The sequence below is a fragment of the Thalassospira alkalitolerans genome, from assembly GCF_002115745.1.
In the GTDB taxonomy this organism is placed as follows: domain Bacteria; phylum Pseudomonadota; class Alphaproteobacteria; order Rhodospirillales; family Thalassospiraceae; genus Thalassospira; species Thalassospira alkalitolerans.
In genome coordinates this window covers 57,672-173,014 of record NZ_JFKB01000008.1, presented here as the reverse complement: position 1 = coordinate 173,014, position 115,343 = coordinate 57,672, and the positions used below count along the sequence as shown (strand labels likewise).

The following is a 115,343-nucleotide window of genomic DNA, read 5'->3' as shown; positions in this document are numbered from 1 at the left end:
GACCAATCAACCGGAACCGGTGCCGCACCAAGGCCTTCAACCGCGGTTAAATAAACCGGGGACGGAATGGCGCGGATTTTAACACCGGCAAGATCGGCCGGGGTTTTGATCGCACGGTCAGCGGTTAACTGGCGGGTGCCGAAATAAAACGCATACAAAACGCGCATATTGGTATTTTCGATCAGGCCAGCATTCAGTTTTTCCATCACCGGCGAATGAATATCGACAACATTCATCAGGTGATCATAGTCGCGATACAGATACGGCGTATCAAGGACACCGAAATCTTCGTAAAGCGAGCTTAGCGCCCCGGCCGTGTTATGCGACAACGCAATCGCGCCGGTCGAAACGCTTTCGGCCAGTTCTTGGATTTTGCCAAGCTGGGAAGACGGATAAACGCTGATCTTGACCTTGCCGCCGGTGTTTTTGGCGACTTCCTCGGCCAGCCAGTCGGCTTGCAAACCGGTGATGCTGGTCGGTGAATTCATGTGGCCGTAATTAAGTTCGATATCCTGTGCCTGCGCGCCAAAGGCAAACAGACTACAAGATGCCGCTGCTGCAATCGACAGCGCGAAATGTCGGAATTTTCCGTGTGTGAGCATTGTTTCCTCCCGTGATGGTCCGTGGACCGCAATATGAAGGGTTATTGTTGTTTTTCCCTTGAATAAATTGATGGTAGGTGAAAGTTTATCCCTCATTAAACATCATTAATTGATGTTTTTTGATGGTTTTGAGGGAAAGATGCCAAAGACGACCGGCCCGGTAATCAAGGATATTGCTGAACTTTCCGGGGTTTCACCCGCAACTGTTGACCGTGTTTTAAACAAGCGATCCGGCGTGCGTGAAATGACGGCCAAACGTGTTTTGCAGGCCGCTGCCGAACTGGGGTATTTGCCAGAATCCGACATGCAGGCAAATTTCCGCCCGCGCCCGATGAAGGTTGTTTTCCTGTTGCCAGCAGGGACCAATCCGTATCTTGGGCTTTTGGGGGAAACCATCAAAGCCGCGGCGGAACAACCATCGGGCTACAACATTCGGGCGCGATGTTTTTTCATCGACAGTTTCAATCCAAAACTGTTGTCAGATGCCATGCGCCAGCACGGTAAAACCGCCGATGGCATTGCCTTTATGGCGATTGATCACCCGCTGGTGCGCGAAACCATTGCGGATTTGCAGGCCCAGGGAAAGCACGTCATTACGCTGGTGTCAGATATTGCCGGAATACGTCATTCGGCCTATGTCGGGCTGGATAATCGGGCGGTTGGACGCACGGCGGGGTATTTGCTGGGCCGGTTAACCCGTCAAACAACCGGCCGGGTTGCGCTGATCACGGCAAGTCGCACTTATCGCGCCCATGAAGAGCGCGAAATGGGCTTTCTTAGTTTGATGGATGAAAGTTTTGCGGGGATTTCGGTGATCGCCGCGCGTGAAGGCCACGATAATCGCAGTGAAAACTATCACCACACGGTGTCGCTTTTGGCGGAATATCCCGATCTGATCGGCATCTATAATGTCGGGGGATCATCGGATGGCATTGCGCGGGCATTGCGCGAAAGTGACCGGGGGCGTGATATCGTCTTTATTGGTCACGGCCTGACATCGGATACGCGCAAATTTCTGCTTGAAGACATCATGGATATCGTCATTACCCAAAGCCCCGATATCATCGTGCAAAACGCCCTTAAAATATTCGACAATATCCGCAACGGTGCCGCCCCGATGCAAGGCGTTGCCGATTTGACCATGCAGATTGTGGTTAAAGAAAACCTGCCGTAATGCCCCATCCCCGACGATGGCGGGGCATAAGAAAAGTTTAAAAAACCCCGGATATGACGCCGGGGTTTTCCATATCAGTCGGTATCGGAATGAACGGGCACGTCTTTTGAGTCTTTCAGCAAATCAATGCTGTGGACACAGTCGGACTTGTTTTTATAGCCCTCGCTGCTCATCGCGATTTTTTCGCCGTTTTTGGCGATAAAGGTCCAGCGCCATTCACCCTTTTTATCCTTGTAAAGCGAATAGCGCGGCGATGGTGCATTTGCCATGGGTGTTTCTCCTGAATGTCTGTGGATTTTCCGCCATATTTGGCGCGCCCCTTGATGACAAGGGGCATCTCCTAAGACTTTTGCCAGTCTTGTTCTGTGACAAAACAGGCGCAGGCAAGCTTTCGATCAGAAACGCCGCGCGTTACCCCAAAAGCGCAATCGCGTCATCATGCCCGGCAAGCAGGATGACATCCTTTTTGGATGGCTTGGGGCATGGGGTTGGATTGCGTAGCGGCAAAAGCGATGCGGCGATGGTTTTCGCATCCGGTGACAGGTAATAGGCATCCTCTGGCCCCATGACCCGTGAACAGAAAATCGCCGCGGTTTTCGGGGATTTGGCGGCAAGGAAAAGCTTGTCAAAGGCGTCGATAAAGGCATTGGACGATCCCAGAGCTTCCTGTTCCGTCATCTTGATGCTGACCCAGCTCATGGGAGTCTCTCGTCTGTTATGTGAAAATGGGAGTGCCATTATTCACCCGCCGCCCGACAAGTCGAGCGTTTTTGCGGCTGTTAACGCGATAGGAAATTAATCCTTTACAATGAGAACAAAAGAAGATTATAGCTTGTGCATCAACACCGGAATTGCATCCGGAAGTAGCCCATAACCGGGCAGGCGGGTTTGGTACGGTAGCCAAACCGGGCTTTGCACGTATCGCACTTTTCACATATCGGGCACGCCAATTGGCTGCGCATCCTTTGCGTGGCAGGGGATTGGTGCGGGTTTTTGCAAGGAATTGCTGAAATCCGGGGCCAGAAAGAGGGCGAATATCGCGGGGTGTGTTCGGGGCATGGCGGCATGTCTGAACGCAAGGGCGGTGTTGATGGTGGCGAACGAGCAGAACAGCAGACAGGCAGATCAGCAGGAGGGCGGAATGACCGAACAGAGACTTTTTCCCAAACCGTTGTCGCATCGCACGATTACACCCTTTGCCAGTGCCCGGCAGGCCTGGTTTTGGTTTGTGCGATGTCAGACAGCACGGATCGAAGGGGCACGTGTAATTGCCGATGCGGGCGAGGTGATCCGCCCCTGTGACCCCGATGATATTTATAACGCGGTGATGCGGCTTAGACGCGACGGCACCTTGCACGACCGGCATTTGCAGGTGATCGAATATTTCGGCATTGTCGAACGCACGCCTGATCCGCGGGACCCGCGCGAAGGGCCCAAGGCAGCACTTTGGGATCAGGCGATGGACGCCTTGCAAGATGTTTTGATTGCGCGTGATATTGTTTTACCGCGTGATGATGAGGCTTTTCACAATCCCGAACGGATGATCGAAATGACGGGGGATTTATCGCCATGCAGTGTTTGATGCGCGATGCGGTCAAGCCTTGTCAGGAGCCGATTTTGACCCCGGATCAGGACCCGCCGGAAACACGTGATGCTGCCATGCGTGATGTGCTGGTGGTGTTTGCCGATGCGCCGGAAAAGAAGCTTTTGCGCGGCCTTAAACCGGGCTTTCGGCATTGCTTTGTTGTCATGTCTGGGGCGCGGGCCGGGGATTGGATTTGCCTTGATCCGCAAAGCCATCGGGTAGCATGCGATATTTGGCATTATTCGGTTTTGTTTGATCCCGAAGCCTATTATCGCGGTCGCGGTTTTGATTGCGTTTGGGTCAGTTATCCGGCCGAAGTGCCCAAACGGGTGCGGTTCGGGGCGTTTACCTGTGTCGAATTTGTCAAACGGTTGCTGGGCATTTCGGGGTTCTGGATCATCACCCCGCATCAGCTTTTTCAGGCGCTGAGAAACCCCGAAGAAATCGGTTATCGGCGTCGCTATCAGGGCGATGTGTTTTTTTCTGAAAAATGTTCTTGATTTGTTCTTTTTAATGTGACATAAGAGGCAAATCAACACGACAACTGCGCCCGCACGGCTTTATCGCCTTGCGGGCGTTTTTGGTTTCAAACCGAATTTTGGGGGCACAATGGGCAGTTTGTTTTCCACCCCGACACCAAATGTCACGACCCCGGTTCAGACCGCATCCGACACGACGGTTGCCGATGACGGTGAAACCGCGGCCGAGGCATCGCGCCGTGCGCGGACCGAGGCGCTGGAACGGCGGCGTTATGGCCGGGCCGGTTTGATCGGCACCAGTTTTCGCGGGCTTTTGACCGACCGCATTACACAGGCCGCAGGCGGCAAAAACCTTTTGGGGGAATAGCAATGGCGCGACGGGAAACGGCAAAATCGGCCGGGCGTGATGTTGGTGATGGTGGTGGGGCGGGCGATGTTCGCGATGCTGGGAATGGCACATCCGGGCCGCGCCAAAATGGTATCGCGATTGAGAGTTTGCAGGCGCGCTATCGCGCCGCCCTGGCACGCCAAGGCAATTGGCAAAAGCATTGGCAGGAATGTTATGAATTTGCCCTGCCGCAACGCAATGGGGCCAGCGAACAATCGGTTGCCTCGAACGGGGCGAAACGGTTTGACCGGGTGTTTGATTCAACAGCCCCCGATGCGGTTGAACAGCTTGCCGCCAGCCTGATGGCTGAAATCACCCCGCCGACGGGCGGCTGGTTTGATTTTGAGCCGGGTGGCAATGTTGCCGACCAAGATCGTGAAATCCTGACCGCACGTTTGGCGCGTGCGGCACGCATTCTTCAGGGGCATTTTGATCGATCCAATTTCGCCGTTGAAATGCATCAGGCGTTTTTGGATCTGGTTACGGCGGGCACGGCCTGTTTGCGCCTTGAAAGTGATGATCTGCAAAACCCGTCGGCCTTTCGCTTTGGCGCGGTGCCACTGCGTGAACTGGCGTTCGAAGAACGATCAGATGGACGAATGGACGCGGTATTTCGCAAATTGTCACTGACCCGCGATGATATTGCGCAAACCTGGCCGAATGCGACGCTGCCAGATGATGATCGCGGTGCCGATCAAACCCCGAAACGCTTTGCCGTGGTCGAGGCGGTCTTGCCCGATCCGGGCGTTGCGGGGGGGTATCAGCTTTGTGTGTTTTATGATGATGCCCAGATCGCGACGGGCAAGGGGTCAAGTGACGGTGTGATCCATCGTGACCGGTTTGACGTGTCGCCCTATATCGCCTTTCGCTGGATGAAGGCCCCGGGCGAGGTTTATGGCCGGTCGCCGGTGATGAAGGCATTGCCCGATATCAAGACCGCCAACAAGGTGGTCGAACTGGTGCTTAAAAATGCCTCCATCGCGGTGACCGGCATCTGGCAGGCCGATGATGATGGGGTGTTAAACCCCGCGACCATTCGCCTTGTGCCGGGAAGCATCATCCCCAAGGCGGTGGGATCGGCGGGGTTAAAGCCGCTTGAGGCACCGGGGCGGTTTGATGTTTCCGATCTTGTGCTGTCTGATTTGCGTGACCGCATTCGGCGCTGTTTGCTGGCCGATCGTTTGGGGCAAAGTGACCAGCCCGGCATGACGGCGACCGAGGTGCTGGAACGGGCATCGGAAAACGCCCGGTTGCTGGGCGCGACCTATGGCCGATTACAGGCTGAATTGCTTTATCCCCTGATCCGGCGTGCGATTCATATTCTGGTCAAACGGGGTGAATTGCCAGAGATGCCGCTGGATGGCGATGTTGTGCAACTGCGCCACAGTGCGCCATTGGCGCAATTGCCCAAACGGGTTCAGGCCGGGCAGGCGATGGATTGGTTATCGCGCATTGCGACGCTGGGGCCAGATGCCTTGGGCGAAATTGATATGCCCCATATGGTGCGCTGGCTGGCCGATCAATTTGGTGTGCCGGACCATTTGTTGCGTCCGATGTTGCCGGCCACGATTGCGGGGATTACCGGGGTTGAAGGGGAATTGCCATGACCGGTTGGGATTGGTTTGAGGATTTGGCGGTGACGGATGAAACCGCCGATGATCACTGGCGCCATTGCTTTGCCAGCCGCGCCGGGCAGAAGGTTCTGGCCGATCTGGATCGCAGCATTACCCGCACCGCCCTTGGCCCGCAAAGCACGGATCGGGCGATCTGGATGCGCGAAGGGCAACGGGCTTTGGTACTGCAAATCGCCCGTCTTGCACAGGACCGCGACGGGGATTTTGTAAAGACAACCATAGGGGAGCAATAGATGAGCATGGGACATCAAAACACCGCAGAAAGCCTTTTGACCCCGGCTTTGTCCCCGACCGCAGAGGCATTGGATGCCGGGCAAGGGGATGCTGGAAATCCGCCAATGCCATTGGCCGGTGAACCAGATTTGGGGACCAATCCGTCAGTGCCGGGGGCGTCTGAACCGTCATCGAGACCCGATGCCGGTCTTGGTCCTGATCCGGCGGTGGACAGTATGACGGATGGCGAAAATGCCGCCCTGTTAACCGTGCCGGAAACACCCGATGGTTATGAAATTTCGGTTGATGCCGTTTTGGGGGCGGTTGATCCGGCCTTGAATGAACGGTTGCATCAGGCGGGCTTTACCGGGGTACAGGCACAATTGGTCTATGACCTTGCGGCGGAAGTGATTGGGCCGATGGTTGGCGAAATCGATACCGCCGGGCAACGCGCAGCAGATCGCGCAACACTTGTTGCCGAGTTTGGCGGGGCGCAAAACTGGGCGCGGCTGGCGCCAAAGATCGAAAAATGGGGGCAGGAAAACTTTCCGGGGGCGGCGTTTGACGTGTTGTGTCAATCCGCCGACGGGGTGCGGACCTTGCATCGTTTGATGACCGGCGGGGCGGAACCGGGATTAAACGGTGGCAATGGGGCCGGTGGCGGTGATTTGCGGTCGGAAATTCGGACAAAAATGAACGACCCGCGCTATTGGCGCGATCGCGATCCGGGGCTGGTGGCCGAGGTGCAGACAGCCTTTGACCGTTTGCAGGATGGTTGAGTTTCGGCAGGCGGTTTTTGGGGCTAATGCGCATCAACCTGATAACGGCCATTGGCTTTATGGACCTCGGGCGGGATACGGGTACGTTCAAAGGCGGTGTAAACATCATAAAGTCCCGGTGCCGGAACGCTTTCAAACGCATCTTCGGCCAGGGCCAGGGCATCATCCATATTCTGGTGTTGTTCAAATATATGTACCGGCACCTGACTTTGCCCGGCGCGAAGGGCGGTATCGATCAGGATAAAGACCGGTTCGATATCGCTGTTTTCAAGCGCAATGCTGCCGCTACCTTCGCAATTGCCATATATGGCGGGCGGGGTGGCTTGGCCCTGTTCGCGGGTGTCTTCGGGGGCTCCTGATGTCAGGGGTGTCAGGGTGATTTCAAGGTGATGGGGGCTGTTGGGGACAAGGCCCTCACGGGTGATGTTGTAAACGCCAAGTCCGGCAAAACCCGTTTGCGTCTTGTCACCATTTGGCGGGCAGAAACCAACCCGTTTGAACAGGCGGTAACGTTTGTCACCGCGCAGCCAGATTTCAAGGTCACGTTCGGCATTGAACACGCGGATGAAAACCGGGGTGCCTATTGTCAGATCTGCGTTTGAAAGCTGGCTTTCAAGTTCGGGCAAAACACGGTTGCGGATGTTTTCCGCCCCGAACCCGGCAAGGGCCGAAACCCGATTGGCAAAAGCATCGAAATAGCCCGGTATCGGGGTATAGGGCAGCAGGGTATATCCCGCTGCCCCGGCCCCGATCAGGGTGATGAAGGCAAACAGTTTTGCGCGCAACGCAAAGCTCCAACTTTAAGTCTGATCAGAAGGGCAAAGGCCCAAGATGTGCAACAGATCCGGGCAAACCGGACAATTGTTCAATCCCCGGCAGGTGGGGTTTGGAACAACGCCACAAGACACGTCAAGCATGACCAGAAGATGACCGGTTCGGGGTGCAAATATGGCGCGATTGTCAAATTTGCCGACCTTTGGCGCTGTTTGAATGCGGTGCCGGTCGCACAAGTATTTCAAGGCAAAGGGAAACAAAACCGATGAGCGTGACAATCGATAAAAGTTTCGTCGACCATTTTCAGGCCGATGTGCATCAGGCCTATCAGCGCATGGGATCAAAACTGCGCAATACGGTGCGGGTTAAAAACAGTGTGAAGGGGGCGAGCACCGTTTTCCAAAAAGTTGGCAAGGGCACGGCAACCACCAAGGCACGGCATGGCAAAATCCCGGTGATGAATGCCGATCACGAGGCCGTCCGCTGTGATCTTCGCGATTACTATGCGGGTGATTGGGTGGATGCGCTCGACGAGCTTAAGGTCAATCATGATGAAAAAATGGTGCTGGCCAATGCCGGGGCCTATGCGCTGGGCCGGAAAACCGACGAGCTGATCATCAATGCCCTGACCGGGACCAGCGATGTCTTGCCCGATAATACCGATGGCCTGACCCTTGACAAGGTGATGAAGGCGTTCGAGGGGCTGGGCAATCGTGATGTGCCCGACGACGGGCAGCGTTATGCGGTTGTTGGCTGGAAACAGTGGTCTGAACTGCTTCAGATTAACGAGTTTTCCTCCAGCGACTATATCGGCGATGAAGACCTTCCGTGGAAGGGCACGCAGGCCAAACGCTGGCTCGGGACGCTTTGGATGCCGCATTCCGGCTTGCCGGTGGCGGCGGGTATTCGCTCGTGCTTTTGGTATCACCGCACCGCGATTGGCCATGCCATCGGGTCCGAAGTGCAATCCGATATTACCTGGCACGGCGATCATGCGGCACATTTCGTCAATAACTCGATGAGTCAGGGGGCGGCCCTGATTGATGAAGCCGGTGTGACCTGCATTCGGGCCAAGGAATAGGCGCGATATTTCGTCCCCGACGTAACATTTCCGAACAATGGAGACCCTAATGGCAGAAGGCTTTAAAGCCAGAAACCTCAGTGTTCTGGCCTATGCCAATGGCTTTACGCTTTGGCATTACATCACCCCTGACCTTGCGACTGATGTTGATACATCGGGCTATTTCGAAGATGCGCGCGACATGCTGCGCATCGGCGATTTCATCATCGCCAATACCAACCGCGATGGCACCATATCGGGCGGCATGTTCGTGGTGGCAAGTTCTGGTGCTGCGGGCGTTGACGTCCGCGATATGACGGCGGTGGGCACCAGCAACACCGACTGATTTGGCACAATCCGAAAATTTCACCTTTCCCTCGACCCGTTTCTGTTTTGGCAGGAGCGGTTTTTTTATGCGCAACCAAGGAGAACGCCCATGCAGGGTTCCAAACCAGTCGAATGTGAAGTCCTTAATGTCATTCAGGCCGCAGGTATCTGGCCGGATTGCGATGACAAAACGCAGTTGTTGCAGGCGATTAATACACTGGTTTCGGGCGGTGGTAACGGCGGTAATGTCGGGTCAGCTCCGATTGGCACCGTTCTGACTTATGCCGGTGCAACTGCCCCCGAAGGCTTTATGCTTTGTGATGGCACTGAACTTCTCGCCAGCGAGCATGTCGATCTGTTTACTCTGATTGGAACGGTTTACGGCGAAGGTGCAGCTACGGGTAGCTTCAAGCTCCCGGATTTGCGCGGCCGAACAGCAATTGGGGTCGGTCAGGGCGTTAATTTGACGGATCGCGTTCTTGGTGCAACAGATGGTGCCGAAACTCATCAACTTACGATTGATGAGATGCCATCGCATAGTCACGGAGATACCTTCAATACTACGGGGCCTCATAATGTTGGCTCGAACGGTAATGGGCAGTTTGGATCAACCGGACTGACAGGCGGGAACCAACCTCATAACAATATGCAGCCCTTTGTGGTGCTGAACTACATCATCAAGGTCTGATTCTACTTCTTAAGCCAACCTTCGACCCGGTAGCCCTGTGCTGCCGGGTTTTTTTGTTCAAACACGGAGAATATCCATGCAGTGTAATACCCCGGTTGCAAGTGAAGTTCTTAACGTTGTTCTTGCCGCAAATATCACGCCTGATCGTCAGGATGACACCCAGCTTTTGCAGGCGATTCAGGCTTTGGCTGGAAATCAGGCACTGACGACTATTGCGGCAGGAGCCGGGTATTTCTCTATGATGGGGAAAATATCCGCAGCAGGTGCTGTCACACTCGATATTCCGGAAGGATCGGTAAATATTGGTGGGAATGGCAAGGGTTATATGATTGCAGCCCAATCGAGCTGGGATGTGTCAGATGCCACAAACCATGACGGATCGTTGGGCACGTTGGTACTTGGCGATGATGTCTATATCTATGCGGTCGATGATGGCGATATCCAGGCGAAGCTGGTTGCCAGTAAAAATGCTGATATTCCAGATGGCTATACGGCGGTTAACAGCCGCAAGATTGGCGGTTTCCACTATGGTCGGGTACGGCCGGTGGTTAACCGTTACGATACTGACTATATCCCGTCAGTACAGATCGTGCCGAACAGCGTTTGGGATTTGCAACATCGTCCGTCCTGTGATCCGACCGGTATGGTGGAAATCACGCCGGGCGGTTTCTGGGCGGATATTTATCTGAACAGCGAAGGTGGCGGTATCTGGCCGGAAAATGTTCCGGTAAGCCGTTACGGACAAAGCCTGATTCGAAACAATGTCTATGCTCGTTCTGATTTTCATTTGCTGCTGCGGAATGCCGGTAAACGACTTCCGGTGGTTGAAGAGTTTCTGACTTACGCGGAAGGTTCTCCGGCAGGCCAGAGCGCTAATAACGACTGTGCTTGGGCTGCAAATACGAATACTGGTCCAGCGCCATCTGGCACTGTGGCAAAGGCTATCTCAATGTTCAATGTGGTGGACGTTGTCGGTAACCTTTGGGATTACATTGGTGAACACTCGGATTGGGGGGACACCCTCAGGAAGGACTTTACAGTAGTAAATGTTGGTAAAGACGCCAGTATTCCTCGGGGGGTTGTCGACCATGCTGAATGGCGAAGCTTTGCTGGTGGTGGCGTTTGGAACTACGGAGATGAAGCCGGTTCTCGTTGCTTGCACTCAGGCTCAAAACCTTGGTTTACCAACGGTATTGTAGGTATGCGTGGCGTCTGTGACGCCCTGTGATCTGTGCGATTAAGGCTTTCTATCTGGCTGTAGTTTCCATCTAAGGTCTGATTGAACGCACAACTGGGGCCCGGTTTTCCGGGCCCCTTTTCTTTGGGGGGGAATGGTATGGCCCTAAGCGATATCGCGCTGTGTGCGCGTGCCTTGGTGATGATCGGGGCAGCGCCGATTGTTTCTTTTGATGAGGATACCGCCGAGGCCGAGGTGGCGGGGATGTTGTATCCGGCCATTCGCGACGGGATGCTGGCGGGGTATCCCTGGCGGTTTGCGGCGAAGGGGGTTTGGCTGGCGCGGTTGGCCGATGAAGGCGTCGGGCAGACGGATACGGGGGAAACGTTATTTGCCTTGCCGGGGGATTTTATCCGGCTGTTGTCATTGGAAAGCGAAACCGGCGGGGTGCCGGAATTTGAGGTACGTCAGGATGCGGTGATGTGCCGGGCGGACCGGGCGTATTTGCGCTATGTCGGGCGCATGGCAGAGGCATCGTTTCCGGCGTTTTTTGATCTGGCCTTGATGACGCGGCTGGCCGCCGAGTTTTGTTTGCCGCTGACCGAAAGTGCGTCGCGGGCGGAATATTTGTTTAAGCGGGCCGAGGATCAGTTTCGCGCCGCGCGACTGGCCGATGCGCAGCAATCGACACCGCGGGCGATTGATGATTTCACCCTGATCGGGGTGCGCAGTTAAGTTTTTCAAAAACAGCAAAACAGATGCGAGGGGCAGCATGGTGTCAGCCCGGTGTTGCTTTGGGCTGCTTTGCGCTGCTTTGCGTAAAGGGTGGAAAGTTGGGTGTTCTGGCGGCATCGGGTGTAGCGGGGCGCTGGGGTTTGCGCGGATTGGGCTAGCGGGGTGATGTGCGGGGCAGGTCGCTGATATTCGTGGCATGAGGCGGACTTGGCGGGATCGGCGGGATCGGGACAGGGCAGGGCAGGGGAGCCGAATAAAAATGGCGCGCAGGGTTTTGGAAAAGACGACCTTTTCGACCGGTGAATTGGCCCCGGAATTATGGGGGCGGTCGGATTTAAATGCCTATGGCAATGGGGCGGCCCGATTGCGCAATGTGTTTATCGAGCCTTCGGGCGGGGTGCGCAGGCGGCCCGGTATTCGGTTGGTCGATGATCTGGATGGGCCGGTGCGGTTGATCCCGTTTGAGTTCAATACCCAGCAGACCTATTTGATGGCATTTGGGGATTATCGCGGCACGATTTACCGCGACGGGGTGGCGATCATATCGTTTGAAACGCCGTTCGGGGTTGATCATCACGCGCTGTTAAGCTGGACGCAAAGTGCCGATACGCTGTTGGTGGTGCATCCCGATGTGGCGCCGATGCGTTTGACCCGGACGGGAGCCGTTGAAGGGGAAAGCGGCGAGGGTAATTGGCAGTTGACCGATTGGGCCTGGCGGGAAAATACGGTCAAACGGCTTCAGCCCTATTATAAATTTGTCGAACCGGCGGTGGCGATTACGCCATCGGGTACCAGCGGCACGGTGACGATTACCGCCAGTTCCGATTTGTTTGTTGCCGGGCATGTTGGCACGTTTTGGCGTGTTCAAGGGATCGAGGGGGAAATTACTGTTGTTACCAGTGCGACGGTGGCGAGCATTGCCCTGAAAGAAACCCTGCCCGATGCCAGTGAAACACAGGATTTCGAGGAACAGGTGTTTTCATCCGTGCGCGGGTGGCCGCGCAGCGTGACGTTTCATCAGGACCGCATGGTAATTGGCGGATCACGCGATTTGCCCAACCGGTTGTGGATGTCGAAATCGGGTGATTTGTTTAATTTTGATCTCGGCGAGGGGCTGGATGACGAGGCCATCGAATTTGCCCTTTTGGCCGATCAGGTCAACGCGATTACCGGCATTTTCGCCGGGCGTCATTTGCAGGTCTTCACCAGCGGTTCGGAATGGATGGTGACGGGGGACCCGTTAACACCGGCCAATATTCAGGTGACGCGCCAAACCCGGATCGGTAGCCGGGCGGATCGAAACGTGCCCTTGGTCAATGTCGATGGGGCGACGATCTTTGCCGCGCGCAGCGGGCGCGAGCTTCGCGAGTTTCTGTTTACCGATGTCGAGCAGGCCTATGGCGCGGCGGATTTGGCATTGCTGTCGCGCCATCTGGTGCAAAGCCCGGTTGATCAGGCATTCGATGCCGATCGCAGGCTTTTGCATGTGGTGATGGGCGATGGCAGTTTGGGCACATTGACCCTTTATCGCAGCGAGGCGATTACCGCCTGGTCGGCGCAAAGCATTGCCGGTGGCGCGTTTCGCGGCGTGACGGTTGTAGGCGGGCAGGTTTACCTGAGCATCGAACGCGGCGGGCGGTTTTACCTGGGCCGATTTGACGAGACCTGTGGGCTTGATCTTGCGATTACGCAACAGATTGGTTCGGGCGAAGACCCCCGTCGGCATTGGGGCGGGATGGGCGATCTTGAGGGGGTCAATCTTGCGATTTGGGCGGGGGGTGTTTTGTATCGTGAGGTGCCGGTTATTGGTGGCACGGTCAGTTTGCCCGAGGGCGCGGGGGCGGTGGATGGGATTGAGGCCGGATTGCCGTTTACCCATGAAATTACTGCCCTGCCACCGGCGGGATCGGATGGCACGCGCCCGCATGGTGGCAATGCCTTGCGCCTGATTGCGGTGACGTTTCGCGTACAACAAAGCGGTCAGTTGCGCGTTGATACCGGGCGCGGATTGCGCGATGTGCCGTTGGGAAATGGCCGACGGGGTGGCGATAATGATGCGGATTATAGCGGGGATGTCAGTTTGCGCGCGCTGGGCTGGCGGCGCGGCAGCGGGGCGGCCAATAGCGGATTATGGCATATTGCCGGGGATCTTCCCTGGCCTTTTTTATTGCTGGGCGTTGCCAGCGAATTGGGGGTGAATGACTGATGGGGGCCTTTGCATCCTATGCGCCAATGGCGCTTTCGGCGCTGCAAACCGGGCAGCAGATTTCATCAAATCGCGCGGACCAAAAAAGCCGCGCGGCACAAACCGAGGCCACAAGACAGGCCGATATAAACCAGATTAACGCGACTGAGGCCGAGCGCGAGGGCGAACGTGCCGAGGAATTGCGCATCCGGCAAGCCCAGCTTCGTGCCCGCCAGGGGGCATCGGGCCTGCAAAGCGGTGGAACCGGGTCGGCCAGTGCGGTTTTGGCCGGGCTTGAAAAACAGGCGCTTTCGGAGGCGGCGACCGATGAAGCCGCAGCGGCGCGGCAACGAGCCAGCGTTAATCAACAGGCGAGCTGGCGCGAGCAATCGCTTTTGCGATCATCGCAGGACAATACCGTGGCGCGGTTAAATGCGTGGTTTGCACGGCGTGATGGGTGGGGATAGGGGCGGGCGTTCCAAGGGAGCCAATGGCGGGATGTGTTTTCACAGGGGGAGTTTGATGAGCGCGATTTTTAAGGTGCTTGGCACGGCCGGGGTGCGTTTTGCGGGGGATGGCGAGCGGGTGGAATTTCCGTTTTCCTTTGTGGTTTTTGCAATCGATGATGTGGTGGTGCGGCTGGGGGAGGATGAGGTTGCGAGCGGGTTTCACATTGCCCTGAATGATGCCGATGATGCGCCGGGCGGGATGGTGCGGTTTGAAACGCCGCCACAAACCGGGGTGGCGGTTATAATCGCGCGGCGTTTGCGGTTGCGGCGGCTGAGTGCCTATGGCGGTACGGCAAGCCCGCGTGGTGATGGCATTGATCGGGATTTGGATTATCTGACCGCGGCCCTTGGTGATGTCGATCGGGCGATGTCGGGCAATGTGCGGCTTGACCCGGCAAATGCCGAGACGGCCAGTGCGGCTTTGCCAAAGATCGCGGCCGGGCGGGCGTTGATTTGGAATGATGCGGGCAACGGTTTTGCCAATGGCCCGGAGGCAGGCGAGATTGCCCGTGCCGGGCAACATGGTGTTTTGGCACTTGATGCCGCCAATCGATCCGAGGCGGCCGGAACGCGGGCCGAAACCGCGCTTGTCAGTTTTCATCAACAGATGGCCGGTGCGGTGCTTGACGTTGATTTGCGGGCGCAAAATGTCACCGCCTGGCAGGATGAACGCAAGATGCCAGTGATTGATGCGGCCACGGATCGGATCATGGATATTCGCGAGACGGGATCGTTGGTGCGGTTGTCAAATGGCGGGCGATTGAGCCTTCCGGGGGTGACAGGCGCACGCAATGGGGTGCGCTATCGCGTCGTCAATGGCGATGGCACGATGGTGGATATTGCGGCGGCCAGCGGCGATGACATTCTGTCGCTTGACGGGGCCGGGGCGCGGGCGATTTATCCGCTGCCGCTGCGCGGTGATTGTGTCGATCTGATTTGTGACGGGGGGCGGTGGTTTGCCGCGCCGATCCGTGAAAGCGGGCCGGTGGTGAAACTTTTGCGCACGGGCGTACAGGATATTCCCGCCGGGGGATTTTTCCTGGTGGAATGGGATCAGGTCGCCGAAGACAGCCATGGGCTTTATGACGCGGCGCTTCATGGGGTTAATAACCTGTCGCCGGGGTTTTACCATGTTGATGCCGGGCTGCATTTTGCCATCAATGCCGATCCGGTGGCGGCCAATATCTATGTTGAACGCTTGGGGGCGGGTGGTTGGAGCACGCATTTGCAGGCATCGGATATCGTTGGTGCCGGATCGGGGGCGTTTCAAAGCGTGCGGGTCAATGGCATCGCCCGGATCGGGGTTGGGACCGATAATGCCCTTCGGGTGCGGGTTAAACATTCGGACAGTGTCACCCGCCAGATCGGGGCGAGCAGTGTGATGAGCTGGTTTCATCTGCATCGGATTGGCGGCTGATCAGGGCAACTTGCATGCAGCCGATGGATGCCTGCCTGGCGCGGGGATGACGGAAGTGGCCGCATCATTTCCGATGTGAAAACCGGCCAATCATTTCATCATTTTATGAACGGAGAACGGCAGATGGGCATGCGATATGTGCCGCTGGAAAGCTGTCTGCGCGTGGCGCGCGGCAGTGCCAAGATCGTGCGACAGCAAAATGGGGTTCTGGGCGAAATCGGCAATGATGAAGCGGGCCATGATCATGATGATCTGGGCCGGGCAAGGGGGCTTTTGATTGAGGGGGCGGCAAGCAATCTGTTGCGCTATTCAACCGCGTTTTCCAATGTGCTTTGGGAAAAGGACGCAGGGGTAAGCGTTTCGGCATCCGGGCTTGCCGCCCCGGATGGCAGTGCGGGCGCGACGCAGCTTGATTTGCCCGGCGGGGCGGCGGGGCTTTATCAGCGGGTCGATAATCTGGTTGCCGGGGAAACGCATTGCTTTGCCGTCTGGGCGCGGGCGGTTTCGGGCACGGTTGATGTCACATTGGGCGGGATAAACGGGGCATCGGCCCATGCGGTGAGTTTGGATGAAAGCTGGCAACGGGTTGGCTTTGGCGAGGTGGCATCGGGCACCACGCGCTATCCGAAAATCAACACCAGTGTTTCGGGAATGGCGGCATCGATCCTGATCTGGAATGCGCAGCTTGAAACCGGGCCGGTATCGACCAGTGATATGATCAGTAATGGGGTTCCTGCCACGCGGGCGATTGACGATGTGCGGCTTGATCCGGGGGATTGGTTTCAGGCCGGACCGGGGACATTGGTTTTTGATCTGGAATTACCGCCCGCGTGGGACGGGATTTGGCGGATTGTGCAGCTTTATTCGACAAGCCTGAATGATGATCATCTTGATCTTGGCTATGACAGTGCCGCCGATCAATTGCGGGTGTCGCTTCGCAAAGGCGGCGTGCCGATTGTGACCCAGTCGCTGTATGGCACGTTAACCCCGGCAACCCGCCGGAAGATCGCGATAGCCTGGGATGATGACGCGGTGGCGGTGGCGCAAAACGGGGTGGTTTTAAAATCGCCGGGCGGGTTCGCGATGCCGCGCAATTTTACCCATATCGGGATTGGCAGTTATGCCGGGGAAAGCGGGGCGTTAAACGGGCATTTGCGCGGGGTGTCGTATTGGCCTGCACGGCTTTCGGATGATCGGTTGATCGCATTGACCGAGACGTAAACACAAATCGGGGGCCGGAAATGGAAGAACTGGTAACACTGCGCCGTGATCTTTTGCGTGATTTGCCGATGGATATTCGCCGTGCGCGTCGGGCCTATCGCCGGGTGGCGCGGGAAGTATCCCGGAACATGGATGCCAAAAGTTATGCGATGCATCAAGCCGCCTGCAAGGCGGGGTTGAGCCATCTTGAAGGCCTGATCAAACTGCTGCGCTGGGCGTGCGAGGGGCCGGGTGCGGATGGTGTTGATGGCGCGGCGGGGGGGGATGCTAAAAAGCGTGAGGATGCGGAGATTGAAAAGTTGATTGCGGAGGCGCGGGGGGCGTTGGCAGAGGTTTGACAGATGCTGACTTGGTTGAAAGTAACGCTATGCGTAGGGGGCGATGTCGTTCGTGTCGTTTGTCATGAGGTGCATCAGTTTCGGGTGAGCAAAAAGCTTTTCTTTTCCGGCGCTGATTTCGTTTAGAACGCCCGCATCGACCAGTTGCTTAAGATAAGTAGAGGCTGTTTGACGTTTTGCGATGTCGCGTTCCACCAGATTGGCAATACGGCAATAGGGCTGTTCAAAAATGACTTGTATCAGTTCATGACTGTAAATTTTCGGAAGCTTTGCCCGGACATGATCTGTCGTGTGGTCCATGAGCTGTCGGATGGCGGCAATTTTTTCGCATGTCCAGATGGAGGTTTGTTCAACCCCTTTAAGCATGAAGAGTAACCAGTCTTCCCATTGTCCGGTTCGGGTCACCTGATTAAGGAAGTGGTAGTAATCCTGTTTATTTTGAACGATATAGCGGCTGAGATATAGGATCGGCAGTGTCAGGAGTTGCTGTTCGATCAGATAAAGAACGTTCAGGATGCGACCTGTTCGCCCGTTTCCGTCCTGAAATGGGTGAACGGCTTCAAACTGGTAGTGGCTGATGGCCATTTTGATCAGCGGGTCAATATCGTCTTCGCTGTGTAGAAACCGTTCCCAGTTGGCGAGAAGATCGCGAATGACATTTTCGCCGACGGGCGGGGTGTAGACGGTCTCACCGGTTGTATGGTTGCCTATGATTGTGCCGGGAATTTTGCGGATTTCCATCTGGGTATTTTTCAGATGGCTGCAAATTTCGACGGCTGTGGTTGTGCATAACGGTTTGTCGTCCAGTTCTTTGAACCCCTGATAAAGTGCTGTGCGATAGCGAAGGGCTTCTTTTGTCGCAAGATCGGCACCAGAATCTTCTTGGGCAAACTGGAACAATTTGTCTGTGGTCGTGACGATATTTTCGATTTCCGAGCTGTCCTTGGCTTCAAGCAAAGGCAGCAGGTTGATCAGCAGGTTTTGATTGGGAAGCAATCTGCCAGCCTGTTTTAACTCGGCTAAAGCAGCGCGAGCCGGGGTGCAGGCTTTTAAAACGGATCGTGTTTCGACCCGTTCGGTTGTCGGAGGCAGTAGGGGAAGAGTGTTGTAAGGTTTGTCTGCCTGCCAGTTCATGTTTGGTTGTTCCCAAAAGATCGACACGATTTGTCTGAAAGTCAGCTTATGTCGATGGGATCGACATAAGCAAGTTATTGTGTCGAAATTATATGAAAAAATCGACACGTTAAGGCTCGGGTGTTGTTTCATGTCGATTGCATCGACACGTCCTGCCGACGTGTCGAACTTATATGGTTTTATCGACATGATGACCTGTATTTGCCATTTGGCGTAAAAGTGATATATTTATGCCAAATGGAGGTGCGAATATGGAATTCGCAATTGTTGAGCCGACCGGGGCCGTGCCGGGTGCCGCAACGATTACCGGGGATGAGGCAGCGGCATTGGCGCGTGCCACGGTCAATCTGTTTGGGGTTTGGGATTTAAGCGATCAGGAAGCGCGGGTTTTGCTGGGCGATATGCCCGCCCGGACATGGGCGCGGTGGAAGAAAAAGGATATCGGGCGGATTGATCGTGATTTGCGCACGCGTATGGCGATGCTGATCGGGATTCATAAAGGGCTGCGGTATCTGTTTCGCGAACCGGCGCGCGGTTATGCCTGGATCCGCAAGCCCAATGCGGCGTTTGGCGGGCAAAGTGCCCTGGACATCATGATGCGCGGCGAAATCATGGATATTGCCGATATTCGCAGTTATCTGGATGCGGAGCGTGGGGGGTGGTGAACCCGGCAGATCAGGGCGGGCGCGATATCCCGACCAAGCGGGTGACATGGCCTCATTGTGTGCGGATTATCCGGTCGATCTATCCACCGATTGATCTGTTTGAAGACATTGCCGATCCCGCCGACTGGGAAGCCTTGGCATCGGCCGAGGCCAAGATGAACCCGCGCATTCGTGACAGCATTGGCAATCTGGCCAAGGTGCCGGTGGATCGCCGGGTATCGGGGCCGGGGGCCAGTTATGTGATGGCACCGTTTGTTCATTGTTCGCCGTATCGGCCGGGCCGGTTTTCCGATGGCAGTTATGGGCTTTATTACGCGGGCAATAGCCGATCTGTGGCAATAGCCGAAACCGTGCATCATCACGCACGGACCATGCGGGCGACGAACGAGGATGCGGGCTGGACATCGCAGTTTCGCGAGTTGGTCGGGAAAATCGACCATGTGTTTGAGGATGTCAGCGGGATGGCCGACCTGCTTGATCCCGATGATTATGGGGCCTCGCAAAAATTTGGTGCGGCACGGCGGGCGGCGAGATCGGACGGGCTTTATTGGCCGAGCGTGCGGTTTGACGGCGGGCAATGTATGGCCGCGTTTTGGCCCGATGTGGTGCCGATCCCGGTGCAGGGAGATCATTTTTCCTATCACTGGAACGGGGAGGCGGTTGATTATGTCCGCAATCTTGCCAGTGGCGAGACTTGGCGGGTTGTTTGATGATGGCTGGTTTTGAAGCCGTGGCACGAAGGGCCGAATCCCCGCCGGGCGCGGGAATGACGGAAGTTTGATGACATTTTTCCTATTCGTTACGTCCGTACAGGCGGAACCCCATCGGGCGGCGGGATGGGGGCTGCACCGCGCAGGGTGAGCGATGCAGCCGGGCCGGTTTCAGGCTTTTTTCCGGGTGACGCGGGCGTGGGTATCGGCATGTTTGGCGAGGGCCGCGCAGGCATCTGCCCATGAGGGATCGCCGGGATAGAGGGCCGAGCGCAGATAGGCCAGCGTCATGCGTTGGGTGATGGCAAGGCGGTCGGGGTCTTCGTCGTCGGTTTCTTTGGCGTCATAACCGGCAATGCCGCCAAGCCCGTGTTTGCCGCCCTTGAGCGTGAGCAAGGCATCGGCACCGGGGCTGTGATGATAGGGGTCGGTGTGCCAATCTGCGCCGCGCGGGGTTAGATGCGGATTGTCATCGGCGTCGCCTGCCACCACCAGGGTTTGGGTCGTCAGATGAGCAAAATCGGGGTTCAGCACGGTATAGTTTTCACGGGCAAAGTTGCTGAGGCTGTCGCCGCCCTTGCCCGGTGCGGCAAGCAAAACACCCGCCGTAATGCGCGGTTCGATCATGGTGACATTTTGCGCGGTCGGGTCTTTGGTATCGGTCAGACGTGCGCCCAGTAACATGCCCGCCGTTTGCCCGCCCAGCGAATGACCGATCACCGCAATCCGGTTGCGGTCCAGCCGCCCGGCGAGGGCGGGGAATTGATCTTCGATCACGGCAAGCTGATCCAGAATGCGTTTCATATCTTGCACACGCGATTGCCAGAAAAACGGTGCGCCGGGGGCATCGGCGGGCAATCCGGCGACCTTGGCATTGGCATGGGTGGGCTGGATCACGACAAAGCCATGGGCGGCATAAAAATCCACCAGCGGGCCATAGCCATCCTTTGACGGGATATAAAGGGACGGACCATGACCGTGTGACAGCAAAATAATCGGCAGGTTATCGCCGATCACGGGGGCGGTAATGCGCAGTTCAAGCGGTTGGCCGCGATCCGGGACCGGTAAAATGACCGGGTTGATGGTCAGGGTCGGGCTGGGCGGGGGAACGGGAATATGGCGGGCGTGATTGATCAGATTGTTCATGGGGGATGCCTTGATTTTGCGTGGTGAAACCGGTGGGGTTGGCCTATATTGCGAAAGTGGAACATTGATCCGATATTAATCGGAACGTTGTTCCATTTACCCAAGTTATATACGGAACATTGATCCGTTTGACAAGGGCGTGGTTGATTTGTGAGACTTCGGCTGCTTTGGGGGAGCCGGTTAAGGAGGCGTTTTGCCTGAAGAATTGAATAAATTTCCCGGCGAAAGCACATCGCCAAAACCCCGGATGCGGGCCGATGCCAAGCGGAATGAGGATGCGGTGCTTGAGGCGGCGAAAGAGGTTTTTGCCACCCTTGGCGTGGATGCGCCGGTACGCGAAATCGCGGCCAAGGCTGGCGTTGGGGTTGGCACATTGTATCGCCGGTTTCCGACGCGATCCGACCTAGTGGCGGCGGTTTTCCGGCGCGAGGTTGATGCCTGTGCGGCAACAGCGGCAACTTTGTCGGCGGCGCATACGCCGGGTGATGCGCTTGTGCGCTGGTTGAACCGCTATACCGATTTTATCGCGGCCAAAAAGGGGCTGGCGGCGGCCCTGCATTCCGGTGATCCGGCGTTTGATGCGCTGCCTGATTATTTCCGGTCCAATTTTGAACCGGTTCTGGCCGGGCTTTTGGATGCGGCGGCCAAGGCGGGCGAAGTGCGCGGCGATATTGCGCCCTATGATTTGTTACGTGCGATTGCCAATCTTTCGGTTGCGGGGGTGGGGGATGCGGCCGGGGCGGCGCATACGCGCAGCATGGTTGACCTTTTGGTTGATGGGTTGCGGTTTGGGGCGGTGAAGGCACCGGGCCGGTAAGGTTCAGATTGGATATGAACCGGCATTTTGAACGGTGATGAAGCGGGCTTTGGCCCGTTTTTTTATGTCCAAACAGATATTTGAAATTGATCAGAACCGGCAGCGCTCAGGGACGCCGGAGGATGGCGTATGCGGGGTCGATGGCCGGTTTTGAGGTTGGGACGGGGTAACGCGGGGATGTTGGATGGCGCAGTATATTTATCGCAATCGCCCCAAACCGGCGGGGTTTGCCGAGTTTGTCTGGATTTGGGACCGGATGTTGGGGCTGGATCTTCCGGGGCATCATCGCGATATGGCGGGCTGGCTTGAGGATTGCTGGCAATCGGGCAAACGTGAATTGTTGCTGATGGCGTTTCGCAATTCGGGCAAATCGACATTGGTCGGGCTGTTTTGCGCCTGGTTGCTGTATCGCGATGCGGATTTGCGCATTCTGGTGCTGGCCGCCGATCTTGATCTGGCGAAAAAGATGGTGCGGAATGTAAAGCGCGTGATTGAACGCCATCCGTTGTTAGGCGCGCTTTTGCCCGAAAAACTGGTCGATTGGGGCACGGAACGTTTTACCGTGGCGCGGCAGGGGGTTTTGCGCGATCCATCGATGCAGGCGGCGGGCATTGGCGGCAATATCACCGGATCGCGGGCCGATGTGGTGATTTGTGATGATGTCGAGGTGCCCAAAAACAGCGATAGCGGCCATAAACGTGCCGAGCTGCGCGAAAAACTGGGCGAGATTGCCTATGTCCTGTCGCCCGGCGGGACGCAGATTTATGTTGGCACGCCGCATAGCTATTATTCGATCTATGCCGATGAGGTTCGCCCGGAAACCGGCGAGGCCGCGCCATTTTTGGCGACATTTTCGCGGTTCTGCCTGCCGATCCTGGATGATCAGGGCCGGTCAAACTGGCCGGAACGGTTTTCAGATGCCGAAATTGCCGGTATCCGGGCGCGCACGCCAGAGCGGAAATTTGCCAGCCAGATGATGCTGGAAATGGTCGCCCCCCGTGCCGGGATCCTCGACCCGGCCCGGATGATTCCCTATGACGATGCAGCGGTGATTGAGCGCGCCAATGGGGCGTTGCGCCTGATGATCGGGGATCGGCGGATGGTGGCATCGGCGTGCCATTTCGATCCGAGTTTTGGCGCGGCAAATGGCGACGGGGCGGCGATTGCCTGCGTTTATATTTGCGACCAGGGGGAATATTGGCTGCATGATATTGTCTGGTTGCGGTTTGACCCGGCCCGGTTAAGCGAAGCCGATGAAGCCAGCCAGCTTTGTGCGCAGGCGGCCGCGTTTATGAAGCATCATCATTTGCCGTCGGTGCGGGTTGAAACCAACGGGATCGGACGGTTTTTGCCCAGCATCCTGCGCGCAGCGCTTAAAAAAACCGGCTGGGCAGCCAGCGTGATTGAACATCACGAAACGCGCAATAAATCGGATCGGATCGAAGATGCGATTGGCGGGGTTCTGGCCGCCGGGCTTTTACATGCAAGGCGCGATATTTGGGAAACGCGGTTTGTGCGTGAAATGCGTGAATGGCATCCGGTTGGCGGTTTATCGGGCGGGGGATCGGGTGGCGGGGGCGGCGGCAAAGCCGACAACCATGATGACGGGCTGGATGCCGTGGCCGGGTGCCTTGCTAACGAGCCGGTGCGGCTTCCGCGGGTTGAAAAGGCGGCTTTGTTTGAAGATTGGCGGGGGCAAAATGGGGGATTTTCCGCCGATAGCCGCTTTTCGCCCTAGGGTCAGGACCTGGGCTCTGACCCTGGGGTGCTGTGATCACAACGGTTGGTTTGGCGCGTCAGAAAGAGGATGAAAAACGCATATGCGGCAAATTTTCTGGGTCCGATGAAATTATATGCTTGAATAATAATATTTCGATCTCTATATACCTATGTATAGTTGCTGAGATGGTTGGGCACAAGACGATTACCGCTAGGCGGTGTTGGTCAATTTGGCAGGACAGGTCATACGACAAGACATCCGATAACGGGTGCGCCTGTCCTCCTTTTTCCTCAAAGGAGGACCTGACCATGTGGAAAATTCCGAGCCTGATCGTATTGGTTTTCTCGGTAATTATGTTTGCCAGTGCGGCCAAGGCCGCACCGCCGGTTTGCGGAGATCGTGCCAAGGTGATTGATCGCCTGAGCGCGAAATATTCCGAAGAACCGGTTGCCATTGGCATCACCGCCAATGGCGGTGTGATTGAGGTGCTTAAGGCACCAGATGGCGCGACCTGGACCATATTATTTACCTATCCTTCCGGCCCCTGTTGCCTTGTGGCATCGGGCGAGGCCTGGCAGGATTTGGAAGCAAAGTTGAAGGGCCCGCAGGCCTGATTTGATGCGCATCGTTTCGCGACGGTGGTGATCATTGCAGGTGCCTGAGTGTCCGACTGTGACCCCTTTTTAATAAAGCGGGGGCCCTTCAAACTGACACCGGCCAAGCCGGTTATGTTTGAGACGACGGCTGATCTGGCAACAGATGAGTAACCTCCTGACCTGACCCGCAGCCTTTTAGGCTTGCGGGTCTTTTTTTGGGCGATTGCCTGTGGGGGAACAGCCCGAGCCCAAACCCGTTTGGTCCGCATTTTTGATGCGGGCCTTTTTCATGACCGAACGGCAGGAGGATGTGATGAGCCAACCGGTCGATTTGATCTGGTGGATTACCGCGGTTGAAATTCCGGCGGTGGCCAGCCTTTTTTGGCTGATCTGGCGGATGCGGGGCGAACTTTTAACCCGGATCGACGCCCAACGCAGCAGCCATAATCACGATATGGCCGACCTTCGGGACGGGTTGGCGGATTTCAAACTTGATGTCGCACGCAATTATGTCTCGATCCCGTATCTCAAAGACATTGAAAAACGCCTGACAGCGCATTTGATCCGGATCGAGGCCAAGCTTGATCACAGTGCGACAGCCCCGTAATTCACAAAAGGAGCCGATAGATGACGGATGTTTTGAGTGCGGAAACCATAGTCACCGACCCGCATGACTTGCCGGTGATAGATATCCTTGCGCGCACGCTTTATGGCGAGGCACGCGGCGAAGCGCTTGCCGGGATCGAGGCGGTGGCCTGTGTGATCCTGAATCGGGTGGCGTTTGCCAAGGCACGCGGGCGGTATTGGTGGGGCAATACAATGGCCGAAGTTTGCCTGAAACCGGGGCAGTTTTCGTGCTGGAATGCCAAGGACCCGAACCGGGGAAAACTTTTGAAACTCAGCCCGCGCGATCCGGCTTATCGATTGTGCAAGCGCGTGGCACGCCGGGCGATGGCGGGCGATATCGCCGATCAGACCGAGGGGGCGACCCATTATCATACCCCGGCGGTTGATCCGTATTGGGCACGCGGCCATGTGCCGGTTGCCGAGATTGGCGGGCATTTGTTTTACAAGAATATCGGTTGAGTCAAACAGGGGAGGCATCACATGATAGCCGCATTATTGGCCCAGATCGGTCTGCCGCTTTTGATGAAGGCGGTGGGTTCGGGGCTTGATCATATCGACAATCCGATTGCTAAAACAGCAGCTGAGGGCCTTAAACAAATGGGGGAGGCCGTGACCAAGGGCGACGTCACCCCGGCCCAAATCGCCGAAGCCAATCGTCATACCGAACGCATGGCGGAACTGGAATTAACCCGCGATGCCAAAGTGCTGGCAACGGTCAATCGCACCATCCGCGCCGAGGTGCAAAGCGAGGACGCGTTTGTCCGGCGCTGGCGACCAAGCTTTGGCTATGCGGTGGCGCTGACCTGGATCATGACCATGGGATCAATCGCGGCGGCGATCATCCTGACGCCATTACAGGCCCCGGCGATTATTGCGGCCCTTGTCAATACCAGCCCGATTTGGGGCATTGCGCTGGGCGTGCTTGGCGTGAGTGTGGTGAAGCGAAGTGCGGATAAGAAGCTGGGATAATCGGGCATGGGGGGCATGTGGTGGCATGGACCCCCGCCTTCGCGGGGGTGACGGGTGGGGATGGTGATTGATAGCCTGCATGTGCGCACTATTTTGATCTTGTCACAAGAGTTTCGTTTGTTGCGTATGTTTCGAATATTGCGTTTATGGCTGGATGGTCTTATACATATAGGCGTGCTCTCATTCTTTTTGAAAAGGAGAGGGAGTGCCGGGAAAAGGGAAACGGAGTTCGCAAGATGTCAGCATTGAGAAAAGACGATTTTGGCGAGCGATTGCCGACACAGGTTGAAAGCGCGACAGCCGATCAACTGCGTCAGATTATTGCGTCTCAGGCCAAGGAAGGCGAAGATACTCAACTGACTGTGACACTGCCCGAAGGCAAGCCGCAGACAATTGCGCTGACACCGGCGTTAACGGCAAGCCTGATGGATTTGTTGCGTTTGGTATCTGGCCGACAAGGGTTTCAGATGATCCCGCTGACCGCAGAACTGACCACCCAGCAGGCGGCAGATTTGTTAAATGTGTCGCGGCCCTATCTGATCAAACTTTTGGAAGCGGGCAAGATTAAATTCATCACGGTTGGTCGCCATCGTCGGATCAAGGCCGAGGATTTGTTTGCCTATAAGCAGGCCCGCGATACGACACGTGATCAGGCGTTGTCCGATCTTGCAAAATCGGATGCCGATCTTGTTCTGAAAGGATACTAGGCGCGCATGACATATCGGTCAGATCATTTCACAGCTTTGCTTGATGCCTGTGTTCTGGCCGGTGTGCTTAAACGCAACTTGCTGCTTAGCCTTGCCGAGGCGGAGCTGTTTCGCCCGCGATGGAGTGCGCTGATCCTTGACGAGATGGAGCGCGCAATCGCCAAAATATCAAAGGGCGAAGCCGATACGGCCAAACAGCGAGACCAGATGGTGACGGCCTTTGAAGAAGCCTGTGTCAGCGGTTTTGAGGTTTATATTCCGTCTGTTGATCTGCCCGATCCCAATGATCGTCATGTTGTGGCGGCGGCCATCTGTACCCATGCCCAGGTTGTCGTGACGGATAACTTAAAGGATTTCCCCGAGGCAGAGCTTGGAAAATTCGGGATGGAGGCCAAATCAACCGATGACTTCATTGCCGATACCATAACCCTTCATGAGCATACGGCTTTTGCTGCTTTAAAGAGGATGCGGGCGCGGTTTCAAAATCCTGCCCTATCGACAGAGGCGATTATTAATGTCGCCGAAAGTCAGGGGTTGCTGAATACGGCCCTGCTTATGAAGCAGTATGAGGGGTATTGGTGAGGTTTCGTGCGAGGGGATAAATCTATTCCCTTTTATTATTACTTGAATTGAAGCGCAGTAGCTTCTTCAGGGTGTGATAAAAAATAAACTACTTTGAAGTTTTTGTAATCAACTGTAAGTGAGGAATGATCGGATAATCTGATCTTTCCACTATTGGATGTGCGGTTGGCCACAATTAGCAAGCGGATGTCGTCTCCTGCATTATCTTGATATTGCTGAAATTTCTCATTCTTTTTGTTTATTGCTGATTGTATTTGATATTCTGGATGTTGAAGAACAAAACCTGCGCGATCATTGACTACGTACCATCGTGATTTATACTCATTTGTGATTTGAATTTTCCCTCCATGCTTGAGCTCAATTGTATTGCTAAATCCGATTTCTTTTTGCGTAATTTTTTCAGCGATTAATGCCCTGAGTATGTCGCATATCTCCGTGCGTGTGATGTTTCCCGTTTGCTGATTTGCTGAGGATCTAAGTAGCCTTAGGTGAAGCTTTACGCTTTCTTTTGCCTCAAATGTGGTGCGTATTTTGTTCAACTGCTCTTGGCGATAATGCTCATTGCCTTTAAGTTTTGCTCCACCGGATTTAGTAATATTTCCTGTGAAAATTTCTGTCACTTCCAGTCCAAACGTAGAGTTATTTTCGGTAATTATAAAATCTGGAGCCTCTTGCTGTTTTGCTATGTTCCAAGAAAAGCCAAGTAATTCGGCTGTCTTATGCACATATCGGCACTCTTCGAGTTTTTGCTGTTTTTTCATCATGATGTTTTCCATGTCAGCATGAGGATAAAAATGGGACTGATCTATTTTTCAGTCAGCCAATCGTTTCAGGTAACCAATAATCCTGTCGTCCATGGCGGACGTGAAGGATTGAGACCTGATCACCTTTGATACAGTAAAACACGCGCCATGGCGTTCCCGGCCCATAGAGCAACTGTCGAATTTCAATGTCGAAAGTGGCACTTTCCGGGGCGATTGCATGGGCGAAGGGGAGTGTTTGCAGGCCCATTACGGCATCTTGCATGCCATCGCGCCATTTGGTGGCATAGACCGGGTTTTCGCTATAGAGCCAGTCATAGGCAGCGGTGATATCCGCCGCCGCCTTGGGCGATATGACGACCCGGTATTGTTTCATTTATGCCGGGTGGTCAGGTCGTTAAAGAAGCTTTCTGCATTCTGCCCTTGGCCATCGGCAATCTGGTTTAGTCCGGTGCGGATGCCATCGGTTGTGGCGTTATATTCCAGACGGTTTTGCATATCCTGCCAAGCCTTGGCATCCATCACCACCAGCGATGCCTTGCCATTAACCGTCAGGATCGCGGGTTCCTGCGTTTCGCGCAGGCGTTTGGTGAAGGCCGCCGTGTCGCGCTTAAACTCGGTCAGCGGGCGAATATCCTTGGTGATATCCATATTCACACCTTTAAAGCATTTGATTAAGTGCGAATTTATCACGGATTTGGACGTGGTGGAAGATGCCCATCGCAAAGCGGGCAACGCCAGAGCGAAATCCTAGCGCAGGAAGATATAAATCAGGATGCAGGCAAGGGTGAGGCCCGCGAGGCCATAGGCCGCGATTTGGGGCAGGTATCTTTTGTTTGGGATTTTGAGATACGCGCTTAGGTCATCTTCAAGGATGTTCGGGCCCCGCAGAATGACGCGGGGTTTTTCGACTTCATCATTGGAGGCCCAACGATGGCGGTTTTCCGGAAGGTCAACTGTGGGGCGGGTCGCAGGGGTTTCGGTCTTGCGCATTTTAGCATTCATGTTTGCATTTTCACATCTTTATCATTTTGAGCGGTGCGGGCATTTTTCCCCGGATTCTTTTCGATGCAGGAAAAGTATCGCCAAGGATGATTCCGCTATATTGATAGTTCAGGCTACTCTTTAATTCAAGTTATACTATACGTATGTATGTTTTTCGAGAGCAAAAATTGTCGGGGCAAGCCGGGGTGGGCTGTTTTCGGGGAGGGCTTGTTGGGGTGGCCTTGCTGAAATGCGTAGAAATGCCTATTTTCCCCGTATGACAACGACATCACATACTCACACCACGATTTATCGCGTATTGGGATCGGACGAATGGGCGGAAGCCCTGTCGACCGGCCAGTATGCGGGCGCGCCGCATGATATTGCGGATGGCTTTATCCATTTTTCGACGATTGATACGCTGGCGGCGACCTTGGCCCTGCATTATGCCAAGCGTGGCGGACTGCGCCTGTTGCATGTGCCGGTCGAAAGTGTTGCCGACAAGCTGAAATGGGAACCGGCCCGTGGGGGCACGCTGTTCCCGCATCTTTATGATGTGCTGTCGGTTGAACATGTCGCGCGGGTTGATGATTTGGCGCTTGATGATGACGAGGTTCATATCCTGCCGGAAGATATGCGCTAGCGGGGGATGAGCCGCGGCCATGCATGGCATGGTGGCTGGATTGGGTTGGATCAGGTCGGGTCGGTTAACCTTTGGCCTTGATCAGCCGATCCGGCGATAGACGCGCCCGCCGCCTTTTTTCTGGCCGGTGTCCTCTATTCCCGGGAAATATCCGGCGCGCACCGCGTTAAGGAATTCCCGACCCAACCGGACTTTATCGCCGATATAAAGCCGGTCCCAATCGGGGCCAAAGATTTCGCGGAAATGAAATTCGCCCGGATCATGGGATGCCATCCGGTTTTGCAGGCGGGTGATTTCATGTGTGTCCATTGTGGCCTCCGACCTTTTCGATCTTTGCCCATTTGAACATTTTGCCCCCTTGAGTGCCATGATGGGGATCAAAAAAAGGACGGCACCGCAATGGTGCCGTCCTTTGGATTGATTGGCTTGTGGGCCGGGTTTTGAAGGTTAGACCAATTCGCCAAGGCTTGCCGGGTCAAAGCCTTTAAGCTCTGCCATACGGTTATCGCGGATTTTGGCGACCCAATCGGGATCAGTCAGAAGCACACGACCAATGGCGATCAGATCAAATTCGCCTTTTTCCATGCGGTTGATCAGTTGATCAAGTTCGGCCTGTTTGGAACCCTGACCGCCAAAGGCGGTAAAGAAATCGCTTGAAAGACCGACAGAGCCAACTGAAATGGTCGCTGCCCCGGTGAGTTTTTTGGCCCAACCGGCAAAGTTAAGACCATTTTCGCCATCAAGTTCGGGGAATTCCGGTTCCCAGAAACGACGTTGCGAGCAATGGAGGATATCAGCACCGGCTTCGACCAGCGGGGCCAGCCATGATGTCATTTCATCGGGGGTTGGGGCCAGACGGGCGGTCAAATCCTGTTGTTTCCATTGGCTAAGCCGCAAGATAATCGGGAAATCCGGGCCAACGGCAGCACGGGTGGCCGCCACGACTTCACGGGCAAAGGTCGATCGTTCGGCAATGGTTTTGCCGCCATAACGATCATCGCGCAAATTGGTGCCCGACCAGAAAAATTCATCAATCAGATAGCCATGCGCGCCGTGGATTTCGACGGTATCAAAGCCAAGGTCCTTGGCCGATTTGGCGGCAGAGGCAAAGGCGGCAATGGTATCGGCGATGTCTTCGTCGCTCATGGCGACGCCGCGCGGGGTATCTGGTGCCAAAAGACCCGACGGGCTTTCGACCGGGGCATCAGGCACCCAGGCATTTTGCATGCTTTTGGTCGAACCGGTATGCCAGATTTGCGGGGCCATTTTACCGCCCGCCGCGTGGACTTTGTTAATCACCTCGGCCCAGCCTTTAAGGGCGGCATCGCCGTGAAAGACGGGAATGTCCTTTTCATTGCGTGATGCCGGGCGATCTACCACCGTGCCCTCGGACAGGATCAACCCAACCCCGCCTTCGGCGCGTTTGCGGTAATAGGCCGCGTTGGCCGGGCCGGGAATGCCATCGGGTGCCATGACGCGGGTCATCGGGGCCATAACAATGCGATTGGGCAGATCAAGGGTTTTCAGCTTGAAGGGCTGAAACAGGATATCGGTCGAGGTCATATCGGGGTGTCTCCGAAAAAGGAAATATATGCCCCTGCAATTAAGCCAAAATCGCCGAGTGTCAATTTGTTGCGACGCAAAAAATGAAATTAGCGGGGATTTTGTGTTCTTGCCCCGATGGGAGGCAGGCCCGGTTTTGAAAGGTAATCCTGATCCTAGCCGGAATAGGATCTGCTGCGGCCGCCATCGATGACCAGATTGGTCCCGTTGATGAAGCTGCCCTCGGTGCTGGTGAGAAAGGCGACGGCGTTTGTAACATCGTTTAAATCGGCCATGCGTCGCATCGGATTGCTGTTTTTGACATAGCTGAAATAGTCTGGATTGGTTTGTTCCATCTGGCCCCAGCATCCGGATTTATCGTAAACCATTCCCGGCGAGATGGCGTTGACTCTGATCCCTGTGTTGCTCAGTTCGATGGCAAGGTCTTTGGCATGTGCGATCAAGGCGGCTTTGACGGCGGAATAAGGCAAAGCCTGGCCACCGGATTCAATGCCCGCGGTGGAGGCGACAAAAATAATGGTTGGTCGCGTGCTGTTGCGAAGAAACGCGATTGCGGCATCGGCACCGGCAATGACACCCAGAAGACCGACATCAACCGACCTGCGCCAGCCGGGGTCGTTGTTGGCCTCTGACAAGGCGGCGGCATTGCCGATAAAAACGTCCAATCCGCCCAAATCTTCGGCCGCAGATTTGACCCAGTCCCGGCATTTTTCTGTATCGCTTATATCCAATGTATCGCCGCGTATCTTGTTGCCGTGGCGTTTGAGTTCGGATAATGCGACAGACACAGTCAGGCTGTCTTGCCCGCAGATTGCCAGTTGGCAATTTTCGCGGGCAAACATATGCCCGATTGCCAGACCAATCCCGCGTGTGCCCCCGGCAATGGCGACTTTTAATCCTTCGAGATGCAATTTCATCATGATGGCGGCTTTGTCGAGACGACGGTTGCCCCGCCGGTCAATTGCCCGGCAGTCGGGTTTTTGCCTGTGATGTCTTTTGTTTGATCATCGGCAAAATCCCAGGTTCCAATCAGGGATGTCGGGGCCACATTGGGCTGTGTGGCGATTTGAATTTCTGTGTCGGACAGGGCATCGGACCAGATTTTGATCAGATTGATGTCGGCGGTCATGATGTTGTTTGGTGCGGAGCGCCCGGAAAGAACAAGCGGGTTGTTGCCTGCAATCAGGTCCGCATTCTGGGTCGTAATATTAATCGGTGGGCGCGGGTTCGCGTAGGAAGATTGTTTTTCCTGATCAAGCCAGGCTGTTGTTATTGCCTGGGTGTTTGCAACGTTCCTGCGAATGACAAGGGTGTGCGGTTGCCCGACCATCTTGATGCTTTGTGTGGTTGTAAAATCAAGAATATTGCCTTGGCCATCCGATTGGCTGCAATGGATCAATCCGGAATTATCGAGCCATATCCAGAAGCCCTGTAGTTTTTTGCCCCAGGTGGTTTTTATTGTTGAGACTTGCGAGAAGATTAGACCCTGGGTGTTGGGCGACTTGGCGGTCAGCTTAAGCAGAATGGTAAAGCCGTTTTTGGCAAATGCATATGCCGGTATGAACGGGATTGTCAGGGCTGCGTCGTTTTGGGGCAGGCTGAGTGCGAAATCGCGGTCCGGGATTTCGATAATGGCGGCACCGCCGCCAAGGGTTGCCGGGGACGGGTTGCGACCTGTTGCGTCGTTGCCCTTGCCGTCTGCGAAGTTCCACATCCCGATCAGACTATTTCGCGCGGTCGCGTTCTGTTGTGCATCGGGTATTTGGTCCGATGAAAGGGCTGTGTTCCACAGTTTAATCAACCGGATCGTGCCGGTTAACACATCGGTTGGTTGGGCCAATGGGGGACGTATGGCCGTGTCACTTCCCATGACCAAAGCGGCCGAGGTTGTTGTGATGTCCACGGGCGACCGTTTATTATCGAAGCTGTCAATTTGTTGTCCATCCAGCCATGCGGAAATGGCCGCCCGGTTTTTTATTTTCTGCCGGCGGATGACCAGCGTATGTGGCTGTGTGCTTAGATCGACAGCGGCGGATGTGACGAAATCGCGTGTATTTCCTTTGCCATCGCTAAGCGTGCAGCAAAGCGAACCCGATTGATTGATCCACACCCAGAACCCGGCCAGTTTCGGGCCAAAAGACGAGGGGACTTGTGAGGCATGAGAGAACAGCAGTCCCTGTGTGTTTGGCAAGAGTGCTGTGACGTTGATCAAGAGGGTAAAAGCATCGATCCCAAGATCATAATCGGCGATATAGGGGATCGACATGCTGGCCGTTTCAGACAGCAGGCTTAGTTCATATTCTTTATTGGGTGTTGGCGCCCACAGGTAATCAATAGAGGTTGGAACCGAGGCATTGCCGGTTGCGCGGACTTCTATCTGATAGGTTGTTCCGGAAACCAAAGTCGTTGCTGTTACGGATGCGGTTGTGCCGGTAATGGAAATGGCAGGTTGCGGGGCAAGTGGTGTGCCTGTTTGGCTTTTTATGATCACGACATAACCGGTGGCACCGTTTACCGCGTGCCAAGACAGATTGATCTTGTCTTGTGAGCTTGCAGGCGTTGCGGTGAGTTGGGCCGGTGCCGCCAGAATTGTGATGCTGGCTGTTTGGCTCCAATCGGATGGAATGCCGCCCAAGACCTGTGTTTTTGCCGTCGCATTGCCCGCGGTCGTTCCAATCGGGAATATCGCCGGGGGATTTGATTGTTGGGTCGTGGCGGTTGTGCCGTTTGGCGGTGTAAAGGCAATGGCGTAATTTTCTGCGCCGGAAACGTTGTTCCAGCTTAAGGTCAGATTTGCCGTATCAAAGGTAAACGTCGGGGTGTTTGTGGCGATTTGTTTCGTGATTGTTTTGGTTGCGGACCAATCGCCAGGAATGGATTGGTTATAGGCACGCACCGCCGCATGATATTCGCCGCTGGGCGCATCATCGGGGAAAGTGATCTGTGTTGTCTGTGCCGGTGCGCTGAGTTCATTGGTGCCAATAGCGGGTTGCCCCTGTTGAGTCAGGACGCAAATATACTTGCTGGCATTGGTGGCCTGGGACCAGTCAATTGTGACTTTGCCATCTGTGTAAGTCACGGTGGAAATGACGGGTGTGCCGGGTTTTTGCGGGCCGGGACCCGGACCGGGGCCAGGCGGCGGCGGTGGCGGTGGCGGCGGTGGCGGGGGCGGGGGCGGCGGCGGCGGGGGCGTGGTGCTCCAACCGTTGCATAGCAAAGTGCCCGCGAATTGCTGCAGGACGCTTTTGGCGACAACCGTGGCAAAGAAAGTCGCGGATTTTTCGGGATCGCTAAATATCGCGTTGATCAGGTTTGCCGCCGCGCCATTGACGCTGCTGATCAGTTGATTGATCACGTCTTCAAAGGTCAGATTTTCGGGTTTTCTGATTGGCACCGCAAAGCTTGGCAGGGATGCGCCGAGAAAGTCACTCTTGCCGGGGATGCTGAGGGTATAGGAGATCGTCAGATCAAGGTTGAGGCCACCATCCCCCGCAGACATGGCAACCTTTAGGCTATATTTCGTTGTGATGACATCTTTGAAGACAAAGTTTAGCAGTGAACCGCACGCGGAGCTGCTTGTATTCTTAAGCTGGCTGAGAAAGTCGAGCGCCTGAGCCGGGAAATTGTTCATGTTCCAGTTTTGAACACGGAAACCGTTGGGTTTGCTCCAGGTGAACGCAAGTTCGGGGTTTTGAATGCCCGCAATCGACCCGCTATATTTAAGGGTGCCGACCATCTGATATTTGCTGGTGCCGGGGATCGACGCAATTCCAATCTGAGCCGAGCCAAAGCTGGTTTTGAAAAAGGTGATTCCGGCTTCGAGTATGAATGACGATGACCCGCTACTGCGAGCAATTTGAACGCCCGGACCAAGTTGGCTTGACCCCGGTTTGGTCAGTTTCAGGATATCGGCAATATCGATTGGTGCTGGCAGCGACCCTGTGACCGATAACGAGGTGTTTCCGGCCGTTTTATCAATATTCAAACTGACATTGGCGACATGATCAAAAATGCTGATCTGGCATTGATCCAGATTGATCCCCTTGATGAAGGGGGGATTACCGGTTTGTCCGTCATTTGGCGCGTAATACAGCCGCATGGCGGTGGCACCCGCCGCCGGGCCAAATGAAACGGGCAGAAGGCTGCCCCAGTCAAGGCCGGGAACCATTGTGGATAAAATAGATGAAATCGAAATCGTGTCACTTATGGCAAGGCCGACGACTTCAAAAGTGCCTTGGTTAAAGAGGACATAACCTTGAATATTTTTAAGGGACCCGAAGTCAGCGGTTGTATCGAAGCTGACCGTATTGACTTGATTCGAGCCAGATTTTGTCGATGAAAAGGACAGGTCAAACGTATTTATGGTTACGCCCTGAAGAAAGCCAAATGGGTTGGACCATTTTTGATTTGAACCTGCCGAAAATGCGATTTTTTGTTGAGGTTCGAGAGTGATTGCGGCCTGATTGAGGACAAGGTCGGGGAAGCCGGAGGGCAGTTTTAAGAAACTGTTTCCTGCCACGCCATTGACCAGGCCGGTCAGGCTAATGGTTGAACCATCTGCCAGCGAGCCAGAGAAACTGATTTTATCATTAGGTGCTGGTAGGGCTGCTGCAAGATCGAAGGTGGCACCTGCAAGGATCAGTTCGCCGGACAAATGGGTTTTCATGGACATAAAGGTCCCCCTTTACAGGAGCCACGAAGGCCCCTGTATGTGGTTGGGAAATAACGGGTTTCCGGGATGGGATCAGGGTTGTGTGCCGTAGTCGAATTGCAGCAGGACGTTGGACAGGCTGACCGGCAAGCCAGAGATCGGGGTCCAGCTTGGGTCCCATGTGCCGCTGTTATCGCTACCGAACAGCATGCCGAGATCGAATTTGCCGGTTGTATCGACGGTGATGTTGTCAACGGCAACCGACAGGGCGGTCAGGCTGGAGGGCAGGTCTGAGGCGGTGATGGTGCTGCCCAGGGCCGTAGAGGCCCAACCGATAAGATCACTGACGCTGATATGTGCCGATGGGGGGGTTCCCGTGGGCAACTGATAAGAAAACTTTAGATCACCGGGGGTTGTTGGCGGCAAATCGGTGCTGACTGGAATGGTGATTGGTGAGGCAGCTGATCCGATGACAATGTTGCCGGATATAGTGGTTTTGAGTGTGTTTGACGAAGGCATAAACGTATCCTTGGTTTGAGGTTACTGTTCTGGCTCGTTGTAGGTGACGAGGCCAAGCGCAGCTTCACTGTTCCAGTCATCTGGAACCATGCCATGTTTTTGAACGGCATATTCGGGGGTACAGTGCAGCCAGCCGATGATCAGGCTGCGTGGCAGACGATTGTTGCCAAGCATTCGATGGAAAGAATGCGGACTGCATTCGAACATCAGGAGACGGTTGGGAAGAGGGGCAATCGCCGAGAAAGGTGCGACCTCATCGCCGAAAGGACTTTCATAGCCGAAGGCTGTTTCGCCGCCGTCCCCCTGGGTCCAGTCATCGCCATCAATGTAGTAAAGGAAGGTGAGTGCCCTGACGCGCTTAAGGATCCGTGCGTCGGAGCTACCGGCAACCGGCATTCCAGATTGATAATTACAGCCGAAATACCAAGGACGTATGCCGGAATGGTTTGTTGGGTCTTGCGTGTGATAACAGTGGATGAAGTCCGTATGCCAGATACCGCTTCGGCAACCCGCAGGATGATGGTTGATTTGGGCATTCACTTCGGCAGTGAAAGGGATGTTCAGGGTTTCGCGGCAAAATGCCATAAACTCTGCACTGTAAAAGTGATCCATTGGGGCCGTAACGTCGCGCGGAAAGACCCAGTTATAGCAATCATAGCCCGGCATTTTTGCCAGCCGGTTTTGGTCCGGCAATTGCGTAATGCCATGCGCCAGAAGTTTATTGAAATCCTGGCGGATCGCATCATGCGTGTTGCTGTTTAGGTAATTGTCGATGACAACATGCCGAAACGGAAATGACGCGGGCTTTTGAATGCTGTTTATGGTCATTTGTGTTACGAGAGCATCCACCAGACAAAGCTGAGCGCACAATCGTTGTAATCGTGATCAACGCCGTCTTCGGAAACGATATATTGCGCGTTGAACCCCATCAGCGAATATTGCCCCTGAGAGACACTTGAAGGGTTCCAGCTACGCCCGCCATTACTTGAATTTTGGATTTCGACGGTCACACTGACAGAGCCGGAGCCATCGGCCGGTGTGGTAAAGTTTTGATTGATAAAGCTTTTGTTGCCTTCCCCCTGGCCGGTGAAAACCATGGGTGATTGGCCGGGAATAGTGACCGTTGCTTTCTGCTGATATGAGGCGTTTGTCGCGCCTTGCATGTAAACAGTATGCCCGGCCGGAAGTGTTACCGTTGCTGTAGACGTCACTTGCTTCTCCTGTTGGAAATGGGGTCGATCAGTGTCGGCCCGAAAGATTGGTCGGACGTTGCGAAGTCATTCCGGCTACTAGGACGTTTGGCGCAACGGAATGTGAAAAAAAGCAGCACTGTCGCCGATGGTATTCGCCGTGTCGGCGGTTATTGATCCATGCCGAGGCGGGACATGGTTTGGCCGTTTGCGCGGTGAAGCAAAGTTTTGTGCGGTGTGACGATGACGATGAGGTGATGGATGCGACGTTGGTTCTGGAAACCGACGTTTTGGGCATCAACCTTGGCAAAAACAGATATTTCGCCGATTTTTAAGCACGACCAGAGTGATTGATTTTCAGATCAGGGGATGCCCGCGGTTGACGGCCTTGGAGGGCTATCTGCGTTTGATATCGTGAATAACTATTGCGCTGTTTTCAGGAAATCTTTAGACGTTGATAAGAATGATCCGCATTCTAAGTTGCGGCATGTGTGATGATTATTGTCTTAAGCGGTGGGGACAATGCGCATGCCGGGGAAAGAGGAATGAACAGTATTGGGCCAGAAGCCAAGCAATCTGGACATCTTTGTGACGCATCGACGCGCGCTCCTGAATTATGCAAGTAGCATCATCGGGAGCCGGTCACATGCAGAAGATGTTGTTCAAGAGGCGTGGCTTCGTTTCCATGAGGCGTCAAAGGGACGGTTTCTGGAAGATTCAAAAAGTTATCTTTTTCGTATTGTTCGTAATTTGGCCTTTGATGGCAGACGTCGCATGAAACGTGAAAGCCAGATTATTACCGACGATGACTTTGACACGGCGGCGAATGCCTGTACCGATCGCGTGGTTTCGCCGGAAACCGTGGCGCTTTACAAGGACGAATACGCCTTGGTCATGAACGCATTGGCGCAATTGCCCGACCGTACCCGGATTGCCTTTGAGATGCATCGTTTCGGCGGGGCCAAGCTTCGTGAAATTGCGGCGGCATTGGATATTTCCCTGCCGCTGGCACACAGATTGGTGACCGATGCGGTGCAGCATTGCAAGGAGCAACTGGGGTGGCCGTGACCTTGCTGAAATCTGGAAACTTGTATAAAAAATCGTGTGATATGCGTTTAGTCATTAGAAGGCTTTTAGGATTGCAACAGTCGATCACCAACGTTTCAGTTCGTTCTGGTCGGGGCTGAAGGAAGCGTATGACTGCGAACACGCAAGATATCGAGAAAGCGGCATCACGCGACGCAACGAGTTGGCTTGTTCTGTTGCAGGACGATCCCGACGATGCAGAACTGCGCGGCGATTTTGAAAAATGGCTTAACCGCAGCCCGGTAAACCAAACCGCATGGCAAGCCATGCAGCATGCGTCAAACGCAATGGATATGGCAACGCCGGTCCATGCCGATAAATGGACGCCGTTGCTTGAAAACGTGCGGCGTGCCGACCGTGCGAAGAGCATCAGAGATCGCGCATTTCAGTTTAGGCGAAAACAGGCCGACCGCCTTGCACGCAAGCCATTTTGGTCCGCCGGTTTCGGGCGTCGCACAACATTCGGGTTTGCCGGGCTTGGCGTTGCGGCCTGTCTTGTGGCGGCAATTGTCGGGCCAAATATTTTGCGGGATCTGCAATCGGATTACATGACGGGCACGGCGCAAACGCGGACCATCACGCTTGAAGACGGCAGTAGCGTGACGTTGGCACCTGAAAGCGCGATTACGGTTACCTATAATGCCGATGTGCGAAATGTCCGGCTTTTGGATGGCGAAGCCTTTTTCGAGGTTTCCCCCAATCCGGAACGCCCATTTCGGGTCGCGGCCAAAGGCGTTAACACGACCGTGCTTGGCACTGCTTTTGACGTGCTGCGAAACGATGACGGCGTTGATGTTTCTGTCGAGCACGGGAAAGTGCGTGTTGATTATATCAATGATGGTCTTCCCCTTGTCGCAGAGACACTCGGCGCGGGGCAATCGCTTCGCATTGATTGGTCGGGGTCCTATGAACGTGGGAAACGCCCGGCAAATCACGTTGCGGCCTGGCGGCAAAACCAGATTGTTGCCCGTTATGAACCGTTTGGCGCCGTTGTTGACCAGCTTCGACGCCATTATGCGGGGAAGATTATCGTGCTTGGTGACGAACTGGCCGCCAAACCCGTTACCGGCGTTTACAATCTGGCTGATCCGCTGGAGGCCCTATACGGTATTGCCCGGGCACAGAACGCAGTCCTTTGGCAGGTGTCGCCCTGGCTGGTCATTGTTTCCAATAGTTAACCTTTTGAGAAACAACAATTTTTCAAAAAATATAACTTTTTAGAGAAAATCTCTTTTACGTGACGTTCCCTCTATAGGACGACATTGCGATGCAATCGCATTTGCGATGTGGCCGGATGTCAACATACAACAGAAGGTGGAACTTGACGTGATCAAGGGGGAAAGAATTCGTTTTGGGGTGGTCAATCGACATGTCGCATTCGCAGGGGTTTTGGCGGTAACAACGGCGCTTTGTTCGGTCTATCCGGTCGGACAGGTCCGGGCACAGGAAGCATCGTTACCGGCCGATTTTTCCGAAAAATTCCAAGCGGTACAGAATTTCAATATTCCGGCACAGGCCCTGACAGATGCGCTGGTCGCGTTTGGTCAGCAATCGGGTATTCAGGTTACTGTTGACGGGGATGTTGCCCAGGGTATTTCAGCACCCGCCGTTCAGGGGGAAATGGTGACAGAAGAGGCGCTGCGCCGTCTTTTGTCGGGGAGTGGTCTTTTTTATGCGGTTTCGCGGTCAACCGTTGCGATTGAACGGATTGTCGATGGCAAGGATGGAGCGACATTGCTTGACCCGGTTATGGTCGAGGGGCGGATCCAAACCGCGACAGGCCCGGTTGACGGGTATGTTGCAACGCGCAGTGCGACGGGAACCAAAACCGACACGCCATTGATCGAAACGCCGCAATCGATTTCGGTTGTTACGCGTGATCAGGTCGAAATCCAACAAGCGCAAAGCATTACCCAGTCCCTGCGTTATACATCCGGTGTTGCCGCAGAAATCCGTGGTTCGGCATCGCGCTATGATATTCCCTATATCCGTGGTTTTGGGTCACCAAGCGATCCGATCCAATATCAGGACGGATTAAGCATGTTGCGCGGGCCGGGATATGCCATTGCCCAAAGCGACACATATGGTGTGGAACGGATTGAAGTACTGAAAGGGCCATCTTCAACCACTTATGGGTCGGCGATGCCGGGGGGGCTGGTTAATTCCGTGACCAAACGCCCGACCGAGGAAGCACGCGGCGAGGTCGAGTTCCTTGTCGGCAGTCATGACCGGTATCAGGCCGCGGTTGATGTATCTGGCCCGGTGACGGATGACGGTTCGGTTCTTTATCGTTTTGTTGGCTTGGGGCGCGATAGTGAAACCCAGGTCGTTAACACCGAGGAACAGCGTATTTATGTCGCACCATCGGTAACATGGAAGCTGACCGACGATACGTCGCTGACGATCCTGACCCATTATCAGCGCGACCCGGAAGGCGGTTATTACGGTATTCTGCCGACGGTTGGGTCATTGTTGACCAGTCCGGCCGGGCAGATTGCACGTGATTTCAATGATGGTGATCCGGCTTTTTCCGACTTTGACCGGGAACAATTCTCGGTTGGGTACGAGTTGGAACATCAGATCAGCGATACTTGGACGATGCGTCACAATCTTCGCTATCTTAGCGTGGATGTGATGACCAAGGATATTGCAACGTCAAGTCTTGCCGCGGACAATCACACGATCAACCGATATGCCTTGACGACCGACGAACAGACATCGGGGGTGACATCGGATTTGCAGGCACAGGCCGATTTTGATACCGGGTCAGTCGCCCATACCGCGCTTATGGGGTTCGATTATAAATATTCGGATTCCTCGCAGGTTCGTCTTTACGGTGCCTCTGCGCCGTCGATTGATTATCTGAACCCGGTTTATGGGGTTGCCACATCGGTATCGCTGTCGCCCTTTATTGATCAGGACCAGACCATCAGCCAGTCCGGGCTGTATGTTCAGGATCAGCTTGATATCGACAATTGGAACTTCCTGCTTGGCGGGCGCGTTGATCATGTTCGCACGGTCACCGATAATAACCGGACAAATACCCGCCAGACCCAGAATGATACTGCCTTTAGCTGGAAAGCAGGCACCGTTTATAACTTTGACAATGGTGTTGCACCTTATGCCAGTTATGCAACGTCCTATCTTCCGGTAAGTGGTACGGATTATCTGAGCAATGCCTTGGACCCGACCACGGCCAAACAGTACGAGCTTGGCGTCAAATATGAACCGCAATCGTTTGATGCGCTGTTTACAATGGCCTATTTCGATATCGTCCAGAAAGATGTCGTTGCGACCAAATCGCCCACTCAGAAATATCAAACGGGCGAAGTTCATTCCAAAGGTGTCGAATTTGAAGCAAAGGTTGCGTTGACCGCGCAGACCAATGTTATCGGGAATGTGACCTTTACCGACGCAGAGGTCACGGAAAGTGTCGGCTATGACGTTGGTGATGCACCGATTGCCATTCCCGATGTTACGGCGTCACTTTGGCTTGATCACAGCTTTGATCGTGGTTTGATGGATGGCCTTACCGTTGGCGGCGGGGTGCGTTATGTCGGTGAATCCGTTGGCGGATACAGCCCCAATGCCTTTACTGCCGGTGCCACGCGCCTGGATGTGCCGGATTATACGCTGTTTGATGCCATGATGCGCTATGACCTTGGGGCGCTTGATAGCCGTCTGGAAAAGGTCACAGCCCAGATGAATGTCACCAACCTTGCCGATGAAACCTATGTCACGTGCCTTAGCAACAACTTTTGTAACTATGGCAATGGCCGAACCATCTATGTTTCTTTGAAATATGCTTGGTAAGACGTCGATGCAACGCGAAGGCTTGCTTGCCGCGATGCGCTATAATCCTGCATTGCGCCAGAACAGCATGATTTTGTTCGGGCTCAATGCGCTTTATGTCGGATTTGGGGTGGTGATGGGTGTGGTCAATGGCGGTATGCCAACGGTCATGCGGGCCCAAGGGATAGATATTGCCACGGCTGGCTGGATTTATCTGTTGTATTTGCCCTTTGGGCTGACGTTTTTGTGGGCGCCTGTGATTGACCGTATCCGCCTGCCATTCCTGTCACGCAGGCTTGGCTGGATCGTGACAATGCAGGGGATCGCCGTTCTTGGCATTGCCGTTGTTGCCTTCAACGAAGGGGCCAGTCCATTGGCGCTGTTCGTTTTTGGCTTTGGTATCGTGGTTGCGATTGCAACCATGGATATTGCCCTTGATGCGTTGGCGGTACAGGTCATTTCCCCCGATTGGCGATCGGTGGCTTCGGCGACAAAACTTGCCGCATTGTCGGTTGGAACCATGCTGGGGGGCGGCGTCTTTGTCGCCCTTTCCGGCGTTTTGGGATGGCAGACAACCTTCCTGATCCTGGCAGGGTTGCTGGGTTTGTTGCTGTGTCCTGTGCTTGCCCTTAGGGGATTGGATGATCCGCGCTTTAATCCCCGTGTCGCATCAGAAAACAGCGGCGGCGCCAGCCTTATGCGGTTGCTGCGGACACCTGTGTTGCGGATGCGGCTGTTTTTGTTGACCGTGGCCTGTTGCATCATGTTCCCCCTTGTCGGGCTTAATCGATTGATGCTGGTTGATATCGGTGTGCCGATTGGGGAAATCGGATGGATTGTTGGCACGCTTGGCCCTTTGTCCATGTTGGTGACATCGGCGGTTTCCATCCCCTTGATGCGCTATATGGGGCTTGTCCGCAGTATGTTGGTCTTTGCGGCACTTGCCTTTGTCGCCCTTTTGGCCATGGCCTATGGGTTTTCGTTTGAAAACCATTTGGTTGCCATTGTCGGGGCGGTGGCGATTGGTGCGGGGGTGAGCGGGATTTACGTCATCCTTGCGACAAAAATCATCGGTTGGTCCGCCGGAACACAGCCCGCCACCGACTATGCCGCTTATTACGGTATCAGCCGTTTTGGCAGCACCTTGATGACGGTGGCGGCGGCACAGGTCGTACCGCTTGTTAATTGGGGGCTGTTTTATGCGGCGGGGGCGGCGGCGCTGTTTGCCATGGTGTTCCTTCTGCTTACTCTCATTGGAAGAAACGATTAATGTTAGCTGATAACAATTTGCCGGCAGGCTTTTTCGGGCCTGTACCAAGCCCGGTTTTCTTTGATCTGGGCAGTTGGCCGATTGCGTTTGTCCGGTTTCCCGAACTTGACGATGATAACCGTCTGGAAGGTGTTTTGGGCGGGTTGGAACGGCTTTTGGATCAAAAGGTGCCTTTTGTCGCCGTCTGGATTCCGGCCAGCCATGATCATGATGATGAGCCGCATGAGGATGAAAAAGCATCCAATGTCTGGATAAAACAGCATCGCACGGCGCTAAACACCTATTGCAAAGGCTATATTTATATCACCCGCGATGAAGGGCTGCGGAATTTGCTGACAGATCGCATCGCGACAATATCGGGAAGGCTGTTTAATTTTCCGATGAAGGTGGTGCAAGACCGGCAAGAGGCGCTGCTGGCCGGAAAATTGATGCTGGAGTTATGACCCCGGAAAGCTGTTTTCACCAATAGCGATGATACCCAAAGGTGACGGGGAGCAGCAGAGCGGGAGATTGAAACTTGCTCTGCTGCATCACCACGCGTAAGAACAGGGCAGGTGTTTACAAGTACGGAGCCTGTCGGATGGGGTGGTATAAATCGCTGGTTTTGCCGGTTGTACGCTGGATCGATGCCGAGACGGCACATGGTTTGGCACTTTGCGCGTTGAAACAAAATCTGGTGCCGCGTGACGATGACGCGATGGATGCGACGCCGGTTCTTGAAACCGAAGTTTTTGGGCGCAAATTTGCCAATCCGGTCGGGCTTGCCGCCGGATTTGACAAAAACGCCGAGGTGCCCAATCAGGCACTGTCACACGGGTTTGGTTTTGTTGAAATCGGATCGGTGACGCCAGAACCCCAACCGGGCAATCCCAAACCCCGGCTTTTCCGTTTGTATTCTGACCGGGCGGTGATTAACCGCATGGGCTTTAATAATGACGGGGCGCAAGTTGTTGCCGATCGCCTGCGCAAGCGGGCACGCCGGGGCATTTTGGGCGCCAACCTTGGCAAAAACAAATATTCGGCCGATGCGGCCGAGGATTATGTCAAGGGCGTTAAGGCGCTTGGCCCCTATGCCGATTATCTGGTGGTTAATGTATCTTCGCCCAATACGCCGGGCTTGCGTGCGTTGCAGGGGCGGGCCCCGCTTGAAAAATTGCTGAACGCGGTTTTGAAAGCACGCAATGACTTTGCCAAAGGTGTTCCGGTGTTGCTTAAGGTCGCGCCGGATTTGACCGAGGAAGACAAAGCCGACATTGCGGCGGTGGTGCTTAAGGTCAAGATCGACGGCATGATCGTGTCGAACACCACAATAGACCGACCGGTCGGTTTGAATAGCTATGATCAGGATGAAAAGGGCGGTCTTTCCGGTCCGCCTTTGATGGAACCTTCGACCCAGGTTCTGGCGGATTTTTACCGTTTGACCGAGGGCAAGGTGCCCCTGATCGGGGTTGGCGGGATTACATCGGGCAAGGATGCCTATGAGAAAATCCTGAACGGTGCGTCGCTGGTGCAGCTTTATTCTGCCTTGGTTTATCACGGGCTTGAGCTTGTGACCGAGATCAAGGAAGACTTGGCCCGTCGGTTGCGCAAGGATGGCTTTACCCATGTTTCCGATGCGGTGGGTGCCGCATTCCCCGAAATTTCCGGGCGTCGCGCCCCGGCGGATGAAGCCCGCGAAGCCAAGGCAGCAGTAAAGGCAGCAGCCAAACCGGCCAAAGCCGAAGCCGAAGCGGCAAAACCGCCCCCTAAAAAGCCAACCGCCAAGACGCCATCAAAAACGACGGCAGCATCCAAACGGGCGGCGCCAAAAAGCAAAGCCGGGTCCGAGGGCGGGGCGACGGAATAAGGTTTTGGGCTTGCCGCGCCTTTTTTTGAGTTGCGGCGCGATGGCCCCGGCGGTCTCCTGCCTTAGCAGGAGTGACGAATGGGGGGATGGCTTTGTGCCTTCCCGTCATTCCCGCGCAGGCGGGAAACCATTTGGCCGAAGCCGCGATGACGACGATTTTATAACGAAGTGGAAAGCATAAATGTCTGTCAGCACCAACTATCAGATGATCAGCGGCCTGTCGGAAGTGATCAAAAATTATGATGCCGTGATCCTTGATCTTTGGGGCGTGGTGCATGACGGGGTGACGGCCTATCCCAATTCAATCGCCGCGATGCAGGCGCTTAAAAAGGCGGGGGTGCCGGTTGCGCTTTTATCCAATGCGCCGCGCCGGTCCAGCGTTGTGGTCGGACGGATGGGGGATATGGGCATTGCGCGGGATCTTTATGGTCCGGCGGTGGCCACCGGCGAGATCGCCTATACACAGCTTTTGGCCCGCAGTGACCCGTGGTACGCCAAACTTGGCCGCAAGGTGATGCGTGTTGGGCCGGTGCGCGATATGTCGATGTTTGAAGGCCAGGATGTTGAGGTCGTCAAGACGGTCGAAGACGCCGATTGGCTTTTGGTGACCGGGCCAAATGACGATTATGACGCGGTATCAGTTTACGAAGATTTGCTGCATGCCGCCAAGGCACGCAATTTGCCGATGCTTTGCCCAAATCCGGATCGGGAAGTGATCCGTGGCGGGGATCGCATTATTTGCGCCGGGGCGATTGCCGGACGGTACGAAGAATTGGGCGGTGATGTTCGCTGGGAAGGCAAGCCACTGGCAAGTGCCTATGATTTCTGTTTGCAGATGTTTGATAAAGGACCGGATGCAAAGCTTTTGGTGGTGGGCGATAGCCTTTCGACCGATGTGGCCGGATCAAACAATGCCGGGCTTGATATCGCCTTTGTCACCGGCGGTATCCATGCCGAGGAACTGGACGCACCGCGCGGGACGTTGCCCGATCGTCGGAAGCTGGATGATCTGCTGCGCGTGACAGGGCGGCAGATTACCTATGCGGTTGGGGATTTTTGTTGGTGACATATGGCCTGTGAGGGGCTGATGGCGTGGATTGATGCAGATAATCAATCCGGGGTGCATTGGGTCAATCCGTTTCCAATCATGTCTTGAACGCCGAGGATCACACGCTCTGCGGGGAGTGTTGGATAAGTAGACTGCACGCGCCCGACAAGCTCTGACGCGGAAATCGGGTGATGTGCCAGATCAATGATTTGATCAACCACCTGTCGGGGAATGAACACAGTCTGACTGCGTTCTTGGTGTATCGCCATCAACATGCTTTCCGGGGGAAGAGAGACAGGGGTTTGGCGTCGTTGCCAGAACGGAGCTTTCGCAAAACGGTTTTCCATGCTGTAAATTTGCCAGCGTGTACGGAGGTATTGGCGAAAATCACGAGCGATTGCTGTTTCGTATGCTTGGAAAAGATGGCCTTCGCCGTGAAGACGGTCGGATGCGACACGCGCAGCCTGTATGCCTGTTGCAAGAGCATGTGGAATTCCACCAGATGACAATGGATCGAATGAGGCCGCAGCGTCGCCAGTCGCAATGATCCCGGTGCCGGATGCGGGAACGAGGCAGGCGGAAAACGCCGGATCAACACGTATTTCAGCCACTGCATTTGGCAGGTTGATAAGCCTGGAAATATGGTGGGTCTGTTTGAGTCGGGCAAACCACTTATCGGGTTCGGAAAGTTTCCGCTGGTGAATGATGTCTGAGTCGCTCATGAAAGAGATAGCAACGCGTCCATGTGGTACCGGAGCGGCGTACCACCATCCATCGGCGCATGTTTCGACCGTCGTGACTGCTGCGGTTGGTTGATGTGATACGGCCGGGAGCAGAGTACTTGCACCGACCAGATCATCATGACGATGATGTAAAGAATCATTCCACCGCGATGTTCGCCCCCCAGCATCAATCACCACGCGTGCATTCAAGTGACGATCGGTTCCATTTGGTTGCCGAAGGGTGAGTAGATAGCCGTCGTCTGTTTTGTTGATGGAGTGGCAGCGTGTGTTTCGAAGGAGTTCACCGCCACGCGCTTCAACGAGTTCGGCCATCATCCGTTCAAATCTATTTCGATCAATTGCCCATCCGTGGCCATGAACGTTAAAAATGAAATCGAAAGAGGCCAGTTCGCTGCTTCCCCAAGCTGCTTGATTTCCCCATGTCTCGACCGGGCCCAAGTTGGAAAAACTTTCCCATATGGTTAAATAATCAAGCAGGTTCCGCACACCCGGAGACAGAGACTCACCAGCTTTCAGCCGGTTGTAGTCGCCAGATTCTGCGACCAGAACGGAAATATCTGTGCGTTTGAGGAGGGTAAGGGCGGCCGAAGTGCCTGCCGGGCCGCCCCCTATGATAGCGACATCGACGCACGGAACGGTATCATCGATGGTGTTGCTCATGTTTTATTTGCCTTTAGCCGCAAGCTCGAGGTTATAGGCATTGTTCATTTTGAACTGTGCAAGTTGTCCAAAGTTTCGCTCTGTTTCGACAATATAGGGTGTTTCCTCGCTACCTTGATTGACAACGAAGCCAAGCATGAACCAGTTGCTGATCATGTCTGCTGGCGAGAGGATGCCTCGTTGGAATTCGACATTTTGTCCCGCGGGGACAACAGGTTGCCCATCAACCTGACTGACATAGGCATCAAGCACCTGATCTTGGGGGGCTATTGCGCCAGTTGTGATGTTGAACGGGCTCTGCGGGGGCCACCAATAGACATAATATGTTGGCGGAACTTCAATACCGGAGCCGTCCGCAAACTGGTTAACGTTGATATTGGAAATGTTGGGGGTCTGGACCGTGCATTCCTGAAAATCGGCCATCCATGGAATGGCCATCCGCTTTGTCAGGTCGCCCGGTTCACATCCAATTTTGCGTCCATTGTCATCGAGTGCCGTTTCGTTGCGGGTTTGAATAGATAATCCCTGTTTGCGATAGTGTCCCTGCATCTTTGCCTGACTGAGATGCGAATATGCCAACATGATATGAAACGGTTTATCGTAAATATTTGGGCTTCTTACGCTCCAGGTTACTTCGATCCCTGGTGAAAAAGGCCCGCCGACGCAATTGCTTGAATCCGCGAGAGCGAGTGGCGACACAAGTGGTTGATCCGGTGCGTGATGATGGTGATGGTAATACTGATGACACGCGGATCCAGACTTGCGCGGGTGCTTTGATGTGGACTTGAAATGACCTTTTGCCCATTGATAGAGGAAAAAGTACTGGGTCGGCGTAAGTGTCAGGAATTTATATATTGGTCCGCTATTTGTTACTGAGTTATCGCCCGAGTTCAGCGGCATCATGGGCTGCCCGTTACGTTCAAGTTGCGCCGGGCCATGTTCCATTTGTGAATAGCACGCGTCATAGTCTTTGGGGAGAAGCGGGACGCGGAAATATTTGAAATAGGCCAAGCGGCGGGCTTCGTTTTCTTTGCTTTTGTCGCGCATATCAAAAGATGGGTGCGCAAATTCATCCATTGTCGGGATATTTGCGACCCATTTGTAGCGTGCAAAGGCATCTAGAATGGGTTGAATATGCGCTTCGAAGTTAATTTCGTATTCTGGATTGAAGCCGTAAAGAGGGCAGTAGCTGCCAATGTCAGCGAAGTATTTTTTGCTGTTTTTGGCGGTGTGCTTTGCCGGGTCGAACAAAGATGGCTGTGCATCGAGGTTTCGCACAGCAGTGTCATACATGGTGTCGGCCAGTGTGATTATATTTACAACTTCGGGCACATATTTTGGGCTTCCGACAACAAGCCAAGCGGGTTCCGGGGAAATTTTTGTACCATCTTTGAGCGTGATTTCCGCACAAACAAATCCATCCGAAACATCATCCCAATATCCGGGGGCGCCGCGGAATGAGGTAATGCTGCCGCCACCCGTTACCTTGCCAAAGCCACCAAGAGCAATAAGGTTGCCGTCGGAATCTGTTTTAAGTTCGCCAAGGACATCAATTTGTTCGCCGCCAGCATCGACAGGCGGGAACGAGCCTTTTGGGTAGTCGTCAGGTATATTGTAGCGTGAAAACTGTATGCTCTGTTCTTTGCCGGAAATCGAACGAGGGCCAGGGTCAATGATCAGATTCTGACGATCGGTTGAGTCTAGCGTATCTGGATTGTTAACCGGAATATGTTGGTTCTCGTAACTGTTTTCCGGCCCGAATTCCAAATCTCCTTGCAACTCGGCAAAGGTGTACCAAATCGGTTTTTTGTTGGCGATGTGCACGGTCCATTCAATCGAAGCGATATCGTCGCTGTCGAGATTGATTGGTTTTGGGGACGCACCGTCAGTTGCAACGATCTGAAATTTGGTTGCCTGACGCTTGATGCGACCGACTGAGTCTTTGAATGCGCTAACAGGTACAGTCTTGTTTTTGTTGTAGGAGGCATTTCCCTGAGCATCACATTCAATCGGTAAACCGCCTGTTGCAGCAGGGGACAGATAAAAGTCTGTTGGGCTGTTTCCCAGTCGGGCTACGCCAACCTTCGGAAAGATTTCGTATTTCGATTTCATTGGGCCTCTCCACAACGGCTTTAATTTTTACGTGTATATCGGAAACTTTATATTCCTTTAAGTTGATATAGCCGTATGCGGGGGTCAAGTTAAAAATTGTTGTAATTTAAATTTAAAGTGTAATTTTATGCGAAAACTACACTTTTTGGTTGGGTTCGGGCGGCCGGAATTGTTGAATTTTTTCCAATGATGACGCCGGAAAAAAGACGTGTGGCCTCAGGTAAGCAGTTCAGTGGGGATTGCAGGGGGCCTCGATGATATGGTTGTTCCAAACAAAAACGCCGCCCGAATGATCCGGCGGCGTTTTGTGTTTTGGGACGCAAGGTTTGGGGTGATCAGATCGCAGCGGCGCGGTTGGCTTCGATGTAAATCTCGCGCAGGCGTTTGGCGATCGGGCCGGGTTTGCCGTCGCCGATTTTGGTGCCGTCGACTTCGGCGACCGGGCAGACAAAGGCCGAGGCCGAGGTTGAGAAGGCTTCTTTGGCGTTTAAGACTTCATCGACCGTGAACAGGCGTTCTTCGACTTTAAGCTGCAATTCGTCGGCGCATTTCAAAACCGCCTTGCGGGTGATGCCGTGCAGGATGTCGTTGGAAAGCTGGCGGGTGACGATGACGTTATCTTTGGTCACGATATAGGCGTTATTTGACGAGCCTTCGGTGATGTAACCATCAAGTACCATCCATGCATCATCGGCCCCTTTGGCGGCGGCTTCGGTTTTGAGAAGCGACGCATAGAGAAGCTGAACGGTTTTGATGTCAGACCGGCGCCAGCGCACATCCGGGTAGGTCAGGATTTTCTGGCCGCGTTCGGCAAGGGCGGATTTGATCAGTGATTTGGACTGCGTGAACAAAACCAGCGTTGCCGGGGTATCCTTGTTGATCGCGAAATCACGATCCCCGGCCGAGCCGCGCGAGACCTGAAGATAAACCAGACCCTCGGTCACATTGTTGCGTTTGACCAGTTCGCGGTGAACCGCAAGCAGTTCATCAATATCGGGAACATAGGTAAAGCCCAGTTCCGAAAGCGAGCGGGCAAGACGGGTCATATGGCCGTTAAAATCGATCAGTTTGCCATCCAGAACCGAGGTGACTTCATAGACGCCATCGGCAAACAGGAAGGAACGGTCGAAAATCGAAATCGTGGCTTCATTTTCCGGCACATACTGGCCGTTCACATAAACAGTACGCATGTCATCTTCCTGTCGAGCTGTCGAGGTTGGAAACGGATCGGGCGGTGCGAGGGTGATCGCATTCGCGCATTGGAGCCGTTAAACTGTATGACAATTCGATAGCACAGCTATGCCCCTTTTGTCGCGTCGCGCTTTGGTTGTTGCGCCTAAAAGGTGAAATGTTGCTTTGGTCAGGGGGTAATAACCGGATGTGTTGTTGTGATGGCCGGTTTTTTGGGGGTTTTGTCGCATAAAATTCGATAGGGTTTAAAGTGCGGGATGACTGATGCGGATGTGATCCCAAAACAAAACATGCCAAGAAGCAGCAAATAACGAAGAAGGGGCATGTGACCTTCGCGCGTGTAGGAGCCTTTTGGGGCAGGGGATACGCCAAAGGCCGCAAGCATGTGACTTGCGGCCTTTGAGTTTGATGCGCCGGGTAGATATTAAGGTGCAAACGGCGCGGAAGGTTTCGGTGGGGCTGTTGATACCGTCCGGTTATGCCGTTTTGGCGGTGTGTGGTTCGCTTTGCGGTGGCAGGCGCAATTGGGTTTTGGTGTCAAAGACGTGGATTTTTTCCATGTCAAACGTGATGTGGATGATGCTGTCAGCGGCAAAATCCGGACGATCAAGGGTGAAGATCTTGACCGGGTTACCCGCCAGCGACACATGAACAAGGGTTGACAGGCCCATCGGTTCGATCAGGTCAACACGGGCAGGAATGCCGCCTTTGTCATCGCCGACAATGCCGATATGTTCGGGCCGGGCACCCAGTGTCACCGCCTGATTGGCGGTTGCCCCCTGTGCAGGCAGCACCGGGATCAGGGCACCATCGGCAATGCGCACCCCGGCATTGCCATTGGCCGCGATTTCATAGGTCCCTTCAAGGAAGGTCATCGCCGGTGATCCGATGAAGCTGGCGACAAAGATATTCGCCGGGCGATCATAGATTTCAATCGGGGTTCCGACCTGTTGGATGATGCCGTCATGCATGGCGACAATCCGATCGGCCATGGTCATGGCTTCGATCTGGTCATGGGTGACATAGACCGAAGTTGCGCCAAGGCGACGATGCAATTTGCGGATTTCGGAACGCATCTGTTCGCGAAGCCGCGCATCAAGGTTTGACAGCGGTTCATCAAACAAAAACGCCTGTGGTTTGCGGACAATTGCGCGCCCCATCGCCACGCGCTGGCGCTGCCCGCCCGAAAGGGCCTTGGGCCGACGTTCCAAAAGCGCGCTTAGGCCAAGGATATCTGCGACATTGGTGATCGCATCCGTGATCTTTTCCTTGGCGGTTTTGCGCAATGTAAGCGCGTAGCTCATATTTTCGGCGACCGACATATGCGGATAGAGCGCATAGGATTGGAACACCATGGCGATGTCGCGGTCTTTGGGCTGTAATTCATTGACGATTGTGCCGCCAATTGAAATATCGCCCGATGTGATGTCTTCAAGCCCGGCAATCATGCGCAAAAGCGTTGATTTGCCACAGCCCGACGGGCCGACCAGAACGATGAATTCACCATCCTGGATATCAAGGTCGATCCCGTGCAGGACATCGACCGCGCCATAGCTTTTGACGGCATTTGCAATTTCTATAGAAGCCATTTTGGTCCTCTTATCCTTTTACCGCGCCAGCCGTCAGTCCCTGCACCAGATAACGCTGGATCAACAGGAAGAACGCGCAGGCCGGGATCAGGGCCAGCACACCGGCTGCCATCATCTGACCGAAATCGACACTGAATTTTGAAACGAATGACAGCAGGCCAACCGGGAAGGTCGATGCCGCGTCACTGCTGACCAGCATGAGGGCGAAGAGAAGCTCGCTCCAGGCGGCGGTAAAGACAAAGCCAAGCGTTGCCGCGACCCCCGGAAGGGTCAGGGGCAAAATGATGCGCCGGAAGGCTTGGAACCGCGTGTTGCCATCGATCATCGCGGCTTCTTCGAGGTCCTTGGGAATGCCGTCAAAGAACGACTGCATCAGGAAGGTCGCGAAGGGCACATTGAACGCCGTATAGACGATGATCAAACCGGTCAGGCTGTCGGTCAGGCCAAGCGGGGCCAGAATTTTAAAGATCGGCGCAATCAGCATCACCAGCGGGAACATCTGGGTGATCAGCATCAGGGCGACGATGATCACCTTGCCGCGAAAGGCAAAGCGCGAAAACGAATAGCCGGTGACGGCGGCAACCATGGTGGTGACAATCGCCGTGGTACCCGCAACGATCACGGAATTCATGAAGTAATGCGGAAAGTTGCTTTGGGTCAGGACGAAGGTGTAATTTTCCCACGTTGTCCGCGACGGCCACATCCGCACCCCTTCGGTATACAGGATGTCATTTGGTGTCACGGAAACCTTAAGCAGCCAATACAGCGGAAACAGCGCAAAGACGACAAAGGCGGCAATCATCAGGTAATGACTGCCCCAATAGATCGCCTTTTGGGTCGGTGAATTTCCGGAAAGGTTCATGTTATCTGTTCCTGATCCTAACTATCGGCATGCGTCATGGCGCGACGCAGCGCAATCACACCCAGCGCATAGGCCAGCAACAAGACCAGCAGCACAGCGGCAATCGCCGAGGCATAGCCGAAATCAAGGCGGCGGAAGGCTTGGGTGAAGATATAGGAGGCAACGATCTGGGTTGAATCGGCCGGGCCGCCATTGGTCATGACGACAATCAGATCGGCAAAATTGGCAATCCAGATGGTGCGCAGCATCAAGGTGATCGCAATGGTCGGTGCGAGGAACGGCAAGGTGATGCTGATGAATTTCTGACGCGTAGTGGCGCCATCAATTGATGCGGCCTCGTATAATTCCTTGGGGATGGATTGCAGGGCGGCCAAAAGTGTGATGGCAAAAAACGGAATGCCAAACCAGATATTGGCGACAATCGGCCCCCACATCGCAAGGTCCGGATCGGACAGGATGTTGAACGGTTCATCCATCAGGCCAAGGGCGGTAAACCAATGCGGCAACGGTCCAACCACCGGGTTGAACATCCAGGCCCAGTTAAGCCCGGATAAAAAGGTCGGCACAGCCCAGGGAAGAAAGACCAAAGCCTGAATGAGCCGACGTCCTGGGAATTCCCGGTTAAGTAACAGGGCAAGGATAAGGCCAAGCGTGAACTGGAATAACAGGGAGCCGAAAGTCCACCACGCGGTATTGGCCAATGCGCCAAAAAACGCATCATCGGTCAGCAGGGTCTGGAAATGGGCCATGCCGACAAAGCCGCCGCTAAACGGATTGAGAATCCGAATATCGCGGAAGGCATAGCTTAGCCCCAGAATAAGGGGCATCAACATCACCGCAATGATCAGAACCAATGCGGGGGAAACATAAAGATATGGTTCGAGAATGCCGGACAGTCTTCTTGAGATTACTCCCCGCCTTGCGACGGGGAGTTTTCCGGCCTGCATTGCAGTGCTCACTGATTTGCCGCCATCCAGTTTTTCTGTGCCGGGCTTAGGTATTCAGCCCACTGGGTTGCCAATTCCTTGGCCGTGATCCGGCCCAGCATGGCTTCCTGACTGGTGCGGATGACGATGCTGTCCTTGAAGAAGGCGAATTCTTCAAGATGGGTTGGCATGACGGTCGGATGGACATCCGGATCGGATAGTTCTTTGAACCAACCGGCGAATTGCGGGCTGGCAAAGAACGGATCGCTTTCAGCGCCGTTATGGATCGGAAGCGCACCGATGCGTTTGTTCCAGGCAAGGTTGCTGTCTTTGGAGGACAGATGGGACAGAAGGCCCCATGCCTCGTCCTTATGTTCGCTATCGGCAAACATTGACCAGCCAGCATAACCGATGGTCGGAAACGCTTTGCCCGACGGGCCTTTTGGCATGGTGGTCACGCCGAAATCTTCTTCTTTCATGCGGCTGGCAATTGCGATCAGGGCATCGGGATCCTGATCAAGCATTGCACAGGTGCCGGAATAGAAACCGGCGACGATTTCGTTAAAGCCCCAGTTCAGGCTGTCTTTCGGGGCCAGGCCGTCTTTGTAAATATCGACAAGATATTCTAGGCCCGTGGTCCAACCTTCGGAGTTAAAGGTGCTGTCGCCGTCTTTGGTGAAGAAGTCGTTTGATCCGGCCGCTGCCGCGCCAAACATCACCCAGCCATTGAGGCCGCCGGGGCCGCCGCGCATGCAATAGCCGCTTTTACCCGGAAGGGCGGAAACTTTTTCCGCTGCGGCACGGAAGTCTTCAAGCGTTTTGGGAACTTCGGTAACACCGGCTTCCTTGAACAGCTTTTTGTTATAGAACATCGCGCGCAGATAGAAGCCATAGGGCATCATATAGGCGGTATCATCGGCAGAGCGGGCAAATTCAATCGCCCGATCATTCAAGGTTTTGGCGCCATCCCAATCCTTAAGATACGGCTCCAGACTTTCAAGCATATGGTTGTTGGCATAAAGGGTCAGCCAGGTATCGGGCATTTCCACCAGATCGGGCGTCTGGCCCGCGGATACCATGGTGGCGAATTTTTCAAACGCCTGACCCCATGGCAGGGAGGTGATTTCCACATTCACACCGGGATGGGCGGCTTCATATTCGGCCACCAGCCCCTTAAGGGTTTCGGTGCGTTCCGGGCTTGTGATCACTTCAACCAGCTTAAGCGTGGTATCGGCATAGGCCTGGCTTGTCAGTGCGAGTGATGTCACACCTGCCAGAAGTGTTGTTTTCCAATTCATTGTGAAGTTCCCTGTTTTTAAAGAGTATTCTTACTTCAGGCTCGCCCCGATTGCCTGTGTCAGGTCGGACCAAAGGTCGTCCGGGCTTTCGAGGCCGATATGCAGGCGGACCAGATTTTCGGGCACGCCAAACCGCAATGCCGAATTGGGTCCGCCGACTTGTGCGCGCGTCACCAGTGCGGGCACAATCAGGCTTTCGTGTCCGCCCCATGACACGCCGATCTTGAAGATGCGCAATGCATCAACAAAGGTCGGAATGTCGATATTCGGGGAAAACTCGAACGAAAACAGACCGGATGATCCGGTCAGGCCGGGGGGCGTTTGCCCACCCAGACGCGGATGGTGAACCGCGATGATTTCCGGGTGATCCGCCAGATTTTGGGCAATGATCAATCCCGATCTTTCATGTTCGCGCATACGGGCCGAAAGGGTGCGAAGCCCGCGCAGCAACAGCCAGCCGTCAAAGGCCGAAAGTTTGGCGCCCAGATAAGGCAGGATGGTGGATCGGACATTGCCGATGAATTCGGATGATCCGGCAATCACACCGGCGACAACGTCGCTATGCCCGCCAAGATATTTTGAGGCGGAATGGATCACCACGTCACAGCCCAATGTGGCGGGCTGGCAAAAGATTGGCGAGGCCCAGCTATTGTCGATCATCGATACCGCACCGGCTTCGCGGGCGATTTTGCAAAGGGCTGCGATATCATGGGTGTGGAAAGTCCAGCTTGTCGGGCTTTCGAGATAGAGGATTTTCGCCCCCGGAATGGCGGCCTCGACCGCGGTCGGATCGCGGCCATCGACATAATCGACCGTGACATTCATATCGCGCAGGAACATTTCGAAAAATCGAAAGGCATCGGGATAAAGATGTTCGACCGCGACAATACGATCCCCGGGCCGGACCACAGACAAGACGGCAGATGAAATGGCGGCCATGCCACTGGCAAGGCCAAGGGCGTCGTCGGTTTTTTCTAAGGTGGCGATCTTTTCCTCGAACGCGCGCACCGTCGGGTTCAGGCCACGGGAATAAACCGGCCGGTTTTTGCGCCCGGCATAGGTTTCGACCATTTCGGCGAAGTTTTCGAACACGAAAAGCGAGTTCTGAAAAATCGGCGGCACGACCGCATTGGCGAAATGACTTTCGTCATAGGCAAGTTGGGTGGATTGCGCGAGGGGGGCGTGCGGTGTTTTGCTGTTTGCGGGTTTATCTGAATTACTGTTGTTCATTGGACATTCTCACGATGTCGTTTTCGACAATTTCAAGGATGGCAAGCGTGTGTTGACGGGCGGATTCAGGATCGCGCGCGACAATGGCGTCAAACAGCATGCGGTGAAATTCAAAGGAATCCCGGGCGAAATCCGACCGGTTGAATGGTTTGGCAAAGAAGCTTTCGAAGGTTTCGCGCATCTGACCCAAAAGCTGTTCGAATAAGGGATTGCCCGACGCCTTGTAGATCGACAGGTGATAAACGAGGTCGGCCTGACCGGCGGTGCCAAATTCAAGATGTTCGGCCTCCATCGCGTCAAGGGCGGTGCGCATATGCGCGATGTCTTCTTGGGTTGCGCGCTTGGCGGCCAGCATGCTGGCTTCGACTTCTAACCCGCGCCGGACTTCAAGGGTTTGCAACAACCCGTCGCGCTGGGTCGCGATGGAAAGCGGCATGAACAGGGTTTGTTCGCTGACCGGGCGTTTAAGGTATGTGCCGGACCCGCGTTTGATTTCGACAATGCCCAATGCCTGCATATGGCCAATCGCCTCGCGGATGCTGGACCGGCCAACTTTAAGGCCTGTCATCAATTCGCGTTCGGGGGGGAGTTGGTCGCCGGGTTTCAAATCCGATTGCACGATGAATTGCGTCAGGGATTGCAAAATCGCATCGCGACGCCCCGACGTTTCGATTGGTCGAATAGTGGCACCCGCTGCTTGCGACACATCACACCTTTATCTGATTTCAATCCGCCTGTTTATGACCCATTTATTTGGTCGGTCATCAGACGTCAGACCAATTTTGGAATTGAATCGGTTCAAGTCAAGCGGAAAAGAAACCATGGATGATGTTTTGCACCTGCGAATGGGCCAAAACCCGTTAATAGACAGGGGTTTGGGGCCATTCGGCGCGGATCATCTTATGCTGCATTTTTTCGGTGTTTTGAAAAATTTTCGGGAGCTACGCCAGAAAACGATCTGGAATCGGCACTGGCATGCATGACAGTGCAGGCGGTTTTGTGTCGTTCCGCCTTAATCCTGTGCCTTGGTAAAATCGATGGGATCAATAGCGCATTACCAAGCCGTATTCTTCGACCAGCCGGGCGAAAGTACCGTTTTGTTTGACTTTTGTCAGGGCTTGGTTGAAGCGCTTTAACAGGATCTGGGTTTCGGGATAGTTTTTCGATGTCATCAGGTGAAGAGTGCCACCGTCGACCAGTGGTTTATCCAGCGTATAGAAATTTTTTGCGATATCAGGCGGGAAAAGCTGTTTGATCAGGTGCCAGCCCACAGTGGTTGCCGCAGGAACAAGGTCAATCCGCCCCAGTTTCAGGCGCCGGAAATTCTGGTTTTCGGAAAGGGCATAGTCGACATCCATTGATGCTTTGTCAAAAAGCGGTTCGTAGTAGTAACCTTGAATGCCGCCGATGCGCCATTTGCGCAGATCCGTTAGCTCATCATATTCAAGAGGCACTGTTTTATCCGGTGCCTTGTCTGGCGTCCGATAGGCAAAAAAATGTGAGTCGGAAGTATAGATCTGGTCGGAAAACAGATATAACTGATCACGTTCAGCGTTTCGGGTATAGGGGATTGCCCCCCAAATATTCAGGTTGGTGACTTCCTGTTCGCAGCGCAGCCAGGGCATCAGAACAATCTTGAACTCGATCCCCATTTCAGTGCCGATTTCATCAAACAGAGCGGGCAGGAAGCTTTTCTTGACGTCTTCATTGACGTAGGGCGGATAGATGTTTGTTGCGATGATCAGTGGCTTTTGCGCATGCACAAGCGTTGGTGCAAGTACCATTAATAGAATAACCAACGTAATTCTGCCGCAAGCTGCCATGGGATCCTCTGTTCCTTGATCTGTCATGATCATATGGATAATCAATCACAGATTTACAGAGGGGCAGGCAAAGAAAGCGATCTGACCGGTGATAAGCAGAATGCGCACCGCATTCCCCATGCGGTGCGCAAGACAGGCAATTGTTGAGGGCGGCGGGGATACTTATTTTGCGGTGGCGGCTTCGATGATCAGGTCGGCAACTGCGTCAGGATTTGAAACCATAACCACGTGGGATGCGCCGTCGATGGTGACGGTTTTGCGTGAATTGGCGCGTTCGGCCATGAATGTCATGGCAGCGGGCGGGATGTTTTTATCGGCGGTGCCAAAGATGTGAAATGACGGCAGGTCTTTCCATGCGGCATCGCCGGATGGCTCGTTCAGGGCAAAGTCGGTGACCGGGCGCTGGGCCGTTGCCATCAGACGGGCTTTATCAGCGGGGAGATCGGCGGCGAACTGGGCATGGAATTTGGACGGTTCGATGTAAAGGTCGTTAACACCATTGCCGAGCGGGATGGGAGTTGCGAGCGCTTCGCCCAATGTGCCGCCGGGGAATTTTGCCGCCAGTTCGGCGATGGTTTCACCCTTTTCCGGGGCGAAAGACGCGACATAGACCAGCGATTTGACATTGGCAGCACCCTTTGCGGCGTTGGTGATGACCGGCCCGCCATAGGAATGGCCGACCAGAACAATATCACCGACAATATTGTCGATCAGCGAACGGGTATAACTGGCATCGCCAGATACGCTGCGCAGCGGGTTGGCGACGCTGATTACCGGGTAGTCATCAGATTGCAGGATCGTGGCAACGCCGTCCCAACTGTCGGATGCGGCAAAGGCGCCATGAACCAGAACGATGGTTGGTTTTGCCGTGTCGGTGGCAAAAGCCGGTGATTGTGCCGCCATCAGGCCGAATGCAACGGCGGTGGCCGCCAGCAGATTTTTCACGTTGAGCATTTCATCTTCCCTTTTCCCGGTTTCGCCGGTGATCGGCAAAACGGTGTTGCGATGAAATGGTTGTAGGTTTGGAGATTTACTATCGCAATAATTAATCGTGTACGATTTAATCACGAAAGATCACATGAACGTGAGAAGGCAACCCGGCCTGGGCCCTGAGCCTGATTTTACAAAGCCGGGTTTGGTGCAGGTTCATCATGGGGGCTATCGACTTGGGACTATCGGGACTGTCGGGACTATCGGGGCTGCCAGATCGGTGATCCGGGTTTTGGGCGTTGTCAGGCTGGTTTATTGCTTATCCCCGCGTTTGGTCAGGTCACCCAGATAGGCCAGAAGATCGGCGATGGTTTCCGGGGTAAATGAAAATTCCGGCATGGTCAGTTGATCATGGGAAACTGTGATGCCTTCGGCCAGGGCCTCTTCCAGATTTTCCAGCGGCCAGCGTTGCCCGAAACTGGCAAGCGGGGGCGGGGTGGTGAGGGCCGGGTCAGGATGGGGATCACCGGCAAATTTATTATGGCAGCGCAAACAGGTTTGTTCCGCAATTGCCTTGCCGCGCGCAACAGTGCCGTGTTCTTCGCCGCGATGGGCCAGTTGATTGCTGACGAAAAAGAACGTGGCGGCAAGTGCCCCGCTTGCCAATACGACCATGCTGCTTTTGCGCATTATCCCCGATCCTTCTGTTTTGATCTTTTGCCAAGTTGGCGTGCCTTACCTCTGTCGCTAACAGGTTTGTGCGCGCAGGCCAAGTATCCCTTCGATCCGTAGGGATATATCATAACCCTGATTGATAAATGATTTCGCTTGTTTGGGATGAATGCGGGTGTGATTTTAAGCGAAAGAACAAGGTACGATTGCATTGTGACGGACCGTGCGCAAAAGATATTGATAATTAGTCTCAGTATCTGATAGTCACATCATTGACGCGTAATATCCTTGTTTACGCCGGTCCTGAGGGAAGTATGCCTTTGCCCGGAAAACCAGCCGCCCTTGATCTTTTTGTGTCCCATCGTTCTGCGCTGGTGACTTATGCGCGCAGCATTATCGGTAGTTCCGGTCAGGCCGAAGATCTGGTGCAGGAAGCCTGGTTGCGCTTTGACGAAGCATCGCGGGGCCGGTTTATCGAAGATGCCACCGGGTATCTGTATCGCATCGTTCGCAATCTGGCCCTTGATAGCAAACGACGGCTGGTGCGCGAAAACCGCGTGACGGCAGCAGGCGATTATGACGAAGCGGTTCGCGTTTCAGCCGATGCCGCGCCGAACCCGGAAACTGTCGCCCTTTACAAGGATCAATACGCCATTGTGGCGGCCGCGCTGGCCGAACTTCCGGAACGAACCCGGCTTGCATGCGAAATGCATCGTTTTGGCGGTGCGAAACTTCGCGAGATCGCAGAGTTCCTCGATATATCGGTGCCACTTGCGCATAAGCTGGTGGCCGACGGGATTGATCATTGCAAGCAGCGACTGGGGCAGGCATGAACCGGGTTTGGAAAATTTATAGAAAAGTACCCGGCCAATGCGTTTAGTTATTGTAGCGCGTTCAAGGTCATGCCCGTTGACCGGGATTTTCACGCCATCTGTGCTTGGCACCGTTCAGGGATAAGAGAGACGCATGGCAGGCACCACTGACCCGATCCGGGCCAAGGCATCAAAGGAAGCGACCGATTGGTTGATCCTGTTACAGGACGCGCCCGATGATCGCGATATCCAGACGCAATTTGCGACATGGCGTGACCGTGACCCGGTAAATGCACAGGCGTGGGATGCGACGGTCAAGGCGGCTGATATGATGGCAGGTGTCTTGCCGATCTATGCCGATCGCTGGCAACCCGCCGTTGCCGGAATGCGCGCCAAAAACGGCGATGGTGTTGGGGATGGCAGCGCGCAGCGGGTGGGCGCTGATCATGTTGTGGATCAAACCCAAAACCAAGCCCGCCCTGCTTCTTCTTTTGTTCGATCATCAACGGCACCTTCACGGCGTTCACCGGTTGCACGGCGGATCGGACGGCGGCAATTGGTTGGGTTTGGCGGCATGGCGATTGCGGCATCGCTTTTGGCATTCGTCATGGCACCGAAAATCGCCACCACGTTACAGGCCGATTATTCAACCGCAACCGCCGAGGTCCGGACCATCACGCTTGCCGATGCCAGCACCGTGACATTGGCGCCTGAAAGCGCCATTCGGGTGCGGTTTGATACCGGTATGCGCCATATCGATTTGTTGGAAGGCGAAGCCTTTTTTGATGTTACCCCCAATCGGGAACGCCCGTTCCGGGTTTCAAGTGATGCGGTTGACGTCACTGTTTTGGGAACCGGATTTGACGTGCGCCGCGAACCGGGCGGAACGGATGTGACGGTCGAACATGGCTTGGTACGGGTTGATCTTGACGGGGCGATACCCCCGGTATCCGAACTTTTGGAAGTCGGGCAAACCGCCCGTGTGACATGGCAGGGAAATGTCACACGCAACGACGTGCCGGTTGGACAGGTGGCGGCATGGCGACAGGCGCAATTGATCGCACAGGATCAGCCGCTTGGCAGTGTGGTTGATCAGGTGCGGCGGTATTACGGCGGGACAATCATCGTGACGGATGGTGGTCTTGCGGCCCGCCCGGTGACCGGGGTCTATAATCTTGCCGATCCGGTTGCGGCATTGCGCGGCATTGCGCGCGCGCAGAATGGCGTTGTTCGCCAGATTACCCCCTGGGTTCTGGTCGTTTCGGCGTCTTGAAACCGTTTTCAAATAGCGGTTTGAAAAAATCCGAAACTTTTTTTGAAAAAATCCTTCGGGGCAACGTTTTGTGAAGTATGCGCGAATGAGAAGCGTTTTTATTTGCATTCGCAAACAGGCATATGACCCAAAACGGAGAGTTTGAATGACCAACCGGGGGACAGCGACACGGCAAAACCGCAGCAAAAAGACGGTTTTTGCAGGTGCGTTGATGATGACGACGGCACTGGTGCCGATGTTGATAGCCAATCCGACGGCGGCGTTGGCCCAAAGTCAGGCACAGACAGCAGAAAACGCGGCGATGCGCGAAGTTGCGCAAAGCGGGGCCGGGGCCCTTGGCACGACACATGATTTCAATATTTCGGCCCAATCCATGACCAGTGCGCTTGTTGCGTTTGGTCAGCAATCGGACCTTCAGATTACGGTGGATGGCGCGATTGTTCGCGATATTGCAGCCCCCGGGGTGAACGGCACCTTGACCGGGCAGCAGGCACTTGACCGTTTGTTCGCCGGAAGCGGTTTGACCTATACGATTTCCGAAGATGGCACTGTGGTGGTTGAAAAGATCGCTGAAGGTGCGGCAACGGATGGTGATGTGCTTGATCCAATCCGGGTCGAAAGCAATGTCGAACAATCCTATGGCCCGCTTGGCCCGACAACCGACAGCTTTGTCGCCAGCCGTTCGCGGACCGCCTCGAAAACCGATACGTCGATCTTGGATGATTCAGCCGCAGTTTCCGTCGTGACCCAGAAGGAAATGGAAACCCGCAACGTTCAGGATGTGCAGCAGGCGGTGGCCTATACAGCAGGTGTGCAGGCAGGAGAATACGGGTCGGATGTGCGGTATGATTATGTGCGTCTCAGAGGATTTTATTCCTCACTGTCGACATATCGCGACGGGTTATCGTCACGGACCTATAACTTCACAACGGCCCGTCAGGAACCTTATGGCCTTCAGCAGGTCGATATCCTTAAAGGATCGACTTCCAGCCTGTTTGGCCTGAACGGGCCGGGCGGTTTGGTGAATCTGGTGACCAAGCGCCCACAGGATCAAGCTGGTGGCGAGGTTTTTACCACTTTTGGGGATAATTATCTGCGGGGCGGCGGCGATGTGACCGGACCGGTTGCGAAAGACAGCAATTGGACCTATCGCTTGACCGGGCTTTGGCAGGATGCGGAGCGTATTCAGGACTATTCGCAGGATGATCGCATTTATGTTGCGCCTGCCTTTACTTATAAGCCAAAGGCCGGAACGGAACTGACGATCCTGACCAGCTATAGCAACCGTGAAAGCAATTTGGGTTACGGTTTCCCGGCTGGAATTGAAACCAGCCGCGATGCCTTTTTCGGTGAACCGGATTTCAACAATTTCGATACCGAAGAAGTCAATCTTGGGTACGAGTTTTCCCACAAGATTACCGACAAGCTCGAATTTCGGCAGAATGCGCGCTACACCCATGTCGATCTGGATTACGAGACGGTCTATCTGAACAATACGACGCCGCTTGGAAACCGTACGGCATATGCGCTTTATGGCGAGCTTGACCGCTTTGCTATCGACAATCAGATGCAATACGATACCTCGTTGAATGAGAATCTCGACAGCAAGACGCTGGTGGGGATGGATTTTAACCGTGACCAGAACCGTGAACAAAGTGCTAGCGGGACGGCATCTCCGATTGATCCCTACCATCCGGTTTATTGCGGGCGATCTTGCGTAAGCCTTGGTTCTGTGACGGACACGGAAATCACGCAGGCGGTTTATGGGCTTTATGGGCAGGAGCAATTAACAATTGCCGAGGACTGGATAGCGACGGTTGGCGGGCGTTTTGACTATGTTCAGAGCGATACAGATACGATTAGCAGCGGCACAGTTGAGGAACGCGACGACCATAAATTCACGTCGCGTTTAGGCCTGACCTATAAAGCGACGGATGAGATTTCTGTTTACGGAAATTATTCGGAATCCTTCCAGCCGGTCTATTCCAGTACCTCTTCCCTTCCGGGCGGTGCCAAACCACAGGAAGGCACGCAATATGAGGTTGGCCTGAAATATCAACCAACCGATTTTGACGCATTGTTCACCGTTGCCCTCTTTGATCTGACGCAAGAAAACGTATCGCAGTGGGACGAAAATTATACGACCCACCGTCAGATTGGCGAGATCAATTCGCGCGGGGTCGAGTTTGAGGGCAAGATGTCGCTTGATGAACGCACCAATCTGACGCTGGCCTATACCTATCTTGATGCGGAAATCAAAGAAGAAGTCATTACGGCCAATATCGGCAATCGTCCGGCAATGGTGCCCGAACACACTGCATCGGCATGGATGGATTATACCATTCCCGAACATGGTGTGTTTGGTGATCTGACCTTTGGGGGTGGTGTGCGATTTGTTGGGTCGCGTTACAACAATGATGCCAATGCTGATTTGCTTGGATCGAACACGGTGGTGGATGCCATGGTGAATTACATGGTGACTGACAATGTTAGCCTCGCAGTCAATGCCACCAATTTGTTCGATCGGGAGTATGTATCGTCCAATACTTTTGGCAGCCGCTTTTATGGCGATGGCCGGACCGTTCTGGCGACGTTGAAATACGCTTGGTGACGGGCATTTTCGTCTGATTGTCTTGATTTTGACGGCCGTGTCCTTTGGGGCGCGGCCGTTTTGTTTTGGGATTGGGCGGGGGGATGTGCAAAATCCAATAGCCTGTCGCGGGTTTGTGATTTGCCAGTTGGCGGGGATTGCAGAAAACTTTGCGCAAGCGTTGTTGAAGCCACGGGTTTTTCGCCCCGGATAATTCGAAACAGGGAGCACATCATGACACGTTTAACGGCCAAAGATTTCTCGCCGAAACTGCTTGAGCTTTATGATTTCTATGCGCATGGGATCATTTCCCGGCGGGAATTTCTTGACCGTGCCGGGAAATATACCGTGGGCGGTGTGACGGCGGTGTCGGTTCTGGCATCCCTTAGCCCGGATTACGCCATGGCAACACAGGTGGAATTTACCGATCCCGATATCGTGGCCGAATATATCACCTATCCGTCGCCGAACGGCCATGGCGAGGTGCGGGGGTATTTTGTGAAACCGGCCAATACCACTGGCAAGTTGCCCGGTGTGGTGGTTGTGCATGAGAACCGCGGGCTTAACCCCTATATCGAAGATGTGGCGCGCCGGGTTGCCAAGGCCGGGTTCATTGCGCTGGCCCCGGATGGTTTGACCTCGGTCGGGGGATATCCCGGCAATGATGATAAGGGCCGGGATTTACAAAAACAGGTCGATCCGACCAAGCTGATGAATGATTTCTTTGCCGCCATTGAATTTTTGACCGCGCATGAAGCCACCACCGACAAGATCGGCATTACCGGGTTTTGCTATGGTGGGGGTGTCGCCAATGCGGCGGCGGTGGCCTATCCCGAATTGGGCGCCGCCGTGCCGTTTTATGGCCGTCAGGCGGATGCCGCCGATGTGCCGCGCATTCAGGCACCGTTGCTTTTGCAGTATGGCGAACTTGATGAACGCATCAATGCAGGCTGGCCGGAATACGAGGCGGCACTTAAAGCCCATAACAAGGTTTATGAGGCCCATATCTATCCGGGTGCAAACCACGGATTTCATAATGATTCAACGCCCCGCTATGATGAAGAACAGGCTGAACTTGCCTGGGGTCGTACCATCGCGTGGTTCAATAAATATCTAAGTTGATTCTAGGGCCATTTGGCGTGAATTTCATCAATCATATAAACGTGGCGGTGGCTTGGAGAGCCGTTTAAATGGGGGTGATCGGCGGGCAGATTATCGTGCCGGTGTTCGATTTCGTCATCCGCGCCCGATGGCCAAAGAACATATCCCGCCACGATTGCGATCAGTGCGATGCCTGCAAAAAGCGCAAGTCCAGCCTGGAATCCTGATTGTGAGATAAACCAACCTGCCAGCGGATAGGTAAACAACCAACAGGCATGAGACAACGAGAATTGTGCTGCAAAAATTGACGGGCGACTTTGTTCATGGGCGGATTTTCGCAGCAAGCGGCCCGATGGCGTTTGGGTTGCAGAATAGCCAAAGCCGGTGATGAACCAGATCATGAGCAGCATGGGCCAATTCAGGTCGCTAAATTGCAAAAAGAAGATCAACCCAATAAACGCGGTTGCGCCGATCACAGCGCCTGCAAACATGATGGTGCGTTCTGTGACATGCCTTAAAAGCGAAGGGAGAATAAACGCCGCCAACATAGACCCGCCGCCAAATGCACCGAGCGTTACGGCGACGGCACTTTCGCCAAGGGATAGTGTTTCGCGAACGATGATGATCGTATTTACCAACACCGGAGCGCCAAGTGCCGCAACCGCAAGATTAAGCGCCATTAGGCCACGCAGACGCGGGGTTTGAAAGAAAATGCGGGTGCCGCGGAACAGGCGTTTGCCGAAATTATCGACCATCGCCAATGCCGGAGCGGGAAGGGTAACGCCCATGATTAGGGCCGCCGAAAGGGCAAAGCCGACGGATGTTCCGGCAAAAAGCACATTAAATGACATTGCCGAAAGCAGAAGCGTTGCGATCAAGGGGCTTATCAGGTTTTCAAGATCATACGCCAAGCGAGAGAGTGATAGCGCCTTGGTATAGCGTTCCTCGTCTTTCAGGATGTCGGGAATGGTCGCTTGAAATGTAGGGGTAAAGGCGGCGGATGCGCTTTGCAGTACGAATATCAGAACATATATCTGCCAGATTTCGGTTACCAAGGGCAGCATCGCGGCAATGATCACCCGAAAAAGATCAAGTCCAATCAAAGCAGGTTTTCGCGCATGCGCGCTGAGAAATGCCGCCGCAAACGGGGAAACCCCGACATAGGCGATCATTTTGATGGCAAAGGCAGTTCCAAGCACCATCCCCGCATCTGGACCAGCCAGATCGAAAGCGAGAAGTGACAATCCGATCGTCGCAAGCCCGGTGCCGAGCAGGGACGAAATCTGTGCAAGGAATAACCTGCGATAGTTGCGATCAGAAAGGACGGACGTCACAGAAGGCATGGTGACACTCTTTGCTTGCAGAGATTACAACCTTTTGAGAAAGACGGGTTTGGAAAGAAAAATATAGGGTTTTGGTGCAAGGGGCGAGAATCTCCCGCCCCCTTTGATCCAAGTTTTGGGGGCTATTCGCGGAACTTTTCGCGGGCAGGGGCACCACCACGCCCGCGTTTGAGGCTGGGCAGGGCCAGCATCGCCAAAACAAACAGGCCGGTCGCCAGTTTCAGATCGGGCGGTGGCATGCCCGCCGCCAGACAAAGCGATACCAGTTGGTAATAGATAATCGCGCCGACAAAGGGCGCGAGGAGTTGGCGGAATACGCTGTGTTTGCCGACAATGGCTTCGCCGATCATGAGCGCCGCCAAGCCGTTGATCAGGATGCCAAGGCCCATATTCACATCGGCAAAGCCCTGTGACTGGACCATCAACGCGCCGCTGGTCGCCGAAAAGGCACTGGCAAGGCCAACGCCGCCGATGGTTGAAACCCAAACGGAAATGCCCTGTGCCTCGGCCATGGCCGGGTTGGCACCAACGGCCCGCATGGCGGTGCCGCGTTCGGTTTTGAAAAACCAGTTAAGGGCCAGAAACACACCGGCTCCGATAATCCCGGCAATGATGATCTTGCTGGCCGGGAAGCCCGGTGTGACAAAGGGGGCCCAGTCAAAGACCGAACCGGTGCCAAAGATCGACAGGTTGGATTTGCCCATGATGCGCAGATTGATGCTGTAAAGCATCGTCATCATCAAGATACCGGCCAAAAGCGTATGAATGCGGAACCGCAGATGAATGAAAGCGGTACAGCAACCGGCAGCAAAGCCGCAGAGCAAAGCCGCAATAATTGCCAATGCCGGATTAACCCCGGCGGCGATCAGCATACCGCAAACGCAACCGCCCAGCGGATAGGCGCCCTCGCTGGTCAAATCAGGGAAATGTAATGTGCGGAACGGGATCATGATGCCCATGACGACAAAGGCCAAAATCAGGCTTTGGGCCAGTGTGACCGGGAATAACGCGACATAGCTTGTGAAGGTCGAAGAGATAAATTCCATCATCGATCAGGCTCCCAGCAACATGGCGTCAGACTTGACCGAGAAATGATCAACAAGGGTTGCGACCGTGATATTGGTCTTTTCATCGTCGCCAATCTGAAGCTTGACCTTGCCAGCATCGAGCATGATCACCCGATTGCCGTAATCGACCGCGTGCTGCATGTTATGGGTTACCATGAGCGTGGTTAGTTTCAGGGCGTCAACGGCGCGGATCGTGGCATTCAGGACAAGATCGGCGGTGCGCGGATCAAGGGCCGCGGTATGTTCATCGAGCAACAGCAAATCGGGCGATCCACCAACCGCCATGATCAGCGACAAAGATTGGCGCTGTCCGCCGGAAAGCAGTTCAACCCGCGTATCAAGCCGGTCTTCAAGCCCCAGCCCCAGCATCGACAGGCGTTCTTTGTAATCCGATAGCCGTTTGGCATTGAGGCCGCGCGCGAAGGTGCGGCTTTTGCTGCGCAGTTCAGCCAAAAGCATGTTTTCGGCGACGGTCATGCTGGCGGCGGTGCCCAGCATCGGGTCCTGAAATACACGCGCAATGCGCATGGCACGTTTATGCACGGGCGTATTGGTTACATCATCGCCATTGATCAGGATATGCCCGCTATCAAGCGGCATGGCACCGGAGATGGCATTTAACATCGTGCTTTTACCCGCCCCGTTCGATCCGATAACAACGCCGAATTCGCCGGTTTGCAGGGTCAGGTCAAGGGCATCAAGCGCGACTTTTTCGTCCGCCTGACCTTTGTAAAACGTTTTTCGTGCAGATCGAATTTCAAGCATCCGCATCCTCCGTAAAGAAATATTGGCGCCCCCCCCGGATTTCTGAAAAATCAGAACCCGGAAATAAGGGCGCCAACATAAAGTGAGGTCGGAATTTATTCGACGATGCAACCACAATCGTTGAATTCGGCGGGGATTTCGATACCAAAGGCCGCAGAGGCCTTTTTCGAAATCAAGGGGGCATGGTCTGCGTAAGACGGTGCCGATGGTGCAATGCTTGCCGGGTCTTTGCCCTTAAGGATTTCAGCGGCAATTTTGCCAGCATTGCGGCCAACCTGACCATAATCGACCGAGAAACTGGCCGGAACGGTGCCATTGGCAACGGCCGAGCTATCGGAATTGACGATGGGAATGCCGATCTGGCGGGCTGCGGCCGAAACGGCGGCAATGGCGGGCTGGATCAGGTTTGATGCCGGGGTATAGATCACATCGGCCTTGCCCGCGACCGAGGTGACGCGCTGCAAGATATCATTGACGTTATCAATGCCAACCGGAACGACGGTGAAACCGGCAGCCGGGGCAAGTTCCTGAACCTTTTCAAGCAGGGCCACGTCATTGGCCTCGCCGGGGTTATAGGGAACGGCCAGGCGTTTGGTATCGGGCAGGAATTTATGGGTGAATTCCAAAACCGCCGCGATGTCTTGCAAATCCGATGCGCCGGTCATGCCATCATCGCCCTTATCCCAGGACGGAACCAGCTTGGCTGCGACCGGATCGGTGACGGCGGAAAACACAATCGGAATGCCTGAACCCGCCAGAGCCTTTTTGGCAATCTGGGAAACCGGGGTGGTGACAGTATAAATCAGTTTGGGATTTTCAGCCTGCAATTTGGCAATCATCTGCGGGACCAGCGACGCATCAAAATTGGTGTGGCTTTCGGAATAGACAACATCGGTGCCATCGGTGAAACCATTGGCAGCCATGGCTTCTTTAAAGCCCGCAATCGCGGCGTTAAGCTGTGGATGTTCACCGAAATTAGCAATGCCGACCTTGATCGGGTCTGCGGATGCGGTGCCGATTGCGGCAACCATCGCGCCCGCGATGAACAGGCCAGACAAAGTGCTGGGTTTAAAAAACTTCATTGATCGAAACTCCCTGATTTATTGGGTCGGCGCAAAGCTTGCCAACCATGCAGGGCAGGATCATGCGAAGTTCCACGAACAACGTCAATAATATGTATTAGGGATATCGTCTAAAGAGCATCCAACTTGGCATCTTGCCAGAATAGCAGCGTTCACAACGGTAAAGCCGTTACCGGGGCAATCATTCGTTGGGCAGGACAAAAGCCCGGTTGGAAATCGAGACCGAGTTGCCTGATGGGTCTTTCAGATTGGCAAATTGATAGCCGTCGGCTTGATGGATCGGGCCGATTTTTATGCCGCGTTTTATAAACTGCTGTTGGAAGGCTTCGACGTTTTTGACGTCAAACACCAGCTTTACGGCGGATTGACCTTGTTTTTGTCCTTTGGCGGCAGGATGAAGAAGGATCGTGAGCCCGCCCATTGCCGGGTGCAGTTCGACAATGCGATCACCATCGCGCCGCACAGGTTGATAGACGAAAAATTCCCCATAGAAATGGATCATTTCGTCCATCTTGGCGGTATAGATAAGGATGCGGTTGCAGCTTGTCGGCATGATCGTTTCCGGTGTTATCAACGGTCGTTCATGGCGGTATAAACGGTCATGCCATTCACGACGATGCGGCCATCGGGCAGTAATTCCATATCATATTTGGTGGTGCCCTGAGTTCCGGGTTTGCCCGCGGCAAGGCCATCGACGGCAAAGGGAACAAGTGCGCCAAGCAGGGTCGGGCTTTGCGGTGTGCCGATCAAATCCTGCAATCGTTCACGGCCCAGAAGGTCAAAATCAAGCTGCCCGGCAAAGCCATAGCGCGCGGTTTGCTGGGCGATGAATTCGCCCTTGCCAAGGGCTTCGAGCCCGCGTCCTTCGACATAGATTTCGTCAATTTTGACCGGTGCGCCGGCACCCGCGGCCTTGCGCCACAGTTCGTTGGCAATCTGGCGACGTGCCGTACGTGGGGCAAGCCCGGTCATCATGTCGTTAAAGCCCTTTTCCAGGATCGGTTTGGTTTCGGACCATGGCAGGCCGGTGCTGCTGCTTTTGATGCGCACGGTCCGGGGTTGCAACAGGTTGGGCAGCCAAAGGCCGTCATGGGCGTAATCCAGATGGGTTTCGCCGTTTTTGCCTGGGTAAAGGACAAAGCTTGTTGATTTGACCGAGCCCATCTTTTCTCGGTTAGCGCCGGTCCATTCGGCGGCCTGCCATGAAATCCGGGCTTCGTCAGGCATCCAGCGAATGACAAGGCCGTTCATCAGCCAGTGTTTGCGCGTGATCGGTTCATCCCCGATCAGGAAATCTGCCATGCCGGTAAAATTAACCGGCGTGCCGGTGACATGGTTCCAGCGCAGGCTGCCACCCGCCTTGCGCAGGGTCAGGTCGCGCTGGTCGCTGGTGGCATCGGCAAGCATTTTGCCGCGCTCGGGCAGGGCAATGTCGATATCGACCTGATCGCGCATATCGGTATCGCGCAGGGTGACTTGGACATCATCAAGAACCAGCTCGCGCGCGGTGGAATAGCCGCTAAGATCAAGGTGGACATCGTTATAGGCAAATGTCACGGCACCATTATTATTGGCCGCTGTTGCCTCTGTCGCGGTGACGCCGTGCTGCATCAGGATGGTATCCATGATTTCGCGGGCCTTTTGCGTTTCAAGCGCAAAGGCATTGGCACCGAAGGCGCCAATGGAAATCATTGAAACAGAAATGCCAATAAAAAAGCGGCGTGCGGCCATGGTGGCAGTCTCACAAATAATGGTTCAGGTCCCTTATCCTGTACACCAAATTTGGTGAAGATAGGGCAGGCATTATCTGTCAGGCTGGAAATCTTCGAAACGGAAAGACGGGAAAATGGTGTGGATGTTGCCCGATCAGGTGGGCAGGAACCCGTCGCGAGTTTGACCCAGCGTTTCGCGATAGTTGATGGATGCCATGCCAGAAAGGAAAATATCGACCGCAGTTCGCACACGCTGGTCGATCTGTTTGGTGCTGTGACTGCGGGGGTTATGGACTTTTTCCATCTGTTCCTGCCAGCCGCCAACCACCATCGAGATAAACATTTCTGCCGAACAATCCGGATCTTCGACGGCCAGGAAGCCTGCCTCGGTCTGACGCCTGAGGTATCGGGCAAGGCGTGTTCGCGTGCTTTGCGGTCCGTGGGCGATGAAATTATCAATCATCGGGCGAAAGTGCTGCCCCTCTGTGAACAGAATTTGCGTGAAGCGAATCGCTTCCTCGGTTAGTATCTCTGTTGCCAGCTTTTTAGCGAACCTCATGAGGGTGTCACGAGGAGGGAGATCGGATTCCAGCGAAATGTGCAATTCTTCGGAAAACTCGCTGCATTGCTCGGTCATGACGGCGGCCAGCAAGCCATCTTTTCCGCCGAATGCCTCGTAAAGTGTCGTGCGTGAGCCACCGGACCGGGCGATCACGTCATTTAGCGTGACGCCAGAGAACCCTTTTTCTAACAAAAGCTGCCATGCAGCATCCATCATTGCGCGCCGCCGTGCGGAGCCGCGATTTGGTTGTTTTTCTTGGGTTTCTGACGTTTCGGTCATTGTTTGTCGATCTTTGTTTTTGGCTCTTGATCGTGCAGCGCACAATGTGTACTGTACCGTACAGTATTTAATAATTCAATGCTAAAGCTGCCTGCTAAATTTCGACCCGGCCGCTTTGCTTACAGGACTGTGAGAAGGAAAATAATTTTGTCGATGCGATCTTGTTTGAAATTTGCCGGTATGGCTGCACTAGCATTGATGGTTGCGGCCTGCGACGAGCAAAAAGAAGCACAGCCACAGGCCAGTGCCCAGCAACAGCCCCAGGCAACGCCTGTTGGGACTGTCGTGCTTAAAGCGCAGACCGTGGGTCTGGTCGAAGAAATGCCCGGACGTACCGTTGCCTTCCGCAAGGCCGATGTTCGGCCGCAGGTCGATGGTATTATCAAGGAACGCAACTTTACCGAAGGTGGGTTTGTTGAGGCGGGCGATCAGCTTTATATGATCGATCAGGCTGTCTATATGGCCAAGCTTGATGCCGCCCAGGCAGAGCTTGCCAAGCAACGTGCGACGCTTGATCAGGCGACCAAGACGCTTGCGCGTTACGAAAAACTGATCAAAACTCAGGCTGTTTCCGAGCAAACCTATGACGATGCGGTTGCGGCCAAGGCACAGGCAAATGCGGCTGTTGCCGCCGCCAAGGCCGAGATAGATCAGGCGCGGATCAATGTGGAATATACCACCGTCACCGCCCCGATTTCCGGTCAGATTGGCGCATCTTCGTTTAGCGAAGGATCGCTTGTAACGGCCAATCAGACCAGTTTGCTGGCAACCATCACCCAGCTTGATCCGATCTATGTCGATGTGACCCAGGCCGGTGGCCGTTTGCTTAAAATCAAGCAGGCCGTGCAGTCCGGTCGCATTCAGGGTGTTGAAACCGGCAATATCGAGGTGTCATTGATTATTGATGCCACCGGTGTGGAATATCCGCATGTCGGGACGTTGCAATTCTCGGACGTATCGGTGAATGAAACCACCGGCACGGTCCGTTTGCGGGCGGTTTTCCCGAACCCGGAAGGGGTTTTGTTGCCGGGCATGTTCGTACGCGGTCAGGTCCGTCAGGGCAAGCTTGAAGGGGCGTTTCTTGTGCCACAGAAAGCGGTCATGCGTCGTCCCGATGGAACGGCTTATGTCTATGTGATCGGTGACGGCAAGGTTGTTGCCAAGGATATCCAGATTGAACAGTCGCAGGGTTCCGATTGGTTGGTGACCGATGGTGTCGCCGATGGCGACGAACTGATTATTGATGGCCTTCAGCGCATTGCGCCGGGTGCCCCGGTTTCCGGGCTGCCTGCCGAAACGCCAAAAGCAGCCCAATAGGCTGACATTTAAGCTGATACGTAAGCTGTCGAGTAAGGACGTTTTTTTAGATGGCAAAGTTTTTCATTGACCGCCCCGTCTTCGCCTGGGTTGTGGCCCTGGTGATCATGTTGGCAGGGGGGCTGTCGATTTTGCAGCTGCCGGTCGAACAATATCCATCGATTGCACCGCCGTCGGTGAAGATCGAAGCGACCTATCCGGGCGCATCGGCGCAAACGGTCGAAAATACGGTCACCCAGGTGATCGAACAGCAGATGAACGGGCTTGATTTTCTGCGCTATATGTCGTCGAACAGCAGTTCGAACGGCAGTGCGTCGATCACCCTGACCTTTGAACCCGAAGCCGATCCGGACATTGCCCAGGTGCAGGTCCAGAACAAGCTTCAATCGGCCACGTCGTTGCTGCCGACTGAAGTTCAGCAGCAAGGGATCACCGTTTCGAAATCAAGTGGCTCGTTCTTGATGGTTATGGGGTTTGTCTCTGCCGATGGGGGGATGGGGTCCCAGGATCTTTCGGATTTTGTGGTTTCGACTATTCAGGATCCGATTGCGCGTGTGAATGGTGTCGGTTCTGTTCAGGTGTTCGGGGCCCAGCATGCGATGCGCATCTGGCTCGATCCGAACAAGCTGATTTCCTATAATCTGACGGTTTCGGATGTCAGTTCGGCCATCGAAGCCCAGAATACCGAAGTTACCGCCGGTCAGATCGGTGGAGCCCCTTCTGTGCCGGGGCAGCAGATCAATGCGACCATCACAGCCCAAAGTAAATTGCAGACCGAGGATGAATTCGCCAACGTTTTGTTGCGTGTGAATACAGACGGGTCACAGGTGCGGCTGGGGGATGTTGCGCGTATCGAAATCGGTGGCGAAAGCTATGACGTTGTCGCGCGCTATAACGGGCAGGATGCGACCGGTATCGGTGTTAACCTTGCAACCGGTGCCAACGCCCTTGATACCGCAGATGCGGTCAAGGCCCGTCTTGCCGAATTGGAACCTTTCTTCCCGCAAGGAATTGAGGTTGTTTATCCGTACGATACGACCCCATTTGTGAAAATCTCGATCGAGGAAGTGGTCCAGACGCTGTTCGAGGCCATTATCCTTGTGTTCCTCGTGATGTTTGTCTTCTTGCAGAATTTCCGTGCCACCCTGATCCCGACGATTGCGGTGCCGGTGGTTTTGCTTGGTACTTTCGGCATTTTGGCGGCGTTTGGGTATTCGATCAACACATTGACCATGTTTGCCATGGTTCTGGCGATTGGCCTTTTGGTTGATGATGCCATTGTTGTGGTCGAAAACGTTGAACGCGTGATGCATGAAGACGGTTTGCCGCCGCGTGAAGCGACGCGCAAATCAATGGATCAAATTACCGGCGCGCTGGTCGGTATTGCCTTGGTTCTGTCGGCAGTGTTTGTGCCGATGGCGTTCTTTGCCGGGTCGACCGGGGCGATTTATCGTCAATTCTCGATCACAATTGTTTCGGCAATGGTGTTGTCGGTGATTGTTGCAATCGTTCTGACCCCGGCGCTTTGCGCAACCATGCTCAAACCATCCAAGGGGGATCCACATGCGAAAGGTGGCTTCTTTGGTCTGTTTAACCGTGGGTTTGATAAAACCAACCGGTTCTATCAGGGCAGTGTCAGCCATGTTGTGAACCGTAAATGGCGCTATTTGTTCGTTTACGGCATTCTGGTTGGCTGCATGGCCTTCCTGTTTATGCGTTTGCCGGGTTCCTTCCTGCCGGAAGAGGATCAGGGGATCATGTTCTCTATGGTGCAGCTACCGGCTGGTGCCTCGCAGGAACGTACCCTTGGGGTTCTGCGGAAGCTTGAGAAACACTTCATGGAGGACGAGAAGGAAAATGTGAACGGTATCTTTACCGTCGCGGGCTTCTCGTTTGCTGGTAGTGGTCAGAACGCGGGTATCGCCTTTGTCAGCATGAAGGACTGGTCAGAACGTACGCGTCCCGATCAGGCTGTTGGTGCGGTAATCGGGCGTGCCTATGGGGCCTTTGCCCATATCCGCGAAGCCATGGTCTTTGCCTTTGCCCCGCCTGCAATTGTTGAACTGGGCACGGCAAACGGCTTTGACATGCAGCTTGTCGATCGTGGTGGCAATGGTCATGACGCGCTTATGGGCGCACGTAACCAGTTGCTTGGCATGGCCGGACAGGACGCGCGCCTTGTTGGGGTTCGCCCGAACGGCCTGAATGACATGCCGCAGTTTGACATCAATATCGATCAGGAAAAAGCAAGCGCGTTGGGTGTCGATATTGCCGACATCAACAGCACGCTGGCAACCGCCTGGGGGTCAAGCTATGTCAACGACTTCATCGAAAAGGGCCGTGTCAAAAAGGTCTATATGCAGGCAGATGCGAAATACCGCATGATGCCCGAGGATATGGACAATTGGTATGTCCGCAACGACCTGGGCGAGATGGTACCGATTTCGGCCTTCTCGACCACCAAATGGACATATGGATCACCACGTCTGGAACGCTTTAACGGGCTTGCTTCTCTGAACATTCAAGGTTCAGCAGCAGCGGGGGTTGCATCGGGTGATGCGATGGCTGCGATGGAAGAAATCGTTGCCAAGTTGCCCGGTGATGTCGGCCTTGAATGGCAGGGGCTTTCCTATGAAGAACGCGAAGCAGGTGAACAGGGCCCAACGCTTTATGCCTTGTCGATGGTCGTGGTCTTCTTGTGCCTTGCGGCACTGTATGAAAGCTGGTCAATCCCGATTTCGGTGATGATGGTTGTGCCGCTTGGTGTTTTGGGGGCGGTGATTGCCGCCTTGCTGCGCGGCCTTCCTGATGACGTTTACTTCCAGGTGGCGATCCTGACCACGATTGGTCTGTCAGCCAAGAATGCCATCCTGATTGTCGAGTTCGCCCGCGAACTTTATGATCAGGGGATGGGGTTGCTTGAGGCAACGATTGAGGCGGCGCGTCAGCGTTTGCGCCCGATCATCATGACCTCGATGGCATTTACCCTTGGTGTTTTACCGCTTGCCATCAGTACCGGTGCCGGTGCCGGGGCACGTGTTGCCGTGGGTACGGGGGTGATGGGCGGGATGATTGCCGCCACCGTGCTTGCGATTTTCTTTGTGCCGCTGTTCTTTGTCTTGATCGTTGGGGCCTTTTCGAAGTCGCGCAAAAAGCGTGGCGATGTCAGGGCCACACACGAACATCCGGGCGAATAAACCAAAAGCAAAGCCGGTCTGTTAACACAGACCGGCTTTGTGGGCGCACTCGCGACGGTTTAGATCGTCCCCCGACCCCGCGCCGTTGCGCGTGCGTAAGAAAGGGCTGGTGCTTTTGCACCGGCCCTTTTGTTTTGACCGCTGCGCTGTTACGCGTCAAGTCGCTTGGTAAGCCTTGTGGATATTTTATATGAAATGATCTTAATTCTTCGCCGAAAAAACGGCAGGTTTTTAGTTGTTTCATTCCTTGCAAAACCAAGGCATGCGGCTATATTCCCGGCAAAGTGAGGACGACCTCTCCGGGCCGGGTGTTTTTGATGATGCGGTTCAGGAAAAATGTTTCGGGACGACCTGATAGTTTTGCAGGAGTGTAAAATGCGTACGGTCAAAGACCGCATTCGTCATGCTATCAGCTTTGAAATCATCGGTCTTGTGATCATCACCCCGCTTGCCGCGTGGCTGTTTGACATGCCATTGCATAATATCGGGGTGGTCGCACTTGTCAGTGCGACAATCGCCGCAGGCTGGAATTATCTATACAATCTGATTTTTGATCATGTGATGAAACGTATCGTGGGGCATGTCCAAAAGACCCTGCTGTTACGTGTTTTGCATGTGATGATTTTTGAAGGCGGGTTGTTGGTGCTGCTATTGCCGTTTATCGCATGGTATCTTGGCATTCCTATGATGCAGGCATTCTTGATGGATGCATCATTTACCCTGTTCTTCATGGGGTATGCCTTTGCGTTTAACTGGGCATATGACCTTGTTTTCCCAATTAAAACCCGCGATGACTTTGTGCGGACCAAGGCCTGATCCGAACAGTATTCAAGCTGTTTTGGGGGCTTGATTGGATCAAAAATATCCATATGGACGTGCCGAGTATGAAAGATATCGGCACGTCTGGAGTTTGGTTTATTTCCGCACTAATACAGCCAGAAGCTTGTCCAAAAACTTTTCGCAACGGGCCAATTGATCCAGTTCGATGAATTCGTCGGGCTTATGGGCCTGTTCGATGCTTCCGGGGCCGCAAACCACGGTCGGAATATCGCCCATGGCGGAAAACACCCCGGCTTCGGTGCCAAAGCTGACCTTGCCGGTGGTATTGGCACCTGTCAGTTCCATGACCAGTTTGGTGACTTCTTCGTCATCACCTGTCGCAAGACCGGGCATATCAGACACCACTTCGATGTCGACCCCGACATCATCATAAATCTCGCGCATTTGCGGGATCAGGGTGTTGTCGAGATAATCGAAAATCAGGCTCTTTAGTTCGTTGCGGTCATGATTGGGCAGGTTGCGGAATTCAAAATCGACATAGCAATCCTGCGGGATGATGTTGAGTTGCGTGCCGCCATGGATCACGCCGCTATGGAATGTCGTATGGTTGGGCAGGAATTCATCGTCATGCGGGCCTTCATTGCGAAATTTTTGGCCCAGACGGCGCAGGAAAACCACAAATTCGGCGGCAAATTCAACCGCGTTGACACCTTCGCCCGGAAGTGACGAATGGCCCGACCGCCCGGTGAAATGCGCACGGGCGGAATATTTGCCCTTGTGCTGGGTGATGACCTGCATATTGGTCGGCTCGCCAACAATGCACATCGCGGGTTTGTGGGGCAGGGCGTTGATTGCTTCGACCAGGCTTGGCACGCCAAGACAGCCGACTTCTTCGTCATAGGTAAAGGCGAAATGGACCGGCACGCGCAAATCGGCATTTCTAAACGTTTCGGCTTTGCTCATCAGGCACGCCAGAAAGCCCTTCATGTCGCATGCGCCGCGACCATAAAGCTTGTCACCGCGAATATCGGTGACATAGGGGGCAGACGCCCAGTTTTGGCCTTCGGTGGGAACAACATCGGAATGCCCCGAAAGGATCACGCCGCCATCAACGGCGGGGCCAATGGTGGCATAAAGGTTCGCCTTGCTTTTGCTTTCGTCAAACACAACCGCACAAAGATAGCCGATGTCTTCCAGATAATCCTGAGCCTGTTGGATCAGTTCAAGATTAGGTGTCAGGCTGACCGTTGGATGACGGATCAGTTTGGCAAGCCAGTCAAGTGTGGCGGCAGATGGCATGGCGGGGGTGTTTGGGGCGCTCATTCGACGAATTGTTCCTTTAGAATGCGTTCTTCAAGATTGTGTTCGGGATCAAACAGCAGTTTGATTTTCATGCTGCGGTCTTCGCGGATAATCACGCGCGATACGTCACGGACCTCGGTATAATCGGCAACGGCGGAAACGGGTCGTTTCTGCGGGTCCTGAATATCAAATACAACTTCGGCGCCATGTGGCAAAAGCGCACCGCGCCAGCGCCGCGGGCGAAACGGGCTAATCGGGGTCAGGGCCAAAAGGCCGCTTCCCATCGGCAGGATCGGCCCATGGGCGGACAGGTTATAAGCCGTGCTTCCGGCCGGTGTGCAGACAAGTGCGCCATCGCAAACCAGTTCGGCAAGGCGTTCAACCCCGTCGATTTTGATGCGCAGCTTGGCGGCCTGACGGGTTTCACGCAGCAGCGATACCTCGTTAATTGCCAGCGCGCACAGGCTTTCGCCCTGCATGGTGTGGGCTTCCATCTGAAGCGGGTGAAGTTCGACCGTCTGGGCATCATGAATGCGTTCAGTCAGATCGATTTCACGAAATTCATTCATCAGAAAACCAACCGTGCCCCGGTTCATGCCATAGATCGGCACTTTGCGGCCCATATAGCGATGCAGGGTTTCCAGCATGAAACCATCACCGCCAAGTGCGACAATAACATCGGCGGTTTCAGGCGAAACATGGCCATATCGATGCTTTAACCGATACATCGCATCCTGTGCGATCTTGGTTTCGGCGGCGACAAAGGCGATGGAATGAACGTGCATCTGCTTCCCGATCGAATGCGACCCGATGATCGCTTGGCATTGGTTGGCGTCGTATTGTTAACTGTCTGTATCGGCGGCTTTACCCGCCGGATACCGGGACCGGTTCGCGGCCATGCAATCTCGCCAATAGAGCCCGGTTTGCATGGAATTGCAAGGGCCTGCATGATCAAACACGATGTTGATGGCTTGCGTGAACATGCCACTGTCGTTGTGGGATGTGTCAACGTTGGGATATTGACCTTGGATCGAAAACAGGGGAACCTTGGTCGGGTTCTGACCCCGGCCTTTCCCATCATGGCACAAGATTGAGAATTATGAGCAAACCGCCGTTCAGCATTACCGCCGCACTGGCCCGGATTTCCCAGCCGGATGGCCCGTTGGATGCGGATGCAAATGCAGGCGGGGATGGCAATGCGGTGGTGGATCAATCGCAAACCGCCTTGACGACGCGCCAGCCGCGCAACCCCAAGGCAACGCGCCGACTGATCCTTGATGCCGCATTTTATGAAATCCGTATGGCTGGTTTTGCCGGGGCCTCGATCAATCAGATATTAGAACGCACGGGGACGACCAAAGGGGCGCTGTATCACCACTTCCCCGGCAAGGCAAAATTGGTGCATGCGGTGATCGAAGAATGCCTGCCGCAATATATCAACGATGTCTGGCTGGGGCCGCTTGACGGTGTGGATGATGTTTTGCCGGTTCTGATGGGGCAGGTCGATTGCCTTTCAGGGGCAAATGCGCCCGAGTTGCTTGACGGGGGCTGTCCGTTGGCCCGGCTTGCCTCGGGGGCGGCGGAACTTGACGAAAGCCTGCGCAAACGCATTGATGGGGTTTATCGGTATTGGCGGCGGGGGCTGGCATCGCATCTTGGCCGTGGGCAATTTAACAAAACCATCCGTACCGATATTGAATCATCCTCGGTCGCGGAATTCATCATTGCCACCCTGCATGGCTTCCTGACCCGTCCGCCTTCAATGCGTAACAGTGAAACTCACGAGGCCTTTGCGCGTGAATATGCGCGCTATCTGAACGGGCTGCGACCCTGATTGCTTAATATATGCCACTTATATACCGTCGTTTTTGTCGTCGAATTAATAATAACAAAAAAATTATGTTTATTAATTATTATTGACAAAAGATGTGCGGTAATTACATAAGTTCCACAGATTTCCCTAATTCACGAAACGGAGACAGGCCCCATGCGCTCTCTTATTTTTTCTGCCGTTGCTGCGGTGGCTTTGGTCTTTGCCGGCAATGCTGCACAGGCCGAACGTCTGACAGAAAAGCCATTGGTCGATGCGACCTGGCTGTCGGATAATCTTGCAAACCCGTCGCTGGTGGTTGTTGACATCCGTTCGATGACCAAAGAAGGCAGCCCCTATGATGCGGGTCATATTGCCGGTGCGGTTTATGCGCCTTATGGCAAGTTTGGCTGGCGCGCAAAGATGGGTGATGTTGTTGGCCAGTTGCCGCCGGTTGATGTGATCTCGGCGCGGATCGGCAGCCTTGGCATTGATAACGACAAACAGGTTGTTATTGTCCCGGCCGGTCAGAACAGCTCGGACTTTGGGTCGGCGACCCGTGTTTATTGGACGTTCAAGGTTTTGGGCCATGACGCGGTAACCATTCTTGATGGTGGCCAGCGTGCATGGGATGCGGCGGCGAAGCCTGTTTCAAAGGATGCAGTCAATCCCGTCAAAGTGGCCTTTGATGCTAATTTCCGCCCGGAACTTTTGGCAACGGCCGATGATGTTGCCAAGGCCCGTGCAAGCGGTGTTGCCCTTGTCGATGCCCGCCCGGTGTCGCAGTACAAAGGTCAAAGCAAAAGCGGTGTTGTGGCCCGTGCCGGTGCAATCCCGGGGGCGGTCAATATTTCCCAGTCTGAATTCTATAACGATCAGAAGGGCGCCTTTGTCACATCGGATGTGATCAAAGGACTGGTGGAAAACGCCGGTGTTGCCAAGGACGGCGATGAAATCACCTATTGCAATACCGGTCATTGGGCATCGGTTGCGTGGTTTGGCCTTTCTGAAGTGATGGGCAACAAGAAAACCCGCATGTATGACGGCTCCATGACCGAATGGGCGGCTGATCCGGCGCGCGAAGTGGTTATTCCGGAATAATTCGAAAAACCGGCGTAACGCGACTATAATAAAGCGTGATTAAACGGAACCGGCATCAACCGGTTCCGTTCCTGTTTGCATTATCATCCGATTATATGAGCGCCACCATGTCCGAAGCTAGTGTATCTACCGGTTCTAAAGTGCCGGGCTTTACCTTTGACAAAGGCCCCGCTGCTGTCATTGCCATCCTGTTTGTGATTGTCGCGGTTTTGATTTCGCGGGCCGTTGATATCCATCAGGGTGTGCTTTATGGCCTTGGCGGATTGCTGGGCTTTGCCCTTTATCATGCCTCGTTCGGGTTTACCGGCGGTTGGCGGCGGTTTTCAGTTGAAAGGCGCGGGCGGGCGATGCGCGCGCAGCTTTTGATGATCGGTGTGGCGGCGGCGGCCTTTATTCCGTTGCTTGCCATCGGATCGCCCTTGGGCACGCCGATTGTCGGGGCAATCGCCCCGGTTGGTGTGTCGGTTGTGGTCGGGGCCTTTATGTTTGGCCTTGGTATGCAGCTTGGCGGCGGATGCGGATCGGGCACGTTGTTTACTGTCGGCGGCGGCAGTGCGCGTATGTTGCTAACCCTTGCTTTCTTTATCATCGGGGCGGTGATTGGCACGGCCCATCTGCCGATGTGGCTTGAATTTCCATCGTTGCCCGCAATAAGCCTTGGCCGTGAATATGGTATCTGGGGTGGATTGGGTGTGACCTTTGGCGGGCTGGGGCTGATTGCACTGATCACCATCTGGGTCGAAAAACGTGCCCATGGATCGTTGGAAACTTTGGCCCATCAACCAACGGGGTTTGGTTTGCGGCGTTTGCTGCATGGCCCATGGCCGCTTGTTGCGACGGGTGTGTTGTTGGCGGGGCTTAACGTTGCGACCCTTTTAACCGCAGGGCATCCGTGGTCGATCACCTTCGGGTTTGGTCTTTGGGGCGCGAAAATTGCCCAAGGTTTCGGCATCTCGGTTGAAACCTGGGAATTCTGGAATTGGGCAGGCCCGGCCAAAGCGCTTTCGAATTCGGTGCTGGCGGATAATACCTCGGTGATGAATTTCGGTATTGTGATTGGGGCGGCGCTGGCGGCAAGCCTTGCCGGAAAATTTGCGCCCCGGGTCAAAGTGCCATTTTCATCACTTTTGGCAGCGGCCATTGGCGGGATTTTGATGGGATATGGCGCGCGTTTGGCCTTTGGCTGCAATATCGGCGCGTTCTTTAGCGGCATCGCATCGGGCAGTCTGCATGGCTGGTTGTGGTTTGTTGCGGCATTCGCCGGAAGCTGGATCGGTGTTGCGCTGCGCCCGGTATTTGGTATGGACGGGTTTAAAAAGTCATGAGTGAAAAAAATACAATCCTGTTTGGTGCTGTATTGCTGGCTGCAACCGGTGCGGTGGCGTTTGATCACTACAGCCATACCAGCATACCGGCCAATCCACCCGCCATTGCAAACCCGGCAATGGCTACGCCGCCACCCGTTGGCTGCAGCCCTTGCGGGGCGAATCCTTGTGCTGCGAATCCTTGTGCGGCGAATCCATGCGCAGCCAATCCGTGTGCTGCGAACCCATGTGCGGCGAATCCTTGTTCTGCTAATCCATGTGCGGCAAGCCCCTGTGCGGGATATAATCCTTGTGCAGCAAGCCCGTGTGGCGCGAATCCGTGTGCCGCGTACAATCCTTGTGGTGCAACCAATCCTTGTGCGGCAGCGCCAGGCGTGGTTAACCCCTGTGCGGCGATGAACCCATGTGCGGCGGTTAACCCGTGTGGGGCAGGGAACCCGTGCTCGCCGAACTGATGTTTTTGTTTCGTAACCCTATGAAAAGTTATAGCTTTTTATGGGGTGGGTGACAGGGAAGAATCAGATGGCGCGTCGAGATTGGACTGATGAAGAGAGATATGCTGCTCTAAAGCTATATTTCGAGCTGGAATTCGGCCAATTTCACAAAGGTAACCGAAGTGTAATTGCATTGGCGGGGATCATAGGTCGCACGCCTAGTGCTGTAGCGATGAAGCTTGGAAACTTTGCCAGTCTTGATCCAACGCTTGATCGAAAAGGTTTCACGGGCGTTAGTGCTGCTGATCGTGCCTTGATGCTTCGATTCCATAATCATCCTGAGCGCGTTGTCGACGAAATCGAACGTGCAGTAGATCGTATATCTCTACCATCGATCACAGAGGCGTCAATTATTAGCGCGCAGCTTTCCGATATTTCCGATTCTACGGCAGAAATGAGTGATCATGCCGCCAATTTTGATGTTTCAGGGCGGCCAACAGTGGGTTTTCGGACCGCTAGGGTTCGGTTAAATCAAAGTTTTTTCAGGAAAGCCGTTCTGTCGGGATATCGTTTTCAATGTTGTGTATGTGGTTTAGGGCTGCATCGGCTTCTTGATGCCTCTCATATTAAACCACATAACGAGGATGAGACTTATCGTTTGCGGCCAGATAATGGTTTGTCTCTTTGCCGGAACCATCATAAAGCCTTTGATGAGGGATACTGGGCGTTAGACGGTAGACTCCGGCTTGAAGTGGATCAGAAGGTTCGGAAACTTGCACAGGCCGATGAAACCATTGGAGAGCTTCTCTTGCGGTTTGATGGCGAACAGATTCGTGCACCATTTCGCTATATGCCATCGACACACGCAATTGAATGGCACCGCGAAAATGTCTTTGGAAAGAGTGAGCCAATCTTCGGTAGCAAACAACCTGTTTGACAAGCGGATAAAACTCTGTGTATGGTGCCCTTGTTATTTGGTTACTCCAGAGGCGTAGAGGGGACTTTGTTGACCTCACCTGTTGAGTAATCTACTGGAAAACCGCATTGAAGGGCCCTACTACGCGGGCTTTTCCGAAAGAATATGCAAGGCGCAGAGCTGTCGTAATACATTCAAGGGTCGATCCCCTTCCCTCTGCAGTCGTAATACCAAGAGTTACTTATATTTGACCCAATTTTCGGATCTCGGCCTAGCCGAGCCCGTCCTTCGCGCTCTTAAGCATGAAGGCTATGATGTGCCCACGCCAATCCAGGCACAGGCCATACCATCTCTCCTCGAAGGCAAAGACCTTTTGGGGATAGCACAGACCGGCACCGGCAAAACTGCTGCTTTTGCGCTGCCGATCCTTGACCGCCTTTTCAAATCAAATTCGCGCACTCCGGCCAAATCGTGCCGTGTTCTTGTGCTTGCGCCGACGCGTGAACTGGCCGCCCAGATTGGCGACAGCTTCCGTGCTTATGGCCGCTTCATGAACACCACGGTTGCCGTTGTTGTTGGCGGTGTTTCCCATGGTCCGCAGATCAAGGCGATCACGCCGGGTGTGGACGTGTTGGTGGCAACGCCGGGCCGTTTGCTTGATCATATCGATGCAGGCAAGTTGAAGCTTAGCAATGTTGAGGTGATTGTGCTTGATGAAGCCGATCATATGCTTGACCTTGGCTTCCTGCCGCCGATTAAACGTGTCATCAAGATGTTGCCGCGTTCGCGCCAGAATCTGTTCTTCTCGGCAACCATGCCGTCCCAGATTGGCCAGCTTGCCGGTGATATGCTTTCCAATCCTGTCAAGGTTTCCGTCACCCCGGTGGCGAGCACCCAGGAACTTGTTGAGCAGTCGGTCTATATGATCGAGAAAAGCCGCAAGCGTCAGCTTTTGGCGGAATTGCTTGATGATCCCCTTTTCAAACGCACATTGGTCTTTACCCGCACCAAGCGCGGGGCGGATCGTGTTGCGCGCCATCTTGAATCTTGCAAAATCAGTGCCGCCGCCATTCATGGTAATAAAAGCCAGAATCAGCGTGAACGTGCCCTGAATGCGTTCAAGGATGGTCAGATCGGTGTTCTGGTCGCGACCGACATTGCCGCACGCGGTATTGATGTCGATAGCGTCAGTCACGTCGTGAATTTCGAACTGCCAAATGTTCCCGAAAGCTATGTACACCGTATTGGTCGTACAGCGCGCGGTGGGGCAAGCGGTTCGGCGATTGCGTTCTGTGACGAAGAAGAACGCGGTCTTTTGCGCGATATCGAAAAAACCACCCGTCAGTCTATCCGAGTTATTGATCGTCGTGATGCCAAGGCCGCAGCCGAACAGGATGCGATTTCGCGTGCAGAACGTGCGGCTAATCCGGAACGTCGCGGGGATGGCGGGGGCCGCAATGCTGGCCGTCTGGGTCAGCGCAATGGCAACAGTAATGGTAATCGCAACGGTCAGAGCAGAAATGCCGGCGGTCGTGGTGATGGCGCACGCAATGGCGAGCGTTCAGCACAGGGCCGTAATGATCGTAACGACCGTAACCCGGATCGTCGCAATGGTGAGGCATCGCGTGATGCCGTTGCCGGTGGCGCGGAAAACGGCGGTCGTTACAAGGGCGGTATCAAAGCCGGTGCGGATCGTGGTGCAGAACGTTCTGATCGCAATGATCGGGCTGCTGCCCGTCCGCCGCGTAGCGAAGATGGACGCCGTGATGGTCGCGATAACCGCGATGCACGCGACACTCGCAATGCAAATGGTGACGGTCGCGTTCGTTCTGCGAAAAAAGTAAGCTCGAACGGTGCAGGCGGTGGTGATAACCGCATTGCCTCGAACCTTTCATTCCTTGGCACCTCGGACGAGCGCCGCACAAGTGGCAATGGTGCGAACACCAATGGCAAACCGGCAAATACCGGTAAGCCGGGTGGCCGCAACACCCGCCCAAATAATGCGCGCCCCGGCAAGGTTGCTGGTGGTCGACCGGGTGGACGCCCGAACGGTGAAAGCCGGACCGAAAATAATTCGGGAAACCGCAGCAGGCGCGAGCTCGCCTGAGGTGATTTTCCAAACTGATTGGCGCATCCATGCGGGATGCGTCGTAACGCCAATCGACACTCTAGAGGAGATATAAAGATGGCAACTGGTACCGTTAAATGGTTCAACGCAACTAAAGGTTTTGGTTTCATTCAGCCGGACGAAGGCGGAAATGACGTATTCCTGCACATCAGCGCCGTTGAACGCGCTGGTATGAACCACCCGCAGGAAGGCGACAAGATCAATTACGAACTGCGCACCGACTCACGTTCGGGTCGCGTTTCGGCTGACGATCTGACCGCAGCCTAATTCGGTTTGCCTTCGCTTGCGAGGGCGCTGATTTGCAAAACCCCCATCCGGGTAACCGGGTGGGGGTTTTGTTGTTTTATGGGGTGTTCTATCCGTATTCGGGCCGGTCGTTCAGGGTCGCAGAAACGCGATATTGGCCCGCGTGGCGGCGCTTAATACGTGAAAGTGCATGGCATCGCGTGCGCCCGATGGGTTGCGATCGCGAACATAGCGCAGGATTTGTCCATGTTCGCGAAGCGGGGCCTTGATCGCAGCGGCATTGGCAAAAGGCAGCATCTGATTTTCATGGATGGTCTGTGCCGCGGGAAAGATCGCCTTGGCAAAAAGCGGATTTCCCGACGCGGTCAATAAGATCTCGTGAAATTCGGTATCGGCATTTGCCGCCGCAATCAGGTCGTCGGTTTCCAAGGCTTTGCGCATGTCCTCAATGCTGGTCTGAAGATCAATCAGCTGGTCGCGTGTGCGTGCCTGTGCGGCAAGGCCCGCGACATAGGGTTCGATCGCCAGTCGAAATTGATAAACCTGGGCAGCCAGGCGTTTTTGATCATCGTCGCGTGGTAATCCGTCATGTGGATCGGCGACGAACGCGCCTTTGCCCGCCAAAACCCGGATCACTCCCATGGCTTCCAGCGTTACCAAGGCTTCGCGCAGGCTGGCGCGGCTGATGCCAAGGTCGGTCGCCAGTTCACGCTGTGCTGGCAAAGAGTCGCCCGCCGCCAACCCGTTGTTTTTTATCAAATCCCGGATGCTGCGTGCGGCGCGTTCCGGTGCGGTTTCCATGCGTGGCATGCGGTTTCCCATCGCTGGTCAGACCAGTAAAGATCTATTTTTAGGATCAAAAAATACAAGAAAATAGGGGTCATAGCTTCGATCAGCTTGTTCTTTTTCGCAAGTGCGAAATTTATCCGTGGACAGTCGCATAAATTTTATGCAGTTATTTTAATCAGATTAAAAATAACTCAAATAATCTACATCGAAACGGGTAGAGGCAAATGAACACATTTCTGAAATCGACAATCGCCGCCATCGCCATGGTTGCGGCCCCGCTGGCGGCGGCATCGGCAGATGCGCTTGACAGCATCAAAGAAGCTGGCGTGATCAAAATCGCTATACCGCAGGATTTCCCACCGTTCGGGACGGTCGGTACCGACATGCAGCCCAAGGGCTATGACATCGACATGGCAAATTTGATTGCCGATGATTTGGGCGTGAAGCTTGAAATGGTTCCGGTGACGACCAATAACCGCATTCCGTATCTGACGACCGGTAAGGTTGATCTTGTTATTTCGACCCTTGGCAAGAACCCGGACCGTGAAAAGGTTATCGATTTCACCAATCCTTATGCGCCTTTTTATAATGGTGTGTTCGGCCCGGCCGAGATCGAGATCAAAAGTGCCGCCGATCTTTCGGGGCACAGCCTTGGTGTGACGCGCGCGACAATCGAAGATATGGAACTGGCGAAAATTGCCCCGTCGGATGTTGATATCAAACGCTATGAAGATAATAACGGCACGATTTCGGCCTTTTTGTCTGGTCAGGTTGACCTGATTGCCACGGGTAATGTTACCGCCGCCGCAATCATTGAACGCAATCCGCCGCGCAAGCCGGAACCGAAATTCCTGATCAAGAATTCGCCTTGTTATGTCGGTCTGAACAAAGAAGAACCGGCCCTGATGAGCAAGATCAACGAGATCATTGCGGCCTCGATTTCCGATGGTCGCCTGAATGCGATTTCGGAAGAATGGCTTGGCATTCCGCTGCCGGAAAAACTTTAATCAAACTGACCGGATTGCTGGGTTTCAATGGCTTATAAATTCGATTTCGGTGCAATCGTTCCCCATTGGGAACTGCTGCTTAACGGGGTTGTGCTGACAACCGAACTGACCGTCGTTGGATCTGTGATTGGCGTCAGTCTTGGTGTTTTGGGGGCGTGGGCGCGTGCGTCGCGCGCCCCCGTCATCAGCCAGATTGTCGGGGTATATGTGGAACTGATCCGCAATACCCCGTTTCTGGTGCAGTTATTCTTTATCTTTTTTGGTCTTCCGGCCCTTGGCGTGAAACTGACCGAATTTCAGGCCGCCGTTCTGGCGATGGTCATCAATCTTGGGGCCTATTCGACGGAAATCATCCGGGCGGGTATTCTGGCCATTCCACAGGGCCAGATCGAGGCTGCCCAAAGTCTTGCGATGAACCGGGTGCAGATTTTCCGCTATGTCGTGATTTTACCGGCGCTTAAAAAAATCTGGCCGGCGTTATCAAGCCAGATTGTGATTGTCATGCTGGGCTCGTCGGTTTGTTCGCAGATCGCGGCCGAGGAACTGACATTTGCCGCAAACTACATCCAGGCCATGAATTTCCGCGCATTCGAAGTCTATTTCATCGTCACGGGGGTGTATCTTGTGATGTCGATCTTGTTGCGCTGGATGCTTAAGGTTTTTGGCAATTTCCTGTTTGAACGGCGTAATCATGTCTGAATTTACCCTTTGGGATATCGTTTATAATCTGGCCTTGGCCGCGCGCTGGACGGTGTTGCTGTCGCTGACGGCCTTTGTGCTGGGGGGCGGTGTCGGGCTTTTGCTTTTGATGGCGCGCACGGCGGGCAATCCGTGGGCGATGCGCCTTGTGCGTGGTTATGTCGAACTGTTTCAAGGCACGCCGCTTTTGATGCAGTTATTCATCGTGTTCTTTGGCTTGCCGTTGATCGGGATTGATGTTTCTCCCTGGGTCGCGGCGATGCTGGGGTTGACGTTGTTTACCAGTGCGTTCCTGACTGAAATCTGGCGCGGATGTGTTGAGTCCATCGGGTTTGGCCAATGGGAGGCATCGGCCAGCCTTGGCATGAATTTCCGCCAGCAAATGCGCTATATCATCCTGCCACAGGCATTGCGCATTGCGGTGCCGCCAACGGTTGGTTTTTCGGTTCAGGTGGTCAAAGGCACGGCCGTGGCATCGATCATCGGCTTTGTCGAATTGACCAAGGCCGGGACGATGATTACCAACGCGACCTATGCGCCGTTCACGGTTTATGGCTGTGTTGCGGTGTTTTATTTTCTGATTTGTTATCCGTTATCGCTTTATGCCCGCCATCTGGAAGGAAAACTTCGTCATGTCGCTCGTTGAACTTCACGCCATCTATAAAAGCTTCGGCGAGCTGGAAGTGCTTAAAGGTATCGACCTTCGGATCGAAGAGGGGCAGGTGATTGCCCTGATCGGGCGCAGTGGATCGGGCAAAAGCACGCTTTTACGTGCGATCAACGGCCTTGAAACCATCAATGACGGCACGATCATGGTTGCGGGCAAAAAGGTTGGTGACCGTGATACGGATTTGCTGACGTTGCGTTTGAATGTCGGGATGGTGTTTCAGCAGTTCAATCTGTTTCCGCATTACACAGCGCTTGAAAATGTCATGCTGTCGCCGCAAGTCGTGAAAAAGCTATCAAAGGCCGAGGCCAAGGAAGTTGCCGAAGAAATGCTGATCAAGGTTGGGCTCAGCGACAAGATGCTGCATTACCCCGATCAGTTATCAGGCGGGCAGCAACAGCGCGTGGCAATTGCACGTGCGCTTGCGATGAAACCGCGTGTGCTGCTGTGTGATGAAGTAACATCCGCACTTGATCCCGAACTGGTCAACGAAGTTCTGGCGGTTGTTCGCCAGCTTGCCGAAGAAGGCATGACCCTTGTCATGGTGACGCATGAAATGCGTTTCGCGCGCGAAGTTTGTGACAAGCTGGTGTTTATGCATCAAGGCCGCATCCATGAAAGCGGCGCCCCCGAAGACGTTTTTGCCAATCCGAAAACCCCGGAGCTTGCCAATTTTGTCGGGGGGCTTGCGGGGGCGGCCTAATAGGCTGTTGGTGATAATTTCACCGAGCTGCAATTAGGGGTGTTTCATATCCTTGGGTGATCATCTAAAACGTGCTTTCGGCATTAAATGATGGGCGAGGGCACGGTATTGCGCGATCAGACCGATACAGCACAGCAAGATGGGGTATCTGACGGTAACAATGGGCAACCGGTATCGCGCGTAACAGCCTTTCTGGACCGTCATCCATTTTTGGTGCTTGGCCTGCTTTTGATGGGGGCGTTGACGTCATCAAGTGCGGCCCCGCTTGGCGGGCTTTATATCATCGAAGGATTGGGGGAGCCGCCCTGGAAAGTCAGCATGGTCGCGATCGTTCAGGTCGTCGTGACCCTTTTGACCAATCGGGCATTTGGCCGCGCGATTGATCGCGGTGTTCCGGTCAAGGCACTTTTGGTCACCAGTATCCTGTGCTTTGCCAGCGGGATGACGGTGCTTGGAACGTTTCAGCTTTACTGGGTGTATTTGTGCATTGCCTCGATCCTGCTGGGGATTGGGTCGGGCGCGCTTTCGGTGATGTATTCGTTCGGTCGGTTGTTTGCGGAACAGACGGAACGCGATGTCGTCAGGTTCAACGGTTATTTGCGCATGCAAACCTCGCTTGGCTGGATGATTGGCCCGGCGGCCTCGCTGTCGCTGTTTGGTGTCTTTGGTTTTACGATCACCTATTACAGCATCGCAGTGCTTGCCAGCATCTGGTTTGTCGTCTGTCTGTTTATCGTTCCCGGTGCCTTTAAAACCCATCATCCAGGCAGCCTGAAAACCGGGCGCAAAATCCCGTTCAATTTTGGATTGCTGCTGGCCTGTGTGCCGGTGTTTTTCATTGGGGCGGGGAATGTGGTGTTTTTATCGGCCATGCCGCTTTATTTCACGACTGAACTTGGCTTGATCGCATCGGCGGCCGGTTTTGCCCTGACCGTGAAATGCTTTGTCGAGGTGGTGGTGATTTATTTCTGTGCCACGCTTATCAAAAAAATCGGCGAGCGCGGCGGAATGATCCTTGCCAGCGTGCTGGGCGCTATTTTCTTTGGCCTGATTTATAACGCGACAAGCCTTGGCGATGTGCTGGTTCTTGGTGCGTTGGACGGTCTTTATTATGGCATTTTTGCCGGGATCAGCATGACGTTCGTGCAAAACTTTGCCCCGGATCGCCCCGGTGTCGCGACAAGTTACTATGTCAGTACGCTGTTTATCGGTGGCCTTGTCGGGAACCTTGCGACCGGTTTTGTCGCTACCTGGTTCTCGTTTCAGACAACGGTTCTGGTCGCGGGTGGTTTTGCGTTGGTCGGTGGGCTGGTGTTATTGATGATGCGCGATAGGACAACGCAAAAACCGGCGCAAACAGCTGTCTGATCGCTTGACTTTGCCGTGCGTGTGGCGATGATCGCGCCATGTCAGAAAATACATCAAATAATGTGCCCACGCGGCCGCGCATCTTTGTCGATGCGGATGCTTGCCCGGTTAAGGCCGAATGCGAACGTGTGGCCGAACGCCACCGGATCGAAATGATCATGGTATCGAACGGTGGCATTCGTCCGTCACGAAACCCGTTGGTCCGAAGCGTGATTGTGCCACCGGAACCTGATGCCGCCGATGACTGGATTGCTGAAAACGCCGCCCAGAACGATGTGATTATCACCAGCGATATTCCGTTGGCGTCACGCGGGCTTGAAATTGGCGCGCGGGTGTTGCGGCCCAATGGTCAGGAATTCACCAATGCCAATATTGGCAATGCGCTGGCCGGCCGTGAAATTGCCGCCCATATGCGCGAGGTCACGGGCGAGCAGGGCCGGAATGCCGGTTTCACCCCAAAAGACCGATCCCGTTTTTCCAATGTGCTGGAAGTGACGATACAGGCCGCCCTGCGCGCTTAAACGCCGGGCGGCCTGTCACAGGTCCTGATCTGTCTTGTGATGAACGAACAGATCAGGCTCCCCCCTGCTGAACTGAAATTCTGTCAAAGAGGACGGCCGGGCAACTGTGCTGCCCGACCGTTAATTTTTCCGATCAGAACGGATAATGGCGTTTGCCGCTTTGCAGGGTGATCCAGCGCATTTCGGTGAATTCATCAATTGATGCTTGCGACCCGAACCGGCCATACCCGCTGGATTTTACCCCGCCAAACGGCATTTGGGCTTCGTCCTGTACGGTTGGACCGTTGATGTGGCAAATGCCGCTTTCGATGCGTTTGGCAACTTCCATCGCGCGCGGGATATTGGTTGAAAATACCGCCGATGAAAGACCATATTCGCTGTCATTGGCGATGCGCACGGCTTCGTCTTCGTTGCCAGCACGGATTACGACACAGATCGGGCCAAAGCTTTCCTCGGCATAAATCCGCATGGCCGGTGTGACATGATCGAGAAGGGTCGCATCCATCAAAACGCCGTCATGGGCCTTGCCGGAACCGGCAACCAGTTTGGCACCCTTGGAAACGGCGTCTTCGACCAGTTCTTCGATCCGGTTGATGGCTTCGATATTAACCACACCGCCAAGGATATGTTCGGCCTTTGCCGGATCACCGGCGGTCAGTGTTTTGGCCTTGGCAGCCAGTTTGGCAACAAAGTCATCGGCAACCGCATTGTCAACGATCAGGCGTTCGGTCGACATGCAAATCTGGCCCTGGTTCATATAGGCGCCAAATGCCGCACCATTGACCGCTTCGTCAATATCTGCATCGTCAAGGACAAGGAAGGGGGCCTTGCCGCCGAGTTCCAGAAGAACCGGTTTAAGGTGTTCGGCGGCGAGTTTGGCAATGATCCGGCCAACCCGGGTTGACCCGGTAAAGTTGATACGCCGAACCGCCGGATGGGCGATCAGGGTTTCAACAATTTCCGGGGCGTCTTCGGGGGCGTTGGTCACGACGTTCACAACACCCGCCGGGGCACCGGCTTCGACCAGGCATTCCCCGATCAGGCGATGCAGGGCCGGGCAAAGTTCGGATGCTTTAAGCACCACGGTATTGCCACACGCAAGCGGCATGGCAATGGCACGCGTGCCAAGGATCACCGGCGCATTCCACGGCGCAATGCCCAGAACCACACCAACCGGCTGGCGAATGCCCATCGCCATCAGGCCGGGGGTATCGGACGGGATCAGATTGCCTTGGATCTGGGTGGTCATGGCCCCGGCTTCGCGCAGCATATTGGCCGCAAGATGGGCGTTAAAGCCGCCCCACATGCGCGTGCTGCCGGTTTCGGAAAGCACAAGATCGCCAAATTCGGCCCCCTTGGCTTCCATGATATCGGCGGCTTTGAGCAGGATTTTACGTCGTGCGCCCGGGCCCATTTTGGACCATTCGGGAAAGGCCGCGGCGGCGGCATCGGCGGCTTTGCAGGCGTCGGCGGGGCTGGCGGCGGCGGCAATCGTGGCGGTTTCGCCGGTCACCGGGTTTTTGCGCTCGAACGTGCGGTTGTTGGCGGCATTCACGCCTTCGTTGTCGATCAGTAATTTGGCATTATTCATGACGTTTCTCCTGGCTCTTTTATGTTCCGCTGTGTGGTGGCGAAAGGCTGCTTTACGCAGCCCCAAGGCCCAAAAAGGCCTTTTGCACAGCGGGGTCCGATTGCAGGGCCAAGGCAGTATCCTGCCCGGTGATGGCCCCGTTTTCGATGAGATATCCGCGATCGGATATGGCAAGGGACTGACGGGCATTCTGTTCGACCAGAAGTACCCCAACCCCGGTTTTTTGTATGGCGGTAAGTGCCTTGAACAAGTCGCTGGTCATGATGGGCGATAGGCCAAGGGACGGTTCATCAAGTAAAAGGATATCGGGATTGGACATCAAGGCGCGTCCGATGGCGACCATTTGTTGTTCGCCGCCCGACATGGTGCGTGCAGCCTGATCAAGGCGTTCGGACAGTTTGGGAAACAAATCAATCACCCGGGCCAGGTTTTCCTTTTCGCTTGCCCGCGCACGTTTGGCAAAGGCCCCAAGTTCAAGGTTTTCACGCACGGTCAGGTCACCAAAAATCCCCCGTCCTTCGGGGACAAGGGCCAACCCGGCTTCGACAATCCGATGTGCGGCAAGATCGGTCAGGTCTTTGCCCGAAAGGGCGACGGCGGAATTTTCGTGCTTGGCAACCAATCCGGCGCAGGCCTTAAGCAGGCTGCTTTTACCCGCCCCATTGGCACCAAGGATTACAACGATTTCACCGCGATCCACGCGCAGTGATACATCGCGAAGGGCGGCGTGCTTGCCATAGGAAACCGACAGTTTGTGGACTTCAAGCATGAGCGTCCCCCAGATAGGCGCGAATGACTTCCGGGTCGGCAAGAACCGTTTCGGGCGTACCATCGGCGATTTTTGTGCCGGTATTCATCACCACGCATCGATCACACAGGCTTCGGATTGCATCCATGACATGTTCGACCATGATGATGGTTAATCCTTCGGATTTTAGCTTGCGGACCAGGGCGATGCCTTCCTGAAGTTCGGACGGGTTTAACCCCGCCAACCATTCATCAAGCAACAGCAACTTGGGCTGTAATGCCAATGCCCGGCCGAGTTCAAGCCGTTTCTGATCGATATAGGTCAGATCACCGGCGGGTGTATGGGCGTGATCGGCAAGACCGATACGATCAAGCAACGCCCGTGCGGCCAGTTTCGCCGCGTCGCCCCAAAGCGGGCCGGGGCGAAAGGCCAGACCGGCTTCGATATTTTCGATGCAATCCAGATCGGGCAGGATGCGCACGAGTTGAAAGGTGCGCGCAATCCCGGCATGGCTGATCGTGTGCGCAGGCAAACTTGTGATATCACGTCCGGCCAAAACAACCTTGCCCTCGTTGGGGGGGAGTGCGCCGGAAATCAGGTTCATCACCGTTGTCTTGCCCGATCCGTTCGGGCCAAGCAGGCCAAGGATTTCGCCTTTATGCACATCAAATTGCATCTGGTTGACGGCAATCAGGCCGCCAAATGCCTTATGCAGGCCCGATACCGAAAGAAGAATTTCCGCGCTCATGCTGTTTTCTCCTTGGTCGTCGGGGGGCCATTTGGATGCGATGGCTTGTTCGGGCCGCCGTATTTTTCATAAAGCCCGATGACCCCGCCCGGTAACAGATAGACAATTACCATAAAGGTAACGCCGAGCATGATGCTGAAATGGTTAGGGAAATTCGCGGTCAGAACCTCAAACAGCAAGGTTAGCGGTATCACACCCAAAATCGGCCCCAGCAAGCGGCGTGGCCCGCCAAGTAACGCCATGATCACCACCTGAAACGACAGCATCGGGTTAAATGCAATCACCGGATCGATATAGGTCCAGCGCGGCGCCATGATTGCCCCGGTCAATGTCATGAAAACAGCAGACAGAACAAACAGGGCAACCTTGACCCGGGTCACATTGATGCCGCAATGTTTGGCAACGGTTTCGTCCTCGCCGATAATACGCAGCGCAAAGCCAAGCCGTGACCGGCCAAGTATAAAGCCGGTCAAAAGCAGGACGGCCAGCAGGGTCAGAAGCTGCCAATAGATGTCATCTTGCGTTATATCCAGGAAAATATAGCGGCCCAATTCGCGGGTGACATTGACCTCGTACCAACTGACAACCTGACGCACCAGTTCGGTCAGGCCAAAGGTAAAGATCACGAAATAAACCCCCGCCAGACGCAATGTTGAAAACCCGACCAAAAGGGCAAGGACCGTTCCGGCCAGCGCGGCACAGATCAGAACGACGGGAAACGGCAGGATTTCACCCAGGACGGCGACGGTATAGGCGCCGATGCCAAAAAACACGACTGTTGCCAGCGAGATATAGCGTGTCGGACCGGAAAACATCGCCCATGCGGTTGCCAAAATGGCAAAGCTCGTGATGCTGATCGCAAGCGACATGTAATAGCTGTCAACGAGCGACGGCAAAAAGGCCAGGGCTGCAAAGATGATTGCACCAAGAATGACGGGTTTGATGAAGTCGGATTTAAAGGTGACGATGTTCATGACGTGGCCCTTCCGAATAGGCCAGATGGCTTGATCAACAGCACCAGCAGGAAGATCACATAAGTCACCGCAATGGTCAGGCCCGGATCGATATAGGTCGCCACCAGTGCCTCGGCGATACCAAGGATAAGACCCGCCACCAGCGCGCCCAAAATGTTGCCAACCCCGCCCATGATCACAACAATCAGGGCCTTCATGGTAAAGACCACACCCATAGAGGTCGAAAATGTCAGGAACATGCTGACCAGAACGCCGCCAATTGCGGCCATCGCCCCGCCAAGGGCAAAGGCAAAGCAGGCGGCGAAATTAACGTCAATCGCCACAAGACGGGCTGATTGTGGATCAACCGCAACTGCACGAAGGGCCGTGCCGATCCGGGTGCGGGTCAGGATCAGGTAAAAACCAAGCCCGATCACGACGGCAAATCCCAGTGCAACCAAACGGTTGGCCGCAATTGCGGCGCCAAATACATTTACCGCACTGTTCATGAAGTCATAGCTGTAGTAATTGCCGCCAAACCAGACCAGCAAAACACCCTGCACGATGAACAAAAGGCCAAAGGTAGCCAGAATGCTGTCGACTTCAAGCATGCCACGGTTCTTGGCACGCGCGACAAGCGGTTTTAGCAATATGCGATAGATCGCCCAATTTAAGGCAAATGATGCCGGGATAAGGATCAAAAGGCCGATTACCGGATTGATCCCGGCCGATGTCATCAGGACAAAGGCGGCAAAGGACGCGACAACCACAAGCTCGCCATAGGCGAGGTTCATGATCCGCGATACCCCGTATTGCAGGGTCAGCCCCATGGCGACAAGTGCATACATGCCGCCAAGGGTGATCCCTGAAAAGACTGCGTAACTTAACATGCAATTCTTCCCAAAGGCGGGGTGCGCTTATTGCGCACCCTTCCAATCCGGTTTCGGGAAGATAAGCGCCTGTGCGCCGTCCATGCTGGTTGGTGCAATGCCAACAAATTTGCCATCCTGCCACTGGCCGACCTGCCAGAAATTCTGGTCGCCCGGTTTATAGCTGCCCAGAATGGTATCAAATCCACCCTTGGCCAGTTCGGCATTGATGGCGTCACGATCGGTCGAACCGGCGCGTTCAATGGCCTGCTGCAGGGATTGCAGGGACGCCCAGTTGACAATTGATGCCCAACGATCCGGTTCGCGACCGGCAAAGGCGATATGGCGTTTGATATAATCGGCAATTTTTGGATCGGTTTCGCTGGCGCCGCCAAGGCTGACGACGCCCTCGGCATCCGCGCCAAAGCGATCTTTATAAAGCGGGAAAGCCGTGCCAACCCCGGCATAGAAAATCTTGGGGTTGAAGTTCAAAACACGCGCCTGTTCGGTCAGGCCAAGCGTGCCGGGCGGATAGCTGAAGGCGACAAAGGTATCCGCACCCAGTGACTTGATTTCATTGACGATGGTCGCCAAGTCTTGTGACCCCAGCGGATAGGTCTTGTCATAGACCAGTTCAAAATCATGTTTTTCAAGTGCCTTGCGACCGGCATTGGAAAGCTCGATACCAAAACCATCGGCAACCGCGATCATGGCGACCTTGTTATTGATTTTGCCGTCGGATTTCAACTGGTCCAGGAAGGTGGCAAGTTCATTTGCATATTGTGACCCGGTGCCAAGCAACCAGTATGAATTTTTCCAGCGCTTGGATAGTTGTGGTGCTTTGTCACTGACCGCCGTTCCAGCCAGATGGGCGTAGCCTGCCCGATCAAGGATCGGGGCGACTGCAAGGTTAAGACCTGTGCCCCAAGGCGACAGGATAAAATCAACTTTGTCCTGATTGATCAGGCGTTCAATGGCGCGCACGGCTTCTTCTGAACTGGATCGGTCGTCATATTCGACAACTTCAATCGGGATCATTTTATCGCCGACTTTAAGGCCGCCGGCGTCATTGACTTCTTTGACCCACATTTCGTAATTCGGAATGGTGCTGGTATTGGCACCCGGTGCGCCCGGCCCGGTTTTTGAAATGGCATAGCCGATACGGTATGTATCCTGGGCTTGCGCCTGTGCGCCCAAAAGGGCGGTGCCGATCAATGCGGTCGTGGCTGCTGCCAGTGTCGCAATGCGCAGACGTGATGAAATTTGCATCTTGGTCTTCCTCCTGAATGATCGAGGCGGATTTACCGCTTTGGCGTTGGTTTCAGGAAGATAAATACAGAAGTTTCATTACTTACCTTGCAGTGCAAAGTAAATCTTCGGTGCATCCTCCTGCCCGTTGTCTCGCATTTGCGAAATAACGGGGACGCATTATTCGATATCTTTTGTTGTTTATGACGGTTTCTTTGTCCGCGATATTAGTAGGCACTGGAATGCTTCCATTGTAAAGATGGTCAAATTGACATTTTAAGACGAAAAATTGTACTATTTTACATATAACCATTTGGAATATTTCAGGGGCAAAAAGGCATGGATCCATCAGGGCGCCTATCTGTCCGACGCCAAACATCGTTTGGTGCGCGGCATTTTGATGATCCGGTGCCGGTAACGACACAGGCCATCATGGACCGGTTTGACCCTTCATTATCCGCACAGGACTGGGTGATGAACGATCCGGGGCGTCGGGATCGGTGTTATGCGGTGCTGATGTTGTCCGGGCGGGCGCATATCCGTTTGCGACAGGGCACAATCGAATGCCGTGCGCCGGCATTGGTATGGTTGCCACTTGGCGAAACACAGGCCGTGTCGGTGGCTGCCGGGGCGAAAGGATATTTGTTATCGGTGGTTGATGACCTTGTGGCGCGTCATTGCGGTGGCGGTGGCGGTGCTGTTGTTGGATCTGGTGGTGTTACCGGATCGGGGATGGCCCAGATGGTTGTGGGACTGGGCGGGGGATTGCCGCTGCGTTTTGCCGCCGATACGGTTCATAACGTCACCCCGGCCGAGGGGAGTGATAATCTTGCACTTTTGGCACGCAGTTTTGACGCGATCCGGGCAGAGCTTTTGCAAAATGCCCTGGGGGCAAGCACGGTTGTTGGTGCGCATTTACAGATTATCCTGACCATGGTTCTGCGTCTGGCCGAGGGGGTTATGGAACAGCGCGATAAACATCGCCCCGGTTCCATCACGTTTCAGCGGTTTTTGCAGGTGCTTGAACTGCATTTTCGCGAACACTGGAATGTGGCTGATTATGCCGGTGCGCTGGGTGTTAGTGAACGGCGGCTGGGATCGGCGGTGATGCGGGCCACCGGTAAGGCACCCCTGACGTTGATACATGAACGGATCTTGCGCGAAGCCTGTATGCGGCTTGAACAAAGTCCGCTTGGTGTGGCGCAGATTGCCTATGGGCTTGGCTTTCGGGATCCGGCCTATTTCAGCCGGTTTTTCAAACGCTATATGGGCGAGGCCCCCGGTGCTTATCGCCGTCTTCGCCGGGCCGAAGAACGGGTGCGCGATGATACCTTTGCCGCCTGGCCATAAGTAGGGGGCCGGTGGATGCGTGAAATGTCGCAGAATTGTCGCAAGTGCTCACATAGTTTTGATGGTCCCTTGCGTCATCTTTGCCATTCTTTGATCTCATTTTTTCGCTGTTATTGTAACAATAGTGAAATGTGACATCTGACATATGACAGGATTGATGCGTGAAAAAAGGCAGAACCATTATTCTTGGCCTTCTGGCTGTATTTGTGTTGCCGTTCGGGATCAGTCTTGCCGAAGACCCGCCGGGTCAAAAGGCCGAGGAACCGCAGACATGGCGCAATGCGCCGCGCCATTCATCGGGGGTGGCGCCTGATCCGGGGGCCAATGCCGATATTGCGATTGTGCAGGTCATGGCCGCGCATACCTATGGCTGGCGCGGTTATTTTGCGGTCCATCCGTGGGTGATTTATAAACGTGCTGGCGAAACCAGCTTTACCCGTTATGACGTGGTTGGTTGGGGTGGGGGCACTGTGGTGCGCAAGAACTATGCGCTGCCCGATGGGTTGTGGTTTGGTTCTGAACCACAAGTTCTGGCCGATCATCGCGGCGCGGGTGTTGATGCCCTGATCGATCAGATCGAGGCCGCGATCAAGACCTATCCCTATCCCACCGAATATCGCAGCTATCCCGGTCCGAACAGTAATACGTTTGTTGCCCATATCGGGCGCGAAGTCCCCGGCCTTGATCTTGACATGCCAGCCAATGCCATCGGCAAGGATTACCGCGAAATCACCAATCCGGTCGGGTTGTCATCCAGCGGTCAGGGCATTCAGGCTAATCTTTTCGGGTTGCTTGGCTTCACTGTCGGGCTGCAAGAAGGGATCGAGCTGAACCTTTTAGGGCTAAATATCGGGATTGATTTCAATCGCCCGGCCTTGCGCCTGCCGTCTGTCGGGCGGTTGGGGATGGATGATGTGGCATCGGCTGGTGATGCATCTGCATCTGTGCCCAGGCCTGCGGAAGAAGCCGGTGAAGCGACTGCTGTGGGGCCAAGCAGCTAGGGGGCTTACCCCCAGGCAAAGCAACGTTTTTCTATTTTATCTGTTTGCAGGTGATAACCAATCGCGTATTGGCTTGTGGTGTATGATCATCACAAGCCGGGCGCTTTAATGTCTGTATTTTCGTCCCTTTCCCCCGCCGCATCACGATCTGTGCCGAAAACGGTCTGGATTTTGGGCTTTGTCAGCCTGTTGATGGATGTTTCATCCGAGATGGTCCAAACCCTGTTGCCACTTTATCTGGTCAGCGGGCTTGGCGTATCCGCACTTGCAATTGGCATGATCGAGGCGGTGGCCGTTGCCACGGCAACCGTGACCAAACTTTTTGCCGGTGTGCTTTCGGATATGCTGGCAAGCCGGAAGTGGTTGGCCGTTATTGGCTATGGCTTGGCGGCTATTTCGCGGCCGATATTTCCACTGGCCGATGGGGTCGGGCAGATTGTTGTCGCGAAATTCATTGATCGTATTGGCAAGGGGATACGATCCGCACCGCGCGATGCCTTGATCGCCGACGCGGCCCCGCCCGAAGCCCGCGGGGCAAGTTTTGGGTTGCGCAAATCGCTTGATACCATGGGCGGGTTCTTTGGTCCGTTGATCGCGGTTGGCGTGATGCTGCTATCGGCTGGTGATTTCAGGCTGGTTTTCTGGCTTGCGGTTTTACCGGCAGTGGCGGCAGTCGGATTGCTGATTTTTGCCATACGTGAACCACAAAAGCCCTTTCATCCCAAAGCCCGTCCGGCGATCCTGAAACAGGCAGGCAAGCTTAACCGGGCGTGCTGGATGGTGATGATTGTTGCCGCCATCCTGATGCTGGCCCGTTTTAGCGAGGCGTTCTTGCTGCTGCGTGCGGATCAGGTTGGTATTGCCATCAGCTTTGTGCCCCTTGTGATGGTGTTGATGCATGGGGTTTATGGGTTTTGTGCCTATCCGGTCGGTGTTTTGTCGGACCGGATCGGGCGAAGCGGGCTTTTGGCGGTAAGCATTGGCGTGCTTGCCCTTGCTGATTTGGCGATTGCCGTTTTGCCCGGGGTGGCGGGGTATTTGGCGGGGATTGTTCTTTGGGGGCTGCATATGGGGATGTCACAGGGATTGTTGGCCACCCTGATGGCGGATCATGCTCCGCCACATCTTCGCGGTTCGGCCTTTGGCATGTTCAATCTGGTGTGTGGCGGTGCGCTGTTGATCGGCAACCTTCTTGCCGGTGGCCTTTGGGAATTTGCCGGGGCACAGGCAACGTTTCTTGCCGGGGGGGCATTTTGCGTGCTGGCCGGGTTGGCGATCACGATCCTGCCAAGGGGAAATATCATTACCGGGCAGATGCGGGGGTAATTCCCGATGTATTCTTCTGAATATAGCGGGAATTTCATCTGTGAATTTCCACGGCGCTTTGGCTTTATGGGTTGAGGAAATAAATCGATCCGTTTAGCAGGGTGGCAAACCCGACCCAAAGCGCATAGGGCACCAATAACATTCCGGCCAGTTGGTCAATCCGCCAGAACATCCTGCAATTGATGATGATCAGGATCAGCAACGCGATAATATCAATCAGGCCAAGCATGGGTGATTGCGCGCCAAAAAACAGGAACGACCACAACAGGTTCAATGTCAGTTGTGCGCCATAGATCGCAAACGGGACTTTTGCCCCGTCAATCCCGCGTTTAAGCCATGCACGCCAGCCGCTAAAGGCGATCAGGAAGTAAATCAGGCTCCATGCCGGGCCAAACAGCCAGTTCGGTGGATTGAAAAACGGCTTTTCCAGCGTCGGATACCATGTGCCAACACTGGTTGATGTCACCGCCCCGCCCGCCGCGGAAATGATCAGGCATAGAACCATGAACGCAATCAGCGCAAAAACGCGCGTCCGATGGTTGGGGTGAAATGGTGCGGCGGTGCTGTTGGTATCGGTCATGAACCTGCCCTTGCTGGCGTTGATCTGATTAAGATAGTGCTCAAAAAGCCTTTTTCGCAAGAGGCATGGTTCTGAAACATCGTGATGATCCGTCGGGTAGCCCACCCCGATTAAGCAAATGGATCATAGGTCCCAAAGCTCCAGATATGGCCTTCGGGATCGCGGGCGGAATAGGCCTTGCCGCCGTGATTTTGTGCTTCCAACGGCATGACGATTTCGGTGCTGGCGGCAATAGCGTGGGCATAGTGAAGATCGGCATCAGGCACGATGATATAGATGCTTTGGGTGACGCCGCCGATATCGCGCGGGCGACGGGTTAGTTTGCCATATTGGCTGTCGCGAGCCTGACCCAGCATGATCATGCCATTGCCAAAAATCAGTTCGGCATGTTCGATAATACCGTCTTCATTTTCATAGATGGCGTGCTTTTCAAAAGCAAAGGCCCGGCACAGAAATTCGATGGCAGCCTTGGCGTCATCATAATGCAGGGCGGGGATTACAGTGCTGTGTTTTGAAAATCCATTTGGCCGCGCGTTCATAACTGGTCCTTGTCATGGTTGGGGGTTTTAAAGGATGTCATTTCGGGGGGCGTTGTCTTTGACGCAGTTCAATCGTTAAACGGGGCTGGTGCCATTTTGGAATATGAAGATTGATAAATTATGCGGAAATTTGCACATAAGTGATTGTAATCACAGTTAAGAAATGTGCCGCTTGTTATATGCTTGTTTATCTGTGGTTTTCTATCATCTGGTGATGACGTCACTTTTTTGTATTCATACCGCTTCCGGGATTCTTGAAAGTAACGAAAAAAGACCAACATGTCCGCTATGTTCGGGCACAGATTTATGGGGATGGGAATGTTCAATCTGAACTCTATGAAGATCGGTAAACGCATGCTGATCATCGTCGCAGGGGCTGTCCTTGCGGTATTGCTGGTTGGGGCGTTTGGCCTTACCGAAATGCGTAGCAATATGGTCGAGGATCGCAAAGCCAAGACGAAGAACCTGGTCGAAGTCGCGATCAGCCTGGTTGGGCATTTTTATCAGATGGAGCAGTCCGGCGAACTGACGTCAGACCAAGCGCAGGACGGCGCCAAAAAGGCGCTAGCGTCGCTGCGTTATGATGAGAAGAACTATTTCTTTGCCTTTGATTTCACCCCGGTCGTTCTGATGCATGATATCAAGCCGAGCCTTGTCGGCAAGAATCTGAGTGATGCTGTGGATGGTTCAGGCAAGCACCATTACCGGGAATTTGCCCGAGTTGCCCGCGAAGATGGACAAGGCTTTGTCGATTATACCTATCAGGTTCCAAAATCGGACAAGCTTCGTCCGAAGTTATCGTTTGTTAAAGCATTTGAGCCGTGGGGCTGGGTGGTTGCAACCGGGATTTACATGGATGATGTGAATGCCGTGTTCCAGAAAAGCATGCTGGTCATGGGGCTTGTCGCACTGGCGATCCTGTGTGCGGTTGTTGGCATGTCTTTGATGATCAGCCGGGGCATTACCCGCCCGTTGTTGGCGATTTCGGAAAATATGCTGCGTCTGTCGCAGGGCGATCATAATATCGAGGTCAAATATACCGATCAGAAAAGCGAGATCGGTGATCTGGCACGTTCGATGGATATCTTTAAGGCCAAAACCATCGAAATGGAAGAAATGCGAACCCAGCGTGAGGAACAGGAACGTCGTTCCGATGCTGAAAAACGCGATGCCTTGCGCAAAATGGCCGATAGTTTTGAAGCCAGCGTCGGGCAGGTGGTTGCCCAGGTTATTCAGGCAACAAGCGATATGCAAACTTCGGCTGATGCAATGACCGGTACCGTAAGACAGGTTGGTCAGCGTGCAAGTGTGGTATCGACCGCCTCGCACGAAATGTCGAGCAACGTTGAAACTGTGGCCTCTGCGGCCGAAGAACTCAGTGCATCGATTGCCGAGATTAGCAATCAGGTTGCTAAATCTTCGACCATTGCCAATGGTGCGGTGCGGACATCGGAAGAGACCCACCAGAAAATCGAAATGCTGGCCGAGGCCGCCAATAAGATTGGTGAAGTGGTATCGCTGATTACAAGCATCGCCGAGCAAACCAATCTTTTGGCGCTTAACGCAACGATCGAGGCCGCGCGTGCCGGTGATGCGGGCAAAGGTTTTGCCGTTGTTGCCAACGAGGTCAAAAACCTTGCCAACCAGACGGCAAAGGCAACCGAAGACATCCGCACGCAAGTAGAGGATATTCAGGTGGCAACATCCAATGCGGTGACCGCCATCAGTGAAATTGCCGAAACCATCCGCCAATTGGATGGCTCGACAACGACAATTGCAGCCGCGGTTGAAGAACAGGGGGCCGCAACCCAGGAAATCGCCCGCAACGTTGAACAGGCTGCCCATGGTACGCGCGATGTTTCGGAAAACATCACCGGCGTGTCGTCAGCGGCCGAAGATGCTGAAAACCTTTCGACGGAAGTTCTTGGCCTTGTCCAAGGGCTTGGACGTCAGGCTGAGGTTCTGAACAGTGCGGTTGAGTCCTTCCTTACGGAAGTTCGCAGCACCTGATTGGTGAAATGTTGATTAGGCCCCCGGTTCTGCAACGGACCGGGGGCTTTTTTATGCGTGCTATTTGCCCCAATAGGGAAATGGATCGGGCAGGTTTACATAACGATCTGGTTCGAACCTGCCACTCATCAGGGCGTCATCTTCGTCAACCACACAGGCGGCAAGCCGGGTGCGAAGGATTGCTTCGTTTATCTGATTGGCAAAACCGATAAAGACGATTTCCTGACGCCGGTCGCCAAAGGTCGGGTCCCAGTTTGATAAAACCCGGTCGCGCCAACCATTGTCATTTGGCCAGTGGTTTCGTGGTGTGGCGCACCACCAGCTTCCAAGGGCCTCGTGCTTGACCGCTGCCCCGGCTTGACTGATTTCGCCCACCCATCCGGGGCGGTTTGCCAGCCAGAAATGTCCTTTGGCACGGATCACGCCGGGCCATTCGGAATGGATGAAGTCGTAGAACCGTTTGGGATGAAAGGGCAATGGTGTGCGAAAGGTAAAGCTTCTGATACCGTATTCCTCGGTTTCCGGGACATGATCGGCAAAGCCATATAGTTCCTTTGCCCAAAGTGGATGATCTTGTGCCCGATCAAAATCAAACAGACCGGTATTTAATATTTCGGATGGATCAACCCGGCCGTGATCGGTTTCGACGATACGGGCATCGGCATTCAGCGCGTGGATAATACCAAGCACGGTTTCGCGTTCACGGGTGTCGATCAGATCAAGCTTGTTGACCACGATGACATCGGCAAACTCGATTTGATCGACCAGAAGGTCAACAATGCTGCGGTCGTCATCACTGCCAAGGCTTTCGCCCCGATCAATCAGGAAGTCGGTTGAGCTGTAATCGGCAATGACGCGCGCAGCATCAACCACGGTGACCATGGTATCAAGGCGTGCAATATCGCCAAGTGACTGGCCATACTCATCGCGGAAATCAAAGGTCGCGGCAACGGGCAGGGGCTCGGATATGCCGGTCGATTCAATCAGCAAATAATCAAACCGGCCTGCATCGGCCAAACGGCGTATTTCGGCCAACAGGTCATCGCGTAATGTGCAACAAATGCAGCCATTGGTCATCTCGACCAGTTTTTCATCCAATTGGGAAAGTTCCGCCCCGCCATCGCGGATAAGATCGGCATCAATATTAACATCACTCATATCATTGACGATCACCGCAACTTTTAACCCGGCGCGGTTGTTAAGCACATGGTTCAGTAACGTGGTTTTACCGGCACCCAGAAAACCGGACAGAACCGTGACCGGAAGGCGGTTGCTTTGCATGGAATGATCTCCGTTGATTTGTTATGTTATATCATAACGTTTATCGGGTTCGGATTTCCAATGCAATCGATTTCTGGCAAATCAAAACCCCGCCCAACGGGGGGCGGGGTTTGAATATGTGGCGATTGGTAATCAGGCGTTTTTTGTGGTTTTTGCCGTCTGGCCAAACAGGACTTTTTTGTCTTCTTCGCTCATTTCGCCAGATCGCAGACCTTCACCGGCCTTATAGGCGGCGATGGTCGCCGGGCGCGCCTGAATGCTTGCAAACCAGCGTTTCAGGTTGGGGAAGTTATTCAAATCCTGTTGCTGTTTTTCGTGCGAGACGATCCACGGATAGGATGCCATATCGGCAATCGAATAATCATCGCCTGCGATGAAATTGCGGCCTTCAAGGCGTTTGTTGAGCACACCATAAAGCCGGTTTGTCTCGTTGACATAGCGGTTGATGGCATAGGGGATCTTTTCAGGTGCATAGGCACTGAAATGATGGTTTTGACCGGCCATCGGGCCAAGTCCGCCCATTTGCCAGAACAGCCATTCCATCACGGTTTTTCTGGCGCGGACATCGCTTGGCAGGAACTTGCCGGTTTTTTCGGCCAGATATTGCAAGATGGCACCCGATTCAAACACCGTAATCGGATCGCCGCTATCGGCGGGGTTCTGATCAATGATTGCAGGCATCCGGTTGTTGGGTGAAAAGGCCAGAAATTCCGGCTTGAACTGATCACCGGCCCCGATGTTGACCGGGTGTATTTTGTATTCCAGTCTCGCTTCTTCAAGGAAAAGCGTGATTTTATGGCCGTTTGGCGTTGGCCAGTAATAAAGGTCGATCATGGGGCATTTGCTCCTGTGAATTGATGGTGTGTGGCAGTTCATGAATATGACCTTGCCAACACGTTTCTGATACGTCAATTTAAACCGATCATTCCATAACTCAAGGCCGGGCGAGAAATAATGTCTCGTCCCCACCTGACCTTTAAAGGAAGCCCCGATGATCCGTTTTTATTTTCACCCGACCCCGAACCCGGCCAAGGTTTCGCTTTTCCTTGAAGAAGCCGGTTTGCCTTATGAAGTTGTTCCGGTTGATACCAAAAAAGGTGATCAGCACAGCCCGGAATTCCGCGCCATCAATCCCAATGGCAAGGTCCCGGCAATCGTTGATACGGACGGGGCAGGCGGCAAAGAAGTGCGCGTTTTTGATTCAAACGCCATCCTGCTTTATCTGGCTGAAAAAACCGGCAAGTTTATGGGTAAGCCCGAAGATCGCGGTGAATTGCTGTCCTGGTTGATGTTCATTGCATCGGGCCTTGGCCCGTTTTCCGGTCAGGCCGTGCATTTTCAGCATGTCGCGCCAGCGGGCAGCGATTATGGCGTAAACCGGTATCGCAACGAGATTGCCCGCCATTACAAGGTACTTGATGATCATTTGGCCGGGCGTGACTTTATTGTTGGCGATGATATGACGATTGCCGATATTTCGGCTTGGGGCTGGGTCGAAAAGGCACCGTTCGTGCACAAAAATCCCGATGTACTCGACCTTTATCCCAACATTAAACACTGGCATACTGCAATTTCTGCTCGCCCGGCAGTTGAGCGTGCGCGTAAGGTTGGCTCAGATATTACCTTTAAAACAGAAGTCGATGATATCGCCAAGCGCGCGTTGTTCCCATCGAATTACAGCTAGTTTTGGGCCAATCAGCCGAGACATAAAAACACCCCCGACGGTTTTCCATCGGGGGTGTTGGCTATTCTCAAAGCACGAAGCTTTGAAAAATTAGCGATCAATCAGTGTTCTTCTTGCCGAACTGCTTGTTGAAATGCAGGACCAGAAGTGTCACCGCCGCACCTGATAGCAAATAGGCACCCACACCGGGCAGGCCATAGGCAACACAAAGCAGAAGTGCGATCAAAGGCGCAAACCCGGCACCTAGCAACCATGCAAGATCCGATGTCAGGGCCGAGCCGGTATAGCGGTATTCGCGTTTGAAATTCGATGCCAGCGTTCCAGCCGCCTGACCAAAGCAAAGCCCCAGAACGGCAAAGCCACCCAGAACAATCATGCCTTCATTGATGATGTTATAGGTATAAAGAAGTGGTGTCAGAAGGGCACCGGCAGCGATGATACCGGCCGAATAACCGAGTAACTTCCGACGGCCGATTTGATCGGCGATGAAGCCCGATGCGATAATACCAAGCCCGCAAAGCACCGCGCCAACGGCCTGTGTTAACAGGAACTGGCCCGGATTGGCCGGGGTATAAAGCACGACCCAGCTCAGCGCAAAGACCGTTACCAAGTGGAACAGGGCATAGCTGACCATTGGGACAAGCGCGCCCAAAAGGACGGTACGACCATTGTGTTTAATCGTGTCACGGATACGGGCCGCTTGAAGTTCGTTTTGCTCAAGCAGGCTGCCAAATTCCGAGGTCGCCACCAGACGCAGGCGGGCAAACAAAGCCACCACATTGATTGCAAAGGCAACGAAGAAGGCATAGCGCCAGCCAAAGGCAAGGAAATCCTCGGCCGAGAGGGTCAGTATCAGATAGGCAAACAGCGAGGACGCAAGGATAAAGCCAAGCGGTGCGCCAAGCTGCGGCATCATTGCATACCAGCCCTTGCGGTTATCCGGCGCGTTCAGTGCCAGAAGTGATGCAAGACCATCCCATGCGCCGCCAAGCGCCAAGCCTTGGGCAAAGCGCAGGCTACATAGCAGATAGATGGCAAACATGCCCGCCGTATCAAAGCTTGGCAAAAAGGCCATCGCCGCCGTTGATCCGCCCAGCAGGAACATTGCCAGGGTCAGTTTGGTGCCTCGGCCATAACGCCGATCCACCGTCATGAAGACGAGCGAGCCAATCGGACGGGCGATAAACGCCAGCGAGAAGATGGCAAAGGAATGGATGGTCCCGACAATTGCGCTGTCGCCAGGGAACAGAAGTTGCGGGAATACCAGTACAGATGCGATGCAATACACGAAGAAATCGAAAAACTCGGAAGATCGACCGATGATCACACCAAGTGCGATTTGACCGGGATCGTTGATCGTACCAGCCGAGTGTTGGCGTGCGTCGCGTTCCAGACCCGAGGAGGTGGAGGTCGCGTAGGATTGAGTGGATTGGGTCACGCCTGATCTCCCTAAATATCTGACTTAATTGCTTTCATTGGATCCAACGTCGGGGGCGTCTTTGGCGGCTCCCTTCTTGGACCGAGTCTAATTATAGACATGTGAATTGCAAACGTCAGTGTCAATTATTGTGTTGCGTCGCACAACGCATGGTTTACATAAGATTGATAATTGTCATGATCATGGGGCTATGCAAGGCGGTTTGCTTGACATTGCTGCGGCGCAGCTATAGCTATCGCCCTGGCCTGTCGGCCTGACAGGTTCAAAAAAAAATTCGTGAATATGTGCCTTTTACGTGGATGTTTGGAGTTAGTCTTCTTATATGCCGCTTGGGGTACATGTAAGCAGAGGTGTCGAAAGGCATCCTTGCAGCTTGCAGGCACGGTTGTTTGCAAGGCTATCTTCCAGAGACTGACAAAAGTAGAAGCGCATGCTTTCAAAACTTGCACGCGGCGTCGCAATTGCTTCTGTGTTCATGGTGCTGACCGGATGTAATCTGGTGGTTATGGACCCGTCTGGCGATATTGCGTCACAGCAAGCCGACCTTATCGTTGTTTCCACGATCCTGATGCTGATCATCATCATTCCGGTAATGGTGTTGACGGTGTTCTTTGCATGGAAATATCGTCAATCCAACAAGGATGCCGAGTACGATCCTGAATGGCACCATTCCACCAAGCTGGAAATTGTCATCTGGTCTGCCCCGCTTGCGATTATTATCGCGCTGGGTGCGATCACTTGGGTCAGTACGCACACCCTGGATCCATACCGCCCGCTTGATCGTATTGACGCGGATCGCCCGCTTGCCAAAGATCATAAGCCGATGGTGGTAGAAGTTGTTTCCCTCGATTGGAAATGGCTGTTCATTTATCCCGAATTGGGTATCGCGACCGTCAATGAACTGGCGGCCCCGATTGATACGCCGATCCAGTTCAAGATCACGTCTTCGGGCATCATGAACTCGTTCTACGTTCCGGCGATGGCCGGCATGATCTATTCGATGGCCGGTATGGAAACCAAACTCCATGCCGTGATCAACGAAGAAGGCGTGTATGACGGGTTCTCGGCAAACTATAGCGGCGAGGGTTTCTCGCATATGCGCTTTAAGTTCCATGCCCTGAGTGACGAAGGTTTTGCCGATTGGGTTGCCGGGGTCAAAGCCGATAGCCAGACCCTTGGCCGTTCGCAATATTTGGAACTTGAAAAACCAAGTGTTGCAGAACCGGTTCATTATTTCGGCGCTGTCGATCCCGAGCTGTACGCAGCCATCCTGAACATGTGCGTTGATCAATCAAAAATGTGCATGAACGAGATGATGGAAATCGACAAAAAGGGCGGTGGCGGTCTGGCGGGTATCTATAATGTCATGTCATTGACATACGATACCCCGCGTGAACGTGGCACTCAGCCTTTGCCGTCGTCCCGGTCTTATGTGGCAACGCTTTGCACGACGCCGTCCGGCGGTCTGAACAAGGAAATTTCGTCCATTCCGTTGTTTGACAACGGTGTGGTTAATTCCCGGTTCAGCCCCGTACCTGACGTTACGTCGACAGGGTTCTGAAGCAGTGCCGGTTGATGTAAGTCGACCGGCCCTTCGCGGATCGCGCACCGGCCTGGCCGGTGCGTTGCCGCATCGAAAAAAAGAGTAATCCGATGTTTTCAAATCCGGACCTTTTGCATTTTATATTTGGCCGGCTTTCACTTGATTCCCTGCCATTTCACGAACCAATCCTGGTCGTGACATTCGCAGCAGTTGTTCTGGGTGGTCTTGTCGTTTTTGGCGCTGTCACCTATTTCAAACTGTGGGGATATCTGTGGAACGAATGGATCACATCTATCGATCATAAAAAGATCGGTATCATGTATATCATTCTGGCCCTGGTCATGCTTTTGCGCGGCTTTGCCGATGCGATCATGATGCGATTGCAACAGGCGATTTCCTTTGGTGATGCCGCAGGTTACCTGCCGCCCCATCACTACGATCAGATCTTTACCGCGCATGGCGTGATTATGATCTTCTTCGTGGCGATGCCGCTGGTGACGGGCCTGATGAACTTTGTCGTGCCGCTTCAGATTGGCGCGCGTGACGTTGCCTTCCCGTTCCTGAATAATTTCAGTTTCTGGATGACGACGGCCGGTGCAATCACCTTGATGATGTCGATGTTTATCGGCGAGTTCGCAAGAACCGGCTGGCTGGCGTATCCGCCGCTTTCAGACATTGTTTACAGTCCCGGTGTTGGGGTTGATTACTATATCTGGGCCTTGCAGATTGCCGGTGTCGGGACATTGTTATCTGGCGTGAACCTGATTGTGACCATCGTCAAGATGCGCGCACCGGGCATGTCGATGATGAAAATGCCGGTCTTTACCTGGACCGCGCTTTGCACCAACATCCTGATTGTTGCGGCTTTCCCGGTTCTGACCGCCGTTCTGGTTCTGCTGTCGCTGGATCGATATGTCGGCACGAACTTCTTTACCAATGATCTTGGCGGTAACGCCATGATGTATGTGAACCTGATCTGGATCTGGGGGCACCCGGAAGTTTACATCTTGGTGCTGCCAGCATTTGGTGTGTTTTCCGAAGTGGTTTCGACTTTCTCTCGCAAGCGCCTGTTTGGCTATAGCTCGATGGTGTATGCGACGATCGTTATTACCATCCTGTCCTATCTGGTTTGGCTGCATCACTTCTTCACCATGGGGTCTGGTGCCAGCGTCAATGCCTTCTTTGGCATCACGACGATGATCATTTCGATCCCTACGGGTGCCAAGATGTTCAACTGGCTGTTCACCATGTACAAGGGCCGCATCAAGTTTGATGTCCCGATGCTGTGGACGCTTGGTTTCATGCTGACGTTCGTGATTGGTGGCATGACCGGTGTGATGCTTGCGGTTCCGCCGGCTGACTTTGTGCTTCACAACAGCCTGTTCCTTATTGCGCATTTCCACAATGTCATCATCGGTGGCGTGGTGTTCGGGATGTTTGCCGGTATCGTTTACTGGTTCCCGAAAGCATTCGGTTACAAGCTTGATCCGTTCTGGGGCAAAATGTCGTTCTGGTTCTGGCTGGTTGGGTTCTATGTTGCCTTCATGCCGCTTTATGTTCTTGGCCTGATGGGTGTTACCCGCCGCATGAGCCATTTCGACGATAGTTCGCTTCAGATCTGGTTCGTGGTTGCGGCCTTTGGTGCGGTTCTGATTGCAATCGGTATTGGTTCGTTCCTGATGTCGGTGGTGGTTGCGTTCCTGAAACGTGATCAGTTGCGCGATGAAACGGGCGATCCGTGGGATGCACGTACGCTGGAATGGTCGACCTCGTCACCGCCCCCGGCCTACAACTTTGCCTTTACCCCGGTTGTTCACGATCTTGATGCTTGGGCGGATATGAAGAAACGCGGCTTTGTGCGTCCGACGTCCGGTTTTATCGACATTCACATGCCGAAAAATACCGGTGCCGGTGCCATTCTGGCCGGGCTTTCTCTTGTCCTTGGTTTCGCCATGGTCTGGCATATCTGGTGGCTTGCCGCTGTCAGCTTTATTGCCCTGATCGGTGTGGCGATTGCGCATACCTTTAACTACAACCGCGATTATCATATCCCGGCTGGTGAAGTTATTGCGACCGAAGACGAACGTACCGTTCTTTTGGCAAAGCAGCAGGCGTAAGGGAATGACAATGGCGAATACAACTGCCTCTCAGACCGAAGCGCCGGTCTTTTACATGACGGAAGAGCATCACCCGCAAAACGGGACGATGCTTGGCTTCTGGATCTATCTGATGAGCGATTGCCTCATCTTTGCGATCTTGTTTGCTACCCATGGTGTGCTTGGCCGCAATTATGCGGCCGGGCCGTCGCCAGCCGATCTGTTCGATCTGGATCTGGTGGCGATCAACACATCGATGCTGCTGTTTTCTTCGATCACTTATGGCTTTGCCATGCTGGCGATGGAAAAGGGCAACGTTAAGGGAACCCAGCTTTGGCTGGTGATTACCGGCCTGTTCGGTCTCGCCTTTGTCGGGCTGGAACTTTATGAGTTCCATCACCTGTGGCATTTGGGTGCAACCCCGATGCGCAGTGGTTTCCTATCCTCGTTTTATACGCTGGTAGCGACCCACGGCTTGCACGTGTCATTCGGGATTATCTGGCTTATTACCCTGTTGGTTCAGGTTGGCAAGCATGGCCTGGTTCCGGAAAACAAACGTCGTTTGATGTGCCTGTCACTGTTCTGGCACTTCCTTGACGTCGTCTGGATCGGTGTTTTCTCGGTTGTTTATCTGTTGGGAGTTCTGGGATGAGCACGCATTCTCATGCACATGATGACCACGCCGGTCATGATCACGACCATGGTGATGGTGCCAGCCACGGTACATTCAACAGCTATCTGATCGGGTTCATCCTGTCGGTCATCCTGACCGCCATCCCGTTCTGGCTGGTGATGGAAGGGGTTCTTGACAGCAAGGTTGCAACGGCTGCCTGGATCATGGGGCTTGCAGTGGTACAGATCGTGGTTCACATGATCTATTTCCTGCATATGAATTCCAAATCCGAAGGCGGCTGGAACATGCTGGCCCTGATCTTTACCCTTGTGATTGTTGCAATCGCGATTTCGGGCTCGTTGTGGGTGATGTATCACCTGAACACCAATATGATGCCGCAGATGCACCCTGAAATGCTCCGCAGCGGCGGTCTTGGTTAAGACAGCCCAATGTTTTAAAGGGGCGCGATGCTTGATGGTGTC

General features: G+C 54.3%; 114 protein-coding genes (1 of these 114 only partly in view). 64 read left to right on the top strand and 50 right to left on the bottom strand.

All coding sequences use genetic code 11. From position 1 onward, the window contains the following. Positions 1–602 carry the 5' portion of a TRAP transporter substrate-binding protein gene (locus TALK_RS13065; RefSeq protein WP_085619553.1) on the bottom strand. It extends 409 nt beyond the left edge of the window, so only the first 602 of its 1,011 coding nucleotides appear in the window; its start codon is at positions 600–602; the stop codon falls past the left edge of the window. Positions 603–741: 139 nt separating this feature from the next. Between TALK_RS13065 and TALK_RS13060 the strand changes: the two genes are divergently transcribed. Next, on the top strand, positions 742–1,776 hold the full coding sequence (locus TALK_RS13060; RefSeq protein WP_085619651.1) for a LacI family DNA-binding transcriptional regulator: 1,035 nt from the start codon (positions 742–744) through the stop codon (positions 1,774–1,776). Between the two features lie 74 nt (positions 1,777–1,850). Here TALK_RS13060 and TALK_RS13055 read toward each other — a convergent pair whose 3' ends face one another. Both TALK_RS13055 and TALK_RS13050 read right to left on the bottom strand, forming a co-directional pair. Next, complete coding sequence (locus TALK_RS13055) at positions 1,851–2,045, bottom strand: YegP family protein (RefSeq protein ID WP_085619551.1); 195 nt, start codon at positions 2,043–2,045, stop codon at positions 1,851–1,853. Positions 2,046–2,187: 142 nt separating this feature from the next. Then, positions 2,188–2,475: a hypothetical protein gene (locus TALK_RS13050; RefSeq protein WP_085619549.1), complete on the bottom strand. Its 288-nt coding sequence runs from the start codon at positions 2,473–2,475 to the stop codon at positions 2,188–2,190. Between the two features lie 442 nt (positions 2,476–2,917). On the opposite strand from TALK_RS13050, the gene TALK_RS13045 reads away from it, so the two are divergent. The 6 genes from TALK_RS13045 to TALK_RS13020 all read left to right on the top strand — a co-directional run bounded on the left by TALK_RS13045 (position 2,918) and on the right by TALK_RS13020 (position 6,854). Beyond that, positions 2,918–3,358: a hypothetical protein gene (locus TALK_RS13045; protein ID WP_085619547.1), complete on the top strand. Its 441-nt coding sequence runs from the start codon at positions 2,918–2,920 to the stop codon at positions 3,356–3,358. Further along, positions 3,346–3,861 carry a hypothetical protein gene (locus tag TALK_RS13040; protein WP_139833822.1) on the top strand — a complete coding sequence of 172 codons (516 nt, stop codon included), beginning with the start codon at positions 3,346–3,348 and terminating at the stop codon, positions 3,859–3,861. The genes TALK_RS13045 and TALK_RS13040 overlap by 13 nt, the downstream gene beginning before the upstream one ends. A 109-nt stretch (positions 3,862–3,970) precedes the next feature. Beyond that, complete coding sequence (locus tag TALK_RS13035; protein WP_085619543.1) at positions 3,971–4,207, top strand: hypothetical protein; 237 nt, start codon at positions 3,971–3,973, stop codon at positions 4,205–4,207. 2 nt (positions 4,208–4,209) lie between these two features. Beyond that, positions 4,210–5,835 carry a portal protein gene (locus TALK_RS13030; protein WP_085619541.1) on the top strand — a complete coding sequence of 542 codons (1,626 nt, stop codon included), beginning with the start codon at positions 4,210–4,212 and terminating at the stop codon, positions 5,833–5,835. Continuing rightward, complete coding sequence (locus TALK_RS13025) at positions 5,832–6,095, top strand: Bbp19 family protein (protein ID WP_085619539.1); 264 nt, start codon at positions 5,832–5,834, stop codon at positions 6,093–6,095. Before TALK_RS13030 ends, TALK_RS13025 begins: the two co-directional genes overlap by 4 nt. Then, positions 6,096–6,854: a capsid assembly protein gene (locus TALK_RS13020; protein WP_085619537.1), complete on the top strand. Its 759-nt coding sequence runs from the start codon at positions 6,096–6,098 to the stop codon at positions 6,852–6,854. A gap of 23 nt (positions 6,855–6,877) precedes the next feature. Here the strand turns inward: TALK_RS13020 and TALK_RS13015 are convergent, their stop codons facing one another. After that, positions 6,878–7,639 (bottom strand): hypothetical protein, encoded by a 762-nt coding sequence (locus tag TALK_RS13015; protein WP_085619535.1) that lies wholly within the window; start codon positions 7,637–7,639, stop codon positions 6,878–6,880. Positions 7,640–7,893: 254 nt separating this feature from the next. Here TALK_RS13015 and TALK_RS13005 point away from each other — a divergent pair, with 254 nt between their 5' ends. The 10 genes from TALK_RS13005 (at position 7,894) to TALK_RS12960 (ending at position 17,285) form a co-directional block, all read left to right on the top strand. After that, positions 7,894–8,709 (top strand): phage capsid protein, encoded by an 816-nt coding sequence (locus TALK_RS13005; RefSeq protein WP_085619532.1) that lies wholly within the window; start codon positions 7,894–7,896, stop codon positions 8,707–8,709. A gap of 49 nt (positions 8,710–8,758) precedes the next feature. Next, positions 8,759–9,034 carry a hypothetical protein gene (locus TALK_RS13000; protein WP_085619530.1) on the top strand — a complete coding sequence of 92 codons (276 nt, stop codon included), beginning with the start codon at positions 8,759–8,761 and terminating at the stop codon, positions 9,032–9,034. 90 nt (positions 9,035–9,124) lie between these two features. Next, positions 9,125–9,703 carry a phage tail protein gene (locus TALK_RS12995; protein WP_085619529.1) on the top strand — a complete coding sequence of 193 codons (579 nt, stop codon included), beginning with the start codon at positions 9,125–9,127 and terminating at the stop codon, positions 9,701–9,703. 76 nt (positions 9,704–9,779) lie between these two features. After that, the gene (locus TALK_RS12990; RefSeq protein ID WP_211274816.1) at positions 9,780–10,931 is read left to right on the top strand and encodes a phage major tropism determinant; all 1,152 of its coding nucleotides are present in this window, start codon (positions 9,780–9,782) and stop codon (positions 10,929–10,931) included. 108 nt (positions 10,932–11,039) lie between these two features. Next, the gene (locus TALK_RS12985; protein ID WP_085619527.1) at positions 11,040–11,615 is read left to right on the top strand and encodes a phage connector family protein; all 576 of its coding nucleotides are present in this window, start codon (positions 11,040–11,042) and stop codon (positions 11,613–11,615) included. A gap of 259 nt (positions 11,616–11,874) precedes the next feature. Next, positions 11,875–13,821 (top strand): phage tail protein, encoded by a 1,947-nt coding sequence (locus TALK_RS12980; RefSeq protein ID WP_085619525.1) that lies wholly within the window; start codon positions 11,875–11,877, stop codon positions 13,819–13,821. Next, positions 13,821–14,267: a hypothetical protein gene (locus TALK_RS12975; protein ID WP_085619523.1), complete on the top strand. Its 447-nt coding sequence runs from the start codon at positions 13,821–13,823 to the stop codon at positions 14,265–14,267. Before TALK_RS12980 ends, TALK_RS12975 begins: the two co-directional genes overlap by 1 nt. Positions 14,268–14,322: 55 nt before the next feature. Continuing rightward, complete coding sequence (locus TALK_RS12970) at positions 14,323–15,726, top strand: hypothetical protein (RefSeq protein ID WP_085619521.1); 1,404 nt, start codon at positions 14,323–14,325, stop codon at positions 15,724–15,726. A gap of 27 nt (positions 15,727–15,753) precedes the next feature. Next, positions 15,754–16,947 carry a phage head spike fiber domain-containing protein gene (locus TALK_RS12965; protein WP_245829883.1) on the top strand — a complete coding sequence of 398 codons (1,194 nt, stop codon included), beginning with the start codon at positions 15,754–15,756 and terminating at the stop codon, positions 16,945–16,947. Between the two features lie 20 nt (positions 16,948–16,967). Then, a complete protein-coding gene (locus tag TALK_RS12960) occupies positions 16,968–17,285 on the top strand; it encodes a hypothetical protein (protein ID WP_085619519.1) in 318 nt (105 codons plus the stop codon). Between the two features lie 27 nt (positions 17,286–17,312). Here the strand turns inward: TALK_RS12960 and fic are convergent, their stop codons facing one another. Continuing rightward, complete coding sequence (fic, locus tag TALK_RS12955) at positions 17,313–18,608, bottom strand: protein adenylyltransferase Fic (protein ID WP_211274815.1); 1,296 nt, start codon at positions 18,606–18,608, stop codon at positions 17,313–17,315. A gap of 62 nt (positions 18,609–18,670) precedes the next feature. Between fic and TALK_RS12950 the strand changes: the two genes are divergently transcribed. Next, the gene (locus TALK_RS12950) at positions 18,671–19,084 is read left to right on the top strand and encodes an MbcA/ParS/Xre antitoxin family protein (RefSeq protein ID WP_085619515.1); all 414 of its coding nucleotides are present in this window, start codon (positions 18,671–18,673) and stop codon (positions 19,082–19,084) included. Next, positions 19,078–19,794: an RES family NAD+ phosphorylase gene (locus TALK_RS12945; protein WP_245829881.1), complete on the top strand. Its 717-nt coding sequence runs from the start codon at positions 19,078–19,080 to the stop codon at positions 19,792–19,794. The genes TALK_RS12950 and TALK_RS12945 overlap by 7 nt, the downstream gene beginning before the upstream one ends. A 171-nt stretch (positions 19,795–19,965) precedes the next feature. Here the strand turns inward: TALK_RS12945 and TALK_RS12940 are convergent, their stop codons facing one another. Beyond that, the gene (locus TALK_RS12940; RefSeq protein ID WP_085619513.1) at positions 19,966–20,940 is read right to left on the bottom strand and encodes an alpha/beta hydrolase family protein; all 975 of its coding nucleotides are present in this window, start codon (positions 20,938–20,940) and stop codon (positions 19,966–19,968) included. Between the two features lie 193 nt (positions 20,941–21,133). Between TALK_RS12940 and TALK_RS12935 the strand changes: the two genes are divergently transcribed. The 8 genes from TALK_RS12935 (at position 21,134) to TALK_RS12900 (ending at position 26,958) form a co-directional block, all read left to right on the top strand. Continuing rightward, a complete protein-coding gene (locus tag TALK_RS12935) occupies positions 21,134–21,757 on the top strand; it encodes a TetR/AcrR family transcriptional regulator (RefSeq protein ID WP_245829879.1) in 624 nt (207 codons plus the stop codon). A gap of 184 nt (positions 21,758–21,941) precedes the next feature. Next, a complete protein-coding gene (gene terL, locus TALK_RS12930) occupies positions 21,942–23,495 on the top strand; it encodes a phage terminase large subunit (protein WP_085619511.1) in 1,554 nt (517 codons plus the stop codon). A gap of 290 nt (positions 23,496–23,785) precedes the next feature. Next, positions 23,786–24,091, top strand: coding sequence for a hypothetical protein (locus TALK_RS12925; protein WP_085619509.1), 306 nt, complete (start codon positions 23,786–23,788; stop codon positions 24,089–24,091). 271 nt (positions 24,092–24,362) lie between these two features. Beyond that, positions 24,363–24,680 (top strand): hypothetical protein, encoded by a 318-nt coding sequence (locus TALK_RS12920; protein ID WP_169715027.1) that lies wholly within the window; start codon positions 24,363–24,365, stop codon positions 24,678–24,680. 20 nt (positions 24,681–24,700) lie between these two features. Beyond that, on the top strand, positions 24,701–25,159 hold the full coding sequence (locus TALK_RS12915) for a cell wall hydrolase (protein ID WP_085619508.1): 459 nt from the start codon (positions 24,701–24,703) through the stop codon (positions 25,157–25,159). A 21-nt stretch (positions 25,160–25,180) separates the two neighbouring features. Further along, positions 25,181–25,669, top strand: a complete 489-nt coding sequence (locus TALK_RS12910; RefSeq protein WP_085619506.1) for a 3TM-type holin — start codon at positions 25,181–25,183, stop codon at positions 25,667–25,669. A gap of 236 nt (positions 25,670–25,905) precedes the next feature. Continuing rightward, the gene (locus TALK_RS12905) at positions 25,906–26,376 is read left to right on the top strand and encodes a helix-turn-helix domain-containing protein (RefSeq protein ID WP_085619504.1); all 471 of its coding nucleotides are present in this window, start codon (positions 25,906–25,908) and stop codon (positions 26,374–26,376) included. A 6-nt stretch (positions 26,377–26,382) separates the two neighbouring features. Then, the gene (locus TALK_RS12900; protein ID WP_085619502.1) at positions 26,383–26,958 is read left to right on the top strand and encodes a PIN domain-containing protein; all 576 of its coding nucleotides are present in this window, start codon (positions 26,383–26,385) and stop codon (positions 26,956–26,958) included. Positions 26,959–26,996: 38 nt separating this feature from the next. On the opposite strand, the gene TALK_RS12895 is transcribed toward TALK_RS12900, so the two are convergent. The 4 genes from TALK_RS12895 to TALK_RS12880 all read right to left on the bottom strand — a co-directional run bounded on the left by TALK_RS12895 (position 26,997) and on the right by TALK_RS12880 (position 28,712). After that, positions 26,997–27,722 carry a hypothetical protein gene (locus TALK_RS12895; RefSeq protein WP_085619500.1) on the bottom strand — a complete coding sequence of 242 codons (726 nt, stop codon included), beginning with the start codon at positions 27,720–27,722 and terminating at the stop codon, positions 26,997–26,999. Positions 27,723–27,774: 52 nt separating this feature from the next. Continuing rightward, positions 27,775–28,095: a type II toxin-antitoxin system RelE/ParE family toxin gene (locus TALK_RS12890; protein WP_085619498.1), complete on the bottom strand. Its 321-nt coding sequence runs from the start codon at positions 28,093–28,095 to the stop codon at positions 27,775–27,777. Next, entirely contained in the window at positions 28,092–28,370 is a 279-nt protein-coding gene (locus TALK_RS12885; protein WP_085619496.1) for a type II toxin-antitoxin system Phd/YefM family antitoxin, read from the bottom strand. Before TALK_RS12885 ends, TALK_RS12890 begins: the two co-directional genes overlap by 4 nt. A gap of 99 nt (positions 28,371–28,469) precedes the next feature. Then, positions 28,470–28,712 (bottom strand): hypothetical protein, encoded by a 243-nt coding sequence (locus tag TALK_RS12880; RefSeq protein ID WP_085619494.1) that lies wholly within the window; start codon positions 28,710–28,712, stop codon positions 28,470–28,472. Between the two features lie 241 nt (positions 28,713–28,953). Between TALK_RS12880 and TALK_RS12875 the strand changes: the two genes are divergently transcribed. After that, positions 28,954–29,346, top strand: a complete 393-nt coding sequence (locus TALK_RS12875) for a DUF952 domain-containing protein (protein WP_245829877.1) — start codon at positions 28,954–28,956, stop codon at positions 29,344–29,346. 81 nt (positions 29,347–29,427) lie between these two features. On the opposite strand, the gene TALK_RS12870 is transcribed toward TALK_RS12875, so the two are convergent. The 7 genes from TALK_RS12870 to TALK_RS12840 all read right to left on the bottom strand — a co-directional run bounded on the left by TALK_RS12870 (position 29,428) and on the right by TALK_RS12840 (position 37,290). Beyond that, entirely contained in the window at positions 29,428–29,655 is a 228-nt protein-coding gene (locus TALK_RS12870) for a DUF1413 domain-containing protein (RefSeq protein WP_085619492.1), read from the bottom strand. A 138-nt stretch (positions 29,656–29,793) separates the two neighbouring features. Then, the gene (locus TALK_RS12865) at positions 29,794–30,909 is read right to left on the bottom strand and encodes an NADH:flavin oxidoreductase (RefSeq protein ID WP_085619490.1); all 1,116 of its coding nucleotides are present in this window, start codon (positions 30,907–30,909) and stop codon (positions 29,794–29,796) included. Between the two features lie 155 nt (positions 30,910–31,064). Next, complete coding sequence (locus tag TALK_RS12860; RefSeq protein ID WP_085619488.1) at positions 31,065–31,829, bottom strand: SDR family NAD(P)-dependent oxidoreductase; 765 nt, start codon at positions 31,827–31,829, stop codon at positions 31,065–31,067. Then, positions 31,826–35,581, bottom strand: a complete 3,756-nt coding sequence (locus tag TALK_RS22220) for a fibronectin type III domain-containing protein (protein WP_085619486.1) — start codon at positions 35,579–35,581, stop codon at positions 31,826–31,828. Before TALK_RS22220 ends, TALK_RS12860 begins: the two co-directional genes overlap by 4 nt. Before the next feature lie 72 nt (positions 35,582–35,653). Next, positions 35,654–36,079, bottom strand: a complete 426-nt coding sequence (locus tag TALK_RS12850) for a hypothetical protein (protein ID WP_085619484.1) — start codon at positions 36,077–36,079, stop codon at positions 35,654–35,656. A gap of 21 nt (positions 36,080–36,100) precedes the next feature. After that, positions 36,101–36,907, bottom strand: coding sequence for a 2OG-Fe(II) oxygenase (locus TALK_RS12845; protein WP_085619483.1), 807 nt, complete (start codon positions 36,905–36,907; stop codon positions 36,101–36,103). Positions 36,908–36,912: 5 nt separating this feature from the next. Next, the gene (locus TALK_RS12840; protein ID WP_085619481.1) at positions 36,913–37,290 is read right to left on the bottom strand and encodes a fucose-binding lectin II; all 378 of its coding nucleotides are present in this window, start codon (positions 37,288–37,290) and stop codon (positions 36,913–36,915) included. A gap of 567 nt (positions 37,291–37,857) precedes the next feature. Between TALK_RS12840 and TALK_RS12835 the strand changes: the two genes are divergently transcribed. The 7 genes from TALK_RS12835 (at position 37,858) to TALK_RS12805 (ending at position 46,329) form a co-directional block, all read left to right on the top strand. Continuing rightward, positions 37,858–38,337, top strand: a complete 480-nt coding sequence (locus TALK_RS12835; protein ID WP_139833821.1) for a sigma-70 family RNA polymerase sigma factor — start codon at positions 37,858–37,860, stop codon at positions 38,335–38,337. A gap of 128 nt (positions 38,338–38,465) precedes the next feature. Next, entirely contained in the window at positions 38,466–39,533 is a 1,068-nt protein-coding gene (locus TALK_RS12830) for a FecR family protein (protein WP_085619477.1), read from the top strand. A gap of 211 nt (positions 39,534–39,744) precedes the next feature. Further along, positions 39,745–42,168, top strand: coding sequence for a TonB-dependent siderophore receptor (locus TALK_RS12825; RefSeq protein ID WP_169715025.1), 2,424 nt, complete (start codon positions 39,745–39,747; stop codon positions 42,166–42,168). Between the two features lie 7 nt (positions 42,169–42,175). Continuing rightward, positions 42,176–43,417: an MFS transporter gene (locus TALK_RS12820; protein ID WP_169715024.1), complete on the top strand. Its 1,242-nt coding sequence runs from the start codon at positions 42,176–42,178 to the stop codon at positions 43,415–43,417. Beyond that, positions 43,417–43,860 carry a hypothetical protein gene (locus TALK_RS12815; protein WP_085619471.1) on the top strand — a complete coding sequence of 148 codons (444 nt, stop codon included), beginning with the start codon at positions 43,417–43,419 and terminating at the stop codon, positions 43,858–43,860. Before TALK_RS12820 ends, TALK_RS12815 begins: the two co-directional genes overlap by 1 nt. 137 nt (positions 43,861–43,997) lie before the next feature. Then, the gene (locus TALK_RS12810; protein ID WP_085619469.1) at positions 43,998–45,263 is read left to right on the top strand and encodes a quinone-dependent dihydroorotate dehydrogenase; all 1,266 of its coding nucleotides are present in this window, start codon (positions 43,998–44,000) and stop codon (positions 45,261–45,263) included. A 181-nt stretch (positions 45,264–45,444) separates the two neighbouring features. Then, positions 45,445–46,329 (top strand): TIGR01459 family HAD-type hydrolase, encoded by an 885-nt coding sequence (locus tag TALK_RS12805; protein ID WP_085619468.1) that lies wholly within the window; start codon positions 45,445–45,447, stop codon positions 46,327–46,329. 44 nt (positions 46,330–46,373) lie between these two features. On the opposite strand, the gene TALK_RS12800 is transcribed toward TALK_RS12805, so the two are convergent. The 12 genes from TALK_RS12800 to TALK_RS12740 all read right to left on the bottom strand — a co-directional run bounded on the left by TALK_RS12800 (position 46,374) and on the right by TALK_RS12740 (position 60,365). Further along, the gene (locus tag TALK_RS12800) at positions 46,374–47,714 is read right to left on the bottom strand and encodes a tryptophan 7-halogenase (protein ID WP_085619466.1); all 1,341 of its coding nucleotides are present in this window, start codon (positions 47,712–47,714) and stop codon (positions 46,374–46,376) included. Positions 47,715–47,717: 3 nt separating this feature from the next. Next, positions 47,718–49,826 carry a CTQ-dependent lysine 6-oxidase LodA gene (lodA, locus tag TALK_RS12795; protein WP_085619464.1) on the bottom strand — a complete coding sequence of 703 codons (2,109 nt, stop codon included), beginning with the start codon at positions 49,824–49,826 and terminating at the stop codon, positions 47,718–47,720. A 335-nt stretch (positions 49,827–50,161) separates the two neighbouring features. Next, on the bottom strand, positions 50,162–51,016 hold the full coding sequence (locus TALK_RS12790; RefSeq protein WP_085619462.1) for a D-amino-acid transaminase: 855 nt from the start codon (positions 51,014–51,016) through the stop codon (positions 50,162–50,164). Positions 51,017–51,493: 477 nt separating this feature from the next. Next, positions 51,494–52,606 (bottom strand): ABC transporter ATP-binding protein, encoded by a 1,113-nt coding sequence (locus tag TALK_RS12780; RefSeq protein ID WP_085619458.1) that lies wholly within the window; start codon positions 52,604–52,606, stop codon positions 51,494–51,496. 10 nt (positions 52,607–52,616) lie between these two features. Next, positions 52,617–53,468: a carbohydrate ABC transporter permease gene (locus tag TALK_RS12775; RefSeq protein WP_085619456.1), complete on the bottom strand. Its 852-nt coding sequence runs from the start codon at positions 53,466–53,468 to the stop codon at positions 52,617–52,619. Between the two features lie 17 nt (positions 53,469–53,485). Further along, positions 53,486–54,295 (bottom strand): carbohydrate ABC transporter permease, encoded by an 810-nt coding sequence (locus TALK_RS12770; RefSeq protein ID WP_245829875.1) that lies wholly within the window; start codon positions 54,293–54,295, stop codon positions 53,486–53,488. A gap of 128 nt (positions 54,296–54,423) precedes the next feature. Then, positions 54,424–55,692 carry an ABC transporter substrate-binding protein gene (locus TALK_RS12765; RefSeq protein ID WP_085619452.1) on the bottom strand — a complete coding sequence of 423 codons (1,269 nt, stop codon included), beginning with the start codon at positions 55,690–55,692 and terminating at the stop codon, positions 54,424–54,426. A gap of 30 nt (positions 55,693–55,722) precedes the next feature. Beyond that, positions 55,723–56,922, bottom strand: a complete 1,200-nt coding sequence (locus TALK_RS12760; RefSeq protein ID WP_085619450.1) for a PLP-dependent transferase — start codon at positions 56,920–56,922, stop codon at positions 55,723–55,725. Beyond that, the gene (locus TALK_RS12755) at positions 56,909–57,628 is read right to left on the bottom strand and encodes a FadR/GntR family transcriptional regulator (protein ID WP_085619448.1); all 720 of its coding nucleotides are present in this window, start codon (positions 57,626–57,628) and stop codon (positions 56,909–56,911) included. Before TALK_RS12755 ends, TALK_RS12760 begins: the two co-directional genes overlap by 14 nt. Positions 57,629–57,965: 337 nt before the next feature. Beyond that, positions 57,966–58,706 (bottom strand): substrate-binding periplasmic protein, encoded by a 741-nt coding sequence (locus TALK_RS12750; protein WP_139833820.1) that lies wholly within the window; start codon positions 58,704–58,706, stop codon positions 57,966–57,968. A gap of 201 nt (positions 58,707–58,907) precedes the next feature. Beyond that, positions 58,908–59,699 (bottom strand): alpha/beta fold hydrolase, encoded by a 792-nt coding sequence (locus TALK_RS12745; protein WP_085619644.1) that lies wholly within the window; start codon positions 59,697–59,699, stop codon positions 58,908–58,910. 288 nt (positions 59,700–59,987) lie between these two features. After that, positions 59,988–60,365, bottom strand: a complete 378-nt coding sequence (locus tag TALK_RS12740) for a c-type cytochrome (protein WP_085619444.1) — start codon at positions 60,363–60,365, stop codon at positions 59,988–59,990. 296 nt (positions 60,366–60,661) lie between these two features. On the opposite strand from TALK_RS12740, the gene TALK_RS12735 reads away from it, so the two are divergent. The 4 genes from TALK_RS12735 to yghX all read left to right on the top strand — a co-directional run bounded on the left by TALK_RS12735 (position 60,662) and on the right by yghX (position 66,144). Next, on the top strand, positions 60,662–61,180 hold the full coding sequence (locus TALK_RS12735) for a sigma-70 family RNA polymerase sigma factor (protein ID WP_085619442.1): 519 nt from the start codon (positions 60,662–60,664) through the stop codon (positions 61,178–61,180). Positions 61,181–61,313: 133 nt separating this feature from the next. Continuing rightward, on the top strand, positions 61,314–62,432 hold the full coding sequence (locus TALK_RS12730) for a FecR family protein (protein WP_085619440.1): 1,119 nt from the start codon (positions 61,314–61,316) through the stop codon (positions 62,430–62,432). 145 nt (positions 62,433–62,577) lie between these two features. Further along, positions 62,578–65,043, top strand: a complete 2,466-nt coding sequence (locus tag TALK_RS12725; RefSeq protein WP_085619438.1) for a TonB-dependent siderophore receptor — start codon at positions 62,578–62,580, stop codon at positions 65,041–65,043. 213 nt (positions 65,044–65,256) lie between these two features. Next, positions 65,257–66,144 carry a YghX family hydrolase gene (gene yghX / locus TALK_RS12720; protein ID WP_085619436.1) on the top strand — a complete coding sequence of 296 codons (888 nt, stop codon included), beginning with the start codon at positions 65,257–65,259 and terminating at the stop codon, positions 66,142–66,144. Positions 66,145–66,146: 2 nt separating this feature from the next. Here yghX and TALK_RS12715 read toward each other — a convergent pair whose 3' ends face one another. The 7 genes from TALK_RS12715 to TALK_RS12685 form a co-directional block, all read right to left on the bottom strand. Beyond that, complete coding sequence (locus TALK_RS12715; protein ID WP_245829874.1) at positions 66,147–67,466, bottom strand: MFS transporter; 1,320 nt, start codon at positions 67,464–67,466, stop codon at positions 66,147–66,149. A gap of 122 nt (positions 67,467–67,588) precedes the next feature. After that, positions 67,589–68,515: an ABC transporter permease gene (locus tag TALK_RS12710; RefSeq protein ID WP_211274814.1), complete on the bottom strand. Its 927-nt coding sequence runs from the start codon at positions 68,513–68,515 to the stop codon at positions 67,589–67,591. Between the two features lie 3 nt (positions 68,516–68,518). After that, complete coding sequence (locus TALK_RS12705; protein ID WP_085619434.1) at positions 68,519–69,298, bottom strand: ABC transporter ATP-binding protein; 780 nt, start codon at positions 69,296–69,298, stop codon at positions 68,519–68,521. Positions 69,299–69,393: 95 nt separating this feature from the next. After that, entirely contained in the window at positions 69,394–70,380 is a 987-nt protein-coding gene (locus TALK_RS12700) for an ABC transporter substrate-binding protein (protein WP_085619432.1), read from the bottom strand. Between the two features lie 181 nt (positions 70,381–70,561). Continuing rightward, positions 70,562–70,933 (bottom strand): VOC family protein, encoded by a 372-nt coding sequence (locus TALK_RS12695; RefSeq protein ID WP_085619430.1) that lies wholly within the window; start codon positions 70,931–70,933, stop codon positions 70,562–70,564. A gap of 17 nt (positions 70,934–70,950) precedes the next feature. After that, positions 70,951–72,111 (bottom strand): hypothetical protein, encoded by a 1,161-nt coding sequence (locus TALK_RS12690; RefSeq protein ID WP_085619428.1) that lies wholly within the window; start codon positions 72,109–72,111, stop codon positions 70,951–70,953. Positions 72,112–72,246: 135 nt separating this feature from the next. Then, positions 72,247–72,933: a TetR/AcrR family transcriptional regulator gene (locus tag TALK_RS12685; RefSeq protein ID WP_085619426.1), complete on the bottom strand. Its 687-nt coding sequence runs from the start codon at positions 72,931–72,933 to the stop codon at positions 72,247–72,249. 153 nt (positions 72,934–73,086) lie between these two features. Between TALK_RS12685 and TALK_RS12680 the strand changes: the two genes are divergently transcribed. The 3 genes from TALK_RS12680 (at position 73,087) to TALK_RS12670 (ending at position 78,263) form a co-directional block, all read left to right on the top strand. Next, a complete protein-coding gene (locus TALK_RS12680; protein ID WP_085619424.1) occupies positions 73,087–74,250 on the top strand; it encodes an efflux RND transporter periplasmic adaptor subunit in 1,164 nt (387 codons plus the stop codon). A gap of 50 nt (positions 74,251–74,300) precedes the next feature. Then, on the top strand, positions 74,301–77,447 hold the full coding sequence (locus TALK_RS12675; protein ID WP_085619422.1) for an efflux RND transporter permease subunit: 3,147 nt from the start codon (positions 74,301–74,303) through the stop codon (positions 77,445–77,447). A 375-nt stretch (positions 77,448–77,822) separates the two neighbouring features. Further along, the gene (locus tag TALK_RS12670) at positions 77,823–78,263 is read left to right on the top strand and encodes a PACE efflux transporter (RefSeq protein WP_085619420.1); all 441 of its coding nucleotides are present in this window, start codon (positions 77,823–77,825) and stop codon (positions 78,261–78,263) included. Positions 78,264–78,362: 99 nt separating this feature from the next. On the opposite strand, the gene argE is transcribed toward TALK_RS12670, so the two are convergent. Together argE and TALK_RS12660 are read right to left on the bottom strand one after the other, a co-directional pair. Further along, positions 78,363–79,550: an acetylornithine deacetylase gene (argE, locus tag TALK_RS12665; RefSeq protein ID WP_085619418.1), complete on the bottom strand. Its 1,188-nt coding sequence runs from the start codon at positions 79,548–79,550 to the stop codon at positions 78,363–78,365. Continuing rightward, entirely contained in the window at positions 79,547–80,314 is a 768-nt protein-coding gene (locus TALK_RS12660; RefSeq protein WP_085619416.1) for an NAD kinase, read from the bottom strand. Before TALK_RS12660 ends, argE begins: the two co-directional genes overlap by 4 nt. On the opposite strand from TALK_RS12660, the gene TALK_RS12655 reads away from it, so the two are divergent. From TALK_RS12655 to TALK_RS12620, 7 genes are all read left to right on the top strand, one after another. Continuing rightward, positions 80,303–80,623, top strand: coding sequence for a hypothetical protein (locus TALK_RS12655; RefSeq protein ID WP_139833819.1), 321 nt, complete (start codon positions 80,303–80,305; stop codon positions 80,621–80,623). The two genes, TALK_RS12660 and TALK_RS12655, sit on opposite strands and share 12 nt — an antisense overlap. Before the next feature lie 5 nt (positions 80,624–80,628). After that, entirely contained in the window at positions 80,629–81,363 is a 735-nt protein-coding gene (locus TALK_RS12650; protein ID WP_085619412.1) for a TetR/AcrR family transcriptional regulator, read from the top strand. Positions 81,364–81,516: 153 nt separating this feature from the next. After that, positions 81,517–82,440 carry a sulfurtransferase gene (locus TALK_RS12645; RefSeq protein ID WP_085619410.1) on the top strand — a complete coding sequence of 308 codons (924 nt, stop codon included), beginning with the start codon at positions 81,517–81,519 and terminating at the stop codon, positions 82,438–82,440. Positions 82,441–82,547: 107 nt separating this feature from the next. Continuing rightward, on the top strand, positions 82,548–83,765 hold the full coding sequence (locus TALK_RS12640; protein WP_085619641.1) for a YeeE/YedE family protein: 1,218 nt from the start codon (positions 82,548–82,550) through the stop codon (positions 83,763–83,765). A 522-nt stretch (positions 83,766–84,287) separates the two neighbouring features. Next, on the top strand, positions 84,288–85,136 hold the full coding sequence (locus TALK_RS12630; RefSeq protein ID WP_169715023.1) for an HNH endonuclease: 849 nt from the start codon (positions 84,288–84,290) through the stop codon (positions 85,134–85,136). Between the two features lie 226 nt (positions 85,137–85,362). Continuing rightward, the gene (locus TALK_RS12625) at positions 85,363–87,222 is read left to right on the top strand and encodes a DEAD/DEAH box helicase (protein WP_085619406.1); all 1,860 of its coding nucleotides are present in this window, start codon (positions 85,363–85,365) and stop codon (positions 87,220–87,222) included. Positions 87,223–87,300: 78 nt separating this feature from the next. Further along, positions 87,301–87,510 (top strand): cold-shock protein, encoded by a 210-nt coding sequence (locus TALK_RS12620; RefSeq protein WP_007090722.1) that lies wholly within the window; start codon positions 87,301–87,303, stop codon positions 87,508–87,510. 111 nt (positions 87,511–87,621) lie between these two features. On the opposite strand, the gene TALK_RS12615 is transcribed toward TALK_RS12620, so the two are convergent. Further along, the gene (locus tag TALK_RS12615) at positions 87,622–88,299 is read right to left on the bottom strand and encodes a FadR/GntR family transcriptional regulator (protein ID WP_085619404.1); all 678 of its coding nucleotides are present in this window, start codon (positions 88,297–88,299) and stop codon (positions 87,622–87,624) included. A gap of 203 nt (positions 88,300–88,502) precedes the next feature. Between TALK_RS12615 and TALK_RS12610 the strand changes: the two genes are divergently transcribed. From TALK_RS12610 to TALK_RS12585, 6 genes are all read left to right on the top strand, one after another. Continuing rightward, complete coding sequence (locus tag TALK_RS12610) at positions 88,503–89,285, top strand: transporter substrate-binding domain-containing protein (RefSeq protein ID WP_085619402.1); 783 nt, start codon at positions 88,503–88,505, stop codon at positions 89,283–89,285. A gap of 27 nt (positions 89,286–89,312) precedes the next feature. Then, on the top strand, positions 89,313–89,984 hold the full coding sequence (locus tag TALK_RS12605; RefSeq protein WP_085619400.1) for an amino acid ABC transporter permease: 672 nt from the start codon (positions 89,313–89,315) through the stop codon (positions 89,982–89,984). Beyond that, positions 89,977–90,630, top strand: coding sequence for an amino acid ABC transporter permease (locus TALK_RS12600; RefSeq protein WP_085619398.1), 654 nt, complete (start codon positions 89,977–89,979; stop codon positions 90,628–90,630). The genes TALK_RS12605 and TALK_RS12600 overlap by 8 nt, the downstream gene beginning before the upstream one ends. Then, positions 90,617–91,354 (top strand): amino acid ABC transporter ATP-binding protein, encoded by a 738-nt coding sequence (locus TALK_RS12595; protein ID WP_085619396.1) that lies wholly within the window; start codon positions 90,617–90,619, stop codon positions 91,352–91,354. The genes TALK_RS12600 and TALK_RS12595 overlap by 14 nt, the downstream gene beginning before the upstream one ends. Before the next feature lie 87 nt (positions 91,355–91,441). Further along, positions 91,442–92,722, top strand: a complete 1,281-nt coding sequence (locus TALK_RS12590) for an MFS transporter (RefSeq protein WP_245829872.1) — start codon at positions 91,442–91,444, stop codon at positions 92,720–92,722. 38 nt (positions 92,723–92,760) lie between these two features. Further along, entirely contained in the window at positions 92,761–93,243 is a 483-nt protein-coding gene (locus TALK_RS12585) for a YaiI/YqxD family protein (RefSeq protein ID WP_085619392.1), read from the top strand. Between the two features lie 133 nt (positions 93,244–93,376). On the opposite strand, the gene TALK_RS12580 is transcribed toward TALK_RS12585, so the two are convergent. Genes TALK_RS12580 through TALK_RS12555 form a run of 6 tightly spaced genes read right to left on the bottom strand, consistent with a single transcriptional unit; the run spans position 93,377 to position 99,421 of the window. Continuing rightward, positions 93,377–94,834, bottom strand: a complete 1,458-nt coding sequence (locus TALK_RS12580; RefSeq protein ID WP_085619390.1) for an aldehyde dehydrogenase — start codon at positions 94,832–94,834, stop codon at positions 93,377–93,379. 52 nt (positions 94,835–94,886) lie between these two features. Next, positions 94,887–95,603, bottom strand: a complete 717-nt coding sequence (locus tag TALK_RS12575; RefSeq protein WP_085619388.1) for an ABC transporter ATP-binding protein — start codon at positions 95,601–95,603, stop codon at positions 94,887–94,889. Then, a complete protein-coding gene (locus TALK_RS12570) occupies positions 95,596–96,330 on the bottom strand; it encodes an ABC transporter ATP-binding protein (protein ID WP_085619386.1) in 735 nt (244 codons plus the stop codon). Before TALK_RS12570 ends, TALK_RS12575 begins: the two co-directional genes overlap by 8 nt. Continuing rightward, positions 96,327–97,304 (bottom strand): branched-chain amino acid ABC transporter permease, encoded by a 978-nt coding sequence (locus tag TALK_RS12565; RefSeq protein WP_085619384.1) that lies wholly within the window; start codon positions 97,302–97,304, stop codon positions 96,327–96,329. The genes TALK_RS12570 and TALK_RS12565 overlap by 4 nt, the downstream gene beginning before the upstream one ends. Beyond that, positions 97,301–98,173 carry a branched-chain amino acid ABC transporter permease gene (locus TALK_RS12560; protein ID WP_085619382.1) on the bottom strand — a complete coding sequence of 291 codons (873 nt, stop codon included), beginning with the start codon at positions 98,171–98,173 and terminating at the stop codon, positions 97,301–97,303. The genes TALK_RS12565 and TALK_RS12560 overlap by 4 nt, the downstream gene beginning before the upstream one ends. A gap of 27 nt (positions 98,174–98,200) precedes the next feature. Continuing rightward, positions 98,201–99,421, bottom strand: coding sequence for an amino acid ABC transporter substrate-binding protein (locus TALK_RS12555; protein WP_085619380.1), 1,221 nt, complete (start codon positions 99,419–99,421; stop codon positions 98,201–98,203). A gap of 318 nt (positions 99,422–99,739) precedes the next feature. Between TALK_RS12555 and TALK_RS12550 the strand changes: the two genes are divergently transcribed. The 3 genes from TALK_RS12550 (at position 99,740) to TALK_RS12540 (ending at position 103,077) form a co-directional block, all read left to right on the top strand. Further along, complete coding sequence (locus tag TALK_RS12550; protein WP_085619378.1) at positions 99,740–100,750, top strand: helix-turn-helix domain-containing protein; 1,011 nt, start codon at positions 99,740–99,742, stop codon at positions 100,748–100,750. A 161-nt stretch (positions 100,751–100,911) separates the two neighbouring features. Beyond that, positions 100,912–101,751: a DUF3750 domain-containing protein gene (locus TALK_RS12545; protein WP_085619376.1), complete on the top strand. Its 840-nt coding sequence runs from the start codon at positions 100,912–100,914 to the stop codon at positions 101,749–101,751. 108 nt (positions 101,752–101,859) lie between these two features. Then, entirely contained in the window at positions 101,860–103,077 is a 1,218-nt protein-coding gene (locus TALK_RS12540) for an MFS transporter (RefSeq protein WP_085619374.1), read from the top strand. 64 nt (positions 103,078–103,141) lie between these two features. Here the strand turns inward: TALK_RS12540 and TALK_RS12535 are convergent, their stop codons facing one another. After that, a complete protein-coding gene (locus tag TALK_RS12535; RefSeq protein WP_085619372.1) occupies positions 103,142–103,657 on the bottom strand; it encodes a TspO/MBR family protein in 516 nt (171 codons plus the stop codon). Positions 103,658–103,767: 110 nt separating this feature from the next. Then, positions 103,768–104,196, bottom strand: coding sequence for a VOC family protein (locus tag TALK_RS12530; RefSeq protein ID WP_085619370.1), 429 nt, complete (start codon positions 104,194–104,196; stop codon positions 103,768–103,770). A 318-nt stretch (positions 104,197–104,514) separates the two neighbouring features. Here TALK_RS12530 and TALK_RS12525 point away from each other — a divergent pair, with 318 nt between their 5' ends. Further along, a complete protein-coding gene (locus TALK_RS12525; protein WP_245829870.1) occupies positions 104,515–106,206 on the top strand; it encodes a methyl-accepting chemotaxis protein in 1,692 nt (563 codons plus the stop codon). A 60-nt stretch (positions 106,207–106,266) separates the two neighbouring features. Here TALK_RS12525 and TALK_RS12520 read toward each other — a convergent pair whose 3' ends face one another. Continuing rightward, complete coding sequence (locus TALK_RS12520; protein WP_085619366.1) at positions 106,267–107,487, bottom strand: GTP-binding protein; 1,221 nt, start codon at positions 107,485–107,487, stop codon at positions 106,267–106,269. Positions 107,488–107,619: 132 nt separating this feature from the next. Further along, on the bottom strand, positions 107,620–108,321 hold the full coding sequence (locus TALK_RS12515) for a glutathione binding-like protein (RefSeq protein ID WP_085619364.1): 702 nt from the start codon (positions 108,319–108,321) through the stop codon (positions 107,620–107,622). Between the two features lie 157 nt (positions 108,322–108,478). On the opposite strand from TALK_RS12515, the gene TALK_RS12510 reads away from it, so the two are divergent. Next, positions 108,479–109,171: a glutathione S-transferase family protein gene (locus tag TALK_RS12510; protein ID WP_085619362.1), complete on the top strand. Its 693-nt coding sequence runs from the start codon at positions 108,479–108,481 to the stop codon at positions 109,169–109,171. A 97-nt stretch (positions 109,172–109,268) separates the two neighbouring features. Here TALK_RS12510 and TALK_RS12505 read toward each other — a convergent pair whose 3' ends face one another. Continuing rightward, positions 109,269–110,609, bottom strand: a complete 1,341-nt coding sequence (locus TALK_RS12505) for an MFS transporter (RefSeq protein WP_085619360.1) — start codon at positions 110,607–110,609, stop codon at positions 109,269–109,271. Between the two features lie 430 nt (positions 110,610–111,039). On the opposite strand from TALK_RS12505, the gene cyoA reads away from it, so the two are divergent. The 4 genes from cyoA (at position 111,040) to TALK_RS12485 (ending at position 115,301) form a co-directional block, all read left to right on the top strand. Next, on the top strand, positions 111,040–112,170 hold the full coding sequence (cyoA, locus tag TALK_RS12500; protein WP_085619358.1) for a ubiquinol oxidase subunit II: 1,131 nt from the start codon (positions 111,040–111,042) through the stop codon (positions 112,168–112,170). Positions 112,171–112,262: 92 nt separating this feature from the next. After that, positions 112,263–114,269, top strand: coding sequence for a cytochrome o ubiquinol oxidase subunit I (gene cyoB / locus TALK_RS12495; protein WP_085619356.1), 2,007 nt, complete (start codon positions 112,263–112,265; stop codon positions 114,267–114,269). Between the two features lie 10 nt (positions 114,270–114,279). After that, positions 114,280–114,900, top strand: coding sequence for a cytochrome o ubiquinol oxidase subunit III (gene cyoC, locus TALK_RS12490; protein ID WP_085619354.1), 621 nt, complete (start codon positions 114,280–114,282; stop codon positions 114,898–114,900). Further along, the gene (locus TALK_RS12485; RefSeq protein WP_085619352.1) at positions 114,897–115,301 is read left to right on the top strand and encodes a cytochrome o ubiquinol oxidase subunit IV; all 405 of its coding nucleotides are present in this window, start codon (positions 114,897–114,899) and stop codon (positions 115,299–115,301) included. Before cyoC ends, TALK_RS12485 begins: the two co-directional genes overlap by 4 nt. Positions 115,302–115,343: the final 42 nt, after the last annotated feature.

Coding starts and splice junctions, on each gene's coding strand:
- TALK_RS13060 (WP_085619651.1), top strand. CDS start 742: ATGCCAAAGACGACCGGCCCGGTAATCAAGGATATTGCTGAACTTTCC.
- TALK_RS13055 (WP_085619551.1), bottom strand. CDS start 2,045: ATGGCAAATGCACCATCGCCGCGCTATTCGCTTTACAAGGATAAAAAG.
- TALK_RS13050 (WP_085619549.1), bottom strand. CDS start 2,475: ATGAGCTGGGTCAGCATCAAGATGACGGAACAGGAAGCTCTGGGATCG.
- TALK_RS13045 (WP_085619547.1), top strand. CDS start 2,918: ATGACCGAACAGAGACTTTTTCCCAAACCGTTGTCGCATCGCACGATT.
- TALK_RS13040 (WP_139833822.1), top strand. CDS start 3,346: ATGCAGTGTTTGATGCGCGATGCGGTCAAGCCTTGTCAGGAGCCGATT.
- TALK_RS13035 (WP_085619543.1), top strand. CDS start 3,971: ATGGGCAGTTTGTTTTCCACCCCGACACCAAATGTCACGACCCCGGTT.
- TALK_RS13030 (WP_085619541.1), top strand. CDS start 4,210: ATGGCGCGACGGGAAACGGCAAAATCGGCCGGGCGTGATGTTGGTGAT.
- TALK_RS13025 (WP_085619539.1), top strand. CDS start 5,832: ATGACCGGTTGGGATTGGTTTGAGGATTTGGCGGTGACGGATGAAACC.
- TALK_RS13020 (WP_085619537.1), top strand. CDS start 6,096: ATGAGCATGGGACATCAAAACACCGCAGAAAGCCTTTTGACCCCGGCT.
- TALK_RS13005 (WP_085619532.1), top strand. CDS start 7,894: ATGAGCGTGACAATCGATAAAAGTTTCGTCGACCATTTTCAGGCCGAT.
- TALK_RS13000 (WP_085619530.1), top strand. CDS start 8,759: ATGGCAGAAGGCTTTAAAGCCAGAAACCTCAGTGTTCTGGCCTATGCC.
- TALK_RS12995 (WP_085619529.1), top strand. CDS start 9,125: ATGCAGGGTTCCAAACCAGTCGAATGTGAAGTCCTTAATGTCATTCAG.
- TALK_RS12990 (WP_211274816.1), top strand. CDS start 9,780: ATGCAGTGTAATACCCCGGTTGCAAGTGAAGTTCTTAACGTTGTTCTT.
- TALK_RS12985 (WP_085619527.1), top strand. CDS start 11,040: ATGGCCCTAAGCGATATCGCGCTGTGTGCGCGTGCCTTGGTGATGATC.
- TALK_RS12980 (WP_085619525.1), top strand. CDS start 11,875: ATGGCGCGCAGGGTTTTGGAAAAGACGACCTTTTCGACCGGTGAATTG.
- TALK_RS12975 (WP_085619523.1), top strand. CDS start 13,821: ATGGGGGCCTTTGCATCCTATGCGCCAATGGCGCTTTCGGCGCTGCAA.
- TALK_RS12970 (WP_085619521.1), top strand. CDS start 14,323: ATGAGCGCGATTTTTAAGGTGCTTGGCACGGCCGGGGTGCGTTTTGCG.
- TALK_RS12965 (WP_245829883.1), top strand. CDS start 15,754: ATGCCTGCCTGGCGCGGGGATGACGGAAGTGGCCGCATCATTTCCGAT.
- TALK_RS12960 (WP_085619519.1), top strand. CDS start 16,968: ATGGAAGAACTGGTAACACTGCGCCGTGATCTTTTGCGTGATTTGCCG.
- fic (WP_211274815.1), bottom strand. CDS start 18,608: ATGTCGATAAAACCATATAAGTTCGACACGTCGGCAGGACGTGTCGAT.
- TALK_RS12950 (WP_085619515.1), top strand. CDS start 18,671: ATGGAATTCGCAATTGTTGAGCCGACCGGGGCCGTGCCGGGTGCCGCA.
- TALK_RS12940 (WP_085619513.1), bottom strand. CDS start 20,940: ATGAACAATCTGATCAATCACGCCCGCCATATTCCCGTTCCCCCGCCC.
- terL (WP_085619511.1), top strand. CDS start 21,942: ATGGCGCAGTATATTTATCGCAATCGCCCCAAACCGGCGGGGTTTGCC.
- TALK_RS12925 (WP_085619509.1), top strand. CDS start 23,786: ATGTGGAAAATTCCGAGCCTGATCGTATTGGTTTTCTCGGTAATTATG.
- TALK_RS12920 (WP_169715027.1), top strand. CDS start 24,363: ATGACCGAACGGCAGGAGGATGTGATGAGCCAACCGGTCGATTTGATC.
- TALK_RS12915 (WP_085619508.1), top strand. CDS start 24,701: ATGACGGATGTTTTGAGTGCGGAAACCATAGTCACCGACCCGCATGAC.
- TALK_RS12910 (WP_085619506.1), top strand. CDS start 25,181: ATGATAGCCGCATTATTGGCCCAGATCGGTCTGCCGCTTTTGATGAAG.
- TALK_RS12905 (WP_085619504.1), top strand. CDS start 25,906: ATGTCAGCATTGAGAAAAGACGATTTTGGCGAGCGATTGCCGACACAG.
- TALK_RS12900 (WP_085619502.1), top strand. CDS start 26,383: ATGACATATCGGTCAGATCATTTCACAGCTTTGCTTGATGCCTGTGTT.
- TALK_RS12895 (WP_085619500.1), bottom strand. CDS start 27,722: ATGATGAAAAAACAGCAAAAACTCGAAGAGTGCCGATATGTGCATAAG.
- TALK_RS12890 (WP_085619498.1), bottom strand. CDS start 28,095: ATGAAACAATACCGGGTCGTCATATCGCCCAAGGCGGCGGCGGATATC.
- TALK_RS12885 (WP_085619496.1), bottom strand. CDS start 28,370: ATGGATATCACCAAGGATATTCGCCCGCTGACCGAGTTTAAGCGCGAC.
- TALK_RS12880 (WP_085619494.1), bottom strand. CDS start 28,712: ATGCGCAAGACCGAAACCCCTGCGACCCGCCCCACAGTTGACCTTCCG.
- TALK_RS12875 (WP_245829877.1), top strand. CDS start 28,954: ATGCGTAGAAATGCCTATTTTCCCCGTATGACAACGACATCACATACT.
- TALK_RS12870 (WP_085619492.1), bottom strand. CDS start 29,655: ATGGACACACATGAAATCACCCGCCTGCAAAACCGGATGGCATCCCAT.
- TALK_RS12865 (WP_085619490.1), bottom strand. CDS start 30,909: ATGACCTCGACCGATATCCTGTTTCAGCCCTTCAAGCTGAAAACCCTT.
- TALK_RS12860 (WP_085619488.1), bottom strand. CDS start 31,829: ATGATGAAATTGCATCTCGAAGGATTAAAAGTCGCCATTGCCGGGGGC.
- TALK_RS22220 (WP_085619486.1), bottom strand. CDS start 35,581: ATGTCCATGAAAACCCATTTGTCCGGCGAACTGATCCTTGCAGGTGCC.
- TALK_RS12850 (WP_085619484.1), bottom strand. CDS start 36,079: ATGCCTTCGTCAAACACACTCAAAACCACTATATCCGGCAACATTGTC.
- TALK_RS12845 (WP_085619483.1), bottom strand. CDS start 36,907: ATGACCATAAACAGCATTCAAAAGCCCGCGTCATTTCCGTTTCGGCAT.
- TALK_RS12830 (WP_085619477.1), top strand. CDS start 38,466: ATGACTGCGAACACGCAAGATATCGAGAAAGCGGCATCACGCGACGCA.
- TALK_RS12820 (WP_169715024.1), top strand. CDS start 42,176: ATGCAACGCGAAGGCTTGCTTGCCGCGATGCGCTATAATCCTGCATTG.
- TALK_RS12815 (WP_085619471.1), top strand. CDS start 43,417: ATGTTAGCTGATAACAATTTGCCGGCAGGCTTTTTCGGGCCTGTACCA.
- TALK_RS12810 (WP_085619469.1), top strand. CDS start 43,998: ATGGGGTGGTATAAATCGCTGGTTTTGCCGGTTGTACGCTGGATCGAT.
- TALK_RS12805 (WP_085619468.1), top strand. CDS start 45,445: ATGTCTGTCAGCACCAACTATCAGATGATCAGCGGCCTGTCGGAAGTG.
- TALK_RS12800 (WP_085619466.1), bottom strand. CDS start 47,714: ATGAGCAACACCATCGATGATACCGTTCCGTGCGTCGATGTCGCTATC.
- lodA (WP_085619464.1), bottom strand. CDS start 49,826: ATGAAATCGAAATACGAAATCTTTCCGAAGGTTGGCGTAGCCCGACTG.
- TALK_RS12790 (WP_085619462.1), bottom strand. CDS start 51,016: ATGCGTACTGTTTATGTGAACGGCCAGTATGTGCCGGAAAATGAAGCC.
- TALK_RS12780 (WP_085619458.1), bottom strand. CDS start 52,606: ATGGCTTCTATAGAAATTGCAAATGCCGTCAAAAGCTATGGCGCGGTC.
- TALK_RS12775 (WP_085619456.1), bottom strand. CDS start 53,468: ATGAACCTTTCCGGAAATTCACCGACCCAAAAGGCGATCTATTGGGGC.
- TALK_RS12770 (WP_245829875.1), bottom strand. CDS start 54,295: ATGCCCCTTATTCTGGGGCTAAGCTATGCCTTCCGCGATATTCGGATT.
- TALK_RS12765 (WP_085619452.1), bottom strand. CDS start 55,692: ATGAATTGGAAAACAACACTTCTGGCAGGTGTGACATCACTCGCACTG.
- TALK_RS12760 (WP_085619450.1), bottom strand. CDS start 56,922: ATGAACAACAGTAATTCAGATAAACCCGCAAACAGCAAAACACCGCAC.
- TALK_RS12750 (WP_139833820.1), bottom strand. CDS start 58,706: ATGGTACTTGCACCAACGCTTGTGCATGCGCAAAAGCCACTGATCATC.
- TALK_RS12745 (WP_085619644.1), bottom strand. CDS start 59,699: ATGCTCAACGTGAAAAATCTGCTGGCGGCCACCGCCGTTGCATTCGGC.
- TALK_RS12740 (WP_085619444.1), bottom strand. CDS start 60,365: ATGCGCAAAAGCAGCATGGTCGTATTGGCAAGCGGGGCACTTGCCGCC.
- TALK_RS12735 (WP_085619442.1), top strand. CDS start 60,662: ATGCCTTTGCCCGGAAAACCAGCCGCCCTTGATCTTTTTGTGTCCCAT.
- TALK_RS12730 (WP_085619440.1), top strand. CDS start 61,314: ATGGCAGGCACCACTGACCCGATCCGGGCCAAGGCATCAAAGGAAGCG.
- TALK_RS12725 (WP_085619438.1), top strand. CDS start 62,578: ATGACCAACCGGGGGACAGCGACACGGCAAAACCGCAGCAAAAAGACG.
- yghX (WP_085619436.1), top strand. CDS start 65,257: ATGACACGTTTAACGGCCAAAGATTTCTCGCCGAAACTGCTTGAGCTT.
- TALK_RS12715 (WP_245829874.1), bottom strand. CDS start 67,466: ATGCCTTCTGTGACGTCCGTCCTTTCTGATCGCAACTATCGCAGGTTA.
- TALK_RS12710 (WP_211274814.1), bottom strand. CDS start 68,515: ATGATGGAATTTATCTCTTCGACCTTCACAAGCTATGTCGCGTTATTC.
- TALK_RS12705 (WP_085619434.1), bottom strand. CDS start 69,298: ATGCTTGAAATTCGATCTGCACGAAAAACGTTTTACAAAGGTCAGGCG.
- TALK_RS12700 (WP_085619432.1), bottom strand. CDS start 70,380: ATGAAGTTTTTTAAACCCAGCACTTTGTCTGGCCTGTTCATCGCGGGC.
- TALK_RS12695 (WP_085619430.1), bottom strand. CDS start 70,933: ATGCCGACAAGCTGCAACCGCATCCTTATCTATACCGCCAAGATGGAC.
- TALK_RS12690 (WP_085619428.1), bottom strand. CDS start 72,111: ATGGCCGCACGCCGCTTTTTTATTGGCATTTCTGTTTCAATGATTTCC.
- TALK_RS12685 (WP_085619426.1), bottom strand. CDS start 72,933: ATGACCGAAACGTCAGAAACCCAAGAAAAACAACCAAATCGCGGCTCC.
- TALK_RS12680 (WP_085619424.1), top strand. CDS start 73,087: ATGCGATCTTGTTTGAAATTTGCCGGTATGGCTGCACTAGCATTGATG.
- TALK_RS12675 (WP_085619422.1), top strand. CDS start 74,301: ATGGCAAAGTTTTTCATTGACCGCCCCGTCTTCGCCTGGGTTGTGGCC.
- TALK_RS12670 (WP_085619420.1), top strand. CDS start 77,823: ATGCGTACGGTCAAAGACCGCATTCGTCATGCTATCAGCTTTGAAATC.
- argE (WP_085619418.1), bottom strand. CDS start 79,550: ATGAGCGCCCCAAACACCCCCGCCATGCCATCTGCCGCCACACTTGAC.
- TALK_RS12655 (WP_139833819.1), top strand. CDS start 80,303: ATGAACGTGCATCTGCTTCCCGATCGAATGCGACCCGATGATCGCTTG.
- TALK_RS12660 (WP_085619416.1), bottom strand. CDS start 80,314: ATGCACGTTCATTCCATCGCCTTTGTCGCCGCCGAAACCAAGATCGCA.
- TALK_RS12650 (WP_085619412.1), top strand. CDS start 80,629: ATGAGCAAACCGCCGTTCAGCATTACCGCCGCACTGGCCCGGATTTCC.
- TALK_RS12645 (WP_085619410.1), top strand. CDS start 81,517: ATGCGCTCTCTTATTTTTTCTGCCGTTGCTGCGGTGGCTTTGGTCTTT.
- TALK_RS12640 (WP_085619641.1), top strand. CDS start 82,548: ATGTCCGAAGCTAGTGTATCTACCGGTTCTAAAGTGCCGGGCTTTACC.
- TALK_RS12630 (WP_169715023.1), top strand. CDS start 84,288: ATGGCGCGTCGAGATTGGACTGATGAAGAGAGATATGCTGCTCTAAAG.
- TALK_RS12620 (WP_007090722.1), top strand. CDS start 87,301: ATGGCAACTGGTACCGTTAAATGGTTCAACGCAACTAAAGGTTTTGGT.
- TALK_RS12615 (WP_085619404.1), bottom strand. CDS start 88,299: ATGCCACGCATGGAAACCGCACCGGAACGCGCCGCACGCAGCATCCGG.
- TALK_RS12610 (WP_085619402.1), top strand. CDS start 88,503: ATGAACACATTTCTGAAATCGACAATCGCCGCCATCGCCATGGTTGCG.
- TALK_RS12605 (WP_085619400.1), top strand. CDS start 89,313: ATGGCTTATAAATTCGATTTCGGTGCAATCGTTCCCCATTGGGAACTG.
- TALK_RS12600 (WP_085619398.1), top strand. CDS start 89,977: ATGTCTGAATTTACCCTTTGGGATATCGTTTATAATCTGGCCTTGGCC.
- TALK_RS12595 (WP_085619396.1), top strand. CDS start 90,617: ATGTCGCTCGTTGAACTTCACGCCATCTATAAAAGCTTCGGCGAGCTG.
- TALK_RS12590 (WP_245829872.1), top strand. CDS start 91,442: ATGATGGGCGAGGGCACGGTATTGCGCGATCAGACCGATACAGCACAG.
- TALK_RS12585 (WP_085619392.1), top strand. CDS start 92,761: ATGTCAGAAAATACATCAAATAATGTGCCCACGCGGCCGCGCATCTTT.
- TALK_RS12580 (WP_085619390.1), bottom strand. CDS start 94,834: ATGAATAATGCCAAATTACTGATCGACAACGAAGGCGTGAATGCCGCC.
- TALK_RS12575 (WP_085619388.1), bottom strand. CDS start 95,603: ATGCTTGAAGTCCACAAACTGTCGGTTTCCTATGGCAAGCACGCCGCC.
- TALK_RS12570 (WP_085619386.1), bottom strand. CDS start 96,330: ATGAGCGCGGAAATTCTTCTTTCGGTATCGGGCCTGCATAAGGCATTT.
- TALK_RS12565 (WP_085619384.1), bottom strand. CDS start 97,304: ATGAACATCGTCACCTTTAAATCCGACTTCATCAAACCCGTCATTCTT.
- TALK_RS12560 (WP_085619382.1), bottom strand. CDS start 98,173: ATGTTAAGTTACGCAGTCTTTTCAGGGATCACCCTTGGCGGCATGTAT.
- TALK_RS12555 (WP_085619380.1), bottom strand. CDS start 99,421: ATGCAAATTTCATCACGTCTGCGCATTGCGACACTGGCAGCAGCCACG.
- TALK_RS12550 (WP_085619378.1), top strand. CDS start 99,740: ATGGATCCATCAGGGCGCCTATCTGTCCGACGCCAAACATCGTTTGGT.
- TALK_RS12540 (WP_085619374.1), top strand. CDS start 101,860: ATGTCTGTATTTTCGTCCCTTTCCCCCGCCGCATCACGATCTGTGCCG.
- TALK_RS12535 (WP_085619372.1), bottom strand. CDS start 103,657: ATGACCGATACCAACAGCACCGCCGCACCATTTCACCCCAACCATCGG.
- TALK_RS12530 (WP_085619370.1), bottom strand. CDS start 104,196: ATGAACGCGCGGCCAAATGGATTTTCAAAACACAGCACTGTAATCCCC.
- TALK_RS12525 (WP_245829870.1), top strand. CDS start 104,515: ATGTTCAATCTGAACTCTATGAAGATCGGTAAACGCATGCTGATCATC.
- TALK_RS12520 (WP_085619366.1), bottom strand. CDS start 107,487: ATGCAAAGCAACCGCCTTCCGGTCACGGTTCTGTCCGGTTTTCTGGGT.
- TALK_RS12515 (WP_085619364.1), bottom strand. CDS start 108,321: ATGATCGACCTTTATTACTGGCCAACGCCAAACGGCCATAAAATCACG.
- TALK_RS12510 (WP_085619362.1), top strand. CDS start 108,479: ATGATCCGTTTTTATTTTCACCCGACCCCGAACCCGGCCAAGGTTTCG.
- cyoA (WP_085619358.1), top strand. CDS start 111,040: ATGCTTTCAAAACTTGCACGCGGCGTCGCAATTGCTTCTGTGTTCATG.
- cyoB (WP_085619356.1), top strand. CDS start 112,263: ATGTTTTCAAATCCGGACCTTTTGCATTTTATATTTGGCCGGCTTTCA.
- cyoC (WP_085619354.1), top strand. CDS start 114,280: ATGGCGAATACAACTGCCTCTCAGACCGAAGCGCCGGTCTTTTACATG.
- TALK_RS12485 (WP_085619352.1), top strand. CDS start 114,897: ATGAGCACGCATTCTCATGCACATGATGACCACGCCGGTCATGATCAC.